The following is a 112,860-nucleotide window of genomic DNA, read 5'->3' as shown; positions in this document are numbered from 1 at the left end:
GTAGGGGGCGTGCGAGACATGATGTGTTGCTTTCGTTTCTTGAACCATAGGGCATGCTTGGTGTATGCGAGATAAAAGCCATGATCCCCAAGGGCAAGAGGGCACCAAGAATGCGTATCGATCGCCATGTCACCAAGACACTGATGTCTGCCGCTCTCGTTAGCGCGGGTCTTATGCTTGGGGCCTGTTCGCCGCAGTATAAGAACCATGGCTATGTGCCACTGCAAGAGGATCTGGACCAAATCACCATTGGCAGTGACACGCGCGACACGGTGACAGCAATGGCGGGTACACCTGCAGCGTCCGGATTGCTTGATTCTTCCAGCTATTATTATGTGCGCTCGCGCCGCAGGGCGTTGGGGTTTTTCGCACCCAAAGAGATCGAGCGCGAAGTGGTCGCCATCAGCTTTAGCGCCAATGGCATCGTACAAAATGTCGAACGCTTCGGGCTTGAGCGTGGCAATGTCATCGCGCTGGACCGGCGTGTGACCAGCTCTTCGATCAGCGACAAAGCCTTTATTCGCCAGCTTTTGGGCAATATCGGCCGGTTCAACCCTGCGGCCCTTAGTGGCTAGGCATCAGACCTTGGTGGGAATGCATGTGAGGACATGATCGCCATGAGCAAGGGCCGATACGATGTAGTGACGGCGCAAAGCCCCCAAGATATCCAATCAGCGCAGGCGCTTAGGGCGTTGGCCTTTGGGCTGAACACGCCGCTTGACCGTGACCCTTTTGATGCCAGCCAACGTCATATTCTGGTGCGCGAACGCAGCGGCGGGCGTCTTGTTTGCTGCTTTCGGATCGGCGTGTTCGAAGGGGCTGATATCACGGGCAGTTATGCAGCGCAGTATTACGGGCTGGACAGGCTGGCCGGATTCGACGGCAAGATGATGGAGCTGGGGCGCTTTTGCGTGCATCCCGATGCCGCCGACCCTGATATCGTGCGCATTGCCTGGGCGGCACTGACCGAGTTTGTCGATAGCCAAGGCATCAAGCTGCTGTTTGGCTGCACATCCTTCAAAGGGACCGACCCAGATGCATTTATGGGGAGTTTTGCGCTGTTGGCGCGGTGCCACCTTGCCCCGCGCGCATGGTATCCGGCCGAGGGCGCGGATGAAGTGTTGCGATTCGCAGACCAGACAGGCGACAGCGTGGACCGCAAAGAGGCGCTGCAACAGATGCCGCCACTGCTGCGCACCTATCTACTAATGGGTGGCTGGGTAAGCGATCATGCAGTGGTCGACCGGCAGATGAACACAATGCATGTGTTCACAGGGCTTGAGATCGATGCAATTCCAGAAAACCGAAAACGCTTGCTGCGCGGGTTGGTTTGAAAAGATTCTATGCCTTCGGCGAGGATTTAGAACCATTTGGAAGCAGGGGTCATTGACCCTGACGCGGCGTGGCGCTAGCTGGCGTTCATGGCACGCGCACCCTTATTACAAGTGAACGAGATTACGCTGACTTTCGGCGGCGATCCCGTATTCGAAGATATGTCTTTGGTCGTTCAACCGGGCGACCGGTTGGCTTTGGTCGGGCGAAACGGCTCGGGCAAGTCGACGTTGATGAAAGTCATGGCCGGCATTGTTGAAGCAGACAGCGGCGATGTGATCGTCGGCCCCGGTGTCTCCGTCGGCTATATGGAGCAGGACCCGGATCTAAGCGGGTTCGAGACCTTGGGCGATTTTGCGTCGCACGGGCTTGATCCGTCAGAGATGTATAAGGTGGAACGCGCGGGCGAGGGGCTGAAGTTTGACCCGGCACGCCCGGTCAGCACCGCAAGCGGTGGTGAACGTCGTCGCGCGGCATTGGCGCGGTTGATGGCATCCGAGCCTGAATTGATGTTGCTGGACGAACCGACCAACCATTTGGACATCGAGGCGATCCGCTGGTTGGAAGACGAGCTGAAAACCACGCGCGCCGCTTTTGTTATTATTTCGCACGATAGGGCATTCTTGCGCGAATTGACCCGCGCGACCCTGTGGATCGACCGCGGTGTGACGCGCCGGCAGGAAATCGGCTTTGGCGGGTTCGAGGCATGGCGCGACCAGATGTGGGAAGAAGAGGACATGCAGCGCCACAAGCTGAACCGCAAGATCAAGGCGGAGGCGCGTTGGGCTGTCGAGGGCATATCAGCGCGGCGCAAGCGCAACCAGGGCCGTGTACGTGCCTTGCAAGACCTGCGCGCCGAACGGGCCAGCCAGATCACGCGGCAGGGCACGGCGGCCATGGCGCTTGAGGCTGGACCCAAGTCGGGTCGCAAGGTGGTCGAGGCCGTGGGCATCACCAAAGCCTTTGGCGACAAGACGATTTTGCGCCCCTTTGACATCACCATCCAGCGCGGCGACAGGATTGCGCTGGTCGGCCCGAACGGCGTTGGCAAAACCACGCTTTTGAACATGCTGATTGGCAAGGAACAGCCTGATTCAGGGACGATCAAACTGGGCACCAACCTTGAGATCGCCTTGTTCGACCAAGCGCGCGCACAGTTGGATGGCGACATGTCACTATGGGACAGCCTGACCGGCGATCCCGAGATGCGCGTATCTGGCAAAGCGGACCAGATTTTGGTGCGCGGCCAGCCGAAACATGTCGTTGGATACCTGAAAGAGTTCCTGTTTGACGAAGGTCAGGCGCGTGCGCCGGTACGGTCCTTGTCGGGTGGTGAAAAGGCGCGGTTGTTGCTGGCCAAGATTATGGCGCGGTCCAGCAATATGCTGGTGCTCGATGAACCGACCAACGATCTGGACGTCGAAACCCTTGATTTGATGCAGGAATTGCTGTCGACCTATGATGGTACTGTGCTGCTGGTCAGCCACGACCGCGATTTCCTTGACCGTGTTGCCGCGACCACCATCGCGATGGAAGGTGACGGCAAGGCCACGGTTTATGCCGGCGGTTGGACCGATTATCTGGCACAGCGCCAGCAGGATGATTTCGATCAAAGTGTTATTGCCAAGACCAAAACGGGGGCCAAGGGCGAAAAGCCGAAAGCCGCCGCGCAAAAGGGCCTTAGCTTTACCGAAAAGCACCGTCTTGAGGCGCTTCCTGCCGAGATTTCGCGTCTGGAGGCCGAGATTGCCAAGCTGGAAGAGTTGATGAGTGACCCCGCGCTTTACACCGACAATCCGGTGAAGTTCCAAAAAGCGACAGATGCCTTGGTCGAGCGGAACGAAAAGCTGCAAGACGCCGAGGCCGAATGGCTGGTGCTTGAGGAAAAGGCCGAGAGCTAAAGTAACGGGGGCAGGGCGACCCGCCCCCCTTTTGCTTAGCCTAGTTGGACCAGCGCGTGGCGTTTCTTGCCGGCGCTCAGCTTGATTGGCGATGCCAAGGCCGCGGCGTCAATCATCATGCCTGCGTCGGTCAGCGGTTCGTCATTGATCCGCGCGCCGTTTTCGGAGATTAGGCGTTTTGCTTCTTTGCCCGATCCGGCCAGCCCCGATTTCACGATCAACTGCACGATCGACATGCCATCGCCGATATCGGCAGCAGTCAGTGTCAGGGTTGGCAGATCGTCGCCAATCCCGCCCTTTTCAAACACTTCACGGGCTGTTGCCTCGGCCGCTTTGGCAGCTTCCGCACCGTGCAGCAGGGTGGTGACCTCGTTCGCCAACCTGATCTTGGCCGCGTTGATTTCGGACCCTTCCAGCGCGCCCAAGCGGTCGCATTCATCGACCGGCAGCTCTGTATAGAGCTTGAGGAAGCGGCCCACATCAGCGTCGGTCGTGTTGCGCCAGAATTGCCAGAATTCATAGGGTGACAGCATGTCAGGGTTCAGCCAGATCGCGCCGGATTGGGATTTACCCATTTTTTTGCCGTCAGATGTGGTCAGCAGCGGCGTGGTCAAGCCGTAAACTTCGCCATCGATCACGCGGCGTGTCAGATCGATCCCGTTCACGATATTGCCCCATTGATCCGATCCGCCCATTTGCAGGATACAGCCATGGCGACGGTGAAGCTCCATGAAATCATAGGCTTGCAGGATCATGTAGTTAAACTCGAGGAAGGACAGCGACTGTTCGCGATCAAGGCGGGACTTGACGCTTTCAAAGGACAGCATCCGGTTGATCGAAAAATGCCGCCCGATGTCGCGCAGAAAATCGAGGTAATTCAACCCGTCCAGCCATTCGGCGTTGTTGATCATCTGTGCATCAGATGGGCCATCGCCATAGGTCAGGTAGGCGCTGAACACTTTTTTAATGCCCGCGATGTTATCGTCGATCTGTTCCGGGGTCAGCAGCGGGCGTTCGTCCGCGCGAAACGACGGGTCGCCCACCTTGGTGGTGCCGCCGCCCATCAGGGTGATCGGTTTGCCGCCGGTCTTTTGCAGCCAGCGCAACATCATGATCTGGATCAGCGATCCGACATGCAGGGACTTGGCAGTCGCGTCAAATCCGATATAGCCGGGTTGCGCGCCCTTGAGCAGCGCCTCGTCAAGGCCTTGATAATCCGTGCAGTCAGCGACAAAGCCGCGCTCCATCATGATGCGGATAAATTCGGATTTGGGGTGGTATGTCATGGCGCTTGCCCTCAGCTTGGGTGGTGGTGCACTCTATATGTGCTGAGCAGACAAAGGAAAAGGCCATGAATAGGCCCCATGGAAATCGGATCGCGAAAACAGGCGTTTTGCGGGCCGCTGGTGCGATGAGCGGCACGTCGTTGGACGGGGTCGATGTGGCGGTGATCGACACGGATGGCCACGATATCATGGGCTTTGGCGCGTCAGGATACCGCGAATATTCCGCCGAAGAACGCAAGGTGATTGCCGCGGGTTTTGGCAAATGGTCCGGCCCCGAGGTGCAGGCGGCCACGCAAGTGATCGAGGCCGCGCATCTGGAGGTTTTGCGCGATTTTACCGACGTTGATGTGATCGGGTTTCACGGTCAAACGCTGGCCCATGCACCGCGCGCGCAAGGCACGTTGCAGGTGGGCGATGGGGCGGCATTGGCGGATGCCTTGGCCACGCCTGTGGTTTGGGATTTTCGCAGCGCTGACGTGGAACTGGGCGGCGAGGGCGCGCCGCTCGCGCCGTTTTTCCATCACGCCTGCGCGCGCTATGCCGGGCTGACCGGTCCGGTGGCGTTTTTGAATTTGGGCGGTGTGGGCAATCTGACATGGGTTGATCCCGCCATTGCGCGGCCTGAGGCCGACGGGGCGCTGCTGGCCTTTGATACGGGGCCTGCAAACGCGCCGATCAACGATCTGATGCAATCGCGTCTGGGGCTGGCCTATGACAAGGGCGGCAAGGTTGCATCAAAAGGCACGGTTGAAACTGGCGCGCTTGAGCTGTTTTTGGCAGAACCTTATTTTGCACGCATACCGCCCAAGTCACTGGACCGTAATGATTTTGCGGAAATGGTGGCACTGGTGGGCGAATTATCCGACGCCGATGCCGCCGCAACCCTGACCGCCATGTGCGCCGCTGGCGTGGCCGAGGCGATGGCCCATTGCCCGCGGGTGCCTGACCGCGTGTTGGTGACGGGTGGCGGGCGGAATAACCCAGTATTGATGAAAATGCTGGCGGTGAGTTTGGACTGCCCCGTCGCCCCAATCGAAGATATCGGGTTGGACGGTGATATGTTGGAGGCGCAGGCATTTGGGTATCTGGCAGTGCGCGTCGCACGGGGGCTGCCGACGTCGTGCCACAGCACAACGGGTGTTCGGGCGGCGGTTGGTGGCGGTACGGTCAGCATGCCCCAAAAAGAAAAAAGCGCGCTGAGTTAGCGCGCTTTCTAGGTTTATCGGTCCTAAGCGACCGCGCTTACCCCTTAAGGATCGAACGGCCTGCGTATTCTGCCGTCACGCCAAGCGCCTCTTCGATACGGATCAACTGGTTGTATTTCGCCAACCGGTCCGACCGCGCCAAGGAACCCGTTTTGATCTGGCCACAGTTTGTCGCAACTGCCAAATCGGCAATCGTCGCGTCTTCGGTTTCGCCCGAACGGTGGGACATCACGTTGGTAAAGCCCGCGCGATGCGCCATATCAACGGCTTGCAGGGTTTCGGACAGGGTGCCGATCTGGTTGACCTTGACCAGCATCGAATTGGCCGACCCGCGCTTGATGCCTTCGGCCAGACGGGCAGGGTTGGTTACGAACAAGTCGTCGCCCACCAGCTGGATCTTATCGCCCAAACGGTCGGTCAGCAGTTTCCAACCGTCCCAGTCATCCTCTGACATGCCATCTTCGATCGAGATGATCGGATAGTCGCCACAAAGGGCGGCCAGATAATCCACATTCTCGGCGCTCGACAGGGTTTTGCCTTCGCCGGACAGGACATAGTTGCCGTCTTTGTAATACTCGGTTGCCGCACAATCGAGGGCGAGGTAAATTTCCTCGCCGGGTTTGTAGCCTGCTTTTTCGATGGATTTAAGAATGAAATCAAGCGCATCACGGGTGGAGCTAATGTTGGGGGCAAAGCCACCCTCGTCGCCGATACCGGTGGAAAGACCCGCAGCGGACAGCTCTTTCTTCAAGGTATGAAACACTTCGGAGCCCATGCGCACAGCGTCGCGGATGTTTTCCGCAGCGACAGGCATGATCATGAATTCTTGGATATCAATCGGGTTGTCTGCATGTTCGCCACCGTTGATGATGTTCATCATCGGAACGGGCAGCATCCGCGCCGAGGTGCCACCAACATAGCGGAACAAGGGTTGCGAACAGAAATCTGCGGCGGCTTTGGCGGCGGCCAGTGACACACCCAAAATCGCGTTTGCCCCCAAACGTTCCTTGTTATCGGTGCCGTCCAGTTCGATCATTGTGCCGTCGATTTCGACCTGTTCGGTCGCATCGATGCCCACCAGCGCGTCCGCAATCTCGCCGTTCACGGCTTCGCAGGCTTGCAAGACGCCCTTGCCCATATAGCGCGATTTGTCACCATCGCGGCGCTCGACCGCCTCGTAGGCACCGGTGGAGGCACCTGATGGCACCGCGGCCCGGCCCATTGTGCCGTCTTCCAACGTTACATCAACCTCGACAGTGGGGTTGCCCCGACTGTCCAGAATTTCGCGGGCATAGATGTCTACGATGGTGCTCATGAGGGGAGATCCTTTTGGCATGGGTGTTTTCGCGCTGTTTTAGCCTGCGGGGGGCAGGATGAAAAGTGTTCAGGCTATGTCTTTGACTTTGCGCTCGCGCCAGACGGTATACATGCCCGACGCCACAATGATCGCAGCGCCAACATAGGTCAGCAGATCGGGACGTTCGCCAAAGACCATGATGCCGATCACGATGGCAAACAGCAGACGCGAATACCGAAACGGGGTGACAAAGCTGATCTCGCCCACGCGCATGGCCGCAACGATCCCGTAATAGGCAATCATGCCGATGCTCAGCGCCGACACCATATAAACGCATTGCAGAGCCGTCATCGGGACGAAAAACGTATCGGTCGCAAACATATGGAGCACCCCGGTGGGGACCAATGCCAGAAACGCCAAGAACGACAGCTGAAAGCTTGATGTGTGCTTGGGGACACGTCGGGTCGCCAGATCGCGCATGGACAGGCCAATAACACCGACCACGGCCAGCAAGGACAGCGCTTCAAAGCTTTCCATGCCGGGGCGAATGATCAAGAGCACACCAAACAACCCGACCAGGATCGCGCTCCACCGGCGCCAGCCGACGGGATCGCCCAGAAACAGCGCAGCGCCCAAGGTAACGGCCAAGGGCGTCGCCTGCAAAATCGCCGAGGCAGAGGAAATGGGGGTTAATACGATTGCCGAGACAAAGCCCAAGGTGCCGACGATTTCGCCCAATGCGCGCAGCATAATGGGCCGCGTCAGCATGGACCGCTCAAGCAGCGGCTGCGCCTTGATCCGAACGACCAGACCGAAACAGATCGCGCCGCCCAAACCCAGCAGGAATAATATCTGGCCAATCGGAATATCATCGCCCATCAATTTGATGAACATGTCCTCAAATGCGAAACCCAGCATCGAAAACACCATGATGATCGCGCCGCGCAGATTGTCCATTTGTCCAAGCCTTTCAAATCATTCCGTCGATCCATGCCGATTTGACAGGTAATGTGCAAGCGCCGTAGCAGCCGGTGATGAGCCAGACCGGGCAGGGCCATGGGACGTGGTGGCGTTCACCTTAGTTTGCCGCAAGGCGTTGACTTTGCCCGCCGATGCGCCCATCTAGCGTCCAAGCGATGCCTTCTGCCGCGTGAGCAGTCAGCCCTTTGGTCACATCGACCATCATATAGCTGAGACATAAAGGCCGCCGATGTTCCCAAAATCACGCGTGGGGCCAAGCGCAACAGACAGGGTATTGGCATTAGGCCGTCCCCTGCGATCTGCTTTGCGTCCCTCGCGGTTTAGCCCCTTTTTGGGTGCCGCGTGATTTAGACGGCTCCAGCACTTTTGCTGCGGCCCTTGGAAAGACGATATACATGAGCGATTTTGAAATGATGGGCCTGCCGCGCCGTTTGGTCAAAGCATTGACCAACATGGGCATGACAGACCCGACCCCTATTCAAAAACAAGCGATCCCACATGCGATGAACGGCCGGGACGTGATGGGCCTTGCCCAGACCGGCACCGGTAAAACGGCCGCCTTTGGCGTGCCATTGGTTGCACAAATGTTGGAAATGGAAGCCCGCCCCGAACCGCGCACCGTGCGCGGCCTTGTGCTGGCCCCGACCCGTGAACTGGCCAACCAGATCATGGAAAACCTGAAAGGCTTCTGCGAAGGCACGCAACTGAAAACGATGATGGTTGTGGGCGGTCAGTCGATCAACCCACAGATCAAACGCATGGAACGCGGCGTTGATTTGCTGGTGGCCACGCCGGGTCGCCTGCTTGACCTGATGGACCGCCGCGCGGTGCTGCTGCACAAAACCTCGTTTCTGGTGCTGGACGAAGCCGACCAGATGCTGGACATGGGCTTTATCCACGACCTGCGGAAAATCGCGTCGGTACTGCCCAAAGAACGCCAAACCATGCTGTTCTCGGCAACCATGCCGAAACTGATGAACGAGATCGCCAACAGCTATCTGATCAGCCCGATCCGCATCGAAGTATCGCCTCCCGGCAAAGCCGCTGACAAAGTCACCCAAGAGGTGCATTTCATCGCCAAAGCCGAGAAGAAATCGCTGCTGATTGAACTGCTGGGCAAGCATACCGAAGAACGTGCATTGGTCTTTGGCCGCACAAAACATGGCTGTGAAAAGCTGATGAAGGATCTGGTCAAGGCCGGTTTCAAAGCGGCCTCGATCCACGGCAACAAAAGCCAGGGCCAACGGGATCGCGCCATTGAAGCGTTCAAAAAGGGTGATGTAACCGTCTTGGTTGCAACAGATGTGGCGGCGCGTGGTTTGGATATTCCAGATGTGAAACACGTCTATAACTACGAATTGCCCAACGTGCCCGATAACTATGTGCACCGGATCGGTCGTACGGCCCGTGCCGGCAAAGACGGTGCTGCGATTGCCTTTTGCGCCCCTGATGAAATGGGCGAATTGAAAGACATCCAAAAGACGATGAAAATCTCGATCCCTGTGGCCTCGGGCCGCCCATGGGAGGCGATTGATGAACCCGCCAAGCCAAAAGGCGGCCGCGGTCGTGGTCGCGGTGGACGCCCAGGTGGCGGCGGTGGCCGTCCCGGTGGTAACGGCGGTGGCGGTAATGGTGGCGGCGAGGGCAAGCCCGCAGGCGCATCCCGGCGTCGGCGCAAGCCCGGTGGCGGCGGTAAACCCGGTGGCCAGCGCGCAGCGTGATCTCGCCTTTACGTAAACTGACGATCGGCATTCTTTATGTCGCGGTGGCGCTGCTTGTTGCAGTGCCACCTGTCTACATCATGGGGCGTCCCGCATCCTGTACTGTCCCGCCCTGCGCGTTTTCGTCCAGCATGCTGTTCAAGGGGAATATCATCCTGCTTTGGCTGCTGCCCTTCAGCATCGCTGCCGTGCTACTGGCGCTGGCGTTCCGGCTGAAAACTGCCCGCTGACCGCTTTCCAAATGGACTAAAATCCTCGCCCGAAGGGCGAAACCAGCGCGCTTGGCCGCATAAACCTACGCCGACGGTTCGCGCACCGGAGCGTCTCTTTTGGCGAGCTGCCCCATCCGAAGCATCAGCAGAAAACCGGCCGCTGCCAGCGCCAGCACCGATGTGATCAACAGATCAATCTCGCCGTCGAACATCAACCCGATGGGCGAGGCGATCAGCGCTGCCAGCACGGTCGATACGGCACCAATGACGGATGCGGCCATGCCCGCAATATGGCCCATCGGCTCCATCGCCAAAGCGCTTAGATTGCCCAAGACCAGCCCCGCTTGGAAAAACAACGACACCTGCCAGATCATGTAAAAGCCAAAGCCAAGCGGATCGGGCAGATTGTCCAGCCCCGCAAACAGCATGATTGCAGATAGAACGATCTGCGCGCCAAGGGTCAGCGTCACAATCCGCTGCATGCCCAAACGCACCACCAACATTGCGTTAATCAGGCTGGAACAGCCCGATATCAATGCAATAACCCCAAACCACAGCGGAAAGCTGTCGGCGCGGTCATAGACCTGATCGAATATGGGCTGCACCAACATCAAAGTGGCAAAGAGGATGGACATGGCCAGCGTTTGCACCGCGATTGACAGCCGCACCATGGGGTTGCTGAAAATCTCGACAATCGCTTTCCACAACAGGCCGATGCGCATGGGGCGGCGGTCTTTGACGGCCAGGGTTTCAGGCAGCCGTATCCGCATCCACAGCGTAGAAATGACCGAGAACACGACAAAGCTGACAAAGATACCGCGCCAGCTGGAATAGTGAATGATGATCGCGCCCAATGCGGGGGCAAAGGCGGGCACCATAACAAAAATCATCATCGCAAAGGACATGATCCGCGCCATTTGACGCCCTGAATACAGGTCGCGGATAATTGCAAGCGACACAATACGCGGACCGGCGGCCCCAAGGCCCTGCACCACACGTGCGGCCAGCATCACCTCCAGCGACTGGCTGGCCCAGGCAAGGACCGTTCCCGCAATATAAAGAGCAGCCCCACAGTACACGATGTTCTTGCGGCCATAGGCATCCGACAGCGGCCCGGTAAAGAAGGTCCCAAGGCCAAGGCCAAAGATAAACGCTGTCAGGATCAGCGGGACACGCTCGGGCGTGGCGGGGGCCAACTCGGCGGCGATTTGGGGCACGGCGGGCAGCATTGCGTCGGTGGAAAACGCAATCGTGGCAAAGAGCATTGCAATCAGAGCCACGAATTCAGCGCTGGACATGGGGAAGTCAGGTCTGTCTGATTGCATCCGTGCTGCTCCTAGGAGGTAGAGCGGCAAAATGCGCCCGTTGATTCACGTTTAACGAGCATCAAGGGGCAGTGCAATGCGGTGATTTATCAGGCAGATTTAAGGGTGGTTTCGGGCCAGCTTTGAACCGGCGCATCGGGCACATGCAGCACCTGCACAATATCGTGCAAATCGTCCCCATGCGCGGGGTCTCCGCTGCGCAGGGCCAGCACGGAAATGTTGTAGTTCACGATGTCGGTACGGCGTTGATCCCAGCTTTCCAACGCGATCACCCGCGTCACATAACGGCAGCTTTCCAGAACTGCGCGCCGTGTTTCAAAGGGGATCACCGGCTTTTGGCCCATTTGCGCGCAAAACGCATCGGTGGCGCAGCCCACGATTAATTCGCTACCCAAGCTGGACAGCTGTGCCAGCAGTTTTGCATGCGTCGTGCGAAATCCGTCAAAGCAGCCATAGGTCAACACGCTGCGTGACCGCTGTCCTGTTCTCTCGACGAAAGAGGGCGCAACCTGCACCCGGCTATGCACCCGAAAGGGTGGTGTTGATTGTTCTAACATGACTGCCCGCTCGTTTTTTGAACTGGGGTCTTTGCCCCGTTTATAGCAGTGATTCTAAGCGGGCTGGCCAGCAAAGGCAAAGTGTTTCTGCGGGGTTAGCTGCGGTTCAGGAATTATCGGTTTGCTGACGCAAATCAGCCAGCACCTGTTTCCACAGCTCGGGCGGCTGTGCGCCGGGCACGGCATGTTTGCCTCCAACAATAAATGTCGGAACAGAACTGATGCCCATCTTGCGGCTATGGTCGTCACGGTCGCGAATGTCTTGGGCATCTGAATCCGACGCCAGCAAACGTCTGACCACAGACGCATCCATTTCGATCCCATCGGCAATATCGGCCAAGACTTCGGCATCGCCAATGTCGCGGGCATCGACGAAATACGCCTTGAACAGGGCGGATACAGCAGCGGTCTGACGCCCTTCGATACCTGCCCAATGGATCAAACGGTGTGCATCCAGCGTATTGGGCGTGCGCTTCATATCCTCGAAATTGATGGTCAGACCGGCCTTTTTCGCGTGCTCTACCACGGGGGCATAGGCTTTGACCGCACCTTCTTTGCCACCGAATTTGCCTTCCAGATAGGCGCGGCGGTCCATGCCTTCGGCGGGCATGTCGGGGTTCAGCTGAAACGGGTGCCATTCAATCACGAACGGGTGGTCAGGCTCCGACGCCAAGGCGCGGTCCAGATGGGCCTTGCCGATATAGCACCAGGGGCAAATCGGGTCGGACATGATATCAAGCTTGATCGTCTCAGTCATTTTGCGCCTCATAGCCCGCGCGCAGGGCGCGGCGCAGCAATTTGCCGTTTGCCCCCATGGGCAGTTCGGGCAGATGAACATAAAGACGCGGCTGTTTGTAGCGCGCCAGATTTTCTTGTGCATAAAGCGCCAGTGCCGCTTCGTCCAGCGGGGTGTCTGCCGTGTAAAATGCTGCAATCACGGTCACATCGGCACGTACGGTCACCTCGGTCGCGCCGACGGCAGAAATACCGGGATACTGGGCCAGCTTTTGTTCAACCTCGATGGGTGACACGCGAAAACCGCCTGCGTTCATCATATCGTCGTTGCGCCCCAGATAGGTGATCTGTCCTTCCGGCCCCATAATCCCCTGATCGCCGGTCATAAACCAGCCATCCTGAAACTTCTCGGCGGTTTGATCCGGCGCGCCAAAATACCCCAGCATCAGGCCGGGGTCGGTTTTATAGACGGCAATCGTACCTTCGGTGCCATAGGGGACAGGGCCATCGGGGCCGATGATTGCAACGCGCCGCCCGGCTTGGGGGTATCCCAAGGATCCAGCGGGGGCCGGATGCGCTGGCGATCCTGACAGAAAGGTCGAACATTCCGACATGCCATAAGCCTCGAATATCCGCGTACCGCTGGCCGCTTGCCACGCGTGGCGCAGGGCTTCGGGCAGCTTTTCTCCCGCGCTTAAACTGTGGCGCAGGCTGGGGATGTCGATGCTGTCATTATGCTTGAGTATCTGCCGGTAAACGCCCGGCGCTGCTGCAAACAGGCTCGCACTCTCTTGTCGCATCATCCTTGGCAGGTCGGCCGCAGCAGTGCCCGCCGCGGGGATCAGCGCTGTGGCCCCCATGGTCCAGGGGTCCATTAACCCGGTTCCCAAAGTATAGGTCCAGTTGAACGCACCGGCATGCATCACACGGTCGGACTCAACCAGGTCGTACCATCCGTCAAACATCATCTGCCGCGCCCAGATTGTGCGGTGCGCGTGCATGACAGCACTCGGCTTGCCCGATGTGCCAGAGGTGTAGATGATATAGCCCAACCGCTCCGGATCGCCCATGTGCCACGCGGCGGGCGGCAGATCGCGCATGGCTCGCAAGGCGCTCACATCAACCACACCAGCAACCTTAGGGCAGGCCACCGCTGGATCGTTCAGGATCGCCTTGGGCCGTAATATGTCAATGATCGCAGCCACTTCGGGTTCGGTCAGCGCGGCTGCGGTGGGGACGGGCACCAAACCAGCGGCCAAAGCGCCCAGATAGGCCAGCGGGAAATCAACCGTATTGCCAAGCCGCATCAAGACGATATCGCCGGGCACTAGCCCAAGCGCCAAAAGCCCCGTTGCCGTGCCCCGTACCGCGCTCTCAAGGGCGCGGTAGCTCCAACGCTCGCACCCGTCCGGCCCGATAATAAGCAACGCCGTTTTGTCGCCCAGCCGGCCGGCATGTGCCAGCACATGGGCCGCCATATTAAACGGCGCAGGGCAGGGCGCGTATCCATCTGAGGGGGAGAGTGACAACATGGCCCATCGCTAGCGCGGGTTCCGGCCCGTTGCAAGCCGCAGGACCGGGCGATATACGCAATATATGACAGAGCAAGCGCCCAAATCGATGATCCAGATCGCCCGCGAAAGCGGCGAGACCGAAACCGCGCCCCCCGTTGATCTGGGCGCGCGCGTGCGCGAACTGCGCAAGGCCCGCAACTGGACGCTGGAACAGGCCGCGACACAGGCAGGGCTGGCGCGCTCGACCCTCAGTAAAATCGAAAACGGCCAGATGTCTCCCACCTATGACGCGCTGAAAAAGCTCGCTGTCGGGCTCGAGATTTCTGTGCCGCAGCTGTTCACACCGCCCTCAGCCGCCCAGATCAATGGCCGCATGTCGGTGACCAAATCTGGCGATGGCACCAGCAAGGCCACAACAACCTACGAACATGAATTGCTTGCGGATACCCTGCGCAAAAAGCAGATGCTGCCCTACCGCGCCCGTATCCGCGCCCGCAAAATGGAAGAATTCGACGGCTGGGTCCGCCATGATGGCGAAGAATTCCTCTACGTGCTGACCGGCGTCGTGCGGCTCTATACCGAGTTTTACGAACCCGTCGAAATGCGCCGTGGCGACAGCGCCTATTACGATGCCACCATGGGCCACAACGTTGTCTCAACCAGCGACGAAGACGCAACAATCCTTTGGGTCACATCCCTGACCTAAACCGCGCCCGAGTTTCATTTTGCCAAATAAACTCTCCCCGAAGGGCCGTTCTGCGACTGGGTGCTAAAAAGGCTATTTCCCACTCATCGCTCAGCGTCTATCCACCAAACCTCGGGCATATAATTCGGCCCATCCCCATACAGCGGCACGTGATCGGGATATTTCATCTCGGCGATATGGGCGATGCGGTCTTGGGTGAATTGCCAGAACGGCACCACATAGCGCCCGGCGGTCAAAACCCTATCCAACGCGCGGGTCGCGGCAATGAAATCTTGCGTGGTGGTCGCATTCACCATTGTATCAATCATCGCATCAATCGCGGGGGATTTTACCCCCATCAAGTTGCGGCTGCCTGGCTGATCTGCCGCCTCGGACCCCCAATAATAGCGCTGCTCGTTGCCGGGGCTCAGTGACAGCGCGCGGCGAAAGATCGCCATGTCAAAATCAAACTCTGCGTTGCGCGCCACGAATTGCGCGTCATCCACTGCCTCGACAGTGGCCTCAATGCCCAACCGCTTGAGCGCTTGAATATATAGCTCCGCAATCGCCATATTCTCGGTGCTGCCCTTGGACATCAAAATGCGAAAGCTCAGCGGCTTGCCATTTGCATCCCGCATAATCCCGCCTTGCGCGGAATAGCCTGCATCTTGCAGGGCCTTCATCGCCGCGCGAATGCCGTTGCGGTTGCGGGCCGATCCGTCCGATACGGGCAGGGCATAGCCCTCCATCGCGCCTTGGGGCAGGCTGTCTTTGAACGGGGCCAGCAGCTCGGCCACGCGCCCCTCGGCCGGACCATCGGTCATGGCCAAGGGCGAGTTCGAGAAATACGAGGTGATCCGCGGCTGCGCGCCGCCGGTCAGCGTTTCATTGATATATTCAAAGTTGAACGCGGCAATCATGGCGTCACGCACGCGGATATCGTCAAAGGGCGCGCGACGGGCGTTCATGACAAAGCCGGTCATGCCCGATGGTTTCTTGTGGGCGAAGGTCGACTTTACGATATCGCCCCGCGTAACAGCGGGGAAATCATATTGTGTTGCCCAGGTTTCGGCGTTGAACTCCCGCAGGGCCGAGATTTCGCCAGCTTTAAATGCCTCGAACAGCACATTGGCATCGCCGTAAAAATCAAGCTTGATCTGATCAATATTATGGGTGCCGCGCCGAAACGGGACATCCTTGCCCCAATAATCAGGATTGCGCGTCAGCGTCACCTGCCGTCCGGCCCGATAATCCGTGACACTGTAAGGGCCGGACCCAAGCGGAATATCGGCCAAAGCGGCATTGGCAAAATCGCGCCCTTCCCATTGGGCCTTGCTCAGGATCGGGCGCATACCCGCCAGCAGCGCCAATTCACGGTTTTCAGTATTGAACGTCATACGCAGGCTGCGCGGCCCAGTTTGAACGATGCTGTCAATCTGTGCCCGCAGCCCGTGATAGCGCGGGTGCCCCTCTGACCCCAGCATGTCGTAGCTAAAGATCACGTCCTCGACAGTGACGGGACTGCCGTCGGAAAAACGCGCCTCGGGCCTGAGGGTGAATTCCACCCATGATCGGTCCTGAGGCACCTCGACCGATTCGGCCAAAAGCCCGTAAAGCGTGAAGGGTTCGTCCCATGATCGCCCCATCAGTGTCTCGTGGGTGAAAAAAGCAAGCTGCCAGGGCGCGGTGCCTTTGCGCACGAAAGGATTAAGGCTGTCAAAGCCGCCGGTGTTGCCCAAAACAATTGCGCCGCCTTTGGGCGCTTGCGGGTTCGCATAAGGGAGCGACACAAAATCCGGTGGTAGAGCAGGGGTGCCATACATAGATATCCCGTGCGCGGGCTCGGCTTGGGCTGCGGCCCCGAACAGAATCAGTGAAGAAACTGCTGCAACCGCCCGACAGGTTTGGAAAAAATTTGACACCATTTTCGAAACAATCCCGCTCTGCCCTTGTTTTATTACGCCAACTCTTAGCGGCGCTGCGGGGGCTTATCAAACTTTAAGCTTGGATTGCAGCAAAGGTTTGCGTATAAAGACCTTACTGCTCGATAGGTTTCTTGCCTGTATGAAACCTGCCTCAATAACTTAACGTCCGCTTCGTGCGGACGTTTTTTTTTGCCCGTTTTTGTTCCGTCTAATCGAATCCCATTTTGGCCAAATCATGCCGCTGAGGTTTAATTAATCATTCCCATTGCTGGGGCTGCGTACCATGATGCAGTTGCAGAAACCGCAGGAGAACACCATGGCCTATAGCATCGACCTTTCACAAAAGACCGCCCTGATCACGGGGTCAAATTCGGGCATTGGCCTCGGCATCGCTTGGGCACTGGCACGGGCGGGCGCGGATGTTGTGTTGAACTCCTTCACCGACCGCGACGAAGACCACGCAATCGCCGAGGAGATCGCCAAAGAAACGGGCGTAACCGCGCGCTATATCAAGGCCGATATGTCCAAGGCCGACGAATGCCGCCAGTTCGTGACCGATGCAGGGCGCTGCGATATTCTGGTGAACAACGCTGGCATTCAACATGTGGCCCCGATCCCCGACTTTCCGGTGGAAAAATGGGACGCGATCATCGCCATCAACCTAAGCTCAGCGTTTCATACAACGGCAATGGCGCTGCCGATGATGCGCAAGGCAGGCTGGGGCCGGGTGGTGAACATCTCGTCTGCGCACGGGTTGACCGCGTCGCCCTATAAATCAGCCTATATCGCGGCAAAACACGGCATCATCGGGCTGACCAAAACCACCGCACTTGAGACCGCCAAGGAACCGATCACCTCCAATGCCATTTGCCCGGGTTATGTTTTGACCGACATCGTGGAAAAGCAGATCCCCGATACGATGAAGGAATACGGGATGACTCGCGACGAAGTGATCAAAAACGTGATGCTTGAACGCCAGCCAAGCAAAGAGTTCGCGACCGTGGAGCAACTGGGCGGCACGGCGACATTCCTGTGCTCGGACGCAGCGGCGCAAATTACCGGCACGACCGTCAGCGTCGATGGTGGCTGGACCGCGCTATAAGAACTTTTATGCCTTCGGCGAGGATATTTGAGAGCCAGAGAATATAGGACCGGTCCACGGCTTCTCTGGCTTTCAAATATCCCCGCCGGAGGCGGTCTTTCTTGAAACGGGGCGGGGCGATCCAATGGTGAAAAAACAGATAAATCTGGCCTTGCAAGGCGGCGGCGCGCATGGGGCCTATACGTGGGGTGTTCTTGACCGGCTGTTGGAAGAGGACGATCTGGAGATTTCAGCGATCTCCGGCACCTCTGCTGGGGCTTTGAATGGGGCGGCGCTTAAGGCGGGGATGATTTCGGGCGGGCGTCAGGGCGCGCGGGATAATCTGGATTGGCTTTGGCAGAAAGTGTCCGGCGTGGGTGAAAGCCAGTTGTCGGGTTGGCTTGCCCCTTTCGGTGTCGCGGCGATCAGTCGGGCGATGGAATACAGCTGGCATAGTGCTGTCAGCACCGCGATGACCCAGATCGTATCGCCCTATGCCTATGGTCCGGCTTATAAAAACCCGCTGCGCGAAATTGTGGAAAAGTTCAATTATGATCTGGTGTGCGGGCAGGATGCGCCCCGGCTGTTTGTAGGGGCCACCAAGGTTCGCGATGGCAAGATCAAGGTTTTCGAGGGGGACGAGATTGGCCCCGACGCGCTATTGGCGTCTGCCTGTCTGCCCACCTTGTTTCAGGCCGTGGATATTCCAGACCCCGTAACCGGCAAGTCAGAGGCCTATTGGGACGGTGGCTATACCGGTAATCCGGCGTTGTTTCCCTTATATACCCGCAATTTGCCGCCTGATATTGTCATTATCAATATCAATCCGCTTGAGCGGGCGGATCTGCCGAAAACCCCGATAGAGATTCAGAACCGGATCAACGAGATCAGCTTTAACTCAAGCTTGCTGCGCGAATTGCGGGCCATCGAATTTGTGCAGCGGTTGTTGGACACAGGCCGGATCGAAGAAGGGCAAATGAACCGCGTCTACATTCACATGATTGCCGATGACGATTTGATGTCCAAGCTGTCGACCGCGACCAAAACCGTGCCAAACCCGGCGGTGATTTCAGCGCTTAGGGCGGCGGGCCGTGCATCAGCCGCGCGGTTTTTAACCCATGAAATCGATCATGTTGGCAAGCGCAGTTCGGTCGATTTGAAAACGATGTTCAGCTAGGTTCGATGGGGGCCGGTTGCTTGGTCTGGCCATCGACGGGCAGCGGGCGGTCGGGCGGATAGACAAGCCCCGCCGAGATAACCAGCTTGGCTGCGTCTTCGACAGACATATCCAGCTCGATCACGTCTTTGCGGGGAAAGAACAGCAAAAAGCCCGACGTGGGGTTAGGCGTGGTGGGGATGAACACGCCGACCAGTTCTTTTTCAATCCCGGCATGGCGGGCCACTTCGCCCTTGGCCGAGATCGAGATAAAGCCAAGCGCCCAAGCGCCGGCGCGCGGGTATTCCACCATACAGGCTGTTTCAAAGCTGCGTTCGCTTTGGGCGAAAATCGTCTCGGAAATCTGTTTAATGCCGGAATAGATGGTGCGCACCACCGGTGTGCGCTGCACCAGCCCTTCGGCAAAGCGGATAAAGGACCGTCCGATGATGCCCTTGGCCAGCCATCCCACGATGATGGTGAACAGTAAAAAGATGATCACGCCAATGCCGCGGACGTTGATCTGCGCCGACGGGTCCAGCCCGAAATAGGTCTGGATCAGCCGGTCGGGGTGATAGGCCAGTGGCACCATGGGCAGCACAATGCCATCAATCCAGCCGATCACTGTCCAGATCAGCCATATGGTCAGGCCGACCGGGGCAATCACCACCAACCCCGTCAGGAACGACCCGCGCAGCCGTGCAAAAAGCGTCCGCTTTGGCGCATGCGGCGGGGGTGGAGGCGAAAATGGCGTGTTCATTAGCGTGTTTTTCTTCCCAATCATTCCATTTCAGAGCTAAGTGCTTTGCTTGGCTGCTACAATGGAGTGCGCATAAAATTTGGGCTTCAATTGCTGTTTGAGGCCAGTTCAGCCGCAATTTTGGACGCCAAACGGGCATTATTGCGCACCAGCGCGATATTTGCGGTCAGCGAACGCCCCTTGGTAAGCTCAAATATCCGCTGAAGCAGATAGGGCGTGACGGATTTACCGCTGATCCCGTGGGCGATTGCGTCGCTTTGGGCGGTGGCGATGATCGGGGCCAGCTCGGCTGCGGCGATTTCATCGGCTGCTGGGATCGGATTGGCAACCAGTTGACCGCCGGGCAGACCCAGTTGCGCACGCATGCCGTGGGCCGCAGCGATTTGCGCAGGGTCGTCCATGCGCAAGGGTGATTTTAGCGGCGAGGTGCTGCTCCAGAACGCGGGAAAGCTGTCTTGGCCGACGGTGATGACCGGCACGCCTTGGGTTTCCAGCACCTCAAGGGTCTTTGCCACATCCAAGATCGCCTTGGCCCCGGCGGCAACCACCGTGACGGGGGTTTGGGCCAGCTCAAGCAAATCGGCAGAGATGTCGAACGTGTCCTCGGCCCCTTTATGCACGCCGCCGATGCCGCCTGTTGCGAAGACGGCGATGCCTGCCAGATGCGCGGCGATCATCGTGGCGGCAACGGTGGTGGCACCCGTGCCGCCGGTCGCGATGCAGGCGGCCATATCGGCGCGCGACAGTTTGGCGACGCCTTTGGCTTGGGCCAGTTGGCTCAGTTGCGCATCCTCAAGCCCGATATGAAGCTGGCCGTCGATCACCGCGATTGTGGCAGGGGTTGCCCCGGCGGCGCGCACGTCCGCCTCGACCTGGCGGGCGACCTCGAGGTTTTGGGGATAGGGCATACCATGGGTAATGATTGTGCTTTCAAGCGCCACAATCGGGGTGCCTTTGCTATGGGCGGTGGCAACTTCTTGAGAGCGGTGTAGCGTGATCATATTTTGGTTTCTCCGGAAACATATTGTGCAGCAGCAGCAAGGGCTTGGGTCAGGGCAGTATCCGCCGCAGCGCCGTGGATCTCAGCCGCGATATGGGCCGCCATAAAGGTGTCGCCAGCGCCCGTCACACGGGTGACAGAAACGGCGGGCGGGGTTTGGGTGATCAGGCCGCTTGCTTGGCCCACAGTCGCAGGATTGCCGCCATCCGTGACGACAGCCCGCACGGCCCCGCGTTCAAGCAAGGCCGCAGCCGCATCGCGCGAGGTATCAAAGGCAGTTTGGCACAGCAGCCCGGCCTCTTCGAGGTTCACATAAAGCGTACCACGTTTGGCTTGGATAAAGGGGCTTAGGCGCATCGCCTTGCCGGGGCTGGCGGGGGCTACACGCAAATCTGCCTCGGTCAGCAGCGGGCTGCGGGCCATTTCGGCCAGCAGATCAAGGGTCAGGTTGCCATCAAGGGCGACCGTTCCGCGATAGGGCGAGGGCAGCGATCCATCGGCAAAGGGGCGCAGGATCTTGCTGCCAGCGGCCTCGAGCGAGTGGGCATCCGCGATGGCGGCGATCAGGCCATTGGTGCCCTCGATCGCCATGTATCGGTCGGTGGGCAGGTCATCTGATCGGTACACAAAATTGGTGTTCAAGCCACGCAATTGGCAGGCTGCAATCAACTCGTCGCCTTCGGGGTCGCGGCCCACGGCGCTGATCAGCGCAGGCGACAGGCCGAACCGGGCCAGCGCCATCGCGATGTTCAGGGCAACGCCGCCGGGCAGCCGTGTGATACGGCCGGGCATGTCCGACCCCAGCCGCATTTGTGTTTCAGCGCGCCCGATGATGTCCCACAGGACCGATCCGATGCAGAGTATATCTGGTGTATTTGTCATAGCGCCCGTTCTGCCCAGACCTGCGCCGGGGCGCAAGCCCGGTTAGGCGATTGATGCGCCAAGATTGCGCGGATTAATTCGGCACCGCAAAGGTAAGCGAGGCCCAAAGGCTTTCCCAATGCGGGCTTTTGTCAGTTTGACCCGCATCTGGGGCCGGGCGCAGGACCACGGAATCCACCAGATAGGTCATGCCGGGTGACACCGGAAAGGTCAGGTGCCCCTGATCGTCACTGCGGTACACGGTGACGATGGGCTTAATCTCGGCTGATTTTTCATAGACTTCGATCTGCACGTCTGGGCGCGGGGCCCCTTGATAGGTCAATGCGACCGTCATCATCCCGTCGAAATCCGCGTCATACGGGTTGGTCAGCGCGGTAAATTCGGTAGCAAGGCCCAGTTCGCGATCACTGCCACGGCCGTCGCCAATCGCAATCAGCGCTTTGGAGTGGCGCGTATAGCGTTCGCGTACCTTGTCTTGGGGATAGCCCGCGGCCAGATGCTCAGCCAAGGCGGTTTTGAAATCCTTGTGTTTGGTAAAGCCGACGAAAGTCTCCCAGTCTTTATAGGTGAGCGAGGATGGCGATGCCTCGTGCGCCACGATCAGCAGGCCGTCCCTTGGGGGGGCTGTGATCTGCAAGGCCGGTGAATCGCCCATGCGGCCCTGAACAGGCAGGGTGCCCCCCTCAAAGCTCAGGTCGAAACGGTCGGTACGGTTTGCGAAATACGCAAGGTTCGTGCCCTCGAAAAGCTGGCCGTTCTTAATGTTGGTTGTCAATTCCGCGCCGGGCTGTACTTGATATACTGGTGCTTCAAGCCAGTATTCATGGGCACTGGCAGGCAGCGCGGCCAAACCAAGCGAGATTACAAGTGCGAGACGGGACAAAAACATGAAAAACACCTTATATGCGGTCATTCTAAAGCTGGCTTACGTGGTACTTTTGTCAAGTGCGGTAACCGGTATGGCCCGCGCCCATGAGGTTGTTCCGACCATCGCAGATTTGACCGTGGCAGAGGGTGTCGCCGATCTGGTGCTGCGCGTGAACCTTGAGGCGTTGATGTCGGGCATTGATCTGGATGCGGTCGAGGACACCAATGATGCTGAAAATGCAGGCGATTATGACAGCCTGCGCGCCTTGCCCGCCGACCTGATCGCCGCTCGGGTGCCCGAATTGCTTGCCACTTGGAACGCCGCGCCCTTGCTGCGCGCCGACGGGGATGCCGTAAACCTGACAACAGTGTCCGTCACCGTTCCCGAAGATGTGAACGCCGAATTGCCGCGCATTTCAGAATGGGTGCTGCAAGGGCAGGTGCCTTTGGGCGCACGCGGTGTGGTGGTGGCATGGCCTGCCGGATCCGGCGCGATGGTCCTGCGCCAGCAGGGTGTCGATGAACCTTACACTGGGTATCTGGAGGGCGGTTCGCAAAGCCCCGAGATCGAACTGGCAGGCGGCGGGCAGGAAACCGCGTGGCAGGCGTTTCTGACCTATATCCCCGTCGGCTTTGACCACATTTTGCCCAAGGGGCTGGATCATATCCTGTTCGTGCTGGGGCTTTTCTTTTTGTCTACGCACCTAAAGCCGCTGATCTGGCAAGTATCGGCCTTTACCGCGGCGCATACCGTCACGCTGGCGCTTGGGGCGCTTGGGCTGGTGACGGTACCGGGGTCGATTGTCGAGCCTTTGATCGCCGCCTCGATAGTCTATGTCGCGGTCGAGAATATCTTTACCTCGGGGTTAAACCCTTGGCGGCCTTTTGTAATTTTCGGTTTCGGATTGCTGCATGGGCTGGGCTTTGCATCGGTTCTGGGCGAATTTGGCCTGCCGAGCGATCAGTTTGTGCCCGCGTTGATCGGCTTTAACATCGGGGTCGAGATTGGCCAGCTGACGGTCATTGCGATTATGGCGCTCTGCGTGTGGCAAGCCTTGCGCGTAGCGCGGGGCGAGGGTGGCGCAGACGGGGCCAAGCGGCTTTATGCCGGGTTGGCCGTTGCCGCGTTGGTGCTGTGTTTTGTGCCGATGCCGGGTGTTGCCGCCGCACTCGAAGCACCTGTGCCGTTGTTCTTGGTACCGCTGGCGTTGGTCTTTACCGCCTGTTTCCTATCGGTCCAGTTTCGACAAACGGCAGACGCCTATCGGCGCTTTGTGGCGATCCCGGCGTCTGTCGGGATCGCGGCCGTGGGGGCCTATTGGTTCATCGAGCGGGTGTTTTTATAACACCCGCCTGATCTTAGGCCATCGCAGCGACGAGGGTCGCCAAGGCCTGTGCCGGATCATCTGATGCCCAGATTTCATCACCGATGCCAAAGAAATCGGTGAAGGGGCTAAGGGTGCGGATCAGGTCCTCGTCCAGGCCACCTTCGGCCACGCAGGGTACTTCGATCACTTCGGACCACCATTTGAACAGGTCCAGCTCGGCATGTGATCCGTCGTCCAGCGCACTGGGGCGGACGGGGCCAAAGCTGACATAATCTGCGCCGGCTTCACCGGCGGCCATGCCGTCATGGCGCGACCCTGCGCAGTAGCTGCCCACAATCGCGTCATCGCCCAGCGTCTTGCGGGCATGGCGGACGGACCGCGCGGCGTCGGTCAGGTGCACACCGTCCAAGCCGATGCGTTCGGCCAGCAAGGTATGGTCTGCGATCACCAGGGCGACGTCGCGGGCATCGGTAATCTCGCGCAGGGCGTCAGCAGCGCGCAGCACCACATCTTCGTCGCGGGCACTGAGGGCGAGACGCACACAGGCGATGGACTGGCTGTCTAGAACGCGGGCCAATGTCTGGGGGAAGGTTTCCAGCTCAAACGCGGGGGGGGTGATCAGATAAAGCTGCGGCTGTTCGGGCGTATTCATGACAAGCGGTCCTTTGCTGTGTTGGTGCCAATTAACGGATCGCGCAGAGAAAGAAAAACTTTTATGCCTTCGGCGAGGATTTTTTACCATTTGGAAATACGGCGCGTTCTTGTGAGAGGGCTGCCGCGCGGGTAAGAGGCAGGCATGAATGATACTGTAGAGAACCCCAAAATACCGGCATTTGTGTTGGTGCGTCCGCAAATGGGCGAGAATATCGGTGCTGCCGCGCGCGCCATGTGGAATTTCGGTTTGGACCGGATGCGCATTGTCGCACCGCGCGATGGCTGGCCGAACCCGTCGGCTGTGGCCATGGCATCGGGGGCAGGGCGTTTGCTGGACGAGGCGGTTGTTTATGACGATTTGGCCGGTTCGTTGGGGGATGCGGCATTTGTGTTTGCCACCACGGCGCGGGACCGGGATCTGACCAAGCCAGTTTACAGCCCCGAGGCGGCAATGGCCAAGGCGGCCGAGCTGATTGCCCAAGGCCAGAGGGTTGCCGTGATGTTCGGGCCAGAGCGCGCGGGGCTGGAGAATGAGGATATCGCGCGGGCCAATGCGATTGTATCTGTTCCTGTGAACCCGCAGTTTGCATCGCTTAATCTGGCGCAATGTGTGTTGTTGATGGGCTATGAATGGATGCGCGCCCAAGCGAATATCATTCCCGAGCAGGTCGAGATGGCAGGCACGGATTGGGCGGATAATAGCGAGATCGAACATCTGGCGCGGCATTTCGAAGAGCGTCTGGATGTGGCGGGGTTTTTCTATCCCGAGCACAAGGCCGCCAGCATGAAGGTTAACCTGCGCAACATGTGGTCGCGCCTGCCGTTGACCCGCGCCGATGTGCAAACCTTGCACGGTACCCTGCGACAGATGGTACGCTGGAAAGAGCGCGGCTAGACCTTTGCGCCTGCGTGACCTATTTCTGCATCAAACCTAGCAGACAAGAGGCACCATGGCCGAGAAACGTAAGCTTTTTGAGGAAGTGGGCGATGCACAAGCCGCCCGCCCTGTTGCACAAACCGGTGTGATTGATCGGGGCCGGGGCGGCGCACGTGGCGCGATCCGCGTCTGGCTGTTCATATTATTCGCGTTGGTCTTTGTGATGATCGCGGTCGGCGGATTGACCCGGCTGACCGACAGCGGGCTTAGCATCACCGAATGGAAACCTTTTACCGGGGCGATGCCACCGCTGAACGAAGCGGATTGGCAGTCGGAATTCGCGAAATACCAAGAGATTGATGAGTTTAGGGTTCAGAATTCCTGGATGGAGCTGGGCGATTTTAAACTGATTTACTGGTGGGAATGGGGCCATCGCCAGTTGGGCCGTGTGATTGGTTTGGTTTGGGCGATCGGGTTTCTTTGGTTCTTGCTGCGGCGTCAAATCCCCACCGGTTGGACGGGACGTTTGTTGTTGCTTGGCGGGCTAGGTGGTCTGCAGGGCGCGATCGGTTGGTGGATGGTATCGTCGGGCGTTAGCACGGGCGGGGCTGTTTTGGATGTGGCCAGCTACCGGCTTGCCACGCATCTGGGGCTGGCCTTTGTGATCCTTGGGTTCATCACCTGGTATGCATTGATGCTGGGCCGTCCGGAAAAGGACCTGATGCAGGCGCGCCGCGCCAAGGAAAGTAAGCTTTTCGGCATGTCGACAGGGGTGCTTCACTTTGCGTTTCTACAGATCTTACTGGGCGCCTTGGTCGCGGGCATTGATGCGGGTCGGTATTTCGTGGATTGGCCGCTGATGCAGGGGCAGTTCTTTCCGCCTGATGCGTTTAACATCGCGCCTGTCTGGCGCAATTTCTTTGAAAACCCGGGCCTTGTGCAGTTCATGCATCGCATGGCCGGCTATTTGCTGTTTGCCTTTGCCGTTGTCGTTTGGCTGCGCGGGCGCAAATCTGCGCATCCCAAAACACGCAATGCTTTTAATCTGATGATGCTGGCGATGGCGGGGCAGGTCGTGCTGGGCATTGTGACCGTTCTGAACGCGGCCCCCGTACACATCGCCATCTGGCATCAGGTGCTGGCTGTCATCTTGTGGGTGTTTATCCTGCGGGCGCGGTTCCTAAGTGGCTATCCCATTCCAACTTCCCTAAGAGGAAAAACACAATGAGTGCTTTTGACGATCTGATGGCGTTTCAACGCGAGACTGAGGCGTTGGCCCAGATTGCAGGCCGTTTGGGGTGGGATCAGGAAACCATGATGCCGCGCGGGGCGGCTGCGCAACGTGGTGAAGAAATGGCCGCCGTTGAAGGCGTGCTGCACGCGCGCCGTGTTGATCCACGTATCGCTGGCTGGCTTGAGATGATCGATGAGGGCCATTTGGACGACGCTGGCAGCGCGCAGTTGCGTCATATCCGGCGGTCCCACGCGCGGGCCAGCAAAGTACCCGCTGCGCTGGCCGCACGTCTTGCGCGGATCACGTCCGAGGCACAGGGTATTTGGGCCGAGGCGCGCGAAGCGGATGATTTCAAGGCGTTCGCACCGACCCTGTCCGAGGTGATCACGTTGAAGCGTGAGGAGGGCATGGCGCTGGCGGCTGGCGGCGATATCTATGATGCGATGCTGGATGACTATGAGCCTGGTGCCACGGGGGCCGAACTTGAGGCGATGTTTGGCGCGCTACGCCCTGAACTGACTCGCCTGCGCGAAGCGGTCCGCAGTGCAGAGGCCCCGCCCACGCTGCAAGGCAAGTTCGACGAATCTGCGCAGATGAAGCTGACCCGGCAATTGGCAAAGACCTTTGGTTATGACATGAGCATGGGCCGCGTCGACAAGGCCGTGCATCCGTTTTCAAGCGGTTCGGGCCTTGATGTGCGGATCACCACGCGCACCAACGAGACGGACCCGTTCAACTGCTTTTATTCCACCATCCACGAGGTCGGCCATGCTTGCTATGAGCAGGGAATCGACCGCGCCTATCTTCTGACGCCTTTGGGGGCAGGGGTGTCGATGGGGGTTCATGAAAGCCAAAGCCGGATCTACGAGAACCAGCTGGGCCGCAGCCGTGCGTTTACCGGATGGTTGTTTGGCCAGATGAAAGATGCCTTTGGCGATTTTGGCGTCGCGGATGAGGATACATTCTATCGCATCGTGAACCGGGTGTCCGATGGCCACATCCGCACCGAAGCGGACGAGTTGCAATACAACCTTCACGTTTTGATGCGCTTTGATCTTGAGCGGGCCTTGATGGGCGGCGATTTGCAGGTCGATGATCTGGAAGCCGCTTGGAATGACCGCTTTAAGGCTGATTTCGGCTTTGAGGTGGACAAACCGTCAAACGGCGTGTTGCAGGATGTGCATTGGTCCGTCGGGCTTTTCGGGTATTTCCCGACCTATTCCTTGGGCAATGTCTATGCGGGGTGCCTGAACGAGGCTTTGCGCAAGGATGTTCCCGAGCTGGACAGTCACCTGACAGGGGGCGACACGAGCGCGGCGACAGCGTGGTTGCGGCAAAATGTGCAAAGCCACGGGGGGCTGTATCAACCCAAAGATCTGATCACCCGCGCGACAGGTTCAGCGCCAAGCGAGGCCCCATTGCTGACATATTTGACCATAAAATTCAGTGGGTTGTACAGCCTCTGATTGCAAAATCAGTCAGATAGGAAAAAATATTTGCTGTGGTAACAAAGTTGTGTAACGAAGTCCCTGTTATGTATTTTAATTAGTTGGAGAGTATACAAATGTCACGTTTAACAACAATTGCAGCAGCCCTTATTTTGACAGTCGGTACAGCCGGCACAGCATATGCGCAGGCGCTTGTTGGTGGCGCTGGTGGTGCTGCGGCTGCTGGTGGTAGTATTGCTGCTGGTAGTACTGTTGCTGTTTCTGCTGCTACTCTTGGTGGCATAAGTGGCGCTTTCGGGGGCATTGCCGCAACTAGCATCGCTATTGGGGCGGCTGCCCTTGGCATAACTGCAGCAGTTGTTGCAGGCAACGACGATACCAACTCAACAACAACCACCGACTAGTTTTCTGTTGAGCACGCCATAGGGCTGTTGAGCACGCCATAGGGCGATTTCACTGCATCTGACGTTAAAGAGTACTCTAGAGTAGTTTTCTACCCTAGGGTGCTCTTATTCGCGAGAATTGATTTGCTATCGTTAGGAAATTGTGCAAATTAATCGAATATACCACTTTGCAATTTGGAGATTATAGAATGAAACGTTTGACAGCAGTCGCAACCGCCCTTCTTTTGACAACAAGCGCGGCTTCCGCACAAACGAGCCCAGCTCTTGGTGCTGGCTTTGGCGGCGTTGGTGTTGCTGGTGCCGCAGCAGCCCTTATTTCGGTAGCTGTTTTTGCTGGCGTTGCAGCCAGCAACGACGACGCAAACTCGACAACTACAACAAACTAAGCTTCGGCATTAGTTTTGTAGCGGTTACGAAAGCGTCCCTTCGGGGGCGCTTTTTTCGTTTGGGTGCCGTGGTCGGGATATTTCAAACGCTTTCAGTACATAATCAGAAGGCCCGCCTAGCATTACACTAGGCGGGCCTTTTTACGTTGGGCGTGGGCGGTTACCGTATCAGGTTTCCTCGGAAACCTCGCCATCGATTGCATCGTCATCACCCTGATCTGCAATCCAGGCGACACTGACGACGACCTCGCCCTTACCGGTATCAAACACCTTCACCCCACCGGCGCTGCGCGAGCGGAATGAGATGCCCTCGACGGGCACCCGGATGGATTGCCCCTTGGACGTTGCCAGCATGATCTGGTCGTCCAGTTCCACCGGGAAGGACGCCACGATCTCGCCACCGCGCATCGCCTTGTCCATCGCTGTCACGCCCAAGCCGCCGCGACCACGTACCGGATAGTCATGGCTGGACGACAGTTTTCCGGCACCTTTTTCGGTGATGGTCAGCAACAGGTTTTCGGCGGCTGACATCTCGGCATAGCGGTCCGGGCTGATTGTCGCGTTTGCGCTGACGTCTTCATCATCGGCGGGCGCATCTACATCATCGGCCAGACCGGCCATTGCGCGGCGCATCTTTAGATAGGCGGACCGTTCATCCGACGTTGCATCAAAGTGGCGGATGATTGACATGGAAACCACCTTGTCATCGCCGTTCAGCTTGATGCCCCGCACACCAACCGACGCGCGGCTGTTGAAAACGCGCACATCAGTGGCAGGGAAACGGATCGCACGGCCCGAATTGGTCACCAGCATCACATCGTCATCATTCGACGCAATCCGCGCATTAATGAGCGTGGTGTTGGCGTGATCGTCCTCGAATTTCATCGCGATCTTGCCGTTGCGCATGACGTTGGTGAAATCGGACAGCTTGTTGCGGCGCACGGTTCCTGCTGAGGTGGCAAAGACCACTTGCAAGTCGTCCCATTCGGCCTCGTCCCGATCGACGGGCATAATCGCCGCGATCGACACACCGACAGGGATCGGCAGGATGTTGACGATTGCCTTGCCCTTTGATGTGCGGCTGCCTTGTGGCAGGCGCCAGGTCTTGAGCTTGTAAACCATGCCGTCGGTCGTAAAGAACAACAGCTGCGTGTGGGTATTGGCGACGAAAAGCGTCGTAACCACGTCTTCTTCTTTGGTCTGCATGCCCGACACGCCTTTGCCACCACGGCGTTGGCTGCGGAAATCCACCAAAGGTGTGCGTTTGATATAGCCGCCGGATGTGACGGTCACGACCATGTCTTCGCGCGCGATCAGGTCTTCGTCGTCCATGTCACCGGACCAATCGACGATCTCGGTGCGGCGCGGCACGGCAAACTGGTCTTTCACCTCGGCCAATTCGTCCGAGATGATGCCCATGATACGTTCACGGCTGCCCAAAATCTCAAGGTACTCCTTGATCTTCTTGGCCAGCTCTTCCAACTCGTCTGTGACTTCCTTGACACCTATCTGGGTCAGGCGCTGCAAGCGCAGTTCCAGAATGGCGCGGGCTTGCGCCTCGGAGAGGTTATAGGTGCCATCGTCGTTGGCGGTATGGGTCGGATCATCGATCAGCGCGATGTAAGGCAAGATCGCTTCAGCGGGCCAACGGCGCGTCATCAGCTTTTCACGTGCTTCGGCGGCGTCGGCAGAAGACCGGATGGTCGCGACGATTTCGTCGATATTGGTAACGGCAACAGCCAAACCACACAGGATATGGCTGCGTTCACGGGCCTTGCGCAGCAAGAATGCTGTGCGGCGGGCAACCACGTCTTCGCGGAAATCAATGAAGTAGGTCAAGAACTTGCGCAGGGTCAGCTGTTCGGGGCGGCCACCGTTCAGCGCCAGCATGTTACAGCCGAAATAGGTCTGCATCGGGGTAAACCGGTAAAGCTGGTTCATCACGACTTCGGCCGTCGCATCGCGTTTCAGTTCGATCACGACGCGCACACCGTTGCGGTCGGATTCGTCTTGAACATGGGCAATGCCTTCGATCTTTTTCTCGCGCACCTGCTCGGCGATCTTTTCGATCATGGTGGATTTATTCACCTGATAGCAGATCTCGTCGATGACGATGGCAAAGCGGTCCTTGCGGATCTCTTCAACGCGGGTTTTGGCACGCATGATGACGCTACCGCGGCCCTCAAGATACGCTTTGCGCGCACCGGCGCGGCCCAGCATAATGCCGCCTGTGGGGAAATCGGGGCCGGGGATGTATTCGATCAGGTCTTCGGAGGTGAGATCGGGGTTTTCGATCAGTGCCTGACAGGCATCGATTACTTCGCCCAAGTTATGCGGCGGAATGTTGGTCGCCATACCAACAGCAATACCGCCAGCGCCGTTCACCAGCATGTTCGGGAAACGTGCTGGCAAAACAGTGGGTTCACGTTCCTTGCCATCGTAGTTGTCGATGAAATTAACGGTTTCTTTGTCAAGATCGCTGGTCATGAACGACGCGACCTTGTCCAGCCGCGATTCAGTATAACGCATCGCGGCCGCGCTATCGCCATCCATGGAGCCAAAGTTGCCCTGACCGTCAACCAACGGCAATGACATCGAGAAATCCTGCGCCATGCGTACCAAAGCGTCATAAATCGCGCTGTCGCCGTGCGGGTGGTAGGAACCCATCACATCGCCCACGGATTTCGCAGATTTACGATAGGTTTTGTCGTGGGTAATGCCTTTTTCATACATCGAATAGATGATGCGGCGGTGAACAGGTTTTAGGCCGTCCCGCAGGTCAGGAATGGCGCGGCTGACGATGACCGACATGGCATAATCCAGATAGGATGTGCGCATCTCGTGTTCGATGGTGACCGATGGGCCATCATAAACGGGGCGCTCTGCCGGGAGTTTGTCATCGTTTTCAGGGGTTTCTGGCGTGTCGTTCACGTAATCTGCCTAGCTCTTGCTGGTTCTATATCTTGGGGTTTTGTATAGCAGATGGCGTATATAGGGTGCAATGCCTGCGGGCTTTCTGGGTCCATTTGAATCTGGCAGATCGGCTAAGGTGTTGAAAACATGCGCGATTAATTATGCCCTTTTTCGCGTGGCGTAACGTCAATTTAATACGATTTCCGAATACCGCGAAAACGGGGCTAGGATGTGGCCAAACGCCATCGGGAGGGGCAGATCATGCAGCGCATTTTGGTTAATCAAACATCCATAGCAGAGACACGGGCAGAAGAGGTGGACAGCGCGCCGCTAGAGCCGGGTCAGACACGTCTTGCGTTGGAAAGCTATGCGTTGACCTCGAACAATGTCACCTATGCGGCGGCGGGATTTGATATCGGATATTGGCAGTTTTTCCCAAGTGGCACAGAGGGTTGGGGGATCGTGCCGGTTTGGGGCACGGCCAAGGTCGTCGAAAGCCGTAGCGATGTTTTGGAGGTCGGCACGCGCCTATACGGGTTCTATCCGATGGCAGATGAGGTGGTGATCACGCCCGCGTCCGCGCAGGGCGGATTTGTCGACGCTGCCGAACACCGGGCGAAACTGCCGTTGATCTACAATCAATACACGCCCGTGCGTTCCGGCAGTGATGCTGACGATCATCTGCGGGCCATTTTACAGCCGCTGTTGGCCACCTCATTTTTGTTGTTCGACTGGCTGCAGGATAATGCGTGTTTCGGCGCAGATCAGATCATTATTGGCAGCGCATCGTCGAAAACCGGGCTGGGCCTGTGCAAATATCTGGCCGAGCCGGCGGACCGCGCTTATCAGATTGTCGGTCTGACCTCGGCGAAAAACCGAGCCTTTGTCGAGGGGTTAGGGGCCTGCGACAGCGTGCTGACCTATGACCAGATCGACGAGATTGCACAGGTGCCGTCGGTCTATGTGGACATGTCCGGCAATACCGAGGTGAAGGCCGCGCTGCATGATCACTTGGGTGATACGCTTAAGCATTCGGCGGCCGTGGGGCTTAGCCATTGGGATCATTTCGCCCCGTCGCAAAAACTGTCCGGGCCCAAGCCCGAATTCTTTTTCGCCCCCTCGCAGGTGGCCAAACGGCGCGCTGAATGGGGCCCGGGCGAGATCGAAAAACAGATCACAGCCGCGTGGAAAAGGATCGCCGCGGATGCGTCGAGCTGGATGGATGTGACGGTTTACGAGGGCGTTGCCGCGTCAGAGGCCCCATATCACGATTTGGTCACGGGACAGGCGGACCCAAAGACCGCCGTGATTATCCGGCCCTAGCGGTCAGGCCGAACAGCTGGCACCGCCAAGAACGCAGAACTTGGCGCAATGCGGGTGGTTCAGGGCGACGTCTTTTTCGGCCTCTTCCAGGCTATTGCCCAGCTCAAACTCGGGGCTGTAGGGCAGCAAGGTGCAGGCCAGAACGGCGGGTTTTTCCGCGCCCTTGCGTTTGACCACCATGCGCGAACTTGCGCACATGATTGCATTGGGGGATTTGTTTAAGATACCCCAGCAAGCTGTTGTAATTTCTGGTACTTCTACATTCTCATCCATCTCGGGGAACAGCACGGTCATGCCGGGATCATAGGCGTCAATGTCAAACCCGTGGGTGGCATAGAACGCCCCATATCCCGCGCGGCTGTCTTCGTCGCTGTCGCCGAAAATCGACCGGCCCGCGACGGCCATGCGAATGCCATTGTCGCGCAGCCATGTCATGCCGGTGATGGTCTTTTCCAGCGCGCCTGCGCCGCGTTCGGCATCATGCAGATCGGCACGGTAGTGATCGACCGAAATGCGCAGTGTCAGCTTGCCGGGGTAGGCCGCGTTCAGCCGCGTCAGGCCGGCCAACACCGATTTGCGCATCATGGGCCGCATCGCATTTGTCAGAATCAGCACATCATATCCCGCCTCAAGCGAGGCTTCGGTGATGTCGATCATCTGCGGGTTCATAAAGGGTTCACCGCCGGTAAAGGCGATCTCGGTCACGGGCCAATTGCGCGCGGTGATCTGGCCCAGATAATCGCGCACCTCATCGGCGGTGATATACACCAGCGCATCATTGGTCGGGCTGGACGCGATATAGCAGTTCAGGCATTCAATGTTGCACAAGGTGCCGGTATTAAACCACAATGTTTGAGGGTTGGTCAGGCTGACGGTCGCGCGGTCTTCGCCCTTGGCAGTCACCAACGGGTTTTCGAATTTACCTGCGTTTGCCTGTGCAAAGTCTTTCATCGACACTGCGCCCTTAGATGGTTTGCGTTGTTTCTTTGTCTAGGCGAATGGTAAAACCAATAAAACCCTGTGTATTCTTTCGCACATACTTGTGAAGCGTGGCAAAATCTGTATGTTTGCGCTAACATTGATTGAAACGCCCAAGCGCTGCGCCCGTGCAGCAAGGAGAGTTGCCCCGATGGTCTCACGCGTTATTCCGGTCGATCCATTTGATTTGGTGATTTTTGGCGGCACCGGCGATCTGGCCCGCCGTAAAATCCTGCCGGGCCTGTTTCGCCGTTTCTGTTCCGGTCAAATGCCCGAGAACGCGCGCATTATCGGTGCCGCGCGCACGGATATGGACGCCGATGGCTATCGCGAGATGATCGCCGAGGCGATTGCAGAGTTCAACGCGGATTTTGAGCATGAGAAGGGCCAGCTTGAGGCGTTTTTGGCCAGCTTGGAATATGTGACCATCGACGCAAAAGGCACCGATGGCTGGGAAGCGTTGCAAAAGCTGATGGCCGGAACGGACCGGGTCGAAGCGTATTATTTCTCGGTCTCGCCTGCGCTGTTCGGTGATTTGGCGGAACGGCTGCAGCATTGGGGCATGGCCGATGCACGCAGCCGGATTGTTGTTGAAAAACCCTTTGGACGCGATCTGGAAACCGCGCGCGCCTTGAACGCCACGCTGGCCAAGTATTTCGACGAAAGCCAGATTTACCGGATCGATCATTATCTGGGCAAGGAAACTGTTCAAAACCTGATGGCAGTGCGTTTCGGCAACATGCTGTTCGAGCCGCTTTGGAACAGCCAATATGTCGATCACATCCAGATTACTGTGGCTGAAACCGTGGGCGTCGGGGGCAGGGGCGAATATTACGATAAATCCGGTGCAATGCGCGATATGGTGCAAAACCACCTGATGCAATTGTTGTGCTTGATCGCAATGGAACCGCCTGCGCGGTTTGACCCTGACGCGGTGCGTGATGAAAAGCTTAAGGTGATCCGCGCGTTGGATCCGGTGTTGCCGCATCACATCTCGCGCGGGCAATATCAGGCGGAACCGTGTAACGAAACAGAGCACCCCGGCTATCGCACCGCCGTCGGAGATCCCCGTTCGCGCACCGAAAGCTTTGTCGCGCTGAAGGCGCATATCAGCAACTGGCGGTGGGCAGGCACGCCGTTTTACCTGCGCACCGGCAAACGTATGGCTGCGCGGTCGTCTGAAATCACGGTCGTGTTCAAGGAAACCCCGCATTCGATCTTTGCCGAAGATGCGGGCCGGCACCGCAATGTTCTGTCAATCAGATTACAACCGAACGAGGGGATCACACTGGGCGTGACGATCAAGGAACCGGGCCCCGGCGGCATGCGTCTGATCGACGTGCCGCTGGATATGACCTTTGCCGAAGCCTTGGGGCCGGACGGGTCTGAACATGTGGATGCCTATGAGCGCCTGATCATGGATGTGATCCGTGGCAACCAAACCCTGTTCATGCGCGGCGATGAGGTTGAGGCCGCATGGGCCTGGACCGATCCGATCATCCAAGGGTGGGAGGCGCGCAATGACGTGCCAAAACCTTATGACAGCGGGTCGGATGGCCCGACGGATGCCAATGAAATGATGCGACGTGACGGCCGAAAATGGCGGGAGCTTTCGATATGAAACTGATTGAATATGCTGATCGCGAGGCACTTGCGATCGATGTGGCCAATATGCTGGCGGGCGAGTTGAAAAATGCGCTGCTGTCCCATGATAGCGTCAGCCTGGCCGTGCCCGGTGGCACAACGCCTGGCCCGATTTTTGACAGCCTAAGTGCCGCGAGCATTGACTGGGCGCGGGTGCAGGTGATGCTGACTGACGAACGCTGGGTTGCCCCCGATCACGAGATGTCGAACGCGCGGCTTTTGCGTCAACGCCTGTTGGTTGGCCCCGCGTCGGCGGCAGGGTTCGCGCCGTTTTTTATCGACGGGCTGACAGCGGCCGAGGCGTCAGAAAGCCTATCTGACACTGTCGCGCAGCATCTGCCGCTTTCGGTGCTGGTCTTGGGCATGGGCGCTGATATGCATACGGCCTCGCTTTTCCCCGGATCCAATGGCTTGGCAGCGGCAATGGCCGATGATGCGCCTGCGGTGTGCCCCATTCACGTGGCGGGCCAAAACATTGGCCGCATTACCCTTTCCCGCCCCGTGCTTGAGGGGGCCATGTCGACGCATCTGGTTATCTTTGGCGATGAAAAACGCGCAGCGGTCCAGCGGGCCTTGACCCTTCCAGCCCACGAGGCCCCCATCGGCGCGGTGTTACAAGAGGCGGTAGTCCATTGGGCAGCATGACAAAATTCGACGACCTTATTGCGATGCAGGCAGCGGTCAAAGACCGGTCGATCCTGTCGCTGTTCGATGATGCGCGCCGCGCCGCGACCTTCAGCGCACAAACCGGCGACATGTTGTTCGATTTCTCCAAGACCAACTTGGACGCGGATACGATGGATGCCTTGCTGGCCTTGATCGATGACGCCGATGTTCCGGCGCGCCGTGATGCTATGTTTGCGGGCGAAAAGATCAACGAAACCGAAGACCGCGCTGTTTTGCACACCGCCTTGCGCAATCTCGACGGTGGTCCTGTGATGGTTGATGGTGTCGATGTGATGCCGGATGTTCTGGCCACGCTGGACCGGATGCGCGATTTTGCCGACAAAATCCGCGCCAGCGACATTACCGATGTGGTGAATATCGGCATTGGCGGCTCTGACCTTGGCCCCGCGATGGCCGTGCAGGCGTTGTCGCCTTATCATGACGGCCCGCGCTGCCATTTTGTGTCAAACGTCGACGGCGCGCATATCGCTGATACGCTGCGCGGGCTGGATGCGAAAACCACGCTGGTGATTGTCGCGTCCAAGACATTTACGACTATTGAGACCATGACCAACGCCCGCACGGCGCGCGCTTGGATGACGGAACATGGCGGCGATCCCGCGCGCCAATTCGCAGCGCTTAGCACCGCACAAGACAAAACCGATGCTTTCGGGATCAACGCCGCGCAGGTCTTCGGATTCGAAGACTGGGTTGGCGGGCGTTATTCCGTCTGGGGGCCGATTGGCCTGTCCTTGATGATCGCCATCGGCCCACGCGCCTTTCACGCGTTCCTGCGTGGCGGGCAATCCATGGATCGCCATTTTTGCGCCGCTGCACCCCATGAAAACCTGCCGATGCTGCTGGCATTGGTGGGGATATGGCACAACCAAATCTGCGGCTACGCCACCCGCGCCGTGCTGCCCTATGACCAACGCCTCGGGCAATTGCCCGATTACCTGCAACAGCTTGAAATGGAATCGAACGGCAAAACCACCCAGATGGATGGGCCCACCGCGCCGTTCAACACGGGCCCCGTGGTCTGGGGCGCGCCCGGCACCAATGGCCAACACGCGTTTTACCAGCTGATTCACCAAGGCACCCGCGTGATCCCTTGCGAATTCCTGATCGCTGCGAATGGCCATGAACCCGATCTCGCCCACCACCACAAACTTCTGATCGCCAATTGCCTTGCCCAGTCCGAGGCATTGATGCGTGGGCGGAGCCTGCAAGAAGCATCTGAAATCATGGCGGCCAAAGGCCTGACAGGGGCGGAACTTGACCGTCAGGCGCGCCACCGCGTGTTTCCCGGCAACCGCCCATCCACAACCCTCAGCTATCCGCTGCTCGATCCGTTCACGCTGGGCCAGATCATCGCGCTCTACGAACACCGCGTCTTTGTCGAAGGGGTGATTTTGGGCATCAACTCTTTCGATCAATGGGGGGTTGAACTGGGCAAGGAACTCGCGACATCTCTGCAACCTATTGTCGACGGCTCAGAACCCGCCACCGACAAAGACGGATCAACCGCTGGCCTCATCGCCTTCATCGCAAAACACGCAGACTAATCCCTTAATCTGTTTCATTTTGCCAAATAAACTCCGGGGAGTTTGAGGGGCAGCGCCCCTCATTCACCTTACAAAAAATCTATACCAAGTCCGGATGCCGCCCGACCCGGTTGGCCAATCTGGCGACTGTCAGCCCTTGGACAATGATCGAAAACACCACAACGATATAGGTGCAGGTCAGGATCAGGGGCTTCCATTCCCCATCGGGCAGTGACAGCGCCAAAGCGACGGAAATCCCGCCCTTCAATCCACCCCATGTCATGATCGGGATCACCCCTTGGTTAAAGTCGCGGAACGGGCGCAAGATTGCGATAGGCACGGCAACGGCGACCAAGCGGCCCAGCAGGGCTAAGATGATCGCGGCCATCCCCGTCAGGAACAGGTCCCCGTTAAAGGCGATGGCGAATACCTCGAACCCGATCATCAAGAACAGCACGGCGTTCAAAATCTCGTCGATCAGTTTCCAGAATGCCTCGACATAGCGGCGGGTTTCCTCGGACATGCCGCGCGCCGCACCCACATCGCCAATCAAAAGGCCCGCACACACGGCCATGATCGGGGCCGACACATGCAGCGCCACAGCCAGCTCATAACCGCCAAATGCGAGGCCGAGGGTCAACAAAACCTCGAGCGAATAGTCGTCAATCCGGCGCATCACGCGAAACGTCAACCCGCCGAGGACCAGCCCCAGAACAGCACCGCCAACAGCCTCTTGCAAGAACAGCTGCCCTGCGGCCACCACGGCGTTTCCATCCGATCCGTGATCACCTGCCATCGGATAGGCCAGACCCACCAAAATCAGGAAAACCACATAGCCGACGCCGTCATTGAACAGGCTTTCGCCCGCGATCTTGGTCTCCAGCGATTTGGGCAGATCCGCCTCGCGCAGAACCCCCAAGACCGCAACCGGATCAGTCGGCGATATCAACGCGCCAAACACCAGCGCCGTCAGCAAGGGCATGCCTGTTAACCACGAAAACCCAACGCCCACGATGGTGGTCGACAGCGCAACACCCAGCGTTGCCATCAGCGCCACAATCACCCATTCGCGCCGCAGATCCGAGGTTTTGACATGCAAGGCACCGGCGAACAGCAGCAAGCCCAACATGCCTTCTAGCAGCGCCTCGGAAAAATCGATGCCGGTGACAACGCCGCGTACAGAATCCGCGATGCCCAAGCTGGGCAGCACCAGATCGACCCCAAGCAATCCAAAGGATGCGATCAGCGCCACCACCAGAATACCGATGGAGGAAGGCAGTTTCAGGAACAGATAGTTTATCGCCCCGAACCCCCCGGCCATGACGATCAAAAGCGAGGTGATTTGCAGAAAGGTCATGGCACTGTCTTTCGTGTTCGGGCTTACAGCTTGATGTCGTAGGTGACCCAAGGCGTGCGCGTGGCCAGTTTGTCATAAACGCCCCGGCCGCGATAGTTGTCTTCGGCAGTGATCCAGCGCACGGTGCCCCAGCCCTTGTCTTGGGCCACGGTTTTCACCGCCCCGATCAAGGATTGCGCGGCCCCTGATCCGCGCGCGGCGGGATCAACAAACAGGTCGTCCAAAAAACAATTTGTGTTGGCGCGCAACTGGCTGACAAAGGGCCGGAAATGGGTGAACCCGATCAGCGTGCCCGTCGCATCTTCGGCGACGATGCAATTGCTGCTGTGGGTGTCATCCATCAGCCAACCAAACACGGTGTCCCGCATCTGGGCCGTTTGATCGACCTTGTAGAATGCGGCGTATCCGGCAAACAGACCTTCCCAAGCGGCGCGGTCTGCGGGGGCGATCGGGCGTGTGGTCACAGTCATCTCAAGTGCCTTTCAGGTGCTGGTCAGGTTTCTGCGGTGGCTTTGTCGTGGGCTTCAAAATGGCTTTTCAGACGGTCGGGCAGGGGATAGCGGCCTGACCCGTCCTTTTTCAGCAATACCAGCACACAATCAAAGGTCGCGCGCAATTGCCCGTCGACCCAGATTTGCTGGCTGATGCTATAGGATGTGTTGCGAAACCCGGTGCAGCGGCAGGTCACAATGTAATCTTCACGCTCTAGCAATTCATGCAAATACCGGATCGACCCTGACCGGATCACGACGCGGGGCCCGGGGGCATCCATCAACCCCTGTTCCACTAGTGTCTGCGTGTATCTGATGCGCAGGCGTTCGAACCATTCAAAGTAGGTGCAGTTGTTGACGTGGTTGTTGGTGTCCAGATCGGAATACCGCACTTGATCGGCCATCGCCAAGGGTTGTGGGTCGATCAGACCGGCGTCACGTTGCTGATCTGCGCTAAGTGGCGAATGGTAAACAAGTTTCATTCACCCTGCGTAATCATGTGTGTGTTCGCTTGCAAGACCCGGTTGGATTGGTAAATGTGTGGCCAAACCAAAATCGGGAGGAAGCGCCATGCTTGGCCAAATGATGAATAAGTCGCTAACGATCTCTAGCCTGATCGAACACGCGCAGCGCTATCACGGGACGGGCGAAATCTATTCGGTCAATACCGGCGGCGGGGTCGAGGAAACCACTTGGGGCCAAGTGGGCCGGAATTCGCGCGCCTTGGCATCGGCACTGACGAACCTTGGTCTGGAACCACAGGCGCGCTGCGGTACCATCGCATGGAACAACCGTCGGCACCTTGAGATTTACTTTGGTGCGTCCGGTGGCGGCTTTGTCTGTCACACGATCAACCCGCGCCTGTTCCCCGAACAGCTGGTTTATATCCTGAACCACGCCGAAGATAAGGTGCTGTTCATCGACAAGACTTTCGTGCCGTTGATCGCGGCGATCAGGGACAAGCTTGAGCATCTGGACCACATCGTGCTGATGGAAGGCACCGATGCTGAGGCCGCCAAACAAATCCCCGGCCTCAAGTTCTATGATGATCTGATCGCCAGCGGTGATCCCGAATTCGACTGGCCTGAGTTGGATGAAAACACGGCCTCCAGCCTGTGTTATACGTCTGGCACAACGGGCAACCCCAAGGGCGTGCTTTATTCCCACCGCTCGACCGTCTTGCACAGCTTTGGCATTAACCTTGCCGACAGCATCGCGATTTCCGCCAAAGAGGTCGTGCTGCCGGTTGTACCGATGTTCCACGTCAACGCATGGGGCGCGCCTTATGCCTGCGCCATGGTCGGTGCGCGTATGGTGATGCCGGGGCCGGGTCTGGATGGCCCGTCGCTGGTGGGCTTGATCGACAAATACAAAATCACGCTGGCACTTGGTGTGCCGACGATCTGGCTGGGTCTGCTGGGCGAGGCCGACAAAATCGGCTCGTCCCTGAGCAGCCTCAAGCGCACGGTCGTCGGCGGCTCGGCATGCCCGCCGTCGATGATGACAGCCTTCCGCGAAAAATACGGGGTTGAGACGATTCATGCGTGGGGCATGACCGAAATGTCGCCTGTGGGCAGTATCAACCAACCCTTAGCCAAGCATCTGGACCTGCCTGAGGCCGACCAGCACAAGCTGCGCGAAAACCAAGGGCGGCCCGTCTACGGTGTGGAGCTTGAGATCATGGATGAGGATGGCAATCCCGTCCCCCATGATGGGCAAACCCAAGGTGATCTGGTCACCAAGGGGTTCTGGATTCTGGATGCATATTTCCGCAAAACCCGTGAGGAAACCCTGACCAAGGATGGTTGGTTTGACACGGGCGATGTCGCGACGATGGATGCGGATGGCTATGTCACGATCCGCGACCGGTCCAAGGATATCATCAAGTCGGGCGGCGAATGGATCAGCTCGGTTGAGCTGGAAAACATCGCGATTTCGCACCCCAAGCTGTCAGATGCCGCCGTCATCGGCGCCCGTCATGAAAAATGGGACGAACGCCCGATCCTGATCGCGGTTAAGGCCGAAGGGCAGGAGCCGACAGAAGAAGAAATTCTGGCGGTGTTCGACGGCAAGATCGCGAAATGGCAAATTCCTGACCGCGTGGTGTTTACCGATGTGCTGCCGCGCAACGCGACGGGCAAAGTGCTAAAGCGTAACCTGCGCGACAGCTTTGGCGAAGTCCTGATGATGGGCTGATGTCTTCGGTTGCTGGCTCTGAAATACGGCCAGCAACCGTCTTGAATGTCCGGGACATGCGCCCCGGGGTCTAGGGCGGCGTCAAATAATATGACCGCTCCGCCGTTTGCATGATCTGCAGATTTTTTGGGGCATCACGTGGCTGTCGCGCCAGCGGTGAAAACCCAGATAACAGGGAAAATGCGCTAACGCGCGATACATTGAAAAAAACATTGAGCTACCTACAGTGGTAAGGAAATCGAAAGAACAATTTTCGTAAATAACCAGATTGCTGGTTGGTAAAGAAATCTACCGACTGCGCGCCGTACGTCAAATGGTTAATAAACTATTAACGTATTGGGTTGTTGGGGCTTGGTTTCAGCCAATTTGAGGTGGAATTTAACACAACCCATGCTAGAATTTTGCGTGCATTTTGGACAAATATGCGGCGAAATAAGGGCTTTCAACCACACAGCGTTTGCATGCGCAGTTTTACACGTCACCTATGATTCGCGATGAATTATGGAGCTTTCAGCCTTCAATCGGCTCACATGGCCGTCTATTGAACGCAGCGATTTGGCGGAAAGGTGGTAGGCCCGGCAGGACTTGAACCCGCAACCAAAGCGTTATGAGCGCTCTGCTCTAACCAGTTGAGCTACAGGCCCGCCATGGCGGTTTCGTAAGCGGGCCGGGGCAGCGCGTCAAGACCAAGAACGCGAACTCAGACGTGTCTTGCATTGCGCGCCCGCGCGCGGTGATGTAACCCGCTTTCGCATAGGCAATAAGCGGCGGGGCCCGACGATGACCAACTCCAAAAACGGAATCACCTATGCGGATGCAGGGGTGGATATTGATGCGGGCAACGCGTTGGTGGAACGGATAAAACCAGCAGCCAAGCGGACCAAACGCCCCGGTGTGATGTCTGGCTTGGGTGGGTTTGGCGCATTGTTCGACCTTAAAGGGGCAGGGTACACCGATCCGATCCTTGTTGCGGCCACGGATGGTGTCGGCACCAAGCTGCGGATCGCCATTGATACCGGCAATGTTGACGGCGTCGGTGTCGATCTGGTGGCAATGTGTGTCAACGATCTGGTGTGTCAGGGCGCAGAGCCGCTGTTTTTCCTAGACTATTTTGCCACGGGCAAGCTGGAAACCGAAGAGGCCGCCCGTATCATCGAAGGGATCGCGCGCGGTTGCGAAGGATCTGGCTGCGCATTGATTGGCGGCGAGACTGCCGAGATGCCCGGCATGTATTCCGACGGTGATTTTGACCTTGCAGGCTTTTCTGTCGGTGCGATGGAACGCGGTACAGACCTGCCAAGCGGTGTTGCCGCAGGCGATGTGTTGCTGGGCCTTGCCAGCGATGGCGTGCATTCCAACGGCTACAGCCTTGTGCGCAAGCTGGTGGCGATGTCCGGCCTTGGTTGGGATGCCGATTGCCCATGGGCCGATGGCACGCTGGGCGAGGTGCTGCTCACGCCCACGCGGCTTTATGTGAAACCGGCCTTACAAGCGGTGCGTGCAGGCGGTGTACACGCGCTGGCCCATATCACCGGCGGCGGCCTGACCGAAAACCTGCCGCGCGTTCTGCCCGATGATCTGGGCGCTGACATCAATCTGGACGCATGGGATTTGCCCGGTGTTTTCAAATGGATGGCGCAGATTGGTGATATGTCTCAGACCGAGATGCTCAAGACCTTTAACTGCGGTGTGGGCATGATTTTGGTCGTGGCAGCGGATCAGGCCGATGCGCTGCAAAAACTGCTGAGCGATGCGGGCGAAACCGTCTATCCGATGGGGCATGTCACGACGGGTGCCGGGGTCGAATACACGGGCCAATTGCTGTGACCAAACGGGTCGCGATTTTTCTATCTGGTGGCGGCTCTAACATGCGCGCGCTGGTCGAGGATATGACCGGCGGCCACCCGGCGCGGCCCTGTGTTGTCGTGTCGAATGTGGCTGATGCGGGCGGTATCGCGTGGGCCAAGGCCCGTGGTATCGCCACCGAAGTCGTTGATCACAAACCGTTTCAGGGGGACCGCGCGGCGTTCGAGGCCGAACTGTCATCACGCCTCGCCGCCCATGCGCCCGATATCATCTGCCTTGCGGGTTTTATGCGTAAACTGACCGCGGGATTCACCGATGCCTGGGCGGGGCGCATGATCAATATTCACCCGTCTTTGTTGCCGCTTTACAAGGGGTTGCACACCCACGCGCGCGCGCTTGAGGCCGGGGACAAGGTTCATGGTTGTACGGTACACGAAGTGACAGCTGCCTTGGATGATGGTCCTATTTTGGGGCAGGCGCGGGTGCCAGTTTTGGAAGGCGACACCGCCGATGATCTGGCCAAGCGTGTTTTGGTCCAAGAGCACCGCTTGTATCCGGCGGTATTACGGCGCTTTGCTGCTGGCGATCGCAGCCTTTTAACCCTCGATAGTTAACGATCAGGTTTTTTGACCTGTCTTGTTCCGATTACACATTGCCTGTTGGCACAGCTCTGGTCAAAGTACTGATATGAAAACAATTACCACAACTGACGCGCTTGAGGCGTTTTGCCTAGAAGCTGCGAAGCATGATTATGTGACCGTTGACACCGAATTTTTGCGGGAACGGACCTATTATTCGAAACTTTGCCTGATCCAGCTGGCGATGCCGGGTACGGACGATTCCAACGCCGTGCTGGTTGATCCGTTGGCCGGGGACATGTCGCTTGAACCGCTTTATACGCTGTTTCGCGATACCTCGGTAGTCAAGGTTTTCCACGCTGCGCGCCAAGATCTTGAGATATTCTTCGTTGATGCAGGCGTCTTTCCCGAGCCGTTGTTTGATACGCAAGTCGCGGCGATGGTGTGCGGCTTTGGCGAACAGGTCGGTTACGAGACCCTCGTGCGCAAAATCGCGCATCAGGCTGTCGACAAGACCTCGCGCTTTACCGATTGGTCGCGCCGCCCGCTAAGCGAGGCGCAGGCCAAATATGCGTTGGCAGATGTGACGCACCTGCGGCAGGTCTATGAATTCCTGTCTGACCAGTTGGAGAAAACCGGCCGTGCGCGGTGGGTCGCAGAAGAGCTGGAGACGTTGACCAGCCCCGATACATATACGACCGCCCCGCGGGACGCGTGGAAGCGGGTCAAGACGCGGACAAATTCATCAAAGTTCTTGGCAATCGTGCGCGAACTGGCCGCCTTTCGCGAGGAATACGCCCAGACCCGGAACATCCCACGCAGCCGCGTTTACAAGGATGATGCGCTGGTCGAGCTGGCCAGCAACAAGCCAAAAAACCACGAGGAACTGGGCCGCGCGCGACTGCTGCTGCGGGATGCGCGTAAAGGCGAGATTGCCGAAGGCATTTTAAAAGCGGTGGCCGCTGGCGTGAACTGCCCTGCATCTGATCAGCCGCAACCGGATCGCAGCCGTGACAAGCTGCAGGTGAATCCCGCACTGGCCGATCTATTGCGGGTGTTGCTTAAGGCGAAAACAGAAAGTGCGGGGGTCGCGGCCAAGCTGATTGCACCCGCTGCTGATCTGGACGCGATTGCGGGTGGTCTGCGTGATGTGCCCGCGCTCAAGGGGTGGCGGCGCGAAGTCTTTGGTGACGATGCACTGCTTTTGTGCGATGGAAAAATCGCATTGACGGCGGTCGGCGCGTCCGTGAAGGTGGTTGAGCTTTAACGCTCAACCCTTTGTTAATAGAGTGTAAATCTTAGCGGCGAGACGTCAGCGCGTTGCGTTGCCCTTCGACGCGGATCACCCGAACACCTGCCAGCATCTGATCGGTCAGCTTGCGCCCCGCGATAACTTCGCGTGTGGGTGCAGCGCCAACGGCCGTGTTCTTGCCGGGCTCGATCCCCTCAAGACGGTACGTTAGAACGCCATCCACAGGAAGCTCTTCTGGATGTGCTGGTGTCAGTTGCACGTCGTAGATGCCTTGCCGTGCTGCCAGCCCGGTTGCGCGGATGATGGCACCGCCGGGAATACGTTCAATCGTCAGGTCGGTCACCTGATCGAAAGGCCGACCGGGATAAATCACCTCTGTCTGACGTCCACGCGAGAACAGGCCCGAGGATTGCGGGATCAGCGGGTTGGTGCTGACCTCGGTGCGGGCAATGGGTTCAGAGCGGGCAGAGCCGAACCAGTTAAACGGATTGACCCGGCTTTCGCGCACTGTCGCACAGCCGGTCAGAACAAGTGTTGATACCAAAATGGCCGAGAAGATTTTGCGCATAGGGTCCGCCGTGAAATTGCCGTGTCATTTGACTAACCGATCCCAAGGCGGTTGGGAAGGGGTGGACCTTTGCCAATGCGCGACCTACCTGTGGGCTACGAAAAGCGAGGGTATCACCGTGGCAACTGAAGCGTTTGAAGAACTGGTCGAGGATTTTGAATTTCTGGACGATTGGGAAGATCGATACCGTCACGTGATCGATCTGGGTAAAGCGATGGACCCGCTTGAGGAAGCCTTGCGTGTGCCCGCAACCAAGGTGGACGGCTGTGCCAGTCAGGTCTGGCTTCACGCGACTTTTGAAGACGGTGTTTTGCATTTCGACGGTGCCAGCGACGCGATGATCGTGTCGGGGCTGATCGCGGTTTTACGCACGCTTTACAACGGGTTGGCCCCTGCGGATGTGATCGCTGTCGATGCCCGCGCCGAGATGGGGCGGCTTGGCCTGAACGAACATTTGTCAGCGCAGCGGTCTAACGGGCTGACCGCGATGATCGAACGGGTGCGCGAAACGGCTGCCGCACAGGCGTAAGGGCTGTTAGCGGCGGGTGCGTTTTGGGCTGGCGGTCGGACAGTTGAGTTTACTTGGCAAAATGAAAATCAAAGGGTTTTGAGAGTCTTCTCAAGATCGCCATAGCCGGTAAAGCGCCGTTCGAACGCTAGACCAAGGGTCTGCGCGCAGGTTTCGGCCTTGGCCGTGAGGGCCGGATCGTCGGTTTGCGCCTGATACACCAGCTTTTCATAGTTGCCGAAATACATGTCGCGCAGTTCTGGGTGGCGGTCTAACCCCATGGGTTTCATGATAAAAGCGTCGAATTGGCGGACCAGAAAATCGGTCAGGTAGAACGTCGTTATTTCAGTCTCGGCGGTTTTGGCAAAGCTGTCGTTCCCCTCGAAAAAGCTATAGCAATGCGGGCCGGCGACCATTTTTACGCCCATCTCGTCGCAGGCTTTTTGCAGCAACCCACCGGTGCCGCAATCGGCATAAACCACAAATATATCAGCATATTGGCCGCGATGTTTGTCGACGGCGGCGCGCACGGCATCGGTGATTTTGTCGGGGTATAGGTGCAGTTTGGCCGGCAGGCAGGTCAGGTCAAGATGGGTCCAGCGGTTGGCGGCCTTGAGGTCCAGAATCTCGCGCGCCAAGGCACCGCAAGCGATCAATAATACACGCCCGTTGGCTGCCGTCACAGGCAGGCCTTTTTCGGTAAGCTGGGTGTCGCTGGGCGTGTTCATCTTATCCCTATAACGCAAAAGGCCCCTCCGGTCAGGAGAGGCCTTCCGCTTAATTCATCAAGTTCTCAGGCCTTGGCGCTGTTATGTTTGCGGCTGACCCATTCCTTGGCGGTCTCCACAGCAACGGCTGCGTCGCGGCAATAGGCATCTGCGCCGATGGCTTTGCCGAATTCCTCGTTCAGGGGGGCACCGCCGACCAACACGATGTAATCATCGCGAATGCCCTGTTCGACCATCGTGTCGATCACCACTTTCATATAGGGCATTGTGGTCGTCAAAAGCGCGGACATGCCAAGGATATCAGGCCCTTCAGTTTCCATCGCCTCGAGGTATTTTTCGACCGAGTTGTTGATGCCCAGATCGACAACCTCGAACCCGGCACCTTCCATCATCATCGACACAAGGTTTTTGCCGATGTCGTGAATGTCGCCCTTAACCGTGCCAATCACCATCTTGCCCACGCGCGGCGCGCCGGTTTCTGCCAGCAGCGGTTTGAGAATGGCCATGCCACCCTTCATCGCGTTGGCGGCCAAAAGCACCTCGGGCACGAACAAAATGCCATCGCGGAAATCTGCGCCAACGATGGTCATGCCGCCAACAAGCGCCTTGGTCAGCACATCGTAAGGGGCCCAACCGCGACCGATCAGGATGTTCACGCCTTCTTCGATTTCTTCGCGCAAACCGTCATAAAGATCGTCAAACATCTGTTGAACAAGATCTTCGTCGTTCAGTTCAGCAAGGATAATTTCGTCTTCATCCGACATAGTCGTTCCTCATCGGTTAGCGTGCCCATCGGGCTTTTGTCCTTGTGTCATGAAATCAGGCAAAACCGCGTGCATTTTGCGACACGGTCCGCATCACAAGCGACGCATTCATCCCAAATAAATAGCGTCAATGGTCCTGTAAAACAATGGCTTGGCGGTCCTTACTTGACGATGTTCCTATTTTGTTCCAGAAGATTTGAATGGATCGCGAAGACATCAGATTTAAACTTGCCGGGCGGGGCACATCGTCGAACCATGCGGGTCGGTTTGAACGCATTTCCACGACTGCAATTGATGATGGATGGGCCGGCGATGATTATCCGTTGCCGGTCTTGCGGACCCAGGTGAGCGAGGAAATACCGCGCAGTGTGATCAGCTATAACCGGTCGCCGGATTTGCCGTTTGACCGGTCGATCAATCCCTATCGGGGGTGCGAACATGGGTGCGTTTATTGTTTTGCCCGTCCCAGTCACGCCTATCTGGGGCTGTCGCCGGGGTTGGATTTTGAAACGCGCCTGATTGCGCGGCCCGCTGCGCCGGATGTGCTGCGGCGCGAATTGGCCAGTAAACGCTATCAGGTGGCACCGATTGCGATTGGAACAAACACCGATCCTTATCAGCCGATTGAAAAAGAACACCAGATTATGCGGCGGCTGCTTGAGGTATTGTCAGAGGTGAATCACCCCGTGGCGATTGTCACCAAGGGCAGCCTGATCGAGCGGGACATTGATATTTTATCTGACATGGCGCAGCGCGGGTTGGTACGGGTTGGCGTTTCGGTCACCACGCTTGATGCGAAACTTAGCCGGTTGATGGAACCGCGCGTGCCTGCGCCAAAACGCCGGTTGCAGATCATCGAAAGGCTGGCAAAGGCCGGAATTCCGGTGCGCGTGATGGCGTCGCCGCTTGTGCCAGCGTTGACGGATCCAGAGCTGGAGGCGATTTTGCAAGCGGGGCGTGATGCGGGCGCGCAATCTGCCAGTTGGATTATGCTGCGTCTGCCACGCGAGGTGTCGATGCTGATGCAAGATTGGTTGGCGCAGCATTATCCGGATCGGGCGGGGCGGATTATGGCGCGCTTGCGTGAAATGCACGGCGGCAAGGAATATGACGCCAATTGGCACACCCGCATGCGCGGCGAGGGCCCCTATGCCCAGATCATCGCGCAACGTTTTGATCTGGCGGTGAAACGGTTGGGGCTTTCGACGCTTTTGCCACCAATGCGCTGTGATCTGTTTCGCCCGCCCAAACGGGCGAGCGCGCAGTTGGATTTGTTTTAGCTGGTTTTGGGGCCACGGCGACCACGGCGGGGGGCACGTACCGGACCTTCGCCATCGGTGCCATCGCTGGCGGATGAAAACGGGCCCAAGGCTTCGACGATCTGCTCAAGTGTGGGCGCGTCACCTTTGGGGCGGCTATCAAGGGCCGCGCGCATGTGCACCAGATGTTCGGGCATGGTACCGCAGCATCCGCCGATGATGGACGCGCCACAGTTGCGGGCCAGTTCCGCGTAATCTGCCATCAATTCGGGCGTGCCGTCATAGTGGATGTGCCCTTCGACATATTTGGGGATGCCCGCATTGCCCTTGGAGACGATCGGGGTCGGCATGCCCTTGGCCGCAAAGCCCAAGACCGTGCGCAATACGTCCGACGCGCCTGTACCGCAGTTGGCACCGTAAGCCAGCGGCATGTTTTCAAGCGCGTGTACCATGTCGACCATGGCCGCAGATGTCATGCCCATCATGGTGCGCCCAGCGGTGTCAAAGCTCATCGTGCCGACCCAATCCAGACCGGCCAGTTTGAACCCTTCGGCAGCGGCGCGGTACTCTTCGGGCGCGCTGATGGTTTCCAGCCAGCCCACATCGGCACCGCCCGCCTTTAGGCCATCAGCGGTTTCGTGAAACATCTCAACAGCCAGCGCGTGGGTCAGGGGGCCGACGGGTTCCATAATTTCGCCCGTGGGGCCGACGGAGCCCGCGACGATCACCTTGCGCCCGGCGGTGTCTGCGACTTCGCGAGCCAACTCGGCGGAAACGCGGCTTAGCTCGTGCGCGCGTTTTTCCGCGCCGTGCAGTTTCAGCCGCGATGCATTCGCGCCAAAGGAATTGGTCAGGAAGATATCGCTGCCCGACTCAACCGCGCCTTTATAGAGTTTGATGATATTTTGCGGCTCGTCCGTGTTCCACATTTCGGGCGCGTCGCCAGACATCAGCCCCATGTTGAAAAGATTGGTGCCGGTGGCACCGTCCGCCAGCAGCGTGCCTTTTTCAGCCAGAAGGTCGGTAAGAGGATTTGACATGAAAAGCTCCGCTAAAGATGTGATTTCGCGTCTTCTCACGATGCCAAACGTGAGGCAACCTCATAATTTTCATCATCGTAATGAGAGTTGGTATCATTCGTTGCGGTGCTTGGGCGGTGAACGGCGCGGGCAATATCACCTAGGGCAAGGGCCAATAGCGCGCGGTTCGGGGCCGCAGCATAGAGCGGCTGCCAAGTTGGGCGGAAGTTCGATTTGAACTGGCGCAGCCCCGGCCCGCCGGTTTTGCGCACGGCGATCTGCGCCAGTTTGACCATGAGCGCTGAAGACGGATCAGGGCAGGCGGGGACTGCCGCGAGGCTGAGGCGGGCAATCCCTTGGGTCGCGGCGTCGCCGATTGCCGCATGCACAAGCGCGTGCATGGTGCCGTCCGGGGCGCTCGGGTCTTGGCGCATCAGGTCTAGGCACCATTCACGCGTAGTTTCATGAAAGCTGGCAAAGGCGACAAGGTGGCCTTTGTGATGGGCCAAATATACCCGTTGATGCGCCACGTATTCCGGCGCGAAAATCCCCATGGTGCCGCCCCGTGCGCCGCCACGGGCCTGCTGCCAACGATTATCAACGCGGGCCATATCCGAAACGGGCAGGGGGGTGACCTGCGATATGGTGATCTGGGCCTTGTCGGCGGCGCGCAGTTTGCGCCGTAGGCTGCGAAACGGGGCTGTGGTGGTGATAAATTGCAGGGGGTTCAGCGTCGCCTCGTCCGCGATATGCGAGACAAACCAGCCTTGCTGACGGGCCAGCAGCGCCGTGCGGGCTGAGCATTTGTACAGGGCCGGGATCAGGTTTCGATCCCTTGCGTGGCTTGAAACAGTCGCTATCGGGTCGCGTGTCGCGCTTGAAAGGGGATCAAATAGCGCACACAGCGTCTGCCCGCAGTGCCAAAGCGCGCTGTGATCGGCGATAAAGCCGCCGTTCTGCCTGATCACGCCCACCTCGGCCCTGGGGGCGGTCGAAATATCGCCATGTGCGCGGGGTGCTATCGCATCGACGCTGGCGTAGGGCCGAAGCATCAGCGCCATCGCGATCAACGCAGGTATGGCATAGTAAACCGCACGAAACGCGATGATGCCCGTAAGAACCTGAACAGACGCCCCACCCGGCAGCGCCGCGAAAAGCACCAGCTCAAACGGCCCCACGCCCCCCGGTGTGCCGCTCAGCAGGGCGGAACCAAGGGCGACCAGGAATAGGGGGAACAATACGGTAAAGGGCACCTCGCCCCCCGGAATAAGCAGATAAAGTGCTGTGGACGCCGCCAGCACATCAATCACCGTCCACAACAGGATAGATGCAAGCGCGCGCAGGCTGGGCAGCCGGACCGTAAAGCGGCCTAAGGTGAGGGCAGGGCAGAGATAAAGGCCAACAACGGCGGCGGGCAGGGCCGCAACGACAATAACAGACGGCCAGAACATGAAGGCCGGCGCCGGAAAGACAAGGCAGGCCACAGCCGTCACAACCAGCAAAGCCACCATAAATGTCAGGCACACAAAAACCGACAAACGCAGCGCCAGCGCCATTGAAATATCGGGCAGCATGCGCCAACGGGCAAGGGCACCGGTCAGCACGCCCAGCCCAAGGGTCTGCGCCAAGGCGATGGCGATCGTGCCTGCACCGCAGGCCTGCAACGTCGGCGTGCCGCTGCCTAAATGGCGGTGTGCCACCGCGTCATAGCGGCCAAGGGCAAGAAAGCTAAGCCCCGTGCAGCAGGCGGCCAACATCACTGACAGGGGATCAAGCCCGCGCAGTTCAGCCGTGACATCCTGCCAGAAACCCGCCGACAGTTGGCCCGTCAAAACCCATAAACACACCGCGCCGATTGCCACCGAAACGGCGAGTTGCGCGGCGCGCGTCCCTTGCCCCGAAAGAAGCCTTTTCATCATGGTTGTGTTCCCCGACCCAACGTAGGCCGGAGTTTGACCACCGGTGCCCTTCCAATATGTTAAGAGCACCAAAAAACGCGCCCCAGATTTAACTCAAAGGCGCGCTTGTTTTCTTAAAGAACATCGAAAGGTTTAGGTCAGGTCTTGCATCAGTTGCGCCTTGGCCTCGATCATCAGTTCGGCCATCTTGGCGCGAATTGTCGGCTCATCCGCGTGGGAGCCAAGATCGCCCGAAACTTTGCGATACACGTCCTCTTCGCCGGCTTCCTCAAAATCGGATTTGACGACCTCGGCGGCATAGGCGGATGCGTCATCGCCCGTTTTGCCCAACAACCCTGCCGCCCAAAGGCCCAGCAATTTGTTCCGCCGCGCTTCGGCCTTGAATTGCATTTCCGAATCGTGTGCGAACTTGTTCTCAAAGGCGTTTTCGCGGTCATTAAAGGTCGACATTGGCGTTCTCCTGAAAATATGGCTTTGGTAAGTATAACATGGGAATGGTTTCAGTCGCCCACAAGTATCACCCGCCCCGCAGCAAGGCAGGTCATGCGCTTGCGCGAAAGGGATGGTTGGACTATGTGACACCTCAAAGGCCCGACGGCCCCTGCCGTTCGCCTGATGTCTGGAAGGTATGCGCATGGCCCGTCGCACCAAAATCTATGAAGGCAATGCCAAGATCCTGTACGAGGGGCCGGAGCCGGGGACGATTGTCCAGTATTTCAAGGATGACACTGCCTCTATCGGGTCCGGCAAGCAGGCCGTGATCGAAGGCAAGGGTGTGTTGAACAACCGGTTGTCGGAGTTTTTCATGACCGGGCTGAACAGCATCGGTGTGCCAACCCATTTCATCAAACGTCTGAACATGCGCGAGCAATTGATCCGTCAGGCCGAGATTGTCCCGCTGGAAATCGTCGTGCGCAACTATGCCGCGGGAAGTTTTTCAAAGCGGCTGGGGATCGAAGAAGGCATGCAATTGCCGCGCCCCATTGTTGAATACCACTACAAAAACAACGAACTCGGGAACCCGCTGGTCACCGAGGAACATATCGCGGCCTTTGGTTGGGCTGGCCAACAGGACATGGAAGACATTCTGAGCCTGTCCTTGCGCGTCAATGATTTTATGTCTGGCGTGATGATGGCCGTCGGCATCCGGTTGCTGGATTTCAAGATCGAGGTTGGCCGCGTCTATGACGGTGATTTCCAACGGTTGATCATCGCAGACGAGATCAGCCCGGACAGCTGCCGCTTGTGGGACATGGAGACCGGCCAGAAGCTGGATAAGGATGTGTTTCGACGCGACGCGGGGGCGCTGGCGGATGCCTATACCGAAGTTGCCCGGCGTTTGGGCGTGATGCCCAAGACGTCGACACCGATGATGAAACCGACGTTGATCAATTGAGGCTGGCGTCGGATATGAGTTTATTTTGCAAAATGAAGCAGGGGGACGCGCCATGAAAGCACGGGTGCATGTGATGTTGAAGAACGGTGTTCTGGATCCGCAAGGCGAGGCCGTGCGCCATGCGCTTGGGGCCATGGGCTTTGACGGGGTCAAAGGCGTGCGTCAGGGCAAGGTGATCGAGCTTGATCTGGATGCTGGCACGACCAAGGCGGATGTCGAGGCGATGTGCGAAAAGCTGCTCGCCAATACGGTGATCGAATCCTACAGCGTGGAGATGATCTGATGCATGCAGCCGTCATCGTTTTTCCGGGCTCTAACTGTGACCGTGATCTGGCGGTCGCTTTTAAGGCAGCCGGGGCCAAGGTTTCGATGGTCTGGCACAAGGACACTGAACTGCCCGCTGGCGTCGATATCGTCGGCGTTCCGGGCGGTTTTTCCTATGGTGACTATCTGCGCTGCGGCGCGATTGCTGCGAATTCACCGATCTGCCGGGAGGTGGCCGCGCATGCGGAGCGTGGCGGCTATGTCATGGGGATCTGCAACGGTTTCCAAGTATTGACGGAAACCGGTCTGTTGCCGGGCGCACTGCTGCGCAATGCCGGGTTGAAATACATCTGCAAGACCGTGGGCCTGAAGGTCGCGACATCGGACAGTGATTTCACGTCGGGGTATAATGCCGGTGCGGTGATCGACATTCCGATCGCGCATCATGACGGAAATTACTACGCCGATGCTGACACCATCGCCGAGTTGCTGGCAGAAGACCGGGTGGCCTTTACCTATGAGGACAACCCCAACGGGGCGCAGGCCGATATCGCGGGCATCCTGTCTGCCAACCGGCGCGTGCTGGGTATGATGCCGCACCCTGAACGTATGGCTGATCCTGTGCATGGCGGCACCGACGGGGTGGCGCTCTTCCGCGCATTGGCGGGGGCACTGGTCACAGCGTGACTTGAGTGCACGGTCGAGGTTGCGTAGATTGGGGCAATGAGCCAATCACCGCCCCCTAGCGCCTATCCTATATCAGTCAGCTGGCGTGTTCGGCTGGCTTTGGCGATTTTGTTGGTGATTGCGATTGCGACGATTGCGGTCACAAACAAGCTGCTCACGGACAGGTTCACCGACAGTACGCGTAACCGCGCCGAGCTGCGCATTGCGCTGTATAGCGGGAACCTGCTGGCCGAATTGCGACAGAATGCGATTGTGCCGCAGCTGCTGGCGCGCGACCCCACGTTGATCCAAGCCTTGTACCAAGCGGATTATTCGCTTTCCACGCAACGCCTGATCTCGTTTGTTGAAGAAATCGGCGCGGCGTCGTTGATGCTCTATGATATCGACGGGCGCATGGTGGCGGCGACGGATCGCAACCGTTTGGGGGCAACACACCGCACGGATGCGTATTTCGTCGATGCTTTGCGGTCGAATTCGACGGTGTTCAGCGTGATCCCACGTGAAACCGGCGGCTATCAGTTCTTTTATTCTAGGCGCATCCAAGAGGGCGGTACGACCCTTGGGGTGATCGCCGCCGAAGTGGATTTGCAACGGTTTGAACGTGCCTGGGCCGGTATTTCGGACGCGGTGATCGTCACCGACAGCACCGGCGATATCATCATGGCGACGGAACCACGCTGGCGTGGCCTGACCGAGACCGAGGCGCTGTCGAACCAGACCCCGCAAAGCGCGATTGAGCGCGCGATCAAGGCGACGGCCGATTGGACGGCCTTGCCCCCCGACGCCTATTTGCAGGGCGAGGCCGTGATGCGGCTGTCGTCGCGGATTCCATTCCGCGGCTGGCGGATCACCAGCTATACGACCTATGCATCGGTGCGTGAAAAGGTGAACGGCGTTTTGGCGCTCGAGGTGATGGGATTTGCGATCCTGCTGGCGCTGACATTCTATGCGCTGAGCCGGCAAACGGCGGGCAGGGCGGCCTTGTTCCAGCGTGAATCCACCGAATTGCGCGCGCTCAACGCGGCCCTTCAGCGGGAAATTGCCGAACGTAAACGCATGCAGGAAACGCTGGCCGTGGCCGAGCAAACGCTAGAACAATCCAGCAAACTGGCCGCCTTGGGCGAAATGTCAGCCGCGGTCAGCCACGAGCTGAACCAACCGCTAGCGGCGATGAAAACCTATCTGGCAGGTGCGCGTTTGTTGATCCGGCGTAACCGTACGGACGAGGCCTTGTCTTCCTTTGGCCGCATTGACGATCTGATTGAACGGATGGGGGCCATCACCCGGCAGCTCAAAAGCTATGCCCGTAAGGGGCAAGAGAGTTTTTCCCCCTTCGATATGCGCGATGCACTGGCGTCGTCGCTGTCGATGATGGAACCGCAATTGCGCCAGCGTCAGGTGCATATCAATCGCATCCTGCCCGATGCGCCCGTACGGGTGATGGGCGACCGGATGCGGGTGGAACAAGTGTTGGTCAACCTCTTGCGGAATGCATTGGACGCCACCAAGTCTGAACGTAACCCACAGGTCGAGATTATGCTTTCGGCTGGCGAAACCGCCACCTTGACTGTGCGGGATAACGGTCCGGGCATCGAAGATCTCGATGCGTTGTTCGAACCGTTTTACACAACCAAACAGCCCGGCGATGGTGTCGGGCTAGGGCTTGCGATCTCATCCGGTATTGTCACCGAATTGGGGGGCAGGCTGACAGCGCGCAACGGCCAGAACGGCGGCGCGGTCTTTGAAATGCAGCTGCCCATTATGGCCAGCACAGAAAACACACAGGCGGCAGAGTAAATTATGGCTCAGGCAATGAAAATCGCGATTGTTGATGATGAACAGGACATGCGGCAATCCATCAGCCAATGGCTGGCGTTGTCAGGATACGACACTGAAACTTTCCCAAGTGCAGAAGATGCGTTGAAAAAGCTGGGGCCGGATTATCCCGGCATCGTGATTTCCGACATTAAAATGCCGGGTATGGGCGGGATGGAGTTTCTGAAAAAGCTGATGGGCAGTGACAGTGCGCTGCCGGTGATTATGATCACTGGTCACGGCGATGTTCCCATGGCGGTCGAGGCGATGCGCGTCGGCGCGTTTGATTTCCTTGAGAAACCATTCAACCCCGACCGGATGAGCGAGCTGGCCAAGAAAGCCACCAACGCGCGGCGTCTGGTGATGGATAACCGTGCGCTGCGCCGCGAATTGTCGGATGGCACCCAGCTGATGAAAAAGCTGATCGGTGGATCGCCGGTGATGGAGCGCCTGCGCGAGGATATCCTTGATCTGGGTCAGGCCGATGGTCACGTGTTGATTGACGGTGAAACAGGTACCGGCAAAACGCTGGTCGCGCATGCGCTGCATGCTGTCGGGTCACGTGCGGGCAAGAAATTCGTGCTGGTCAGCTGTGCCGCACTCGAGGAGGACGCCCTGAGCAAGCGATTGTTTGGCCCGATGATGCCCGAAGACGCGCAATTGCCCGCGATTGAAGAGGCCCGCGGCGGCACGCTGGTGCTTGAGGGGATCGAAGCGCTGAGCGAGACGTTGCAAGCGCGCCTGCTAAGCGCGATCAACGAGCAGGGCACACCAGCGGAAACGCGGATCGTGGCGATCTCCAACCTTCAAGAAGCCGGACGCACGTCTGAGGACGCGCTGCGGTCGGATCTGTTCTATCGCTTGGCGGCGTTGCGTATCACCGTGCCTCCGTTGCGCCAGCGTGGTGAAGATATCCTGACGCTGTTCACACGGTTGAGCGAAGAATTTGCCGATGAATACGGATGCGATGCGCCGCAAGTGTCCGCGCAGGAGGCCGCGCAATTGCTGCAAGCACCTTGGCCGGGCAATGTGCGTCAGCTGATCAACGTGGCGGAACGTGCGGTGCTGCAATCGCGGCGCGGGTCGGGGTCGATTGCATCCTTGCTGATGACCGATCACGAGGAAATGCAGCCGGTGATGACTACGGACGGCAAACCGCTTAAGGAATATGTCGAAGCGTTCGAGCGGATGCTGATCGACAACACCATGCGACGCCACAAAGGGTCCATCGCATCCGTGATGGATGAACTATGCCTGCCGCGCCGGACCTTGAACGAAAAAATGGCCAAATACGGATTGCAGCGCTCAGATTACCTCTGAACGCTGTCCCTTTAGGCAAAACTGGGACGCGGAGTTACAGCCGCGTCTCGATCAACTGCTTGGCGGCACCGTTTTCGTCGGTATAGCAGGTCCAGGGCGCAATCCCCGGCAGATCGACAATATGTTGACGTGTCTCGACGATTGGGATCGTCGTGTTGATCACACCACCCGAAACACCGGTATGTTTTTCGACGGCGCGAATGCAGCTTCTGTGCGCTTTCAGTTCGGCACGTGCTGCAGGATCATTCGCAACGGCCATATCTTCGCAAGCAGCGAGCGCCATAAAAGGCAGGCAAAGCGCAAAGCGCAGGGAAAAGTGCATCGTATCTTCCTTATTTTCGGGGCATGCCCCACCGCAGGTCCAATCCCAGTATCGACCAACAGGCCTGATACGACTGTTTCTCACACGCAGACGTGATGTCAAGCGATGGGGCTTTGGCGCGGTTATGATGCATCCCATATCGCGCCAAACGCGATTGACCATTGTCATTTGCCCGCTTCTACCTTTAATTGGGTACAGGGCTCTTTGCGTTTCAGGCGCAACCGCAGACCCTTTGACAGTTTCGCTGCCTCGGTTACCCGCTCAGCCGGTGTCCAGGCAGACCGATAAGGCCCTTAAAAAAGGCCAGAGAACCGCTGACGGATGGCATGGGCCAAGGCCCTGATCAAAAGCAGTAATTAATGGATGTGAACCGCGCCAAGGTGCCTTTCACGTCGGAGAAGAACCGCGATGACGCGCGCAGACGCCACGAGCAGACAAACAGGCGGCCTTTTGGGCCCTGTTTTAGCCGCGTCACCTATCGCCCTGACAAGACATACCCTGCCGCGCGGTGCCCCACCGGGACGCTTGCGTGCGCAGCTGTGCAAAATGGATTTATGCCTAAGAAAATGCTTATCGATGCCACCCACGCTGAGGAAACTCGCGTTGTCGTGGTTGATGGAAACAAAGTCGAGGAATTTGACTTTGAATCAGAGAATAGACGCCAGCTAGCTGGCAATATCTACCTCGCGAAAGTCACGCGAGTAGAGCCTTCGTTGCAGGCGGCCTTTGTGGATTATGGTGGAAATCGCCATGGTTTCTTGGCGTTCTCGGAAATTCACCCTGATTATTATCAGATCCCCGTAGCCGATCGTATCGCGCTGATGGAGGAAGAACGTGCCTATGCAGAAGCGCAGGCCGCCAAAGAAGACGAAGACGAGAAACCCAAGCGCCGCACCCGGTCGCGCAGCCGTAGCAAAGCCAAGGCCGAGGACACGGTAAGCGAAGACGCCGTGGCCACCAAGGACGCGGATAGCGATCAAATCGACGGCATGGAAACCGTTGATCTGGACGACGACGAGGAAGGGTCTTCCCCGATGGAGCGTGTCGCCGAGACACCCGTCGAGGAACCTGATCAGGATGAGGCGTCTTCGGATGCCGATGACAGCGACGCTGACGTAGATGGCGACGATGACGAGCCCGAAGCGAAAGCCAAAGACGCGTCCTCAAAAGACGACAGCATCGAATCTGTTGCGGATGATGACGACCAAGAAGACCTGCGCCCGGCGCGCAAGCCACGCCCGAAGCGGTACAAAATTCAGGAAGTCGTAAAAGTACGTCAAATCCTGCTGATTCAGGTCGTCAAAGAAGAACGCGGCAACAAAGGCGCTGCGCTGACGACCTATCTGTCGCTGGCAGGCCGTTACTGCGTCTTGATGCCTAACACCGCGCGTGGGGGCGGGATCAGCCGCAAAATCACGAATGCTGCCGACCGTAAGAAGCTCAAAGAGATCGCAAACGAAATTCAGGTGCCCAAGGGCGCTGGCCTGATTGTCCGGACCGCCGGTGCACAACGCACCAAAGCCGAGATCAAGCGCGACTATGAATATCTGCAACGCCTGTGGGAACAGATCCGCGAGCTGACGCTGAAATCAATCGCGCCTGCGAAAATCTATGAAGAGGGCGATTTGATCAAACGGTCGATTCGCGATCTTTATAACCGCGACATCGACGAAGTATTTGTCGAAGGCGAACGCGGCTATCGCATCGCCAAGGACTTCATGAAAATGATCATGCCGTCCCACGCGAAAAACGTGAAGCTGTACAGCGAAACGCTGCCGCTGTTCGCGCGCTATCAGGTCGAAAGCTATCTTTCGGGCATGTTCAACCCGACGGTTCAACTGCCATCGGGCGGCTATATCGTGATCGGCGTGACCGAAGCCTTGGTGGCAATCGACGTCAACTCGGGTCGGGCCACCAAAGAAGGGTCGATCGAACAGACAGCGACAAAAACCAACCTTGAAGCGGCCGCCGAAGTCGCCCGCCAATTGCGCCTGCGCGATCTGGCCGGTCTGATCGTCATCGATTTTATCGACATGGACGAGCGTCGCAATAACATCGCCGTCGAAAAGATGATGAAGGACAAGCTGAAAACCGACCGTGCGCGCATCCAGGTGGGTCGCATCTCGGGCTTTGGTTTGATGGAAATGTCCCGTCAGCGTCTACGCCCTGGCATGATCGAAGCGACGACCCAGCCGTGCCACGCTTGTCACGGCACCGGATTGATCCGCTCGGACGACAACCTTGCCCTGTCGATCCTGCGCGAGATCGAAGAAGAAGGCACACGCAAACGGTCCCGCGAGGTGCTGATCACAGCGCCCGTTGGCATCGCCAACTTCTTGATGAACCAAAAGCGGGAACATATCGCCCATATCGAGGGCCGCTATGGCATGTCCGTGCGTATCGAAGGCGACCCAACCTTGGTCAGCCCTGATTTCAAGATCGAAAAGTTCAAGACGGCCACCCGTGTGGTGCAACAGATCGAACATGTTGTGTCGGTTGATACCAGCCTGATGGACGAGATCGACGAGCAAGAAGCCGAGGCCGTTGAGGCCGAAGAGGACGTGAACGAGGATCAGCCGTCTAACCGTGGCAATGGCCGCGCGCATGACAGTGACGGTGATGACAACGATGCTGAGGGCAAACCAAAACGCCGTCGTCGCCGTCGTCGTCGTCGCGGTGGTAAATCCAACGGAGATGATGCGGCAAACGGTGAAAACAACGGCGCGGATAACGCAACATCGGACGATAACCAGCCGGCAGAGGCCAAGGCCGACGATAGCGATGCCGGTGCCAAGGCTGCTGATGCGGCTGAAACACCCGCTGACGCTGATGCACCCGAGGCCAAGGCAGAACCTGCTGAAAAGCCCAAGCGCACCCGTAAGCCGCGCAAGCCCAAGGTTGAAGCCGCAGCAGAGGCAGAGACTGCCGATGCGACAGTAACTGCCGAGGCGACAGGCGCGACTGAGGAAACGGCCGAAGAAAAGCCCGCACCCAAAAAGCGGACACGCACGCGCAAGCCTAAGGTTGCAGCCGAGGACAAACCGGCAGCATCCGAAGAAAAGCCCGCTAGAAAGTCGAAACCAAAGCCTGAGCCAACACCGGTTCCAGCGCCCGAGCCTGCGCCGGTAGAGCCTACACCGGCACCGGTTGAGGTTCCGATTGAAGCACCTGTCGAAGTGCCGCCAACGCAAGAGGTGACACCACCACCCGCAGTGGAAGAGGTCCCTGACCAGACCGCCGCACCAGAACCTGCAAAGGTCGAGGAAAAACCCGCCAAGCCAAGACGGCGCGGCTGGTGGTCGCTGGGCGGCTCATAAGCTGATAAAATAGCGACAAAAGGCAGGCCTTCGGGTCTGCCTTTTACGTTTGGGGCGCTACTTTTTGCGGATCACATAGGTTTGCGGGGTTGTGTCCAAATCCTGACGGATCAGATCATGCCCTGCCTCGGCGCAAAAATGCGGGATATCGATGATCGCGGCAGGGTCATCGGCTTGCACTTTCAGCACGCCGCCCGACGGGATCGCTTGCAACCTTTTGCGCGCTTTAAGCACGGGCAGGGGGCACAGCAGCCCGGTTGCATCAAGGATATGTTCATCATTCATAAACCTCAGATAAGGCAGATGTTTCAATTCGTCCACAACCTTGTGACAGGCCCGCGCGCAACAACGCGTGACGCCACCGCCAAAGCGCAGTAAAGATGCGATATGTTTGGAATTGATCTAATTGACGCAGGCCTGCTGCCCGCCATTTTCATCGCATTGACGGCGGGGATTATCAGTTTCCTCAGCCCGTGCGTCTTGCCGATTGTGCCACCCTATCTGGCCTATATGAGCGGCGTCACCCTAAACGATATGTCGGCTGTCGGATCGGCGCGGCGCAAGGCGGTGATTGCGGCGCTGTTCTTTGTCATGGGCCTTAGCACGGTCTTTTTGATCTTGGGCTTTACCGCGTCTGCCTTCGGGGCGTTTTTCCTGCAAAATCAAATACTTTTCGCCCGTATCTCGGGCATTGTGGTAATCGTCTTTGGCCTGCATTTTCTGGGGGTGTTCCGCATTCCCTTCCTTGATCAAGAGGCGCGGTTGGACGCGGGCGACAAGGGTGGATCGTCCTTTGGGGCCTATGTGTTGGGCCTCGCATTCGCCTTTGGCTGGACGCCCTGCATCGGGCCGCAACTGGGGGCGATCCTGTCGCTCGCCGCGTCAGAGGCATCGGTCGCGCGCGGTACGTTGCTGCTGGGGGTCTATGCGGCGGGGCTGGGCATTCCGTTTTTGCTGGCCGCGATGTTCATCACCCGCGCCACGGTGATGATGAACCGGATCAAACCTTATATGAGGTTGATCGAACGGATCATGGGCCTGCTGTTGATCATCGTCGGCATGGCCCTTTTGACAGGCGCATTCTCGGCGTTTTCATTCTGGCTGCTTGAAAGCTTTCCAGCGCTCGGATCACTGGGTTAGACACCTTACACTTGGCTAAAAACCTGTCTAAGCTGCGGCTAACGACAGGTGGGACATGGCCGCAGAAATCGATCAATCAGTCAAACGGCGCCGGGTGTTCTACATTCCGGGCTATGACCCGATCCATCCCCGTCGCTACCGCGAATTATACCGCAAGGAATCTGGCGATCAGGCGCGAATTTCCGGCTATGAAATCGGGCTAAAGCCGAAAACCACCAAGGGCAATTACGGCTGGGTCGTTGATGCGACAATCGACGGTGCGCAGGTCAACGCGCAGGTCGAGGTGCTGGTCTGGTCCGACATCGTGCGCGTGTCGATGCATAATTCGATTTTCGCGACTTACATGCAATTGGTCCACACCGCGTGGGTTTATATCGCGTCCGGTGCGCTGTGGCGGTTGATGAAACTGCGCAAAGGCCCCGTTATTGCAGCGCTGTATCCCGTTGGGATGCTGTTACTGCAGCTGGCGATTGCCGCTCTGATCGGGGCGCTGGCATATGTCGCGCTGACCTATTTTGGAGGGCCGTTTTGGTTCAAAGGAATCGCAGCGGCCCTGTGCGTGGGTCTGGCTTGGTCCGTGTTAAAGTGGTTCAAAAAGCGCGACGGCAAGTTCTACGCCTATTACCTGATGCATGATTTTGCCTATGGCGCTGCATCGCGCGGCGCGAACCCGCCCGCGCTTGAGGCGCGGATGACTGAATTTGGCGCAGCGATCGCCGAGGCGTTGAAATCGGATGTGGATGAGGTTTTGGTTGTCGGCCATTCCTCTGGCGCGCATTTGGGGGTGTCCATTCTGGCCGATCTGGTGCGGACGGGGGCAGTGCCCGAAAGCGGGCCCAAGTTGGGGTTTTTGACATTGGGGCAGGTGGTGCCGATGGTATCATTTCTGCGTGATGCCCATCGCTTGCGGGCCGATCTGCGGTATCTGTCCCAGCGGGATGAACTGACATGGATCGACGTGACAGCCCCCGGCGATGGTTGCGCCTTTGCGCTATGCGATCCTGTTGCGGTGTCCGGTGTCGCGCCGGAAAATCAGAAATGGCCGCTGGTCTTTTCGGCGGCGTTTACCCAATCGCTAAGCCCCGCCCGCTGGAAGGAATTGCGTTGGCGCTTCTTCCGTCTCCATTTTCAGTATCTTTGTGCGTTTGATGCACCCAAGGATTACGACTATTTCCGGATCACCGCAGGCCCGCTGACCCTTGCAGAACGTTATACTGATCGGCCAGCATCCAAGTCGCGCCTTGTGAAGCCGGTGAATAAATTCACCTCGGTTACGCCATGACCCAGCCGCCCAAACCCGACAGTAGGCCTGATAAGGTATCGCTGTGGCGCTATGCCAAGCTGTTTCGGCGCGATATCCTGTCGGCGCAGCCCGCCCGTTTGTACCGCGCTTGGATGGCCGAGTTTAAGACGCCGTTTTTCCGCAGCTATCTGATCAACCAGCCCGATCTAATCAAAACGGTGTTGAAAGACCGGCATGATGACTTTCCAAAATCGAACCGTATTGGCGAAGGGCTTCGGCCCTTGTTGGGCAATTCGGTGTTTTTGACCAACGGCAAAACATGGAAACGCCAGCGGCGCATTATTGATCCTGCCTTTGAGGGTGGGCGGTTGCGGGGCAGCTTTCCCGCGATGTGGGACGCGGCCGAGGCGATGGCAAAACGGTTAGAACCGCAGTCGGGGCAGGTGATCGAGATTGAAGCGGAAACCAGCCACGCCGCGGCTGATGTGATTTTTCGCACACTGTTTTCATTGCCCATTGAGCATCATTTGGCGCGCGAGGTGTTCGAAGAATTCAAAACCTATCAACGCAGCCAGCCGATCCTGAACATCGCGGCGTTTATTCCGCTGCCGCGCTGGTTGCCACGTCTGTTTCGCAAAGACACGAAATCAAGCGCAGCCAAGATACGTCGCTTGATCACAGAGCTGACCGAGGCGCGGATGGTCGAGATTTCGCAAGGTACCGCGCCAGAGGATCTGGCCACCAAGATCATGACAACCGCTGATCCGGTGGACGGCGACACTTTTAGCACGCAAGAAATGGTGGATCAGGTCGCGATCTTTTTCCTTGCGGGGCACGAGACCAGCGCGTCGGCCCTGGCTTGGGCGCTGTATCTGATGGCACCGCACCCCGACTGGCAGGACAGATTGGCCGAGGAAGCGCAGCAGATCGATGCCTGCGATTTCGCGGTCATGTCCAAGCTGCGCCTCAGCCGCGATGTGTTCCGCGAGGCGCTGCGTCTTTATCCGCCCGTACCGATGATGGTGCGAGAGGCAACCTGTCCGGAGCAGTTCCGGGGCCGTGACGTTAAAGCGGGGGCGCAGATTGTGATCAGCCCGTGGCATCTCCATCGGCAGGAGCGCTTGTGGGACAATCCCGATGGCTTTGACCCGGCGCGCTGGCAAAGCGAAAATGGACAGAAATGCCAACGCGAAGCCTATCTGCCGTTTAGTGCGGGGCCGCGTGTGTGTCCGGGGGCAGGTTTTGCGATGATCGAAGGCCCGTTGATCCTGTCGCGCCTTTTGCGTGACTACCGGATCGAGGCGATTGCATCAAAACTGCCGGTTCCTGTCGCACATCTTACGGTAAGGTCAAAAGATGGCATTTGGCTGCGTCTTGTCCGACGCTAACGATATATCATCGAGCGTTAAGATGCATTAAACCATGCAAAACGGAATCAGTAAGGGCCGAACCACCATGAGCACGACAGACGCACAACGCACACAGATGGCGACCGGCAAGGGATTTGTTGCCGCATTGGACCAGTCCGGTGGATCGACGCCCAAAGCGCTTAGCTTGTACGGCGTTGAACCGTCGGATTATTCTGGCGACGCGGAAATGTTTCAGGCGATGCATGATATGCGCGCGCGGATCATTCTGGCCGATGATTTCACCAGCGATAAGGTTTTGGGCGCGATCCTGTTTGAACGCACCATGGATGATACAATTAATGGAAAGCCTGTCGCCGATGTCTTGTGGAATGATCGCGGTGTCGTCCCGTTTTTGAAGATCGACAAGGGTCTTGAGGACGAGGTCAACGGTGTTCAACTGCTCAAACCGATGCCTGATCTGGATGCGCTGCTGAAGCGCGCCAAGGCGGCCGGGATTTTCGGCACCAAAGAACGTTCGGTGATCCAATCCGCCAATGCCTATGGCATCCGCGAGGTGGTTTCGCAGCAGTTCGAAGTTGCAAAAGCTGTCTGCGCCGCAGGTTTGGTGCCGATTATCGAGCCCGAGGTGAACATTCATTCTGATAGCAAAACGGAATGCGAGGATATCCTGAAGACCGAGCTGGAAAACCAGCTGGCGTTGTTGGGGCCGGATCAGATTGTGATGCTGAAGCTGACATTGCCCGAGAAGGCTGGGCTTTACGATGAGTTGGCCGATTTGCCGAATGTTTTGCGGGTTGTCGCCCTATCGGGGGGCTATTCCACGGATGATGCCAGCGCACGTCTGAGCAAGAATGCGAAGATGATCGCAAGCTTTTCGCGTGCTTTGACCGAAGGGTTGAACGTGAAGATGACCGATGCGGAATTTAACGCCGCATTGGGCGCGAATATCGACAAAATCTATAAAGCATCAGTGGCGTAACAAGACGGAATTTTTCAAAAATTCCGAACCGTTTTCTTTCAAAGAAAACGTCTACAAAACAACGCGGACCGGCTCCTGATTACAGAAGATCACAAGCTGGCCCGCGTTCTCTACCGCGTGAAATCCGCGGCGCATCAATTCCTGCTCGAATTCTGCTTTCCCCACATATCGTTCAATGTCCCGTATTCTACGGCGTATCACTCCGCCGCTACGCGCAGATTTAGAACTGAATAAATCTAGAACCCATTGATCGGGTGATAAGGGGGAAGGGCGTGCCAGTATCATACCTGAACGTTATTCCGATGTTGGTAAACGTTCCTTTAAGCTCCGCAGAACAAACACACGGATCGCCGAGGCAAGACCGGCTTCCATCCCGCGATCTGCATCAATCTGCGCCACCAGCGCATTGATCGGAAGATTAAGATCCGCGGCGATTTCTTTGAACTCACTCCAGAACTCATCTTCGAGAGAGATCGATGTTCGGTGACCCCGCAGGGTCACCGAGTGTTTGATAGGCCGTGCGCTCATGTCTCGCGCTTGTGGGCTTCCAGATTGCGCGTGATTTGAGCCAGACGTTCTTTCAGGACCTCTTTTTGGTCCTTGCTTTGGCCAAATAGCACTGCGTTTTCGTCAGCGCGGGCCTTGCGAGACGCGCGGTTGCGCTCTTTCTTGACCTTGTTGAGGTTGATGGGGGCGCTCATTCTTTTGGTCCGATCATTTGCTCCGGCCGCACAACGCGGTCGAATGTTTCAGCGTCGACAAAGCCCAAGGCGATTGCTTCTTCCTTGAGGGTCGTGCCGTTCTTGTGGGCTGTTTTGGCAACCTTGGTTGCGTTGTCATAGCCGATTGTGGGGGCCAGCGCTGTGACCAGCATCAGGCTTTCTTTCATCAGCTTGTCGATGCGTTCGACATTGGCTTGGGTGCCGACAACCATATTGTCCGTGAACGCCGATGCGCTGTCACCCAAAAGCTGCATGGACTGCAAGACGTTATAGCTCATCATCGGGTTATAGACGTTCAGCTCAAAGTGGCCTTGCGATCCGGCAAAGCCGACGGCAGCATCGTTGCCCATGACATGGGCACAGACCATTGTCAGCGCTTCGGCCTGCGTCGGGTTCACCTTGCCCGGCATAATCGACGATCCCGGCTCGTTTTCCGGCAAGATCAGCTCGCCCAGACCGGAACGGGGGCCAGAGCCCAGCAGACGCATGTCATTGGCGATTTTGAACAGCGATCCAGCAACAGTTTTCAGCGCGCCCGAGAACATGACCATCGCGTCATGGGCGGCCAGCGATTCAAACTTGTTGGGTGCTGTGACAAACGGAAGGTCGGTGATTTCAGCCATATGGGCCGCGACCGCTTCGGCCCAGCCTTTTTTGGTGTTCAGACCAGTGCCCACTGCTGTGCCGCCTTGGGCCAGCTCGTAAATGTCGGGCAGGCAGGCGTTGACGCGTTCAATGCCCTTTTTAACCTGATGCGCATAGCCGGAAAATTCCTGGCCCAACGTCAGCGGCGTCGCGTCTTGCGTATGGGTGCGGCCGATCTTGATGATGTCTTTGAACTCTACCGATTTGGCGGCCAGCGCATCATGCAGCTTTTGCAGACCGGGCAGTAAAACATCGCGTGCTTGCATCCCGATGGCCACATGCATCGCCGTCGGGAATGTATCGTTTGACGATTGGCCCATGTTGCAATGGTCATTTGGGTGAACGGGTGTCTTCAATCCCATTTCGCCGCCCAACATCTCGATGGCGCGGTTCGAGATCACTTCGTTCGCGTTCATGTTCGACTGGGTGCCAGACCCCGTCTGCCAAACTACCAAAGGAAAGTTATCGTCGAATTTACCCTCAATCACTTCAGAGGCCGCCGCGACAATCGCATCGCCAACCTCGGTACTCAGATCCCCTTGCTTGAGGTTCTCCATCGCACAGGCTTTTTTCACCACACCCAAGGCGCGGATGATCGGCACCGGCTGTTTTTCCCAACCGATCGGGAAATTGATGATCGACCGCTGGGTTTGCGCCCCCCAATATTTATCGGAAGGGACCTCCAACGGGCCAAAGCTGTCTGTTTCTGTGCGTGTATCGGCCATGTGCAGGCTCCTGATCTTGGCAATATGTTGGATCAGGGTTTAGCCTGCGCAGGGGCGCGGCGCAATCAAGGGATGGCGCTAACGCGGCTGCAATCTGGCAAGTTATTTGCGAAAACTGTCCAAAGACACGATTTCGGCAGCTTTCGGGGTTTCCTCGGCGACCTCAAGCTCGCTCTCGTCGATCTGGCTTAGGGCCGCATCATCGTCTTCGGCGCTCTCTTGCTGCTCGAACTTCAGGCCAAATTCCACAGACGGGTCCACAAAGGTGCGGATCGCATCATAGGGGATATACATCGGCTCTGGCGCGTCGCCAAAATTCAACGTGACCGAGAATCCCTCGTCCGTAACTTCAAGCTTGTCATACCAATGTTGCATGACCACGGTCATCTCGCCGGGATAGCGATCAGACAGCCAATCGGCGAGCTCCGCATCGGGGTGTTCGGTGTCGAAGGTGATGAAAAAATGATGATTTCCGGGCAACCCATTCGCTGCCACATCCAAAAGCACCTGCCGGATCAATCCGCGCATGGCGTCGTGCATCAGGTTGCCATACTCAATGCTTCGGCTCATTTTATCCGTCTAACCCCCAATTTTGGTAGGGCTAGCATACGCCATTTAGCATGAGTGAAAAGGGGCAACCTGAAGCATGAACAAAAAGCGTCGCGTCGGGTTTATCCGACGAGAGCAGGAACCAGCGCCACCACGCTGAGCACGGCCATGGTGAACACAAAGCCGCGCTTTAGAACAAGCATCAAGACGCCCGCCAAAACCGTTAATATCATGGCCGTGATGTTAAAACTGGACCAAACCGGCAGGGGCATCGCCAAAAGGCCCGCTGGCACGACCTGTTCAAACAGCACATGCAGGCCGAACCACACAGATAGATTACCGATCACCCCCACGACGGCCGCCGTAATGGCGCGCAGGGCGGAACTTAACCGTGGTTGGGCCGAGATTGCCTCAAGATAGGGGCCGGCAAGGAATATCCAAAGAAAACAGGGGGTAAACGTGACCCACAGCGCCAGTATCCCTGCAACGATCGCGCCACTGACCCCGCATTGCGCGAATCCGGCCAGTAGGGCGACAAATTCGGTCACCAGAATGAGCGGGCCGGGGGTGGTCTCCGCCAGCCCCAAGGCATCGATCATTTGCTGGGTGGTAATCCAGCCGTGATCCTGCACCACGCTTTGGGTCATATAGGCCAAAACGGCATAGGCCCCGCCAAAGGTCACCACCGCCAGCTTTGAGAAAAACAAACCCAATTGCAGCAGAAAATCTTGGCCCAACGCCCACACCAGCACCAAAGGGGCGGCCCAAAGACTGCCCCAAATCACGCCGGTTTTTATCGGCTGCGCGGTGTCGGTTCGGCGCGGTTCGAGGGACATTCCCGTGTCCGAACCACGCGTTAATCCCCACAACCCAGCCGCAAGGATGATCAGCGGAAACGGCAGCCCAAAGACGAACAGCGCGGCAAAGGACGCAAGTGCCAACACCCACCCTTCGCCGCCGTGCAGCGCCTTTGCCGCGACCTTTCTAAGGGCTTGAAACACCACGATGATGACCGCCGCTTTGATACCCAGAAACGCAGCTTGAACCAGGGGCAGCTGGCCGTAATAAGCGTATCCCAAGGCCAATATGCCGATCACCAACGCGCCGGGCACGACGAACAACAGCCCGGCCAACAGACCACCCGCCGTCCCACGCATGCGCCAGCCTGCATAGGTCGCCAATTGCATCGCCTCGGGGCCGGGCAACAACATGCACAGCGATAGTGCCCGCAGATATGCGGCCTCAGTCAGCCAGCCATGTCGTTCAACCAATTCGCGGTGCATCAGGGCGATCTGCGCAGCGGGCCCGCCAAAGGACAGCAAACCAATCCGCCCGAACACCCGCCCCATCAAGGGCCAACTGGGCACGCTCATGCGCCGCGCCCCGCCGGCCAGTCATGGGTTTCGCCTGCACCGTCACGGGCCCAGCGAAACAAGGCATCATACATCAGCAATCCCTGTGCTAGCTGTTCCTGATCATCCTTGAACTGGCGCGACAACCCAACAGACAAGGCCAGCAATCCCGCCGCCTCGGGGGCCAGATCATGGCGGTTGGTATCAGCGGCGCGGATCACCTTGGCCATTTTGTCCAAAGCATCACAATGCAGTTCAAACACGTCCAGCATGGTATCAAAGGTGCAATTCTCGCCCTGGTGGGAAAATGCGACCCCTTCAACGTCAAAGGGCACTGCGCCGTATCGATCCGCCACCCCCAGCACCTCGCTCGGCGAGACAAACAACAACCGCGCCGCAGGGTCAACAAAACGCCGGATCAGCCAAGGACAGGCAATACGGTCGATCTTGGGCCGGTGGCGGGTGACCCAAAGGGTCGCACCATCCACGGGTGCGGGCAGGGTCGCCGCGGGTATCCGCATTGTTCCGGCGTAATCGCGCCACGCATACATGCCACCCGCCAAATATTCCGCAGCAATGCCATCGGCACGCAGCCGCGCGGTCAAACCCTGGCTCAGCTTGATGCCGCGCTGGCAGGTGATGACACAGGGGCGTCCGGCCAAAAGGTCTTTTAACCCGGGCACATCCGTATGCGGGTGTCGCAGTGAACCGGGGATCAAAAACGGATCTTCGTCAAAGTCGGGGTCTATGGAAATATCCACAATGACCGGCGCGTCGGGTGTGCCGATCAGGCGCAACAATTGGGGGACGGTAATTTCATTCGGGGCAGCCATGGCATGCATCCTTTCAAAACGGAAACATGCGAACTTCTGGCTGGCGCCTCACGGGGCGTTCGCGGAAATCCCCATAAAAACTGTCTGACATACCAAAGCACACCGCGTCAAGCTGTGCGGGTCTTCTATTCCAAATGGTAAAAAATCCTCGCCGAAGGCATCTTTTGGACCGTCATCCGCATCGCGCGGGGCGACGACAATGGATCAAAACCATCAACTCAAGGGCAGGGGGAAAAGTGCAGGTTTCTGTTGCCAGGTACCTGCGAACCCCGCCTTAGGTCGCTAAACCCAAGGACTTAAGTTTCAATAGTTCCGGTCGCTTACGCGGCCATCGCCATTGGAGCACGATTGTCATTTGCAATTGTACATTTTACGCCGATAACGGTGGCAGTCAGCCGAGATAAGGCTACATCTTTAGACGTTCGTCGATCCTATTTCGACCCCATGATCCGCAAATGACGGATTATTGGTGGAGTCGCCGGGTACCGCCCCCGGGTCCGAACCGCTTATTACATGCGCGTTTATACCCATAGTCCCGAAGGACAGTCATAACATAGGAAGCTGCGCAGGGTTTGCAAGGCGTCATCGGTGTGAAAAGCGATAAAGATCGCCGGTCAAACGTGGTCAGAATTTCCACTGCGCTGCGCAAAAACACGGCGGGCAAGGGCTTGGGTCTCGGTCTCTAGCGCGGTGAGCCCCGCACTGGCGGCGGCACCGTCTTTGGCCTCGATCGCGTCGGCGATGGTGATGTGGAGTGCTATAATCGCGTCGCGAGATCGGGCGGTAAAAGTGATCATGTTCATCAGCGGTTGCATCGCCTCGACAGCACCTGCCAGTTGATAGGACAGCACAGGATTGCCCGCACCATCGACCAAGGCCCGGTGAAAGGCGACGTCAGAGGCGCAAAATGCCTCATCGGTCAAATCCGCTTCGCCTTGTACCTTAATCTCATCCCGCATCGCGTTGATATGATGTTGTTTTCGACGTTCAGCGGATAGCGGCGCGCAGGCGCGTTCCAAGGCATATCGCGCTTCGCAGGCGGTCTCGAAACTCACGTCGTTCATCGACAACAGCAGCGTCGAAGTGGTGATCTGCTGGGCTTGTGCGGCCTCAAAGCTGATGCGGTTCACGAACGCACCACCGGTCGCCCCGCGTTGCGTGCGGATCAACGATTGCGCCGCCAGCCGTTTCAACGCCTCGCGGACGGTGGCGCGGGATACGTCGAACTTCAGCGACAATTCCGCCTCGGACGGCAGGCGTTCATCCACAATCAACGCCCCACTGACGATGGCATCGCGGATATTGGCAGCAATCTGGGCCGACAGATCGGCAGTGGGGGCGAGATTGGATTTCATATGTCTTACATTTAATATTTGGAAAAACTTTAAATGTCTGACATTACTTTTTCAAGCACCGAGTCGCGCAAGTCTGGGAGGATCGCGTCACATGGCACCTGTCATCCGTTCGGCCCTATGGCTTGGCTTTTTCGGCCTGATTTTGGCCGCTTGGGTCATGATGTATGTGATGAGTACCGGCATGGGGCTGGATCTGATGGGCCGTCCCAACGCGATGGGCCAGATGATGCGCGGTATGGATCCGCGCATGGACATGTATATGCCGATGGCCAGTTTCGGGCCCTTGGCCGTGATGTGGGCCGCGATGATGGCGGCGATGATGCTGCCCACGATGATCCCGACCTTGCGTAGCTACGAAGATTTGATGGTCAGCGCCGATGGCACGCGGGCAGGGTGGTTTGGCGTCTTGCTGGGCTATTTCATCATGTGGATCGGCTTTGCGCTTGTGATTACGGGCGTGCAGATGGCGCTGCTGTATGGCGGGGTGATCGACATGCTGGGCATCGCGAAATCACGCTGGTTTGCCGCCGCTTTATTGCTGGCGGTTGGCGTGTTTCAATTCACCCGAGCCAAGGAAATTTGCCACGGCGTGTGCCATTCCCCGATGATGTATTTCATGGGCCATTGGCGCGCGGGCTTTGCGGGCGGTGTGCGCATGGGGCTGGGGCTTGGCACGTTTTGCGTGGCCTGTTGCTGGGGTTTCATGGCGCTTGGCTTTGCGGGCGGCGTGATGAATTTGGCGTGGATGGGGCTGGCGACGCTTTTCATGGTGCTCGAAAAACTACCGCAAATCGGACATAAAGTGATAAAACCTATGGGTGTCCTGCTGATCCTTGGCGCATGCGCCGTGGCAGCTTGGCCCTTGTATTCAGGAGGATAAGATGGCGACCAACAAAAGAGCGGACGCAGACCGTTTGCCGATCAGTCAGCGCATTGATCAGCGCATGCCCAACCCGAAACGGCGCGAGGCGACCCCGACGAATTGGCAGATCAAGGGCGAATTATTCCTCAATTGCTCGTGCGAGATGTTCTGCCCCTGCGTTGTCAGCCTTGGCGCGCACCCGCCCACAGAAGGGCATTGCCACGCGTGGATGGCCATTGCCATCGACGAGGGCCATTACGAGGGCGAAGATCTGTCAGGCCTGAACGTGGGCCTGCTGGTCGATATCCCTGGCCGCATGGGCGAGGGCAACTGGAAAGTCGCGGCTTACGTCGATGAAAACGCCAGTGGCAAAGCCTATAATGGCATTTTGCAGATCTTTTCCGGTGCGGCGGGTGGTACCACAGGCCTGTTTACCATGCTGGTGTCCGAGATCATCGGGGCCGAACGCGCGCCCGTGAAAATCATTCGCGACGGCAATAAACGGTCGATCCAGATTGGTCGCAAGATCGCAGGTGAGATCGAAATGATTGCAGGCAAATCGCCGGATCATCCGGTGATGATCTCAAACTCGAAATACTGGATGGGGCCGGATATTATTGCGGCACGCGGGTTGAAATCGAAAGTGCGCGATTACGGTCGGGTCTGGGATTTTGGTGGCAAATCAGCCGAGATCTGCCCGATTGACTGGCAAGGGCCCAACCCATGATCAACGCCGGCTATGCACGGATTATGGCGCGCTATAACAGTTGGCAAAACGACCAGCTGATACCGCTGTTTCTAGACATGCCACAGGCGGAGCTGACCAAAGATCGCGGGGCGTTCTTTGGATCGATCCTGAGCACAGCAAACCACATCCTAGCGGCTGACATGTTGTGGTTGTCGCGGTTTGATCCGTCGATGGCACCACCGTTCGAGCGCTTTGATAAATGGCTGATGCTGCACAATGACGCGCGCAATTGGGCCGCGGATCGGCAGCGGGTGGACGGCAAAATCAGCGAGTGGGCACGCAGCCTGCGCGAGGTCGATTTGCTGGGCGATCTGCATTGCGTCCCTGCGGGGGGCGGTGCGGCCTATAACTTGCCCAAGGGGCAGGGCTTGTTGCAATTGTTCAATCACCAGACCCATCACCGGGGTCAAATCCACGCGATGCTGACGGCGGCGGGTCAAAACGCCCCTGTTACGGACATCGCCTTTTTGCCGGAGACTGCATAAATGGCCCTCATTTCCCCCTCGCGTCGGATCCGGCGCACGATGTTTTCCGAAGGTGTCGAAGCGGCGGGGGTCAAGGCCTATACGGTCTATAACCACATGCTTTTGCCCACGGTTTTCAAAAGCGTGCAAGAGGATTACCACCATCTGAAAGAGGCAGTGCAGGTCTGGGATGTGTCCTGTGAACGGCAAGTGGAATTGCGCGGGCCGGATGCTGCAAAGCTGATGCAGATGCTGACGCCGCGCGATCTGCGCGGGATGCTGCCGGGCCGGTGTTTCTATGTGCCCATCGTCGATGAAACCGGCGGAATGTTGAACGATCCGGTAGCCGTGAAACTGGCCGAGGACCGCTGGTGGATTTCCATCGCCGACAGCGATTTGATGTTTTGGGTCAAGGGAATTGCTAACGGTTACCGGTTGGATGTGTTGATTGACGAACCCGATATCAGCCCGCTGGCAATCCAAGGCCCCAAAGCGGATGATCTGCTGGCGCGCGTCTTTGGTGATGCCGTGCGCGACATCCGGTTTTTCCGCTTTGGTATGTTCGATTTTGAAGGGCGGTCCATGGCGGTGGCCCGGTCGGGCTATTCCAAACAGGGCGGGTTCGAGATTTACGTCGATGGCGAAGACAAAGGCATGCCGCTTTGGAATGCGCTGATGGAGGCGGGCCGTGATCTGGACGTGCGGGCCGGATGCCCCAACGGGATCGAACGGGTCGAGGGCGGATTGCTGAGCTATGGCAATGACATGACCGACGACAACACGCCCCATGAATGCGGTTTGGGCCGGTTCTGCGACACCCAAACGGCGATTGGCTGTATCGGTCGTGATGCGTTGCTGCGGGTCGCCAAGGAAGGGCCAACCAAACAGGTCCGCGCGATTGATATCGCGGGCGGGGCCGTGCCACCCTGTGATCGCGCGTGGGACATCGAGGCGAAGGGCAAAAAGGTCGGTCAGGTGACCTCGGCCGCGTATTCGCCGGATTTCAAGACGAATGTGGCGATTGGTATGGTGCGAATGACCCATTGGGACGAAGGATGCGAGGTGCAGGTGCGCACGCCCGACGGCCTGCGCGATGCGGTGGTGCGCGAGAATTTCTGGGCGTAATCGCTTGGATGAGAGTTGGGGACCGAGGGGCCAGCCCCTCGGGCTCCCCGGAGTTTATTGGCAAAATGAAAAGGGTGACGAAGCGTGACCCGGATAGGAGAGATTATGTTTGATGCGTTGATGGTGAGCAAGGACGAAGAGAGCGGCAAGACCTCTGCCGCGGTGACGCAGATCGATCTGGATCAACTGCCTGCCGGTGAAGTGACTGTTGCGGTCGAGTATTCGACAGTGAATTACAAGGATGGTTTGTGCATTGGACCGGGCGGCGGATTGGTGCGGAACTATCCGCATATTCCGGGCATCGATTTTGCTGGCACGGTCGAGGCGTCGGATGACGATCGTTACAAGCCTGGTGACAAGGTCGTTTTGACCGGCTGGCGCGTGGGTGAGGCCCATTGGGGTGGGTATTCGCAAAAGGCGCGGGTCCGGGCCGATTGGTTGGTGCCGCTGCCCGAAGGTTTGGATACCCGTCAGGCGATGGCCGTGGGGACCGCCGGATTCACAGCAATGCTGGCGGTGATGGCGTTGGAGGATCACGGGCTGAAAACCGGACATGGTCCTGTGTTGGTCACTGGTGCGGCGGGCGGGGTCGGGTCTGTCGCCGTGGCGATTTTGGCAGCCTTGGGTCACGAGGTTGCTGGTGTGACAGGGCGGCCTGAGACGGCAGATTACCTGAAATCGCTTGGGGCCAGTCAGATCGTCGCGCGTGAAGAGATCAACGAGACGGTCAAGCGCCCGCTTGAGGGGGAAACCTGGGCCGGATGCATTGACGCCGTGGGCGGCGCGATGTTGGCGCGCGTTTTGGGGCAGATGAAATATGGCGCATCAGTTGCGGCTGTTGGTTTGGCCGGCGGCGCTGGTCTGCCTGCGACGGTTATTCCGTTCTTGCTGCGCGGTGTGAACCTGTTGGGGATCGATTCTGTGATGCAGCCCTATGACAAACGTTTGCGCGCGTGGGAGCGGGTTGCCAAAGATCTGCCGATGGCCAAGCTTGAAGATATGGTTGTGCCAGCGACGCTTAAGGATTTGCCACAGCTCGGCAAGGATATCCTGAATGGACAGGTGCGGGGCCGTGTCGTCGTTGACGTCAACGGCTAAACGCCGCGAGACCGGGCCACGCCAACACGACGGCAGCGGCCCGTTTGCCAATCACGCAGGCGGGGCGTTTTTTGTCTTGAAAGCCGGCATTCCGGGCTATGTTTCCTCATATCTTATGAAGAAGGTTAACCTTGTCCGATACATCCCCGATCCTTGTGTGGTTTCGCCGTGATTTACGGTTAACCGATCATCCCGCATTGTCTGCGGCCGCGCAGACGGGCCGGCCGATCATTCCCGTTTTTATCAATGACAGTTTGGTCGAAGGCCTTGCCGCCGCGCCGAAATGGCGTTTGGGGCTGGGGGTCGGGTGTTTTGCGGAAGCGTTGCGCGAGAAATCCAGCCGCCTTGTTCTGCGCAAAGGCGATGCGCTTGAGGTGTTACAAGAGCTGATCGCGCAAACCGGTGCCGGGTCGGTTTATTGGTCGCGACTTTATGATCCTGAAACGACGGCGCGGGACAGTCGTGTTAAGGACGCGTTAAAAACCGCGGGCGTCGAGGCGCGGTCCTTTGGCGGGCATCTGATGTTTGAGCCTTGGACGGTCGAGACCAAGACCGGCGGCTATTACAAGGTGTACACGCCGTTTTGGAATTCGGTGAAAAATCGGGGCGTCGACGCGCCGCTTGCGGCCCCTTCAACGCTGGCCGCCCCTGCGCAATGGCCCGATAGCGATGATTTAGCGGATTGGAACCTGGGCGCAGCCATGCGGCGTGGTGCGGATGTGGTCCGGCCCTTTGTCCAACTGGGCGAGAAATCGGCGCAATCGCGGCTTGGCACGTTTATGGCGCATGGGGTTGCTGAATATAAGGCCAATCGCGATCTGCCGGGGGTGGATGGCACATCGAACCTTTCTGAAAACCTGTCGCTGGGCGAGATCAGCCCACACCAATGTTGGCATGCGGGGCAGCGCGCCTTGCATGATGGGAAACAAGGGGCGGAAACCTTCCTCAAGGAGCTGGTCTGGCGCGAGTTTGCCTATCATCTGATGCACCACACCCCGCGTATTCTGGACCAGAACTGGCGCGAGGAATGGGAGGCTTTCCCGTGGAACGAGGACGAGCGCCGCGCCGAAGTGAAGGCCTGGAAACAGGGCCGCACCGGCGAGCCCTTTGTCGATGCCGCGATGCGAGAGCTGTATGTGACGGGCCGAATGCACAACCGCGGGCGCATGATTGTGGCCAGCTATCTGACCAAACATCTGATGTGCCATTGGCGCATTGGTCAGAAATGGTTCGAGGACTGTTTGATCGATTGGGACCCGGCCAGTAACGCAATGGGTTGGCAATGGGCGGCTGGGTCCGGGCCGGATGCAACGCCCTATTTCCGGGTGTTCAACCCTGCGACCCAGTTGGATAAATTCGACAAGAACCGCGATTACAGCAGCCGCTGGATCGCTGAAGGGCGCCCCAAACCACATAAGGACGCGCTGGCATATTTCGACGCGATCCCCGAAAGCTGGAACTTGTCACCACAGGACGGCTATCCAACCCGCATTATTCCGTTGGATGAGGGACGTCAGCGCGCGCTTGACAGCTACAAGAACAGAAATTTTTAATGGGTGGTAATCGCGTTTGGGTGTATAAACCTTAACGTGGCTATCAACCCCACGTACAGGGATCAGACATGATATTAACCAGTACAGAAGGGCAAACGTCCCTTCCCAGATATTTTGCGCGGGTTTTTGCAATGGCCCAGCAGATGCATCATGGGCAAATCGATTTCGTCTTGCCGGATGGTCGCAAATTCCGCGCCAAAGGGGCAAACCCGATGCCCGTGGCCGAGATTCAAATTCATAACGCCGACCTTTTTGCGCGGCTGATCCGCGAGGGGGATCTGGGTTTTAGCGACGCCTATCTGGACCAATGGTGGAGCACGCCGGACCTGCAAGCCTTTATGGATGTCGCCCATGCCAACGAAGACATCTACGATTCATTTCCGGGGATGGGGCTGGTGCGCAGGTTTGAATCCCTGCGGTTCTGGCTGCAAAGCAACAGCAAGAAACAAGCGCGCAAGAACATCAGCTATCATTATGATCTGGGTAATGATTTCTACAAGCTGTGGCTGGATGACACGATGACCTATTCCAGCGCCTTGTTCGAGGATGGTGCGCAGCAATCGCTGGAATCCGCCCAAATAGCGAAATACGCGTCGATGGTTGACCAGATGGGGGTTAACCCCGGCGATCACGTGCTTGAGATCGGATGCGGTTGGGGTGGCTTTGCCGAATATGCCGCCAAAACACGCGGGCTAAAGGTAACATGCCTGACCATCAGCACAGAGCAGTTTAACTATGCCAAAGAACGCATTGAAAACGCTGGCCTTTCAGATGTGGTCGAGATCAAGTTGCAGGATTATCGCGATGAATGCGGTATCTATGACGGCATCGCCAGCATCGAGATGTTCGAGGCCGTAGGCGAGAAATACTGGCCCGCTTATTTCAACACCGTACGTGACCGCCTGAAGCCGGGAAAATTCGCGACCTTGCAGATTATCACTGTGCAGGATCGCCGTTGGGAGGTGTATAAACGGGGCGTGGATTTCATACAGAAGTACATTTTCCCGGGGGGCATGTTGCCCAGCCCGACCGTGCTGCGCGAGCAGGTGGAAAAGGCCGGGCTTGCCGTTGAGAGATCGATTGAATTTGGCAAAAGCTATGATTTGACCCTGCGCCGCTGGCATCAAACGTTCAACGAAAAATGGGATGATATCGCAGCCATGGGCTTTGACGAGCGGTTCAAAAGGATGTGGAATTTCTACCTCACCTCCTGCGCTTCTACCTTTGACAGCGGTAATTGTGATGTGACACAAATTACGGTGAAGCGTCCTATTTAAAGGCGCGCAGGTGATCCAAGGAGCAGTCAATGCCTACAGGTGCCAAATTGGTCGCCGCCATGTGTTTGGCTTTGCTGGGTTTGGCTATATCCGTGATCATCACGCCGCTGATGCCGGAGCTTTCCGATTTTAAGTATTTGATACCCGTCATCATGGCCATTGGTGGGCTGATTGGCTGGTTTATCATGGCCCCGCGTGCCGGTGGCGGTGCGGTTGCCAACGGGTTAACGGGTGCTGTCGCCTTGGCGTTTTGGACATTGGCGGCGCTTGGGGTGATCCGGATGATCGACCGGTCTATGAAAGGTCAGTATAACGGGCTGGGTGATGCGGCTGTTGCTGTCTTTTCAATTGGGGCCGAATATTTCCTATTGCTGGCCACGCTGCCGGTTGGCATTGCGTTGGTTGTCGGGGGTGTTATCAGCGGGTTTGTCACAAACTATGCTGATCGAAAGTGGTCGTAAGATAATGAAAAACCTGTTCTTTTACGGCACGCTTAGGCATGTTCCCCTGCTTGAGATCGTGCTGGGCCGCGCCGCAGCTGATATCAAATTCACCCCAGAAAAATTACACGATCACGCCGCCCTTGCCGTTGCCGAAGGGCCGTTCCCCTGCGTGGTAGAGCGTGCCGGTGCCGTCACAGACGGGCTGCTGGTCGAAGGGTTAACCGATACCGATATTGCGCGGCTCGATTTTTACGAGGGCAGCTTTGCCTATGACCTGCGCGATTTGGTGCTGGCAGGCGGGCAAACGGCGCAGGTCTATTTCCCCGCGCCGGGTGTCTGGACGACGAAAGCCCCTTGGGATCTGGCCGAATGGGAAAACGACTGGGCCGCGCTCAGCTGCTTTGCCGCGCGCGAGGTGATGGATTACTTTGGCAAATACACCGTCGCGCAGGTGGCCCGCATGTTCCCGATGATCCGCACACGGGCTGCGGCCATGGTCAAGGCGGCGCAGTCGAAACACGGGGCAGGGACATTGCACGGCGCAATTGATGTGCAGCGGATTGATCGCGCCTATACCAACTATTTCGCGCTGAACGAATACCACCTGCGGCACGAACGGTTTGACGGCACCATGTCAGAGGTGGTCGAACGCGCTGTTTTCATAGCGTCTGATGCGGCGCTGGTGTTGCCCTATGATCCGGTACGCGACCGCGTGATGCTGGTGGAACAGGTGCGTATGGGCCCGATTGCACGCGGCGACCGGTCGGTTTGGCAGTTCGAACCCATCGCGGGCCGCGTCGACCCCGGCGAAACCCCGCAGCAGGCCGCCCACCGCGAAGCCGCAGAAGAGGCCGGGATTGCCCTGCAATCGCTTGAACCCGTGGCCGAGGTCTATGCCTCGCCGGGATGCAGCACCGAATTTTTCTATATCTATGTGGGGCTTGCCGATCTGCCCGACAAAGCCACCGGTGTGGCCGGTCTGGACAGCGAAGACGAAGATATCCGGTCGCATCTGATGTCTTTTGACGACTTGATGGCGATGGCAGACACGCAACAAGCGGCCAATTCGCCGCTTGTGATCGCCGCATATTGGCTTGCACGTCATCGCGACCGCTTGAGGTTGGCCCCCCCCAAGGCTACACCTAATATAACTTGAATTAGGAGCACCCCATGCACGTCGCATCTGATCTGGCACAAGCCATTGGCAACACACCTCTTATTCGTCTGCGCAAGGCAAGCGAAGAGACCGGATGTGACATCTATGGCAAGGCCGAATTCATGAACCCCGGCCAATCGGTCAAGGACCGCGCGGCGTTGTTTATCATTCGTGATGCCATCGAAAAGGGCACGTTGAAACCCGGCGGCACGATTGTCGAAGGGACCGCGGGTAACACTGGTATCGGTCTGGCGCTGGTTGGGGCGTCAATGGGGTTCAAAACGGTGATCGTTATTCCCGAAACCCAAAGCCAGGAAAAGAAAGACATGTTGCGTCTGGCGGGCGCGGAACTGGTTCAGGTTCCAGCGGCCCCGTATCGCAACCCCAACAACTTTGTACGCTATTCCGAACGTCTGGCCAATGAACTGGCGCGTTCGACCAACGAAGGGGTGATTTGGGCCAACCAATTTGACAATGTCGCCAACCGCCAAGCGCATATCGAAACAACCGGCCCCGAGATTTGGGATCAAACCGGCGGCAAGGTTGACGGCTTTTGCTGTGCTGTCGGGTCGGGCGGCACATTGGCGGGCATCGGCATGGCGTTGCAGCCAAAAGGCGTAAAAATCGCGTTGGCTGACCCCGATGGCGCGGCGCTGCACAGCTATTACACCACGGGCGAATTGGTGGCTGAAGGTGGTTCCATTGCCGAAGGCATCGGTCAGGTGCGCATCACCAAAAACCTTGAAGGTTTCACCCCCGATTACAGCTATAACATCCACGACAGCGAGGCGCTGCCGATCGTGTTCGACCTGCTGCAACACGAGGGGCTGTGCCTTGGCGCGTCGTCAGGCGTCAATGTTGCCGGTGCGATCCGGTTGGCGCATGAAATGGGGCCGGGCCACACCATTGTGACGATCCTGTGTGATTTTGGGACGCGCTATCAGTCCAAGCTGTTCAACCCCGAATTCCTGCGTGAAAAAGGCCTGCCTGTTCCCGGTTGGCTGGACCGCGCACCACAATCCATCCCCGGCGTTTTCGAAGACCAATGAGCCAGCCCTTGCGCAGGATTTTCACCGGGCTTTGGCTGGCGCTGTGGCTTATGGTCGGGGCGGTCTCGGCCCAAGAGGAGCCGGTTCAAGCCATCGACCGCTGGGAGAATGTTGCCAGCCGTGCCGAAACGGTTGTGGACGACGCGACGACCAGCGACACGGTTCTGGAAACCTTGCGGGGGCGGATTGTTGATTTTCGCGCGGTGTTCGATACGGAACGCAACGCTAATTCCGCACGCATTGCCACGCTGCGCGAACAGATTGCGGCCCTTGGCGACCCGCCAGAGGGCGAGAATGCCGAACCAGAGCCACCCGCCTTGGCGCAAACCCGCACCGATCTTAACCAACAGCTGAACGCGCTGTTGGCACCTGTTCAAATCGCCGAACGCGAATATTTGCGCGCCGATGGGCTGGTGCGGCAGATCGATCAGATATTGCGGACCCGGCAGGCAGAAAAACTGCTTTCAGCCACGCCCAGCCCGTTAAACCCCGAACATTGGGTCCCCGCGCTGCGTGATCTTACGGATGCCTTTGGCGGTATGCTGATTGATCGCGGCGCGGTGGGTAGCGCCCAGAAATTCGCGGCGTTGCGTGAAAACCTGCCGTTTGTCGTCTTTTCCACTGTTGTGGGGCTTTTGCTGCTTTTGCGGGGCCGCCCTTGGGCGGTGATGATGGTGTCGGGGCTGCGCAGACATCAGGCGCGGGGGCTTGGGATATGGCGCTTTGTCGTGTCCTTGCTGCGGATCATCTTACCGTTGTGCGGGTTGTTTCTGCTGGCCACGGCGGCACGCCAAAGCGGCTATCTGGGGGTGCGCGGGACCGAGGTGATCCGCCTTTTGCCTTTTATGGGTGTGGTGGTCTTTGGCTTTCGATGGGTGTCGGAACGGGTGTTTTCACGCGATGACGAAGAGGCGCTGCTGCTTCTTGCCCAAGACCAACGTCGCCGCGCGCGGTTCTATGTGAATGGCATTACCGTGGTGATGATCGTGTCGATCATCACCATTAAAATCCTAGAGTTTGAATTACCAAGTGCCGCGACCAGCGCCGTTGTCGCATTTCCCTTTGCGGTGCTGATCAGCTTTGCGCTGTTCCGGATTGGCCAAATCCTGCGTGGCTATCAAGATGCCGAGGAAGAAGCCCAAGACGCGGAGGACCCGCAGCGCAGTTCGACCCTTGCGCGGGTTGTGCGCAGTCACGGGCTGGGCGCAATGGCGGTTGGTATCGTCGCACCGTTGCTTTTCGCCTTTGGCTATCAGGATCTCGCGGATGCGATTTTGCGCCCGTTTGTGGTGACACTGGTGATTTTGGGGCTGGTCATGGCGCTGCAACGCTTTGCAGCGGATGTGTATGGCGCGATCACCGGTCAGGGAATTGCCGCGCGCGAGGCGTTGATGCCGGTGTTTTTCGGCATGATCCTGTTGCTGTTGGCCACGCCGGTTCTGGCGCTGGTCTGGGGTGCGCGGCTGACCGATCTTAGCGAATTATGGTCGACATTCTCGAACGGGTTCTCGATTGGCGACACGCGCATTTCGCCGACAAACCTGCTGACCTTTGCGGTGATCTTTTCGGTCGGCTTTTTGCTGACGCGGCTGTTGCAGGGCACCTTGCGTTCAAATGTCTTGCCCAAGACAAAGATCGATATTGGCGGGCAGAACGCGCTGCTGTCGGGCTTGGGCTATGTCGGTATTTTTCTAGCGGCTTTGGCGGCGATCACCGGGGCCGGTATCGATCTAAGCTCTCTCGCGATTGTGGCGGGGGCCCTGTCGGTCGGTATCGGTTTTGGTCTGCAAAACATTGTCAGCAACTTTGTCTCGGGGATCATTTTGCTGATCGAACGCCCCATTTCCGAAGGGGACTGGATCGAAGTTGGCGGCAAAACCGGTTATGTGCGCGATATTTCCGTGCGCTCCACCCGGATCGAGACCTTTGACCGCACGGATGTGATTGTGCCCAACGCCGATCTCGTTAGCGGGACGGTCACCAACTATACCCGCGGCAATACCGTGGGCCGTGTGATCATTTCCGTCGGTGTGGCCTATGGCACTGACACAAAGCGCGTCGATAAAATCCTGCGCGAAATCGCCGAGGAGCAGCCGATGGTGTTGGCCAATCCGGCCCCCAATGTATTGTTCGTGAATTTTGGCGCGGATGCGTTGGAGTTTGAAATCCGCGCATTCCTGCGTGATGTGAACTGGATGATGAGCGTCAAAAGCGACATTAACCACGCCATCGCAAAACGCTTTGCCGAAGAAGAGATCGAAGTACCATTTGCGCAGCGCGACATCTGGCTCCGCAACCCCGAGGCGCTGAAAGGCGGGTCCGACACATGACGAAACCGCTGTTCCTTGATGACGCATACCAACGCGAAGCGCCGGGGCGTGTGACCGCAATTACCGAAGAGGGCGGGGTCGTGCTGGACAAGACGATCTTTTACCCCACGGGCGGCGGGCAACCCGGCGACAGCGGTTGGCTGATGTGGGACGGCAAGCGTTTGCCGATTGCCACCACGGTCAAGGGGCCGGGCGATGCGATTGCCCTTGTTCCGGCAGAGCCGTCGCATTTGCCAGATGTCGGCACCCATGTGACGCAGGTGTTGGATTGGGACCGGCGCCACAAGCACATGCGCGTCCATACCATGCTGCATCTATTGTCGGTTGCGGTGCCGTTCGGGGTGACAGGCGGCCAAATATCGGCGCGCCATGGTCGCTTGGATTTCGACATGCCGGACGCCCCTGATGATCGCGACGCGATCGAGGCGGTGTTGAACGATTTTGTAGAGGCGGATCTGCGCGTCACAACCCATTGGATCACCCAAGAGGAACTTGCCGCAGCACCCGAGCTGGTCAAGACAATGGCGGTCAAACCGCCCAAAGGCGCGGATAAGGTCCGGCTGGTCGAGATCGGCGATGGCACAAGCTGGATCGACCTGCAGCCCTGCGGTGGCACCCATGTCGCGCGCAGCGGCGAGGTGGGCGCGCTTGTCCTAGGCAAGATTGAAAAGAAGGGCCGCCAAAATCGTCGTATTTACGTACATTTGGATGGTTAGCACTGTTGTTGAAATTGGCGTGATTTACCCCTTGCACCCAGACCATACCTCACGCTAAACACCGCCCTAATGGATCGGTGGCCGAGTGGTCGAAGGCGCACGCCTGGAAAGTGTGTAGGCGGGAGACCGTCTCCAGGGTTCGAATCCCTGTCGATCCGCCATTACCCCTTTTTGTTGGCCGTGATGCAGGTTTTCCTGCTGCGGCCTGACTGTATCGATTGCCATTTGTTAAGCGTCGATGTGAACCAACCAATTTACAAAGGGTCGTCCCGTTTTAGCCAGCACAGTTAAATATCGATGATCGGGTATTTTGGCCTGTTTTCCGCAGCGTTCATCGCCGCGACCTTTCTGCCGATGCAGTCCGAGGCGTTGCTGATCGCGTTGATGTTGGGCAATCAGCATACGCTGGTGATTTTGCTTTTGGTTGCCACGGCGGGCAATGTGCTGGGGTCGGTGGTGAACTGGGTCTTGGGGCGGGTTGCCTTGCAGTTCAAACACAAGCGCTGGTTCCCCGCCAATGACGCGCAGCTGGCCCGTGCAGAAGTCTGGTATCATCGCTATGGGCGCTGGTCGCTGCTGGTCAGTTGGTTTCCGGTCGTGGGCGATGCGTTGACGATCATGGCGGGGGTGCTGCGCGAACCGCTTTGGTCATTCGTTGCAATTGTCACGGTGGGCAAGGCGGCGCGATATATCGCTTTGGCGATGATCACGCTTGCATGGTTCCCGCCAACGGGCGGTTGATTATTAAGGGCGCGGAAAAAGAAAAAGCGCCTTTCGGCGCTTTATTCGTGTCGGGATAGTCGAAAAGGGGCCTTAGCCGCCCCAGCTGCGAACCACGCCGCAATCCATATGTACGAAATTCGACCCGGAATATTTGCCAACACCACCGCCATGGCATGCGATTGCCGCCTTGGCCATTTGGTTGACGGAACGGGATGCCAGACGCAAATCAGCCGCCTGACCCCGCATGTGGAGCGAGTTTTTCGCAACGCCGCGCGACCGTGACCGCAGCATCGCGTTTGTCTGCGGGCTGCGATAGCCGGACAACAGCATGTAAGGTTCGCTGACGTCCAAAAGGTTATGCGACGCGGCCATGATATCGATGGTGCGCAGATCGATGGATTTCACCCCATTCGTGCGCCAGTCGCGCATGAAATGGTTCACTTCCTTTACGGCGTCTTTGATATAATCGCCTTCGATCCAATAGATCATGTCGAGGCGTTCACCGGTGCGGCCGGAATACATCTTGATACGGCGAATATCGCCGGCACCGCGCAAAAAACCTGCTGCATTGGCGAATGTGGGGGCTGCTGTTACTGCTGTCGCTGCGAATGCGCCCAATAGGGCACGGCGGGATAAACCCGAAGAATTACTACCAGTCATGCGTCAAACGTCCCGTACTAAACCCGATCTTTCATGATGTTACATGCAAGATCTCAACCATCCCCAGATGCAACGCATATATGTCATAGAGTGATTCTTTTACCAAGCGCTGAATTAAAAAGGTTCCATCTATCAACAAATTTAGGCGAATAATTGCGCAAACATGTGGCGGGTGATCATTTTTGCAACAGCGGCGATGCTCAAACACATCAGCGCTGAACAATATGCAGCCCTCACACGTAATGTTATTGGACAAAATCAGACGCTTGCACGCGTTATGGGGTCCAGTCGTGTTTTAGGTCTTTGGGGGACTCGATGATTAAATATCCAGGTATCAAATCAGGTGCCACAGGCAGATTAGCCACATTTTTGGGCGCTGCCGCCGTTGCTTTTACGGTTCTAACCAGTCCCGCGCCTGCCTTTGCGCAGTCGATTGCGTTCAAACAGGCCGTTGCCGAGGCGGCATCGCGCGACGCCGATATTGCCACCTATTACCGGACCCATGGCTATGCGCCAGTCTGGACCGATGGGTCTGAAACACAACGCGACCGCCGCGCGGCGCTGATGGCCGCAATTTCGACAGCGGATAAACATGGCCTGCCGACGGCGCGCTATGATCCCATTGGCCTGATGGAAAAGCTGAAAAACGCCAAAACACCCCGTGACCGTGGCCTTGTTGACGTCGAGATGACCAAGGTCTTTTTGCAATATGCCCGCGATCTGCAAACCGGCGTGGTGGTGCCGTCCCGCATCGACAGCGCCATCGTGCGCGAAGTACCCTATCGCGACCGCCAAGGGTATATGACCGATTTCACCAGCGCTGATCCGATGCAATTTTTGCGCGATCTGCGACCGCGGACCTTAGAATACAACGCGCTGATGCGTGAAAAGCTGGCGATGGAAAACCTGCTGTCCAAGGGCGGTTGGGGGCCAGCTGTGCCTGTGGCGTCGCTGAAACCCGGTGCGCAAGGTAATGCTGTCGTGGCACTGCGCAATCGCTTGATCGCGATGGGCTATCTTAAGCGCTCAAATTCGATGCGCTATGACGCCCTGATGGAAGACGCAGTGCGCGAGTTCCAGCAGGATCACGGTTTGAACACCGATGGCGTCGCGGGCAACGGTACCATGTCCGAAATCAACAAAAGCGTTGAGACACGGCTGAAATCCGTCATCGTCGCGATGGAGCGGGAACGCTGGCTGAACAAGGAACGCGGGCCACGTCACGTGCTGGTCAACATCCCTGCCTTTACGGCTGCCATTGTGGATGACGGCCGCGTAACCTTTGAAACACGCACGGTTGTGGGGGCCACCAAAGCGGGGCGCTATACGCCCGAGTTCTCAGATACGATGGAATATATCGTGGTGAACCCCACGTGGAACGTACCCCGGTCCATCGTGACCAAGGAATACCTGCCGTCGATGAAGACCAACCCGGGTGCGGCGGGACATATCGATCTGATTGATGGACGCGGGCGTGTTGTCAGCCGGGATTCTGTGGATTTCAGCCAGTACAATGCGCGCAATTTTCCCTTTAGCATGCGTCAAAAACCCGGTTCGCGAAACGCGCTTGGGTTGGTGAAATTCATTTTCCCGAACAAGCACAACATCTACCTGCATGACACCCCGTCGAAAAACCTGTTTGCGCGCGATGTGCGGGCGTTCAGCCACGGCTGTGTGCGCCTGAAAGACCCGTTCGATTTCGCCTATGCGCTGTTGGCGCGGCAGGAGAGCGATCCGGTGGGCTTTTTCAAGGCTCAGCTGAACACAGGGCGCGAAACCTTTGTGCATCTGGATGTCGAACTGCCGGTGCATCTGATTTATCGCACCGCCTTTACCACGGCGCGGGGCCACACGCAGTACCGTGCTGACATCTATGGGCGTGACGCCAAGATCTGGGACGCGCTGAGCAAGGCAGGGGTAGCAATGGGCGCTGTTCAGGGTTAATTCATCCCCGACAAGGGGAATGAACCATGCGCCACACTATTCAAGAAATTGCCGTATCACTGGGGGCCACCGCCGTTGGTGATACGTCTTTGACCATCGAAAAGCTGGCCGAGCCTGCACAGGCGGGTCCGGATGATCTGGCCCTCGCGATGAGCCCCAAATATGCCGCTAGCCTGGCCGAAGGGGCTGCGGTCGCCGCGATGCTTTGGCCGGATGCCGATTGGCAGGCGCTTGGCCTTAAGGCCGCGATCCTGCCGGATCGTCCGCGCTATGCTATGTCGGGCCTCACGAAAATGATGGATCAGGGGCAGGGGTTCGTGCCGGGCATCCATCCGTCCGCTATCATCGACCCCTCGGCCAAACTGGGCGCGGATGTGTCCGTTGGCCCGTTCACCATTATCGCAGCAGGTGCGCAAATCGGCGCGGGCAGCGTGATCGGCCCGCAATGCTATATCGGCAAGGATGCTGTGTTGGGCGCAAACGCCTATCTGCGCGATAACGTTAGCATCGGCGCAAGGGTCACCATCGGCGATGATTTCATCGCGCAACCCGGTGCCCGTATCGGTGGGGATGGATTTTCTTTCGTTACGGCTGAACCCAGCACGGTTGAGCAAACCCGCAAAACCTTAGGCGACCGGGGTGACACAAAAGCGCAACAATGGACGCGTATTCACACCTTGGGCAGTGTGACCATCGGGAATGATGTTGAATGTGGAATGAATTGTACCATCGACAGCGGCACCATCCGCGACACGGTGATCGGCGATGGCACCAAGTTGGATAATCAGGTGCATCTTGGCCATAACGTAGTGGTTGGCAGCAATAGCCTGCTGTGCGGGCAGGTTGGCATCGCGGGGTCTGCCACCATCGGCAATAACGTTGTGCTTGGCGGGCAATGCGGCGTCAGCGACAATATCTTTGTCGGCGACGGTGTGATTGCGGGTGGCGGCACGAAACTGATGTCGAACGCGCCTGCGGGCCGGTCGATGCTGGGCTATCCCGCGACCGAGATGGGCAAGCAGATCGAAAGCTATAAATCGCTGCGGCGTTTGCCCCGCTTGCTGCGTGAATTTACAGCGCTAAAGAAAGAGTTGTCCAAACCCGCGTCCGACGCTTAGCGCGGGGCAAAAGCGGACGCAGTGTAAGGAGAAGGTTCGTGAGTATCCAAGACCAAGTCATCCAAATTCTTGCAGAACAAGCGGTGCTTGAGCCGTCAGATGTCACCATGGCCAGCACGCTCGAGGATCTGGGTATCGATAGCATGGGCGTGGTTGAAAGCATTTTCGCGATCGAGGAAGCCTTTGATATTTCGGTGCCATTCAACGCCAACCAGCCCGCCGATTCAGATTTTGACATCTCAAGCGTGGCCAGCATTGTGGCGGGCATCAAGCGGCTAAAAGCCGAGCAGGGATAGGCCGGTGAAACGCGTCGTTATCACCGGGGCCGGGACGATCAATGCGCTTGGCCTGAATGTGCCCGACACCTTTGCCGCCATGAAAAACGGCACCTGCGGGATTGGCCAGCTTGAGTTTCGGGACGTGGAGCGGCTGTCGATCCAGATCGGCGGGCAGGTTAAGGATTTCCCGCCCCCGGAACGTTATAACCGCCAGCAACTATCGCTTTATGATCGGTTCACCCAGTTCACGCTGGATGCAGCAGGGCAGGCGATTGCGCAGTCCGGGCTCGTGTTCTCGGGTGAATTATCCGCGAAAGCAGGGGTTGTTCTGGGTACGGCGGGGGGCGGTGTCAGCACATGGGATGACAATTACCGCGCCGTCTATGAAGAGGGTAAGAACCGCGTTCACCCCTTTGTCGTGCCCAAGTTGATGAACAACGCCGCCGCCAGCCATGTCAGCATGGAATATAACCTCAAGGGGCCGTCATTTACCGTGTCGACCGCCTGTGCCTCGTCCAATCACGCGATGGCGCAGGCCTTTGCGATGGTGCGATCCGGTATGGCCCCGGCCATGGTCACGGGTGGCTCTGAATCGATGCTGTGCTTTGGTGGTGTCAAAGCGTGGGAAGGGCTGCGCGTCATGAGCCGCGACGCCTGCCGCCCGTTTTCGGCCAACCGCAATGGCATGGTGCAGGGCGAGGGGGCAGGCATCTTTGTGTTCGAAGAATATGACCACGCCCGCGCCCGTGGGGCCGATATCCTGTGTGAAGTCGTGGGTTTTGCCATGACATCGGATGCCAGCGATATCGTGATGCCGTCCAAGGCCGGTGCCGCGCGGGCCATGCAAGGCGCGCTGCAAGACGCGCGGATCAATGCGGATGAGGTGGGATATATCAACGCCCATGGCACAGGCACGGCGGCGAATGACAAAACCGAATGCGCGGCGGTGGCCGATGTCTTTGGCCCCCATGCGGACCGGTTGATGATCAGCTCGACCAAGTCGATGCACGGCCATCTGATTGGCGGCACTGGCGCGGTTGAACTGCTGGCCTGCATCATGGCGCTGCGGGACGGTGTGATTGCCCCCACGATTGGCTATCAGGAACCTGATCCCGAATGCGCCCTTGATGTCGTTCCGAACGAGGCACGCGATGCAGACGTGTCTGTCGTATTGTCCAACGCCTTTGCCTTTGGCGGGCTGAACGCCGTGATCGCATTGCGCAAAGTGTAGGCGGCTGTTCTACAGCCCTGACATGAAAAAGGCCGCCTTGGTACCCGAGACGGCCTTTTTCATTGTTAAACCAAACCAGATTTACTGATCGATCACCGAAGACTTGTCAAAGCTTGCGGTAAAGCCGTCCAGTGACAGGGACAGTTCGACCTTTTGATCAGGTGCCAGCGCCGGGACGATGGTGATTGTCGCTTCTTTACCGCGTTTGAATGCGGCAACATCCTCGTTGGTCAGGCCCATACGGACATAGCAGCCAACAGGGTTACAAAACGCAAAGGGATAACGGCGCGCTTTGCCACCATCGACCGCAAGGCTTAGCTGCGCGGGCAGGGCGGTTTCAAGCGGCACAACGATTGTTGCACCCGCCTCGGCCTTGCCATTGCCCGGCAAGCGGAACAGCGAAAATTCAGCAACGGGAACACCTTGGCCGTCGTCCATCAACTGGTACATCTGGCAGGGGTCGTTTTCTTCTTCGGTCTTGATGCAGCGCATTTCCCAGGCACCAATCACCTCTTTGGTGTAGGGTTTGCCGATATCTGTCTCGCCCTCGGCATCCACGCCCATGCTCAGCTGCGATTCCAGCGCGTTTGCTGGTGGGGTGGCTTCTTCGGCCGGGGCCGCCGCCGGTTTTTCGCTGATTGTGGTGGTGGTTTGCGCGAAAGATGCCACGGGCAAGGTCATCGCCAAAGCCGCACAGAGGGGAAGGATGTTCAAATACTTGTTCATGCTCGTTCCAAATCAATTATATTTATCGCCATTTACCATGCCCGTGAACGGATGTCAGGCAAGATGCACCCGGTTTTTACACCGTTCCGGCAGTTTTTTGCTGATGATTTGTATATAGGGCTGAAATAGAAAAAAGGACGCAAGCGTCCTTTTTCCTGTTCTTCGTTTCTCCCCGTCGGACTGGGCCGACTTATTGCACGAAGGTTACGAAAGCACATCCGCGCGGTCAATAGGAAATATGCAGCCCCGCTGATGACTTAACTGTTTAAAAAAGGGCCGTACCCGAAGGCACGGCCAGTCTGACAGGGAGGAAGTGTTCACGGACCAAAAGGACATGTAGATCCGGAACAATTTCACTATGGTGCCGAAAGGTTAAGTTTGTATGCTTATGCGGCACTTTGCCTGCTGCGGCAGGACCCAAAAGGATGATGAATACGTGACAAATGATATCTTTATCGGCGGCGGCGGCGCAGACTATGCCACGCAGCAGTTTCTCAACATTGGCTATGCCAACCGCCACGGCCTAATTGCAGGGGCGACGGGCACAGGCAAAACCGTGACGCTGCAAATTCTGGCCGAAGGGTTTTCCGCCCAAGGCGTGCCGGTGTTCCTCTCCGACGTCAAAGGGGACCTGTCCGGCCTCGCCGTCGCGGGATCCGAAGGGCATAAACTGCACGAACCTTTCATGTCACGGGCCGAAACGATCGGTTTCAGCGACTTTACCTACGGCTCCTTCCCGGTCGCCTTTTGGGATATGTTTGGCGAACAGGGCCACCCCGTGCGCACCACCGTATCGGAAATGGGCCCGTTGCTGCTGGGTCAGCTTTTGGGCCTAAGCGAGGCGCAAGAGGGCATCTTGAACATCGCCTTCCGCGTGGCCGACGAAGACGGCATGCCACTGCTCGACCTCAAAGACCTGCAAGCCCTGCTTGTCTGGGTCGGCGAAAACGCCTCAACCCTCGCTCTGCGCTATGGCAATGTGTCGCCGGCATCCGTTGGCGCGATCCAGCGCCGCTTGCTGGTGCTGGAAAACCAAGGGGCCGCTGATCTCTTTGGTGAACCGGCGTTGGAACTCTCCGATCTGATGCGGACTGACAAAGATGGTCGTGGTTTCATCAACATCCTCGCCGCGGACAAGCTGATGAGCTCGCCCAAGCTTTACGCGACCTTCCTGCTGTGGTTGCTGTCCGAGCTGTTCGAGGAACTGCCCGAGGTCGGCGATCCGGACAAACCCAAGCTGGTGTTCTTCTTTGACGAGGCACATCTGCTGTTTGACGACGCGCCCAAGGCTCTGGTGGACAAGGTGGAACAGGTCGCACGGCTGATCCGTTCCAAGGGGGTCGGGGTCTATTTCATCACGCAAAACCCCGCCGACGTGCCCGAAGACATTCTGGGCCAGCTTGGCAACCGCATTCAACACGCCCTGCGCGCCTTTACCGCCAAGGACCGTAAGGAGCTGCGCATGGCCGCGCAAACCTACCGCGAGAACCCGCGCTTCGACACCGAAGAAGCCATTCGCGAGGTTGGCGTGGGCGAGGCGGTTACATCCATGCTGCAGAAAAAGGGTGTGCCCGGCGTGGTCGAGCGGACATTGATCCGCCCGCCGTCATCGCATTTGGGCCCCATCGATGCAGGAACCCGCGCGGTTTTGATCGCGCAAAGCACCATGGCGGATAAATACACCACACGCCTTGATCGTGAATCTGCCTTCGAAATCCTCACCAAACGCGCGGACGATGCTGCCAAAGCCGCTGCCAAGGCCGAGGAAGAGGCTGAAGAAGCCACACCGGTCCTGCGCGAATTCAACGCCGCGCGCCGCTATGCAGGCAAGGGCGTTTCGCGCTCGTCTTCAAAACGCACATCCAAACCCAGCGAAAGCTTTGGTGGCGCGATTGCAAGCGTTGTGATCAAGGAACTCAAGGGGACAACAGGCCGGCGCATCGTGCGCGGCATCTTGGGCGGTTTGTTCAAAGGGCGCTAACACCCTATTCCAAATGGACTAAAATCCTCGCCGAAGGCTGGCCTTATCCCGTTTGGGATAAGGCCATTTCTTTAGCTACTGCCGAAACCCTACTTTTCCGGGATTAACCCGCGCGGGCTGAACCGCAAGACCAGCAGCAGAACCGCGCCCATGGTCATCAACCGCATATGGGCGGCGGATTCGATCAGGTGATCCTTCAGCCAATAGCCATCCGCCATGCCATAGGTGATCACATTCATCAGCCACAGGCCCATGGGTTCGACCATCACCCACAGATACCACATCAGGAACCCGCCCAGAACGGCCCCAAAGTTGTTGCCGGATCCGCCGACAATCACCATCACCCAGATCAAAAAGGTAAAGCGCAGCGGCTGATACGATCCCGGCGTCAGCTGGCTGTCCAGCGTGGTCATCATCGCGCCCGCGATCCCGCAGATGGCCGAGCCAAGGATAAATACCTGCAGGTGCCGCGCTGTTACGTCCTTGCCCATGGCCTCGGCAGCGACTTCGTTGTCACGAATGGCCCGCAGCATCCGGCCCCAGGGGGAATTCAGCGCGCGTTGGCTCATCCACAGCAGCAACAGCAGCACAGCGGCAAAAAGCACGATGTATAGAAACTTGACCCACAACGTGGACGCCTCAACGGGGTCAAAACCGAAACCGGCGGCACGCTCGACAAAGCCGACATCGTTTTGCAGATCAATCTCATAGGGAACAGGACGCGGGATGCCGATCACGTTTTTCACGCCACGCGACAGCCAGTCTTCGTTCTTGAGAATGGCAATGATGATCTCGGCAATGCCCAGCGTCGCAATGGCCAGATAATCCGACCGCAGTCCAAGCGCGGTTTTCCCGATCACCCAAGCTGCCCCGGCGGCGAATAGTCCGCCTACGGGCCAGGCAAGGATCACCGGCAGGCCAAGGCCACCCAGATATCCGGTATGGGCAGGGTTGATGTCTTCAACCGCCGCGACAGAGGGGTCAAATATCGCGCGGAACAAGAAGAACCCGCCGATCAACAGCGCCAGCACCACCAACGTACGCAACCAGCCTTTGGCCATGCGTTTCATCACCTGAACGGCCGCAACCACAGTAGCAGCCCCCAGCAGCAAGGCACCCAAAATGCCCCAGCCACCGGCAGACCAAGCACCTTCGGTTGCGGGCATGCCGACCAGAACCGCAGCCAAGCCACCTAAAGCGACAAAGCCCATGATGCCCACGTTAAACAATCCGGCAAAACCCCATTGCAGGTTCACGCCCAAGGCCATGATGCTGGAGATCAGCCCCATGGAAATGATCAACAGTGCCGCATTCCAGCTTTGTGCAAAGCCGGTATAGACAATAAGGGCCGCAATAATCGCGAAAAGCGCGGTATTTCTAAGCGTCTCGTTCATACCGATTGCCCCTTGAACAGACCTGTGGGTTTGAACAGCAACACGATCAACAAGATCACAAAGCTGACGGCGAATTTATAGTCGGTGGACAAAAGCTGAACCAAGCTATCGGGGGCAAGGCTGTCGGGCAGCATATAGCCCAGCACTTTTTTCCACGCATAGGTAATGGTGACTTCGGAAAAGGCGATGACAAAGCCACCGGCAATGGCCCCCACCGGATTTCCCAGACCACCAACAATGGCCGACGCAAAGATCGGCAGCAGCAGCTGGAAATAGGTGAACGGTTTGAATGACTTATCCAACCCGTACAGAACGCCAGCTGTGGTTGCCAAACATGCCACGATGATCCACGTGATCATGACCACCCGTTCGGGGTTGATGCCCGACAGCAGCGCCAGATCTTCGTTATCGGAATAGGCGCGCATGGATTTGCCGGACCGGGTTTTGTTCAGGAACCAGAACAGCACGGCAACCACGATAATGGCGGTAATCACGGTCAGCCCTTGGGTGGTTTTGATCGCCAGACCTTCTTGCAATCCCGTCATCTTTTTAAAGGTCCGTGCCGAGATGATGAACCGTTCGCCGTCTAGGAAATTCTTGTCATCCGACCCGATGATAAAGCGCGTGATGCCGTTATAGATGAACGTCACCCCCAGCGACACGATCACAAAAATCACCGGTTTGGCTTTTTTCTCGCGGTAGAATTTATACACCACCCGGTCGGTGCCCAGCAGCAATCCAATGGTGACCAAAATCGCAAAAGGCAGGGCCAGCAGCGCCGTGGGCAGCACCCATAGATGCAGACCGAGGGACTGAAAGCCCCAAGTGATCAACACCGCCGACATCGCCCCAAGCGCCATGGTATCCCCATGGGCAAAGTTCGAAAACCGCAAGATGCCGTATACCAGCGTCACCCCAAGCGCACCAAGTGCGAGTTGCGAGCCATAGGCGATGCCGGGGACCAGCACATAATTGGCCAGCGCCACTAAAGCGTTCAATAAATCCATCAGTTGCATGTCCCTAGATAGCTGATGACGAAAGGCCCGTCAGCGTAGTGCACGGTATAACGTGTTGCACCGTTTTCTGTGATCGTGATCATGTGGCGCGCAGCAAAGGTACCCCCCGCCAGCGACATCGATTTGCCCGAGGTAACCCCAAGCAGTTCGACGGTTTCGGCATCCGTGACCATTTGCGCCTGAATGCCCAAATCATCCGCACTAAGCCCGCCACCGATGCCCGTGATTTCGGGGGTAAATTCGGTTTCAGTGCAGGGTTCGTTTTCCACGCATTCGGTGACAAACTCGCATCTCCGCAAGATGTCCTTGCGGTAGGGGGCCGTTTCAATGTTCAGGTTTTGTTGGGGCGTGCTGTCTGCCGCCGCCGCGTCGGGTGCTTTTTCCTGCGCCGCGGCGGGCAGGGTCGACATCAGCACAAGGGGGATAATCCAGCGCATTCCTAGCCCCCCAAGAATGATTTGCGGACTTCTGGATCGTTTAGCAGCTCTTTGCCCGTGCCGGTAAACGCATTGGCACCTTGCACCAAAACATATCCTTTGTCAGCGATCTCAAGGGCTTGGCGGGCGTTCTGTTCCACCATCAAGATGGGGATGCCGGTGCGCGCGACCTCGATAATACGGTCAAACAATTCGTCCATCACAATGGGGCTGACGCCTGCGGTGGGTTCATCCAGCATCAACACCTTGGGCTGTGTCATCAACGCCCGGCCGACGGCGACTTGCTGGCGCTGGCCGCCCGATAATTCACCCGCCGCCTGAAGCCGCTTCTCCTTGAGGATCGGAAACAGGTCATAGACCTGCGCCATGGTATCGCGGAAATCGTCGCGGCGGATAAAGGCCCCCATTTCAAGGTTTTCCTCGACCGTCATCGACGTAAAGATATTCGAGGTTTGCGGGACAAAGCCCATGCCCTTGGCCACGCGGTCTTGGGGCGACAGGGCGGTGATGTCTTCGCCGTCCAGCCGCACATGGCCGTCGCGCAGGTCCAGCATGCCGAAAACGGCCTTCATCGCGGTGGATTTACCCGCCCCGTTGGGGCCAACAATCACGGCGATTTCGCCCTTTTCAACGGCGATGGTACAGCTGTGCAGGATATCGGGCCCTTTGCCATAGCCGCCCGTCATCGCCTCGCCAATCAGGAATGGCCCACCGGGGGCAGCATGGCTTTTGCCGCCTTGTTTGACAGGCTGCGCGGTGCCTTGGCCTTTGGTGTTGCCGATCGACAGGTCTTTGTTGCCTCGATCACCATATGGGTCGCTCATGTCAGTCTCTTTCAGTCGGTGCCGCTGGTGTGCAGCGGGTCAATGGTGTCAGCGCAAGACAACGGGTCCTCGCAGGTGTCGCGCAGCATCATGGCCACGTCAAAAGACATCTTTTCCATGTCCTCAAGCGGTGTGGTGTCCGCCGTATCCAAGTATAGCATGATCCGCGCAGGTCCGACCTGCGACAGCATAATCGCACTTAGGGTCCGGTCACCGTTGATCTGGTCATATTGCAGGTGGCGCAGGGTCAGGCCGCGCGGGGTGACGATCTTGTCGATCTGCAACACCTCAAGCGGGGCATTGCCATCCGCATCGATCCAGGCGTCATAGGTTGCGAATTGTTCCTCAAGCGTGGCGACGTTGTCGGTGATCTCGTGACCGGGCCATTCCTGTGTGAAATTCAGGACATAGTTATCGATATAACGGGCAGAGCCGTCGCCGATGACATCCCATTTCGCCGCTTCCCACACGGTGCCCCGATCACACATCCATACATCCGCAGACAATTGTGCGCAGGCGGCAGATGCCTGCGGCAACGCCATGGCGGCGGCGAATGCAATGAGTGAAAGGCGGTGCTTCATGCGGTTTTGTTCTTGAGGCCGGTGCCCAGATAGGCCTCGATCACGTGCTCGTTTGCTTTGATCTCGGGCAGGGTGCCTTGGGCCAGCACTTTGCCTTCGGCCATACAGATCACCGGATCACAAAGGCGGCCGATGAAATCCATGTCATGTTCGATGACGACAAAGGTATAGCCGCGTTCTTGGTTCAGGCGAATGATCGCGTCACCAATGGTGTTCAGAAGCGTGCGGTTCACACCTGCGCCGACTTCGTCCAGAAACACGATCTTGGCGTCGACCATCATGGTGCGGCCCAGCTCAAGCAGCTTTTTCTGCCCACCCGAGATTTGACCGGCCTTTTGTTCGGCCAGATGTTCAACCGTCAGAAATTCCAGCACTTCGTCGGCCTTGGCGCGCAGAGCGCGTTCCTGATCGGCGATGCGTTTGCGGCCAAACCATGTATTCCACAGCGTTTCACCCGCCTGATCGCCGGGCACCATCATCAGGTTCTCGCGGCAGGTCATCGATGAAAATTCATGCGCAATCTGGAACGTGCGCAACAACCCTTTGTGAAACAGCTCGTGCGGGGGCAGACCGGTGATGTCCTCGCCGCCCATGGTGACACGGCCCGAGGTTGGTTTAAGAACGCCCGCGATCACATTGAAAAGCGTGGTTTTTCCCGCACCGTTGGGGCCGATCAATCCGGTGATTGTGCCTTGTTCAATGGTCAGGCTGGCCCCGTCGACGGCATGAAAGCCACCGAAGTGTTTGTGTACATCGTCAACGACGATCATATGGCTATCCCCGTGTCCGCGTCGTAAATGCGCGGTTATATCTAGAAAACAGCAGCCCGGTTGCCCGGACTGCTGCAATGTCACTGTAAGAAAGGCTTACTTGAAACCGATGGTTTCGATCACGCCGTCTTTGACTTCGATCATGCGGTAAGTACCCGCAGATTCACCGGGGCCGATCAATTCGACCGCGGATGCGCCGACATAGTCGACATCCGTGCCAGCTGCGATCAGCTCAAGCGCTTTGGCCAGTTCACCGGGATAGATTTTTTCGCCCGGTGCGTTTGCCACATCAAGGATCTTGGGGCCGTAAACGGCTGGATCCGTGGATTCTGCCGCCTGCATCGCCAACATGAATAGCGCCGCTGCGTCATAGGATTCAGGTGTGTAAGGCGATGTCCCGTTAAAGCCGGCGTCTTCTGCCATCTTGGTGAAAACATCGATGCCTTCACCCTCGGAACCCGCGATTTGACCGTAAGAACCGTTCAGATCGTCGCCGATACGGCCGGGCAATGTGTCACCGATCATGCCGCCTGGCAGACCGAATGTGTCGAATGCACCGGTATCAAGGGCTGCGTTGATGATGCCAGGACCACCTTGGTCAAGGTAACCCGCAACAACCAGGATGTCGCCGCCAGCGGATGCCAACGCGCCAACTTCGGCAGAGTAATCTGCTTTGCCATCTTCGTGGGCTGCAACGATGGTGACTTCGCCGCCGACAGCCTCGAACGAGGTTTGGATCGCGTCAGCAAGACCCTTGCCATAGTCGTTGTTGGTATAGGTCAGGGCGATGGATTTCACGCCACGCTCTTGCAGGATTTCTGCCATAACCTGACCTTCACGCGCGTCCGATGGGGAGGTGCGGAAAAACAGGCCGTTGTCTTCCATTGTGGACAGACCGGGCGACGTGGCGGAGGGCGAAATCATGACCATGCCGTTTGGAATGGCGACGTTTTGCAATACCGCACCGGTGACGCCGGAACAATCCGCGCCGATCAGGCCGTTGATGCCTTCGGAAATCAGACGTTCCGCACCGGCAACCGCCAGCGCGTTGTCGATACAGCCGGAATCTGCACGCAGACCGGTGACCGTCGCACCACCCAGCAGCTTGCCGCTGTCGGTGACTTCTTTCATCGCCATTTCAGCGCCAGAGGCCATGGGGCCGGTCAGCGATTCAATAGGGCCGGTAAAGCCGAATTCGATCCCGATTTTTACTTCTGTTGTGTGCGAACCCGCAAATGCGTTCGTCGCAAGCAGTGCCGCGGCCGTTGAGGCCATAAGCATCTTTTTCATTGTTATCTCCCGTGTTGAACTTTTTTGTTCTAAGCGGAGCCTATGCGGGGTTTTTCAAAAAGAAAAGTGCAATCAGGTGTTCACGGTAGGTCAAGTTGGGACAGCCGCTCACAAAAGGGTCCGCAGCCTATCAGATATAGGAGAATATGGGCGCAAACCACGGCCATGCGCCCCATCTACGCCTAGATTGACAGCCTAGCCGCATGTGATCCGCGTTCGCGGTAGGGCGTGGTGTCATAATGCGCGCGGTAGCATTTTGAGAAATGCGAGGGCGAGGCAAAGCCGCAGGCCAGCGCCACGTTGATCACGCTCATATCCGTTTGCATCAGCAGGTTGCGCGCCTTTTGCAGGCGCAGTTCCATATAGTACCGCTTGGGGCTGCGGTTCAGATAGCGGCGGAACAGACGTTCCAACTGCCGGGTCGACATGCCCACATCTTTTGCCAAGGTCGAGGGGCTGATCGGTTCCTCGATATTGCGTTCCATCATCTGGATGACTTGGCTTAGCTTGGGGTGGCGCACGCCGATACGGGTTGGCACGGACAAACGTTGGGTGTCTTGGTCTGTGCGAATTGATGAATAAATCAGCTGATCGGCCACCGAATTGGCCATTTCTTCGCCCTGATCATCGGCGATCAGTTTCAGCATCAGGTCAATCGAAGATGTCCCACCAGCGGTAGTCATGCGGTTGCCGTCCACCACAAAGACCGATTTGGTCAGGGTCACGTCTTCAAACTCTTCGGTAAAGCTGTCTTGGTTTTCCCAGTGGATTGTCGCCTTTTTGCCATCCAGCAATCCGGCTTTTGCCAACGTAAAGGCCGCAGTACACAGCCCGCCGACCATCATGCCCTTGCGGGCCTCGCGGCGCAGCCATCCCAATAGTTTCTTGGTGGTGGCGGCCTGAACGTCGATACCGCTGCAAATCACCAGCGTATCTTCGCGGCGCAATTCGTCCAGATCACCATCAAGGGTGAACTGTGCGCCAGCCGAACAGCTGACATATGTCCCGCCTTCGCCGATCAAACGCCAGTCATACAGGTCGCGGCCCGCCATGCGGTTGGCAATGCGCAAACATTCAACAGCCGAGGCAAAGCTCAGCATGGTGAAATTCTCGAGCAAAACAAAAACAAACAGCTTTGGCTTGTCCTCGTTAACCGGAATGCGGATGGCCGATTGCGTGTCTGACATCGCTGCTCTTTCAGTACTGTAGAAATTATCGTTGACCAGGCTTCGCTCCCGTAAAACCTGCCGAAAACCTTGCCCGCGCGGGGGGGCAAAGGTCAATAGGTGGAATTCGGTTCTGGTCACTGGGCGCTGGCTTTTGTATACCATTGGCTCAACCGTTAGCGCAGGACATCCGGCGCTATGCCTACTTCGGAGAGAGAAGATGACCGATTGGACAAAATCAAGCTGGCGCGACAAACCGCGGATCCAGATGCCCGACTATCCAGACCAAGCTGCGTTGCAGGCGGTCGAGGCCGAATTGTCCCGGTATCCATTGTTGGTTTTTGCAGGCGAAGCGCGCCGGTTGAAAAAGCATCTGGCCGCCGCTGGCCGTGGCGAGGCGTTCTTGCTTCAGGGCGGCGATTGCGCCGAAAGCTTTGAGCAATTCAGCAGCGACATGATCCGCGATACATTCAAGGTAATGCTGCAAATGGCCATCGTGCTGACCCACGGTGCCAAGGTGCCTGTGATCAAGGTAGGCCGTATGGCAGGCCAGTTCGCCAAGCCGCGTTCAGCCCCGACCGAGGTGGTCGATGGTGTCGAGCTGCCCAGCTACCGCGGCGATATCATCAACGGGTTGGACTTCACCCCGGAAGCCCGCATTCCTGATCCGCAAAAGATGCTGCGCGCCTATACGCAGGCGGCTGCAACGCTGAACCTGATCCGCGCCTTTTCGACGGGCGGTTACGCTGACGTGCATCAGGTGCACGGTTGGACCTTGGGCTTTACCGAAAGCGAAAAGGCCGAAAAATACCGCGAGATTGCCAATCGTATTTCCGACACGTTGGATTTCATGGCGGCGGCTGGCGTTACGGCCGAGACGGCTCATACCCTGCAATCGGTGGAATATTATACAAGCCACGAATCGCTTTTGCTTGAGTATGAAGAGGCGCTGTGCCGTCAGGACAGCCAAACCGGTAAATGGTTGGCAGGGTCTGGCCACATGATCTGGATCGGTGACCGTACACGTCAGCCTGACGGTGCCCATGTGGAATTTGCGCGTGGCGTACAAAACCCCATCGGGTTGAAATGCGGCCCGTCCATGACCAGCGACGACCTGAAACTGCTGATGAAAAAGCTGAACCCGCAAAACGAGGAGGGGCGCTTGACCCTGATTGCGCGGTTCGGTGCGGGTAATGTGGGCGAACACCTGCCGCGTCTGATCAAAACCGTGCAAGAAGAGGGCGCAAACGTGGTTTGGACCTGTGACGCGATGCATGGCAACACGATCAAATCATCCAGCGGCTATAAAACGCGGCCCTTTGATTCCGTCCTGCGCGAAGTACGTGAATTCTTTGCGGTACATGCAGCCGAAGGGACCATTCCCGGCGGCGTACATTTCGAGATGACCGGCCAGGACGTGACCGAATGTACCGGTGGTGTTCGTGCCGTGCAGGACGAAGACCTGTCAGACCGTTACCACACGGCCTGCGATCCACGTCTGAACGCCAGCCAATCGCTGGAGCTTGCGTTCCTTGTGGCCGAAGAACTGTCGGCACGTCGCACAGCCCATCAGGCCAAAGTCGCCAGCTAAGACGTAAAATTGCAAACAGAAAAGGCCGCGTATCATTATGATGCGCGGCCTTTTTTATGTCGTCGGTTGGATGATCCGTTTCCCGTCTGTGTGGGGTCAGCTGTCGGACTTGACCAACCGCAGATAGGGAACGGTGCGCGCGCCCGTGGCTGTGCGCTGTAGCGTGGGGCGCGGTGCTTGGGGGGCGTCAGCTGTTGGTGCCTGCGGTGCGGGCTGAAATGCGGTTTGCGCCACTGAAATGGTCCGGATCTTGATATCCTCGATGTTAAACCGGCCCGGATCGGCCCCGATATCGCCTTTGGTCACGAAACAGCCCAACATGCGGGTAACATCGCCCATGTCGCTTTTCAGGGGCAGCAATATCATCCGCCCTTCGACGGCACCTGTCTCGTTGCGCAGGGCAAGGGTGCCAACGGCGGGGGTCGCAAACAGTTCTTCAAGCGTATCACTGAACCTGCGCCGGGAGTCTGTCGATAGAAACGCAGTGATTGGCATGCCGCGCACTTCCATCCCCATCAGATCGCTTAGATGGCTGCCCGCGATGCGCATCCGCGCCACGCCGGGGGCGACACGTTCAAGGATAAAGGCATATTCCAGCGCAGCCTCGATCCCGCGCGGGTCGATGTCCGACCGCTTTGGCAGCAGCTTGTCTTGGCGCAAACCTTCCCAATATGCTTCGACTTGGGCCACGGCGGAAAAGCTGTGGCTTGTGTGGAAATTGGTCAGGTTAACGACATTTTCGCCGTCTTTTGGGGCTTCATACATAGTTTTGGCTCGTCTCGGCTGTATTTCCGATCTGCTCGGCAGTCAGAAGTTGTGCGCCGTGGCGCGTGTTTGAGAATGGCACAGTGATGCCGTCTTTCTCCTGTTATAGCGATTTCATCGCAAATTTGCATACAAATCTCATGAAGTGGTTAACTTCTCGTTAGGACAAGCGGGCGTGGGCTGTTGGCCTTGGGGCTTGCCCAAAATCGCGGTTTGGCTTTTAAAGCGGGCCAGACCTCTTAGCCGACAGGATCCCCTATGATACGTTCAATGACCGGTTTCGCCTCAGCCAATGGCGCATTGGCCCCGCACAGCTGGGGGTGGGAGTTGCGGTCGGTTAACGGCAAGGGGTTGGACCTGCGCCTGCGCGTTCCTGATTGGGTTGACGGGCTAGAGGCCGGGTTGCGCAAACAGCTTGGCGCGGACATCGCGCGGGGCAATGTGTCGTGCAACCTGCGGATCGCCCGCGACGAAAATACCGGTGGGCTGACGGTGAATGCGGCCCAGCTTGAGACGGTGCTGGAGGCGCTGCAACAGATCGAGGCGCGCGCAATGGATGCGGGCGTGTCACTGGCCCCGTCCAAGGCAAGCGATATCGTGACCATGCGCGGCGTGTTGGAACAGGCGACAACCGTTGATGATGTGGAAACGCTGGCCAAAACGCTGCTGGCGGAATTTGCAACGGTGCTGGCTGATTTCAACGCCATGCGTGCCCGCGAAGGGGCCGCACTTGAGCAGGTGCTGCAGACGCAACTGGCCGAGGTGGAAGCCCTGACCGGCCAAGCCGCGTCTTTGGCCGAGCAACGCAAAGCCGAGATGGCGCAAACCTTGCAGCGCAATCTGGCGCGGGTGCTCGATAATACCGAGGGCGTGGAGGCGGGCCGCCTTGCGCAAGAACTGGCGTTGATCGCGGTCAAGGCAGACGTGACCGAGGAAATAGACCGCCTGTATGCCCATGTCAGCGCTGCGCGCGACTTGCTGGGGCAGGGCGGTGCTGTCGGGCGCAAGCTTGATTTCCTGATGCAAGAATTCAACCGCGAGGCAAATACACTTTGCTCAAAGGCGCAGAACACCGAGCTGACCCGCGTCGGGCTGGCGTTGAAAGCCGTCATCGACCAAATGCGCGAGCAGGTACAAAACGTCGAATAGACCGTGCCATGGTGCGGGGATGCAGGCGGTTTTCAGCTGTGCTAACGCCCGAGTAAATGGGCATTTTTGCGCTCACACTCAGTAGTTGAGTATAAAAGTCGGGATTGTCGCGGCACCGTTTGTTTGGTAGCAAGCGAGGAATCACGCGGTTTGGTGGAACCACCTATTTCCTAAAACCGACGACCAGCCAAAGGCGCGCGCCGTCTTAGCCAGCACAATAACTATCATCCGGTCAGGAGTTTCCATGCCCCGTTTCCGTTTCGCCTTTTTGGCGGCACCGCTTGTATTGTCGGCGCAGATCGCATGCGCCCAAGACGCGGACATAACAGGCCATATCGCGGTTGAGCTGAACGCAGCCGAGACCAGCGCCGACGCCTGCACGCTGTCGTTCATGATCACCAACGGCCTGCAAACGCCGATCGAGAAAGTCGTTTACGAAGTCGCGCTGTTTGACAAGGCCGGTCAGGTCAGCCGTTTGACGCTATTCGATTTTGGCACATTGCCGCCCGCACGCCCACGTGTGCGCCAATTCGCTGTGCCGCAAACCAGCTGCGATAATCTGGGCCGGGTCCTGTTTAACGGGGCCAACACTTGCGAAGGCGACGGCGTGCCAGCTGGCGTGTGTGAGACCGGCCTGCTGCCATCCTCGCGGACAGACATCGAGGTGTTGGGCTGATGGACATCCTGAACTCACTTCTCGATTCATTTTCGCAGGTCGCCGAAACCGGTGGCCCGGTTGTGGTCGTTCTGATGGCTGTGGCGGTGCTAACGCTTGCGGTATCTATCTATAAAGTATGGCAATTCTGGCGTTCTGCCGTGGGGCGGCACACCGCGTTGTCCCAAGCGGTTGCTGCGTGGGATCAGGGCGATCGCGCTGCCGCACGCGCGGCCTTGGGCCGGTCCAAAAGCTATCTGGTGCCTGTGGTCGATCTGGCGATGTCGTCGCCCCAAGGTGGGGCCGAACGCTTGCAGGCCGAGGCCGAGGCGCAGTTTGCCAAGCTGGAAACCGGTTTCCGTCTGCTGGATTCTGTGGCGCAGCTGGCCCCGCTCTTGGGTCTGTTCGGTACGGTTCTGGGGATGATCGAGGCGTTCCAAGCCTTGCAGGCCGCCGGATCGCAGGTTGACCCGTCAATTCTGGCCGGTGGTATCTGGGTGGCACTTTTGACCACCGCCGTTGGGCTGGTTGTCGCCATGCCCACCGCCGTGATCCTCAGCTGGCTTGAACAGCGGATGGAGGCCGAGCGCGTCATCGCTGACAAGGCTATTCTAACGGTTCTGCACCCCACCGCCGGGCAACCCCCGCTTCAGGCAGGTGCATATGAAGGGGCAGTTGCCGCCCATGGCTAGGCCACGCACCCGCAGACGCAGGTTGTCGATGACGTCGCTGATCGACGTTATTTTCTTGCTGCTTTTGTTCTTTATGCTCACCTCTACCTTCTCCAAATTCTCCGAGGTCGAACTGGCGGCGGCGGGGCCGGGAACGGCTGCCCCCAGTGATGCCAAGCCGTTGTTCTTGCAGCTTGGTACCGAAACCTTGCGGCTGAACGGCGATGATCTGGGGCTTGATGCATTGGCGTCTTCTGCTTTGGGAGAGGCCAAGGAAGGCACCGTTTTGCTGGTCTCGCTTGGGGCGGATGTGGATGCGCAACGGCTGACGGATTTGCTGGTGGCGCTGCGCGGTTTGCCTGCCTTGCAGGTTTCGGTTCTGGGGGGCTGACAGATGCGCAAATTTGCAAAGGCCAAACCCCAACGCGAACCGACCATCGCATTGATCAACATCGTTTTTCTGATGTTGGTGTTCTTTATGGTCGCGGGCACCTTGGCGCAGCCGCTTGATCCGTCGCTCACACTGGTCGAGACGCGCGAACTAGAAGGCCAAGCCCCGCCAAATGCGCTGGTGGTTTATCCCGACGGGCGCATTGCATTCGAAGGGATTGATCAGGCCGATGCGGCGACGTTCGTGGCCAGCCTGTCCGAGGAAGACCGTGAAACCGTGCGGCTGGTACCCGATCGCGCGTTGCCCGCAGCAGCATTGGTCAACCTGACACGAGAGCTGCGCACCGCTGGCGCACAGCGCGTCATGCTTGTCACGGAAAGGGCTTTGAAATGATATTTCGGTCCCCAATCGCCAAAGCTGTGTCGCTGGTTCTCGCCACCGGTATCGTTGCGGGCGCGGCAAAGCTAAGCCTGCCCAGTTCGCAGATTGAAATGGCTGGCGGCGGTATTCAGGCCGAGGCTAGAATGGGCTCAAAGTTCGAGGACATGGCCGTTGGCACTTTGACGGCCAAGACCCCGGACAGAGCGGAAGAGCCGCCCGTCGAGCCTGAACCCGTTGAGCCCGTAAAAGCACAAGCGGTGCAGCCCGAACCCGTTGTTGAGCCTGTCCCAACGCCGATGCCCGAACTGACGCAGCAGATGACGCCGACCCCAACCATGATGGCGGCGTTGACCCCATTGCCGGCTGCCCCCACCGCGCCGGTCACGGCAGAGGCCCCTAAGCCTGAGACGATTACTGCCGAACCGCCCGAGACTCAGGCACCGCTGCAATCCCAACGGCCCAAGGAAAAAACACCAGAGGTCGTCAAGAAAAAGCCCAAAAAGAAACCCGTCAAAAAAGTCGAGACGCGCGGCAACGCCAAACGTAACAACACCAAAGGCGCGGATGCGGGGCAAAACAAGGACGCCAAGGCGACCACCACTGGCCAGACACAAAAGGCCGCCTCTCAGGCGGGCAATGCTGCGGTCAGCAACTATCCCGGCCAAGTGATGCGCCGGATCTCGCGGGTGGGTAAACCGCGGGTGAAATCCAAAGGTGAGGCCGTGATTGCCTTTACGATCTCGGCGAGCGGCGGTTTGGGCGGTGTTTCTGTTGCCCGCAGTTCGGGGTCGGCTGCGCTGGATCAGGCGGCGCTGACGCTGATCCGCAAAGCCGCGCCATTCCCCAAACCGCCAGCGGGCGCGAGGCGTCAATACACGATCAAGATCAAGGGGCGCTAGGGCCACGGGCCAGCACACATTTTGGTGCAAAGCCGCTGACCCCTAACGCCGCCCTTACACTATCTAAATCCAGCCCTTTATTTTCGCAGCACCCCATAGGCCCGTTATGCAAAAAGCCACCGCAGAAACCACCATTTCTCTTGCCACGCCACAGGCATTGCTGGGACAGTTCGTGGCGCATATGCGCGATGATCACGGTATGGCCTTTAACGTGGCCGATGATGGTGCCCATAGCTTTGAAAACGACGGCTACCGGATCGAGCTGCACGCGCAGGATCGTGGCCTGCGTATCCGGCTAGAGGCCCCGGATGAGAACGCGATGAGCTTTAGCAAAGAGGGGATTGTTCACCACGTTGAGGAATTTGATACCGCTGCTGCTGCAAGCATCCGCTGGAATAACGAACAGGCAGCTATCGGCACGCCGCCCGAGAATTTTCGCGTGCTTACCGTGCGCAAAAGCGAGCAGGTGTTTGACGGGATGCAGCGGGTGACGCTGCATTACCCTGATATCGAAACGCTCCAGACCCGTGGAATTCATCTGCGCATGATCCTGCCCCGTGATCCGTCGCGCGTACCGGTCTGGCCGGTGATGGGGGAAAACGGCGCGCCGGTTTGGCCCGTGGGCGCAGACGAATTGCACGCCCGCTATGTCACCTTGAAAAACATCCGCGCTGATCTGGAAGAGGTCGATATCGATATTGTGCGCCATGGCACCGGCATCGTGTCGCAATGGGCGCAAAACGCGAGCCAAGGGCAATTGGTCGGGGCGATGGGCCCCGCAGGTATGAAAAACCTGCCCGAGGCGAAATCCTATTTCCTTGCGGCGGATGGCACCGGACTGCCAGCGGTTGCGCAATTGCTGTCACGGCTGCCGCAGGATGCTGTGGGTGATGTGGTCGTGGCGCTGCCACCCTCTGTCGATCCTCGCAGCTATCTGCCGGAAAGCGGGCTGACCGTTCACACCCTGTCACCGGACGCGTTCGAGGGAAAGGTCGTGGAAATGGCTGAACGCCTGACGGTCAAGGACGAAACCGGATACGCATTTTTCGCGGGTGAGTTTGGCAATGCCCAATCACTGCGCGCGCATTTCAAAAAGGGTCTGGGCCTGGATAAAACCACGCAGATCAGTGCCACCTATTGGCGTCGGGATCGGTGATTAAAACCGGGCTATAACACGCTGGAATCTGCCCCATGCTTGTTGACAGCAGCCAGTTCATGCTTTCTTTGTCCGTCCAACTAAGATTGTGGAGACAGACATGAGCGATCGTCGCGGCCTTTTGATTATCCTCAGCTCACCTTCGGGGGCCGGTAAATCCACCCTTGCGCGTAAGCTGCGCGATTGGGACCCGTCGCTGCAATTTTCCGTGTCGGCCACCACCCGCACCCCCCGCGTGGGCGAGGTCGACGGAAAAGACTATTTCTTTACCGACGAAGACAAGTTTCGCCATATGGTGAAATCCGGCGAGATGCTGGAACATGCGCGGGTCTTTGGCAATTACTACGGATCGCCCAAAGAGCCGGTGCAAGCCTCCATCGACGAAGGCCGCGACGTGTTGTTCGATGTCGATTGGCAAGGCGCGCAACAGATCAGCACCTCGGCGCTCAAGCAGCATGTTCTGTCGATCTTTATCCTCCCGCCGACCATCCGCGAACTGCGCCGCAGGCTGGAAACACGCGGTCAGGACACCGCCGAAACCATTGCCTTGCGCATGGAAAAAAGCTGGGACGAGATCAGCCATTGGGATGGCTACCACTATGTTTTGATCAACGACAATCTGGCCGAGACCGAAGCCAAGCTGAAGGCGATCATCGTGGCAGAGCGGTTGCGGCTTTCCCAGCAGCCCAAGCTGGTGGATCATGTCCGCACCCTGCAAGCCGAATTTGAGGAAACAGAATGACCCTATATGCCTTGGCCGATACGGCCCCGACCGTTGATGCAGATGCGTGGGTGGCACCGGATGCCAATGTAATTGGCAATGTCGCGCTTATGGCCGGATCGTCGGTCTGGTTCGGCTGCACCCTGCGCGGCGATAACGAACCGATCACTGTCGGCACAGGCAGCAATGTGCAGGAAAACTGCGTGTTTCACACCGATCCCGGTTGCCCGCTGACCATCGGCGAAAACTGTACCATCGGCCACAAGGTCATGCTGCATGGCTGTACCATCGGGGATAATTCACTGGTGGGCATGGGGGCGACAATCCTGAACGGGGCCAAGATCGGCAAAAATTGCCTGATCGGGGCAGGGGCGTTGATTACGGAAAACAAGGTGATCCCCGACGGATCACTGGTGATGGGCGCGCCGGGCAAAGTCGTCCGCGAGCTAGACGAGGCGGCAATCGCGCGGCTTACCGCAAGCGCCAAGCACTACCAAGAAAACGCGCGCCGGTTCCGTCGCGACCTTAAACCTGTCTAGCGGATGGTGATCCGGCCGCTTTTACCCGATCTGCTGGCGGCATTGCCTTTGCCGACGCTTGCAGTTGATCGCGCGGAACGGATCGTTGCCATGAACACCGCGGCGCAGACCCTTGTGGGGGCCGCCGCATTGGACCGCCATTATATCAATGTGCTGCGCCAGCCCACGGTGGTGGACGCGGTTGAGCAATGCCAGCGCGACGGCAAACCCCGCGAGGCGCATTACCTGTCCAGTGACGGGGGCAATGACACCCGGTTTCAGGTCTATGTCAGCAAGGTAAAGGGCTCTGATTATGTGTTGCTTAGCTTTCAGGACATTACCCAACTGACCAAGGCCAGCCAGATGCGCCGCGATTTTGTGGCCAATGTCAGCCACGAGTTGCGCACGCCGCTGACCGCCTTGATGGGGTTCATCGAAACCCTGCGCGGCCCGGCCCGCGATGATGCCCCCGCCCGCGACCGGTTTTTGGGCATTATGACCCAAGAGGCCGAGCGTATGAACCGTCTGGTGGGCGATCTGCTGTCGCTCAGCCGCGTGGAATCCGAAGAACGGCTGCGCCCGACGCAAAAGGTTGATCTGCGTTATGTGGTGCAGTCGACCTTGCGCAACCTAAACCCCCTCGCGGTCGAAGCCGATGTAACCTTGCTGCCGCATATGGCCGATGTTGATCTGCCGATGATTGGCGATTCAGATCAGTTGTTGCAGGTGTTTACCAACCTTATTGAAAACGCGATCAAATACGGCGGCAAAGGCAAAACTGTCGAGATTGACGTTGAAACCACCTTGCGTGACCCCGCCTTGCGCGGCCCTGCGGTTCGGGTCACGGTCATTGACCACGGCCCCGGCATTGATCCGCTACATATCCCCCGCCTGACCGAAAGGTTCTACCGCGCCGACAGCCACCGCAGCCGTGCGCTTGGCGGGACGGGGCTGGGTCTGGCGATTGTAAAACATATATTAAGCCGCCACCGCGGGCGGTTGAAAATCGACAGCGAACTTGGAAAAGGCAGCCGTTTTACGGTGATTTTGCCCTTGGATACCGCCCAAGACTAAGGGCAGGCGAAAAAAAACATGACAGTTTCTTGCGTTGTCATAAAACTGTAACACTACTGTCACAAAAGCCAAATGTAGAAACCCTAGTGCTGCGATAAGACCACCATGGGGGTGGTCAAAAATTCAAAGCTGACAGGAGACATCATGTCGCTCGTTAAAATCACTACGTCCGCCCTGGCCATTTCCGCTGTTTGTGCAACTGCTGCTGTTGCCCGCGATCAGGTTCAGGTTGCTGGTTCCTCCACCGTGCTGCCATACGCATCGATCGTTGCCGAAGCCTTTGGTGAAAACTTTGACTTCCCAACACCTGTTGTTGAATCCGGCGGGTCCTCTGCGGGTCTCAAGCGGTTTTGTGAAGGCGTTGGCGAGAACACAATCGACGTTGCAAACGCATCGCGCCAGATCAAAGACAAAGAGATCAAAGCCTGCGCCGAAAACGGTGTGACAGACATTATCGAAGTGCGCATCGGCTATGACGGCATCGTGTTTGCATCCGACATCAACGGCAACACATTCGAATTCACCCCCGAAGACTGGTACAAAGCGCTGAGCGAAACCATCGTCGTTGATGGCGAAATCGTTCCAAACCCCAACAAAAACTGGAACGAAGTCAACGCGAGCTTCCCTGACCAGCCGATCCAAGCCTATATCCCCGGCACCAAGCACGGCACACGCGAAGTGTTTGAGGACAAGGTGATCCTGGCCGGTTGTGAAGCCACGGGCGACTTTGACGTGTTCAAAGCAGCCAACGGCGACGACAAGAAAGCCGCCGAGAAAGCCTGTATCGCGATCCGCACAGATGGCAAATCGGTCGATATCGATGGCGACTACACCGAAACCTTGGCCCGTATCGAAAGCAACAAAGACGGCATCGGCGTGTTCGGTTTGGCGTTCTATGAGAACAACACAGACAAGCTGAGCGTTGCCACAATGAGCGGTGTCGTTCCGTCGGTTGAGAGCATCTCGACCGGTGAATACCCTGTATCCCGCCCGCTGTTCTTTTACGTCAAAAAGGCCCACATCGGCGTGATCCCCGGCTTGAAAGAATATGCTGAGTTCTTCGTGGCGGACGAAATCGCGGGCCCCGATGGTCCTTTGGCTGAATACGGTCTGGTCTCCGACCCCGAACTGGCAACAGTTCAAAGCACCGTTGCAGACGAAACTGTAATGGGCGGCGGCTCCTAAGCTCTTAAAGATCACCCGGAGAGGCGTTGCTGCCTCTCCGGGTTTTCTGCTACTGACTGCTGAAATTTGAAAACGACCGCCCATTTCACAAGGGCACGACTGGGGGCCATCCGTGAGCAATCTTCTTAATATGGCACCGACCACGCTGCTTGTTCTTGTGATCCTGTTACTGGCGGTATTTGCCTTTGTTTCCGCGCGCAGCCGCGCGATGTCATCGGCAGGGGGCGATGCCCGCAAGCTGCACTCCTTGCCCAACTACTATGGTTATAACGCCGCAATGCTGACGGCGATCCCGGCGTTGTTTGTGCTGGCGATCTGGCTTTTGATCCAACCGATGCTGGTGCAGACCGCGGTGATCGACCTTATCCCGCCAAGCGCTATTTCCGAAGGATCCTCCGTTAATCTGGTGATGAGCGACGTGCGCCGTGTGGCCGACGGGCTGGA

The 112,860-nt window shown here is 57.9% G+C and carries 111 protein-coding genes, 2 tRNA genes and 1 other RNA gene (2 of these 114 only partly in view); 67 read left to right on the top strand and 47 right to left on the bottom strand.

Annotated features, from left to right (window positions below; all coding sequences use genetic code 11):
* Positions 1-20: the 5' end (the start) of a DUF177 domain-containing protein gene (locus AADJ11_RS15090; protein ID WP_341235341.1), read on the bottom strand. Its footprint begins 532 nt before the window's first position; 20 of the gene's 552 nt are visible here — the first part of the coding sequence; its start codon is at positions 18-20; the stop codon falls past the left edge of the window.
* A 90-nt stretch (positions 21-110) separates the two neighbouring features.
* On the opposite strand from AADJ11_RS15090, the gene AADJ11_RS15085 reads away from it, so the two are divergent.
* The 3 genes from AADJ11_RS15085 (at position 111) to AADJ11_RS15075 (ending at position 3,233) form a co-directional block, all read left to right on the top strand.
* On the top strand, positions 111-575 hold the full coding sequence (locus tag AADJ11_RS15085) for an outer membrane protein assembly factor BamE (protein ID WP_341235340.1): 465 nt from the start codon (positions 111-113) through the stop codon (positions 573-575).
* A 42-nt stretch (positions 576-617) separates the two neighbouring features.
* The gene (locus AADJ11_RS15080; protein ID WP_341235339.1) at positions 618-1,334 is read left to right on the top strand and encodes a GNAT family N-acyltransferase; all 717 of its coding nucleotides are present in this window, start codon (positions 618-620) and stop codon (positions 1,332-1,334) included.
* 87 nt (positions 1,335-1,421) lie between these two features.
* Complete coding sequence (locus tag AADJ11_RS15075) at positions 1,422-3,233, top strand: ATP-binding cassette domain-containing protein (RefSeq protein WP_341235338.1); 1,812 nt, start codon at positions 1,422-1,424, stop codon at positions 3,231-3,233.
* Between the two features lie 35 nt (positions 3,234-3,268).
* Here the strand turns inward: AADJ11_RS15075 and tyrS are convergent, their stop codons facing one another.
* A complete protein-coding gene (tyrS, locus tag AADJ11_RS15070; RefSeq protein WP_341235337.1) occupies positions 3,269-4,519 on the bottom strand; it encodes a tyrosine--tRNA ligase in 1,251 nt (416 codons plus the stop codon).
* A 65-nt stretch (positions 4,520-4,584) separates the two neighbouring features.
* Here tyrS and AADJ11_RS15065 point away from each other — a divergent pair, with 65 nt between their 5' ends.
* A complete protein-coding gene (locus AADJ11_RS15065) occupies positions 4,585-5,724 on the top strand; it encodes an anhydro-N-acetylmuramic acid kinase (RefSeq protein ID WP_341235336.1) in 1,140 nt (379 codons plus the stop codon).
* Positions 5,725-5,761: 37 nt separating this feature from the next.
* Here AADJ11_RS15065 and eno read toward each other — a convergent pair whose 3' ends face one another.
* Both eno and AADJ11_RS15055 read right to left on the bottom strand, forming a co-directional pair.
* The gene (eno, locus tag AADJ11_RS15060; protein WP_341235335.1) at positions 5,762-7,039 is read right to left on the bottom strand and encodes a phosphopyruvate hydratase; all 1,278 of its coding nucleotides are present in this window, start codon (positions 7,037-7,039) and stop codon (positions 5,762-5,764) included.
* A gap of 69 nt (positions 7,040-7,108) precedes the next feature.
* Positions 7,109-7,978 carry a DMT family transporter gene (locus tag AADJ11_RS15055; RefSeq protein WP_341235334.1) on the bottom strand — a complete coding sequence of 290 codons (870 nt, stop codon included), beginning with the start codon at positions 7,976-7,978 and terminating at the stop codon, positions 7,109-7,111.
* 419 nt (positions 7,979-8,397) lie between these two features.
* On the opposite strand from AADJ11_RS15055, the gene AADJ11_RS15050 reads away from it, so the two are divergent.
* Both AADJ11_RS15050 and AADJ11_RS15045 read left to right on the top strand, forming a co-directional pair.
* Positions 8,398-9,723 (top strand): DEAD/DEAH box helicase, encoded by a 1,326-nt coding sequence (locus AADJ11_RS15050; protein WP_341235333.1) that lies wholly within the window; start codon positions 8,398-8,400, stop codon positions 9,721-9,723.
* Positions 9,720-9,953: a hypothetical protein gene (locus tag AADJ11_RS15045; protein WP_341235332.1), complete on the top strand. Its 234-nt coding sequence runs from the start codon at positions 9,720-9,722 to the stop codon at positions 9,951-9,953. The genes AADJ11_RS15050 and AADJ11_RS15045 overlap by 4 nt, the downstream gene beginning before the upstream one ends.
* A gap of 65 nt (positions 9,954-10,018) precedes the next feature.
* On the opposite strand, the gene AADJ11_RS15040 is transcribed toward AADJ11_RS15045, so the two are convergent.
* The 4 genes from AADJ11_RS15040 to AADJ11_RS15025 all read right to left on the bottom strand — a co-directional run bounded on the left by AADJ11_RS15040 (position 10,019) and on the right by AADJ11_RS15025 (position 14,084).
* Complete coding sequence (locus AADJ11_RS15040; RefSeq protein ID WP_341235331.1) at positions 10,019-11,260, bottom strand: multidrug effflux MFS transporter; 1,242 nt, start codon at positions 11,258-11,260, stop codon at positions 10,019-10,021.
* A gap of 89 nt (positions 11,261-11,349) precedes the next feature.
* On the bottom strand, positions 11,350-11,817 hold the full coding sequence (locus AADJ11_RS15035) for an adenylyltransferase/cytidyltransferase family protein (RefSeq protein WP_341235330.1): 468 nt from the start codon (positions 11,815-11,817) through the stop codon (positions 11,350-11,352).
* Positions 11,818-11,923: 106 nt separating this feature from the next.
* Positions 11,924-12,574, bottom strand: coding sequence for a DsbA family oxidoreductase (locus tag AADJ11_RS15030; protein WP_341235329.1), 651 nt, complete (start codon positions 12,572-12,574; stop codon positions 11,924-11,926).
* Positions 12,567-14,084 carry a class I adenylate-forming enzyme family protein gene (locus AADJ11_RS15025; RefSeq protein ID WP_341235328.1) on the bottom strand — a complete coding sequence of 506 codons (1,518 nt, stop codon included), beginning with the start codon at positions 14,082-14,084 and terminating at the stop codon, positions 12,567-12,569. Before AADJ11_RS15025 ends, AADJ11_RS15030 begins: the two co-directional genes overlap by 8 nt.
* A 64-nt stretch (positions 14,085-14,148) precedes the next feature.
* Here AADJ11_RS15025 and AADJ11_RS15020 point away from each other — a divergent pair, with 64 nt between their 5' ends.
* On the top strand, positions 14,149-14,772 hold the full coding sequence (locus AADJ11_RS15020) for an XRE family transcriptional regulator (RefSeq protein WP_341235327.1): 624 nt from the start codon (positions 14,149-14,151) through the stop codon (positions 14,770-14,772).
* Between the two features lie 83 nt (positions 14,773-14,855).
* Here AADJ11_RS15020 and AADJ11_RS15015 read toward each other — a convergent pair whose 3' ends face one another.
* Complete coding sequence (locus tag AADJ11_RS15015) at positions 14,856-16,574, bottom strand: extracellular solute-binding protein (RefSeq protein ID WP_341235326.1); 1,719 nt, start codon at positions 16,572-16,574, stop codon at positions 14,856-14,858.
* Positions 16,575-16,992: 418 nt separating this feature from the next.
* Between AADJ11_RS15015 and AADJ11_RS15010 the strand changes: the two genes are divergently transcribed.
* Positions 16,993-17,778 carry a 3-hydroxybutyrate dehydrogenase gene (locus AADJ11_RS15010; RefSeq protein ID WP_341235325.1) on the top strand — a complete coding sequence of 262 codons (786 nt, stop codon included), beginning with the start codon at positions 16,993-16,995 and terminating at the stop codon, positions 17,776-17,778.
* 124 nt (positions 17,779-17,902) lie between these two features.
* On the top strand, positions 17,903-18,934 hold the full coding sequence (locus tag AADJ11_RS15005) for a patatin-like phospholipase family protein (RefSeq protein ID WP_341235324.1): 1,032 nt from the start codon (positions 17,903-17,905) through the stop codon (positions 18,932-18,934).
* On the opposite strand, the gene AADJ11_RS15000 is transcribed toward AADJ11_RS15005, so the two are convergent.
* The 4 genes from AADJ11_RS15000 to AADJ11_RS14985 form a co-directional block, all read right to left on the bottom strand.
* A complete protein-coding gene (locus AADJ11_RS15000) occupies positions 18,927-19,673 on the bottom strand; it encodes a DUF502 domain-containing protein (protein WP_341235323.1) in 747 nt (248 codons plus the stop codon). The two genes, AADJ11_RS15005 and AADJ11_RS15000, sit on opposite strands and share 8 nt — an antisense overlap.
* A gap of 86 nt (positions 19,674-19,759) precedes the next feature.
* Positions 19,760-20,674 (bottom strand): pseudouridine-5'-phosphate glycosidase, encoded by a 915-nt coding sequence (locus AADJ11_RS14995; RefSeq protein ID WP_341235322.1) that lies wholly within the window; start codon positions 20,672-20,674, stop codon positions 19,760-19,762.
* Positions 20,671-21,555, bottom strand: coding sequence for a PfkB family carbohydrate kinase (locus AADJ11_RS14990; protein WP_341235321.1), 885 nt, complete (start codon positions 21,553-21,555; stop codon positions 20,671-20,673). Before AADJ11_RS14990 ends, AADJ11_RS14995 begins: the two co-directional genes overlap by 4 nt.
* 73 nt (positions 21,556-21,628) lie before the next feature.
* Positions 21,629-22,444, bottom strand: coding sequence for a DUF4198 domain-containing protein (locus AADJ11_RS14985; RefSeq protein WP_341235320.1), 816 nt, complete (start codon positions 22,442-22,444; stop codon positions 21,629-21,631).
* Here AADJ11_RS14985 and AADJ11_RS14980 point away from each other — a divergent pair.
* Positions 22,443-23,768, top strand: a complete 1,326-nt coding sequence (locus AADJ11_RS14980; protein ID WP_341235319.1) for a HupE/UreJ family protein — start codon at positions 22,443-22,445, stop codon at positions 23,766-23,768. The genes AADJ11_RS14985 and AADJ11_RS14980 overlap by 2 nt on opposite strands.
* Before the next feature lie 13 nt (positions 23,769-23,781).
* Here AADJ11_RS14980 and AADJ11_RS14975 read toward each other — a convergent pair whose 3' ends face one another.
* Positions 23,782-24,402: a thiamine phosphate synthase gene (locus AADJ11_RS14975; RefSeq protein ID WP_341235318.1), complete on the bottom strand. Its 621-nt coding sequence runs from the start codon at positions 24,400-24,402 to the stop codon at positions 23,782-23,784.
* A gap of 144 nt (positions 24,403-24,546) precedes the next feature.
* Between AADJ11_RS14975 and AADJ11_RS14970 the strand changes: the two genes are divergently transcribed.
* The 5 genes from AADJ11_RS14970 (at position 24,547) to AADJ11_RS14950 (ending at position 28,753) form a co-directional block, all read left to right on the top strand.
* Entirely contained in the window at positions 24,547-25,299 is a 753-nt protein-coding gene (locus AADJ11_RS14970; RefSeq protein ID WP_341235317.1) for an RNA methyltransferase, read from the top strand.
* A 55-nt stretch (positions 25,300-25,354) separates the two neighbouring features.
* Positions 25,355-26,509 carry a heme A synthase gene (gene ctaA, locus AADJ11_RS14965; RefSeq protein WP_341235316.1) on the top strand — a complete coding sequence of 385 codons (1,155 nt, stop codon included), beginning with the start codon at positions 25,355-25,357 and terminating at the stop codon, positions 26,507-26,509.
* Positions 26,506-27,981 carry a carboxypeptidase M32 gene (locus AADJ11_RS14960; protein ID WP_341235315.1) on the top strand — a complete coding sequence of 492 codons (1,476 nt, stop codon included), beginning with the start codon at positions 26,506-26,508 and terminating at the stop codon, positions 27,979-27,981. The genes ctaA and AADJ11_RS14960 overlap by 4 nt, the downstream gene beginning before the upstream one ends.
* A 98-nt stretch (positions 27,982-28,079) precedes the next feature.
* Positions 28,080-28,367 (top strand): hypothetical protein, encoded by a 288-nt coding sequence (locus tag AADJ11_RS14955; protein ID WP_341235314.1) that lies wholly within the window; start codon positions 28,080-28,082, stop codon positions 28,365-28,367.
* A gap of 188 nt (positions 28,368-28,555) precedes the next feature.
* Positions 28,556-28,753, top strand: a complete 198-nt coding sequence (locus tag AADJ11_RS14950; RefSeq protein WP_341235313.1) for a hypothetical protein — start codon at positions 28,556-28,558, stop codon at positions 28,751-28,753.
* A 168-nt stretch (positions 28,754-28,921) separates the two neighbouring features.
* Here the strand turns inward: AADJ11_RS14950 and gyrA are convergent, their stop codons facing one another.
* The gene (gene gyrA, locus AADJ11_RS14945) at positions 28,922-31,684 is read right to left on the bottom strand and encodes a DNA gyrase subunit A (RefSeq protein ID WP_341235312.1); all 2,763 of its coding nucleotides are present in this window, start codon (positions 31,682-31,684) and stop codon (positions 28,922-28,924) included.
* A 243-nt stretch (positions 31,685-31,927) separates the two neighbouring features.
* Here gyrA and AADJ11_RS14940 point away from each other — a divergent pair, with 243 nt between their 5' ends.
* Positions 31,928-32,989: a DUF2855 family protein gene (locus tag AADJ11_RS14940; RefSeq protein WP_341235311.1), complete on the top strand. Its 1,062-nt coding sequence runs from the start codon at positions 31,928-31,930 to the stop codon at positions 32,987-32,989.
* Between the two features lie 3 nt (positions 32,990-32,992).
* On the opposite strand, the gene AADJ11_RS14935 is transcribed toward AADJ11_RS14940, so the two are convergent.
* Positions 32,993-33,940 carry a radical SAM protein gene (locus AADJ11_RS14935; protein ID WP_341235310.1) on the bottom strand — a complete coding sequence of 316 codons (948 nt, stop codon included), beginning with the start codon at positions 33,938-33,940 and terminating at the stop codon, positions 32,993-32,995.
* A 178-nt stretch (positions 33,941-34,118) separates the two neighbouring features.
* Between AADJ11_RS14935 and zwf the strand changes: the two genes are divergently transcribed.
* From zwf to pgi, 3 genes are read left to right on the top strand one after another with little or no spacing between them, the layout of a single operon-like run.
* Positions 34,119-35,588: a glucose-6-phosphate dehydrogenase gene (gene zwf / locus AADJ11_RS14930; RefSeq protein ID WP_341235309.1), complete on the top strand. Its 1,470-nt coding sequence runs from the start codon at positions 34,119-34,121 to the stop codon at positions 35,586-35,588.
* A complete protein-coding gene (gene pgl / locus AADJ11_RS14925; protein ID WP_341235308.1) occupies positions 35,585-36,256 on the top strand; it encodes a 6-phosphogluconolactonase in 672 nt (223 codons plus the stop codon). The genes zwf and pgl overlap by 4 nt, the downstream gene beginning before the upstream one ends.
* A complete protein-coding gene (gene pgi, locus AADJ11_RS14920; RefSeq protein ID WP_341235307.1) occupies positions 36,253-37,842 on the top strand; it encodes a glucose-6-phosphate isomerase in 1,590 nt (529 codons plus the stop codon). The genes pgl and pgi overlap by 4 nt, the downstream gene beginning before the upstream one ends.
* A 79-nt stretch (positions 37,843-37,921) precedes the next feature.
* Here pgi and AADJ11_RS14915 read toward each other — a convergent pair whose 3' ends face one another.
* The 3 genes from AADJ11_RS14915 to AADJ11_RS14905 are packed head-to-tail and all read right to left on the bottom strand — an operon-like array spanning position 37,922 to position 40,151.
* The gene (locus AADJ11_RS14915; RefSeq protein WP_341235306.1) at positions 37,922-39,178 is read right to left on the bottom strand and encodes a sodium:proton antiporter; all 1,257 of its coding nucleotides are present in this window, start codon (positions 39,176-39,178) and stop codon (positions 37,922-37,924) included.
* 23 nt (positions 39,179-39,201) lie between these two features.
* Positions 39,202-39,648 carry a GNAT family N-acetyltransferase gene (locus AADJ11_RS14910; RefSeq protein WP_341235305.1) on the bottom strand — a complete coding sequence of 149 codons (447 nt, stop codon included), beginning with the start codon at positions 39,646-39,648 and terminating at the stop codon, positions 39,202-39,204.
* A gap of 23 nt (positions 39,649-39,671) precedes the next feature.
* Positions 39,672-40,151 (bottom strand): acyl-CoA thioesterase, encoded by a 480-nt coding sequence (locus AADJ11_RS14905; RefSeq protein ID WP_341235304.1) that lies wholly within the window; start codon positions 40,149-40,151, stop codon positions 39,672-39,674.
* Positions 40,152-40,239: 88 nt separating this feature from the next.
* On the opposite strand from AADJ11_RS14905, the gene AADJ11_RS14900 reads away from it, so the two are divergent.
* Complete coding sequence (locus AADJ11_RS14900; protein WP_341235303.1) at positions 40,240-41,865, top strand: long-chain fatty acid--CoA ligase; 1,626 nt, start codon at positions 40,240-40,242, stop codon at positions 41,863-41,865.
* Between the two features lie 567 nt (positions 41,866-42,432).
* Here the strand turns inward: AADJ11_RS14900 and AADJ11_RS14895 are convergent.
* A tRNA-Ile gene (locus tag AADJ11_RS14895) sits at positions 42,433-42,509 on the bottom strand.
* A gap of 136 nt (positions 42,510-42,645) precedes the next feature.
* Here AADJ11_RS14895 and purM point away from each other — a divergent pair.
* The 3 genes from purM (at position 42,646) to rnd (ending at position 45,516) form a co-directional block, all read left to right on the top strand.
* Positions 42,646-43,692, top strand: coding sequence for a phosphoribosylformylglycinamidine cyclo-ligase (gene purM / locus AADJ11_RS14890; RefSeq protein ID WP_341235302.1), 1,047 nt, complete (start codon positions 42,646-42,648; stop codon positions 43,690-43,692).
* Positions 43,689-44,285 (top strand): phosphoribosylglycinamide formyltransferase, encoded by a 597-nt coding sequence (purN, locus tag AADJ11_RS14885; protein ID WP_341235301.1) that lies wholly within the window; start codon positions 43,689-43,691, stop codon positions 44,283-44,285. The genes purM and purN overlap by 4 nt, the downstream gene beginning before the upstream one ends.
* A gap of 73 nt (positions 44,286-44,358) precedes the next feature.
* Positions 44,359-45,516 (top strand): ribonuclease D, encoded by a 1,158-nt coding sequence (gene rnd, locus AADJ11_RS14880; RefSeq protein WP_341235300.1) that lies wholly within the window; start codon positions 44,359-44,361, stop codon positions 45,514-45,516.
* Between the two features lie 31 nt (positions 45,517-45,547).
* Here the strand turns inward: rnd and AADJ11_RS14875 are convergent, their stop codons facing one another.
* Complete coding sequence (locus tag AADJ11_RS14875) at positions 45,548-46,069, bottom strand: hypothetical protein (protein ID WP_341235299.1); 522 nt, start codon at positions 46,067-46,069, stop codon at positions 45,548-45,550.
* Positions 46,070-46,187: 118 nt separating this feature from the next.
* Here AADJ11_RS14875 and AADJ11_RS14870 point away from each other — a divergent pair, with 118 nt between their 5' ends.
* Positions 46,188-46,598 (top strand): SufE family protein, encoded by a 411-nt coding sequence (locus AADJ11_RS14870; RefSeq protein ID WP_341235298.1) that lies wholly within the window; start codon positions 46,188-46,190, stop codon positions 46,596-46,598.
* A 68-nt stretch (positions 46,599-46,666) separates the two neighbouring features.
* Here the strand turns inward: AADJ11_RS14870 and AADJ11_RS14865 are convergent, their stop codons facing one another.
* Entirely contained in the window at positions 46,667-47,305 is a 639-nt protein-coding gene (locus AADJ11_RS14865; RefSeq protein ID WP_341235297.1) for a DUF1638 domain-containing protein, read from the bottom strand.
* Positions 47,306-47,370: 65 nt separating this feature from the next.
* On the bottom strand, positions 47,371-48,069 hold the full coding sequence (locus AADJ11_RS14860) for a B12-binding domain-containing protein (RefSeq protein ID WP_093915158.1): 699 nt from the start codon (positions 48,067-48,069) through the stop codon (positions 47,371-47,373).
* A 200-nt stretch (positions 48,070-48,269) separates the two neighbouring features.
* Between AADJ11_RS14860 and AADJ11_RS14855 the strand changes: the two genes are divergently transcribed.
* Positions 48,270-49,349: a PA0069 family radical SAM protein gene (locus AADJ11_RS14855; RefSeq protein WP_341235296.1), complete on the top strand. Its 1,080-nt coding sequence runs from the start codon at positions 48,270-48,272 to the stop codon at positions 49,347-49,349.
* On the opposite strand, the gene bmt is transcribed toward AADJ11_RS14855, so the two are convergent.
* From bmt to AADJ11_RS14840, 3 genes are all read right to left on the bottom strand, one after another.
* Entirely contained in the window at positions 49,346-50,368 is a 1,023-nt protein-coding gene (gene bmt / locus AADJ11_RS14850; RefSeq protein WP_341235295.1) for a betaine--homocysteine S-methyltransferase, read from the bottom strand. The two genes, AADJ11_RS14855 and bmt, sit on opposite strands and share 4 nt — an antisense overlap.
* Before the next feature lie 35 nt (positions 50,369-50,403).
* Entirely contained in the window at positions 50,404-52,266 is a 1,863-nt protein-coding gene (locus AADJ11_RS14845) for a phosphatidylglycerol lysyltransferase domain-containing protein (RefSeq protein ID WP_341235294.1), read from the bottom strand.
* A 132-nt stretch (positions 52,267-52,398) separates the two neighbouring features.
* The gene (locus AADJ11_RS14840) at positions 52,399-52,716 is read right to left on the bottom strand and encodes a DUF1476 domain-containing protein (RefSeq protein ID WP_341235293.1); all 318 of its coding nucleotides are present in this window, start codon (positions 52,714-52,716) and stop codon (positions 52,399-52,401) included.
* A 184-nt stretch (positions 52,717-52,900) separates the two neighbouring features.
* Here AADJ11_RS14840 and purC point away from each other — a divergent pair, with 184 nt between their 5' ends.
* Genes purC through AADJ11_RS14815 form a run of 5 tightly spaced genes read left to right on the top strand, consistent with a single transcriptional unit; the run spans position 52,901 to position 57,748 of the window.
* Entirely contained in the window at positions 52,901-53,662 is a 762-nt protein-coding gene (purC, locus tag AADJ11_RS14835; protein WP_341235292.1) for a phosphoribosylaminoimidazolesuccinocarboxamide synthase, read from the top strand.
* Between the two features lie 52 nt (positions 53,663-53,714).
* Positions 53,715-53,945 carry a phosphoribosylformylglycinamidine synthase subunit PurS gene (gene purS / locus AADJ11_RS14830; protein ID WP_341235291.1) on the top strand — a complete coding sequence of 77 codons (231 nt, stop codon included), beginning with the start codon at positions 53,715-53,717 and terminating at the stop codon, positions 53,943-53,945.
* The gene (purQ, locus tag AADJ11_RS14825; protein WP_341235290.1) at positions 53,945-54,613 is read left to right on the top strand and encodes a phosphoribosylformylglycinamidine synthase subunit PurQ; all 669 of its coding nucleotides are present in this window, start codon (positions 53,945-53,947) and stop codon (positions 54,611-54,613) included. Before purS ends, purQ begins: the two co-directional genes overlap by 1 nt.
* A 36-nt stretch (positions 54,614-54,649) precedes the next feature.
* The gene (locus AADJ11_RS14820) at positions 54,650-56,410 is read left to right on the top strand and encodes an ATP-binding protein (protein ID WP_341235289.1); all 1,761 of its coding nucleotides are present in this window, start codon (positions 54,650-54,652) and stop codon (positions 56,408-56,410) included.
* A gap of 3 nt (positions 56,411-56,413) precedes the next feature.
* A complete protein-coding gene (locus AADJ11_RS14815; protein WP_219578396.1) occupies positions 56,414-57,748 on the top strand; it encodes a sigma-54 dependent transcriptional regulator in 1,335 nt (444 codons plus the stop codon).
* Positions 57,749-57,782: 34 nt separating this feature from the next.
* On the opposite strand, the gene AADJ11_RS14810 is transcribed toward AADJ11_RS14815, so the two are convergent.
* Positions 57,783-58,070, bottom strand: coding sequence for a hypothetical protein (locus AADJ11_RS14810; protein ID WP_341235288.1), 288 nt, complete (start codon positions 58,068-58,070; stop codon positions 57,783-57,785).
* A 554-nt stretch (positions 58,071-58,624) separates the two neighbouring features.
* Here AADJ11_RS14810 and AADJ11_RS14805 point away from each other — a divergent pair.
* Positions 58,625-61,387, top strand: coding sequence for an Rne/Rng family ribonuclease (locus AADJ11_RS14805; protein WP_341235287.1), 2,763 nt, complete (start codon positions 58,625-58,627; stop codon positions 61,385-61,387).
* A 57-nt stretch (positions 61,388-61,444) separates the two neighbouring features.
* Here the strand turns inward: AADJ11_RS14805 and AADJ11_RS14800 are convergent, their stop codons facing one another.
* Complete coding sequence (locus AADJ11_RS14800; RefSeq protein ID WP_341235286.1) at positions 61,445-61,672, bottom strand: sulfurtransferase TusA family protein; 228 nt, start codon at positions 61,670-61,672, stop codon at positions 61,445-61,447.
* 102 nt (positions 61,673-61,774) lie between these two features.
* Here AADJ11_RS14800 and AADJ11_RS14795 point away from each other — a divergent pair, with 102 nt between their 5' ends.
* The 4 genes from AADJ11_RS14795 to AADJ11_RS14780 all read left to right on the top strand — a co-directional run bounded on the left by AADJ11_RS14795 (position 61,775) and on the right by AADJ11_RS14780 (position 66,119).
* Positions 61,775-62,527, top strand: a complete 753-nt coding sequence (locus AADJ11_RS14795) for a cytochrome c biogenesis protein CcdA (protein ID WP_341235285.1) — start codon at positions 61,775-61,777, stop codon at positions 62,525-62,527.
* A gap of 55 nt (positions 62,528-62,582) precedes the next feature.
* The gene (locus AADJ11_RS14790; protein ID WP_341235284.1) at positions 62,583-63,809 is read left to right on the top strand and encodes a hypothetical protein; all 1,227 of its coding nucleotides are present in this window, start codon (positions 62,583-62,585) and stop codon (positions 63,807-63,809) included.
* Complete coding sequence (locus tag AADJ11_RS14785) at positions 63,806-65,158, top strand: cytochrome P450 (RefSeq protein ID WP_341235283.1); 1,353 nt, start codon at positions 63,806-63,808, stop codon at positions 65,156-65,158. Before AADJ11_RS14790 ends, AADJ11_RS14785 begins: the two co-directional genes overlap by 4 nt.
* Before the next feature lie 67 nt (positions 65,159-65,225).
* Positions 65,226-66,119, top strand: a complete 894-nt coding sequence (locus AADJ11_RS14780) for a fructose bisphosphate aldolase (RefSeq protein ID WP_341235282.1) — start codon at positions 65,226-65,228, stop codon at positions 66,117-66,119.
* 294 nt (positions 66,120-66,413) lie between these two features.
* Here AADJ11_RS14780 and AADJ11_RS14775 read toward each other — a convergent pair whose 3' ends face one another.
* The 8 genes from AADJ11_RS14775 to AADJ11_RS14740 all read right to left on the bottom strand — a co-directional run bounded on the left by AADJ11_RS14775 (position 66,414) and on the right by AADJ11_RS14740 (position 72,300).
* A complete protein-coding gene (locus tag AADJ11_RS14775; RefSeq protein WP_341235281.1) occupies positions 66,414-66,647 on the bottom strand; it encodes a ribbon-helix-helix domain-containing protein in 234 nt (77 codons plus the stop codon).
* Entirely contained in the window at positions 66,644-66,820 is a 177-nt protein-coding gene (locus AADJ11_RS14770; RefSeq protein ID WP_341235280.1) for a DUF4169 family protein, read from the bottom strand. The genes AADJ11_RS14775 and AADJ11_RS14770 overlap by 4 nt, the downstream gene beginning before the upstream one ends.
* Positions 66,817-68,211, bottom strand: coding sequence for a class II fumarate hydratase (gene fumC / locus AADJ11_RS14765; protein ID WP_341235279.1), 1,395 nt, complete (start codon positions 68,209-68,211; stop codon positions 66,817-66,819). The genes AADJ11_RS14770 and fumC overlap by 4 nt, the downstream gene beginning before the upstream one ends.
* 102 nt (positions 68,212-68,313) lie before the next feature.
* On the bottom strand, positions 68,314-68,781 hold the full coding sequence (locus AADJ11_RS14760) for a ClpXP protease specificity-enhancing factor SspB (protein WP_341235278.1): 468 nt from the start codon (positions 68,779-68,781) through the stop codon (positions 68,314-68,316).
* 101 nt (positions 68,782-68,882) lie between these two features.
* Entirely contained in the window at positions 68,883-70,133 is a 1,251-nt protein-coding gene (gene chrA / locus AADJ11_RS14755) for a chromate efflux transporter (RefSeq protein ID WP_341235277.1), read from the bottom strand.
* Positions 70,130-70,945 carry a sulfurtransferase/chromate resistance protein gene (locus AADJ11_RS14750; RefSeq protein ID WP_341235276.1) on the bottom strand — a complete coding sequence of 272 codons (816 nt, stop codon included), beginning with the start codon at positions 70,943-70,945 and terminating at the stop codon, positions 70,130-70,132. The genes chrA and AADJ11_RS14750 overlap by 4 nt, the downstream gene beginning before the upstream one ends.
* Before the next feature lie 235 nt (positions 70,946-71,180).
* Positions 71,181-71,527, bottom strand: a transfer-messenger RNA (tmRNA) gene (gene ssrA / locus AADJ11_RS14745).
* A gap of 32 nt (positions 71,528-71,559) precedes the next feature.
* Positions 71,560-72,300 carry an FCD domain-containing protein gene (locus tag AADJ11_RS14740; RefSeq protein ID WP_341235275.1) on the bottom strand — a complete coding sequence of 247 codons (741 nt, stop codon included), beginning with the start codon at positions 72,298-72,300 and terminating at the stop codon, positions 71,560-71,562.
* Between the two features lie 91 nt (positions 72,301-72,391).
* Here AADJ11_RS14740 and AADJ11_RS14735 point away from each other — a divergent pair, with 91 nt between their 5' ends.
* The 14 genes from AADJ11_RS14735 (at position 72,392) to AADJ11_RS14670 (ending at position 85,862) form a co-directional block, all read left to right on the top strand.
* Positions 72,392-73,180, top strand: coding sequence for a DUF2182 domain-containing protein (locus tag AADJ11_RS14735; protein ID WP_341235274.1), 789 nt, complete (start codon positions 72,392-72,394; stop codon positions 73,178-73,180).
* 1 nt (position 73,181) lies between these two features.
* A complete protein-coding gene (locus AADJ11_RS14730) occupies positions 73,182-73,889 on the top strand; it encodes a DUF1326 domain-containing protein (protein ID WP_093915135.1) in 708 nt (235 codons plus the stop codon).
* Positions 73,886-74,395, top strand: a complete 510-nt coding sequence (locus AADJ11_RS14725; RefSeq protein ID WP_341235273.1) for a DinB family protein — start codon at positions 73,886-73,888, stop codon at positions 74,393-74,395. The genes AADJ11_RS14730 and AADJ11_RS14725 overlap by 4 nt, the downstream gene beginning before the upstream one ends.
* On the top strand, positions 74,396-75,499 hold the full coding sequence (locus AADJ11_RS14720; RefSeq protein ID WP_341235272.1) for a dimethylsulfoniopropionate demethylase: 1,104 nt from the start codon (positions 74,396-74,398) through the stop codon (positions 75,497-75,499).
* A gap of 105 nt (positions 75,500-75,604) precedes the next feature.
* Positions 75,605-76,597, top strand: coding sequence for an acryloyl-CoA reductase (gene acuI, locus AADJ11_RS14715; RefSeq protein WP_341235526.1), 993 nt, complete (start codon positions 75,605-75,607; stop codon positions 76,595-76,597).
* A 131-nt stretch (positions 76,598-76,728) separates the two neighbouring features.
* Positions 76,729-78,150 (top strand): deoxyribodipyrimidine photo-lyase, encoded by a 1,422-nt coding sequence (locus tag AADJ11_RS14710; protein ID WP_341235271.1) that lies wholly within the window; start codon positions 76,729-76,731, stop codon positions 78,148-78,150.
* Between the two features lie 68 nt (positions 78,151-78,218).
* The gene (locus AADJ11_RS14705; protein WP_341235270.1) at positions 78,219-79,427 is read left to right on the top strand and encodes a cyclopropane-fatty-acyl-phospholipid synthase family protein; all 1,209 of its coding nucleotides are present in this window, start codon (positions 78,219-78,221) and stop codon (positions 79,425-79,427) included.
* Positions 79,428-79,456: 29 nt separating this feature from the next.
* A complete protein-coding gene (locus AADJ11_RS14700; protein WP_341235269.1) occupies positions 79,457-79,888 on the top strand; it encodes a TrgA family protein in 432 nt (143 codons plus the stop codon).
* A gap of 4 nt (positions 79,889-79,892) precedes the next feature.
* The gene (locus AADJ11_RS14695) at positions 79,893-81,026 is read left to right on the top strand and encodes an NUDIX domain-containing protein (protein ID WP_341235268.1); all 1,134 of its coding nucleotides are present in this window, start codon (positions 79,893-79,895) and stop codon (positions 81,024-81,026) included.
* Positions 81,027-81,040: 14 nt separating this feature from the next.
* Entirely contained in the window at positions 81,041-82,075 is a 1,035-nt protein-coding gene (locus AADJ11_RS14690; RefSeq protein WP_341235267.1) for a cysteine synthase A, read from the top strand.
* Positions 82,072-84,405 carry a DUF3772 domain-containing protein gene (locus AADJ11_RS14685; protein ID WP_341235266.1) on the top strand — a complete coding sequence of 778 codons (2,334 nt, stop codon included), beginning with the start codon at positions 82,072-82,074 and terminating at the stop codon, positions 84,403-84,405. The genes AADJ11_RS14690 and AADJ11_RS14685 overlap by 4 nt, the downstream gene beginning before the upstream one ends.
* Positions 84,402-85,121, top strand: a complete 720-nt coding sequence (locus AADJ11_RS14680) for an alanyl-tRNA editing protein (protein WP_341235265.1) — start codon at positions 84,402-84,404, stop codon at positions 85,119-85,121. Before AADJ11_RS14685 ends, AADJ11_RS14680 begins: the two co-directional genes overlap by 4 nt.
* 71 nt (positions 85,122-85,192) lie before the next feature.
* A tRNA-Ser gene (locus tag AADJ11_RS14675) sits at positions 85,193-85,282 on the top strand.
* A 136-nt stretch (positions 85,283-85,418) separates the two neighbouring features.
* Entirely contained in the window at positions 85,419-85,862 is a 444-nt protein-coding gene (locus AADJ11_RS14670) for a YqaA family protein (protein ID WP_341235264.1), read from the top strand.
* Positions 85,863-85,934: 72 nt separating this feature from the next.
* Here the strand turns inward: AADJ11_RS14670 and AADJ11_RS14665 are convergent, their stop codons facing one another.
* Positions 85,935-86,504: a DUF882 domain-containing protein gene (locus tag AADJ11_RS14665; protein ID WP_341235263.1), complete on the bottom strand. Its 570-nt coding sequence runs from the start codon at positions 86,502-86,504 to the stop codon at positions 85,935-85,937.
* Between the two features lie 315 nt (positions 86,505-86,819).
* Here AADJ11_RS14665 and AADJ11_RS14660 point away from each other — a divergent pair, with 315 nt between their 5' ends.
* Genes AADJ11_RS14660 through AADJ11_RS14645 form a run of 4 tightly spaced genes read left to right on the top strand, consistent with a single transcriptional unit; the run spans position 86,820 to position 91,075 of the window.
* A complete protein-coding gene (locus AADJ11_RS14660) occupies positions 86,820-88,448 on the top strand; it encodes a L,D-transpeptidase family protein (protein ID WP_341235262.1) in 1,629 nt (542 codons plus the stop codon).
* A 26-nt stretch (positions 88,449-88,474) separates the two neighbouring features.
* A complete protein-coding gene (lpxD, locus tag AADJ11_RS14655; protein ID WP_341235261.1) occupies positions 88,475-89,566 on the top strand; it encodes a UDP-3-O-(3-hydroxymyristoyl)glucosamine N-acyltransferase in 1,092 nt (363 codons plus the stop codon).
* 38 nt (positions 89,567-89,604) lie between these two features.
* Entirely contained in the window at positions 89,605-89,862 is a 258-nt protein-coding gene (locus AADJ11_RS14650) for an acyl carrier protein (RefSeq protein ID WP_341235260.1), read from the top strand.
* A gap of 4 nt (positions 89,863-89,866) precedes the next feature.
* Complete coding sequence (locus AADJ11_RS14645) at positions 89,867-91,075, top strand: beta-ketoacyl-[acyl-carrier-protein] synthase family protein (protein ID WP_341235259.1); 1,209 nt, start codon at positions 89,867-89,869, stop codon at positions 91,073-91,075.
* A gap of 81 nt (positions 91,076-91,156) precedes the next feature.
* Here AADJ11_RS14645 and AADJ11_RS14640 read toward each other — a convergent pair whose 3' ends face one another.
* Positions 91,157-91,801: an invasion associated locus B family protein gene (locus tag AADJ11_RS14640; protein WP_341235258.1), complete on the bottom strand. Its 645-nt coding sequence runs from the start codon at positions 91,799-91,801 to the stop codon at positions 91,157-91,159.
* A 436-nt stretch (positions 91,802-92,237) separates the two neighbouring features.
* On the opposite strand from AADJ11_RS14640, the gene AADJ11_RS14635 reads away from it, so the two are divergent.
* Entirely contained in the window at positions 92,238-93,782 is a 1,545-nt protein-coding gene (locus tag AADJ11_RS14635; RefSeq protein WP_341235257.1) for a helicase HerA-like domain-containing protein, read from the top strand.
* A gap of 89 nt (positions 93,783-93,871) precedes the next feature.
* On the opposite strand, the gene AADJ11_RS14630 is transcribed toward AADJ11_RS14635, so the two are convergent.
* The 8 genes from AADJ11_RS14630 to AADJ11_RS14595 all read right to left on the bottom strand — a co-directional run bounded on the left by AADJ11_RS14630 (position 93,872) and on the right by AADJ11_RS14595 (position 101,281).
* On the bottom strand, positions 93,872-95,176 hold the full coding sequence (locus AADJ11_RS14630; protein WP_341235256.1) for a branched-chain amino acid ABC transporter permease: 1,305 nt from the start codon (positions 95,174-95,176) through the stop codon (positions 93,872-93,874).
* Entirely contained in the window at positions 95,173-96,183 is a 1,011-nt protein-coding gene (locus AADJ11_RS14625; RefSeq protein ID WP_341235255.1) for a branched-chain amino acid ABC transporter permease, read from the bottom strand. The genes AADJ11_RS14630 and AADJ11_RS14625 overlap by 4 nt, the downstream gene beginning before the upstream one ends.
* A complete protein-coding gene (locus AADJ11_RS14620) occupies positions 96,183-96,629 on the bottom strand; it encodes a hypothetical protein (RefSeq protein WP_341235254.1) in 447 nt (148 codons plus the stop codon). Before AADJ11_RS14620 ends, AADJ11_RS14625 begins: the two co-directional genes overlap by 1 nt.
* Positions 96,630-96,631: 2 nt before the next feature.
* Positions 96,632-97,453, bottom strand: coding sequence for an ABC transporter ATP-binding protein (locus AADJ11_RS14615; protein ID WP_341235253.1), 822 nt, complete (start codon positions 97,451-97,453; stop codon positions 96,632-96,634).
* 11 nt (positions 97,454-97,464) lie between these two features.
* Positions 97,465-98,034 (bottom strand): hypothetical protein, encoded by a 570-nt coding sequence (locus tag AADJ11_RS14610; protein ID WP_341235252.1) that lies wholly within the window; start codon positions 98,032-98,034, stop codon positions 97,465-97,467.
* Positions 98,031-98,804: an ABC transporter ATP-binding protein gene (locus AADJ11_RS14605; RefSeq protein WP_341235251.1), complete on the bottom strand. Its 774-nt coding sequence runs from the start codon at positions 98,802-98,804 to the stop codon at positions 98,031-98,033. The genes AADJ11_RS14610 and AADJ11_RS14605 overlap by 4 nt, the downstream gene beginning before the upstream one ends.
* 96 nt (positions 98,805-98,900) lie before the next feature.
* Positions 98,901-100,094, bottom strand: a complete 1,194-nt coding sequence (locus AADJ11_RS14600) for an ABC transporter substrate-binding protein (RefSeq protein ID WP_341235250.1) — start codon at positions 100,092-100,094, stop codon at positions 98,901-98,903.
* A gap of 182 nt (positions 100,095-100,276) precedes the next feature.
* Complete coding sequence (locus AADJ11_RS14595; RefSeq protein WP_341235249.1) at positions 100,277-101,281, bottom strand: GlxA family transcriptional regulator; 1,005 nt, start codon at positions 101,279-101,281, stop codon at positions 100,277-100,279.
* A gap of 199 nt (positions 101,282-101,480) precedes the next feature.
* Between AADJ11_RS14595 and AADJ11_RS14590 the strand changes: the two genes are divergently transcribed.
* Positions 101,481-102,851 carry a 3-deoxy-7-phosphoheptulonate synthase class II gene (locus tag AADJ11_RS14590; RefSeq protein WP_341235248.1) on the top strand — a complete coding sequence of 457 codons (1,371 nt, stop codon included), beginning with the start codon at positions 101,481-101,483 and terminating at the stop codon, positions 102,849-102,851.
* 96 nt (positions 102,852-102,947) lie between these two features.
* On the opposite strand, the gene AADJ11_RS14585 is transcribed toward AADJ11_RS14590, so the two are convergent.
* Positions 102,948-103,616 carry a PAS domain-containing protein gene (locus AADJ11_RS14585; protein ID WP_341235247.1) on the bottom strand — a complete coding sequence of 223 codons (669 nt, stop codon included), beginning with the start codon at positions 103,614-103,616 and terminating at the stop codon, positions 102,948-102,950.
* A gap of 258 nt (positions 103,617-103,874) precedes the next feature.
* On the opposite strand from AADJ11_RS14585, the gene AADJ11_RS14580 reads away from it, so the two are divergent.
* The 12 genes from AADJ11_RS14580 to pstC all read left to right on the top strand — a co-directional run.
* Positions 103,875-104,765: a YicC/YloC family endoribonuclease gene (locus tag AADJ11_RS14580; RefSeq protein ID WP_341235246.1), complete on the top strand. Its 891-nt coding sequence runs from the start codon at positions 103,875-103,877 to the stop codon at positions 104,763-104,765.
* A 244-nt stretch (positions 104,766-105,009) separates the two neighbouring features.
* The gene (locus AADJ11_RS14575; RefSeq protein WP_341235245.1) at positions 105,010-105,441 is read left to right on the top strand and encodes a hypothetical protein; all 432 of its coding nucleotides are present in this window, start codon (positions 105,010-105,012) and stop codon (positions 105,439-105,441) included.
* Positions 105,441-106,112 (top strand): MotA/TolQ/ExbB proton channel family protein, encoded by a 672-nt coding sequence (locus tag AADJ11_RS14570; protein WP_341235244.1) that lies wholly within the window; start codon positions 105,441-105,443, stop codon positions 106,110-106,112. The genes AADJ11_RS14575 and AADJ11_RS14570 overlap by 1 nt, the downstream gene beginning before the upstream one ends.
* A complete protein-coding gene (locus tag AADJ11_RS14565) occupies positions 106,105-106,482 on the top strand; it encodes a biopolymer transporter ExbD (protein ID WP_341235243.1) in 378 nt (125 codons plus the stop codon). Before AADJ11_RS14570 ends, AADJ11_RS14565 begins: the two co-directional genes overlap by 8 nt.
* A gap of 3 nt (positions 106,483-106,485) precedes the next feature.
* Positions 106,486-106,875 (top strand): biopolymer transporter ExbD, encoded by a 390-nt coding sequence (locus AADJ11_RS14560; RefSeq protein WP_341235242.1) that lies wholly within the window; start codon positions 106,486-106,488, stop codon positions 106,873-106,875.
* On the top strand, positions 106,872-107,762 hold the full coding sequence (locus AADJ11_RS14555; RefSeq protein ID WP_341235241.1) for a TonB family protein: 891 nt from the start codon (positions 106,872-106,874) through the stop codon (positions 107,760-107,762). The genes AADJ11_RS14560 and AADJ11_RS14555 overlap by 4 nt, the downstream gene beginning before the upstream one ends.
* Positions 107,763-107,868: 106 nt before the next feature.
* The gene (locus AADJ11_RS14550) at positions 107,869-108,918 is read left to right on the top strand and encodes a siderophore-interacting protein (RefSeq protein WP_341235240.1); all 1,050 of its coding nucleotides are present in this window, start codon (positions 107,869-107,871) and stop codon (positions 108,916-108,918) included.
* A gap of 100 nt (positions 108,919-109,018) precedes the next feature.
* The gene (gmk, locus tag AADJ11_RS14545; RefSeq protein ID WP_341235239.1) at positions 109,019-109,660 is read left to right on the top strand and encodes a guanylate kinase; all 642 of its coding nucleotides are present in this window, start codon (positions 109,019-109,021) and stop codon (positions 109,658-109,660) included.
* Positions 109,657-110,178: a gamma carbonic anhydrase family protein gene (locus AADJ11_RS14540; protein ID WP_341235238.1), complete on the top strand. Its 522-nt coding sequence runs from the start codon at positions 109,657-109,659 to the stop codon at positions 110,176-110,178. The genes gmk and AADJ11_RS14540 overlap by 4 nt, the downstream gene beginning before the upstream one ends.
* Positions 110,179-110,181: 3 nt before the next feature.
* On the top strand, positions 110,182-111,231 hold the full coding sequence (locus AADJ11_RS14535) for an ATP-binding protein (protein ID WP_341235237.1): 1,050 nt from the start codon (positions 110,182-110,184) through the stop codon (positions 111,229-111,231).
* A gap of 144 nt (positions 111,232-111,375) precedes the next feature.
* A complete protein-coding gene (locus AADJ11_RS14530) occupies positions 111,376-112,416 on the top strand; it encodes a substrate-binding domain-containing protein (protein WP_341235236.1) in 1,041 nt (346 codons plus the stop codon).
* A 130-nt stretch (positions 112,417-112,546) separates the two neighbouring features.
* A protein-coding gene (gene pstC, locus AADJ11_RS14525) for a phosphate ABC transporter permease subunit PstC (protein WP_341235525.1) crosses the window boundary here: on the top strand, positions 112,547-112,860 show its beginning. It continues 1,165 nt past the right edge of the window; 314 of the gene's 1,479 nt are visible here — the first part of the coding sequence; the start codon lies at positions 112,547-112,549; the stop codon falls past the right edge of the window.

It is taken from the genome of uncultured Sulfitobacter sp. (assembly GCF_964021855.1).
Lineage (GTDB): Bacteria > Pseudomonadota > Alphaproteobacteria > Rhodobacterales > Rhodobacteraceae > Sulfitobacter.
The sequence above is the reverse complement of the archived record's forward strand: the minus strand, read 5'-3'. Positions and strand labels throughout refer to the sequence as shown.

Coding starts and splice junctions, on each gene's coding strand:
- AADJ11_RS15030 (WP_341235329.1), bottom strand. CDS start 12,574: ATGACTGAGACGATCAAGCTTGATATCATGTCCGACCCGATTTGCCCC.
- AADJ11_RS14720 (WP_341235272.1), top strand. CDS start 74,396: ATGGCCCTCATTTCCCCCTCGCGTCGGATCCGGCGCACGATGTTTTCC.
- AADJ11_RS14815 (WP_219578396.1), top strand. CDS start 56,414: ATGGCTCAGGCAATGAAAATCGCGATTGTTGATGATGAACAGGACATG.
- AADJ11_RS15040 (WP_341235331.1), bottom strand. CDS start 11,260: ATGCAATCAGACAGACCTGACTTCCCCATGTCCAGCGCTGAATTCGTG.
- AADJ11_RS14970 (WP_341235317.1), top strand. CDS start 24,547: ATGAATGATACTGTAGAGAACCCCAAAATACCGGCATTTGTGTTGGTG.
- AADJ11_RS14695 (WP_341235268.1), top strand. CDS start 79,893: ATGAAAAACCTGTTCTTTTACGGCACGCTTAGGCATGTTCCCCTGCTT.
- AADJ11_RS14670 (WP_341235264.1), top strand. CDS start 85,419: ATGATCGGGTATTTTGGCCTGTTTTCCGCAGCGTTCATCGCCGCGACC.
- AADJ11_RS15050 (WP_341235333.1), top strand. CDS start 8,398: ATGAGCGATTTTGAAATGATGGGCCTGCCGCGCCGTTTGGTCAAAGCA.
- AADJ11_RS14560 (WP_341235242.1), top strand. CDS start 106,486: ATGCGCAAATTTGCAAAGGCCAAACCCCAACGCGAACCGACCATCGCA.
- AADJ11_RS14625 (WP_341235255.1), bottom strand. CDS start 96,183: ATGGATTTATTGAACGCTTTAGTGGCGCTGGCCAATTATGTGCTGGTC.
- AADJ11_RS15010 (WP_341235325.1), top strand. CDS start 16,993: ATGGCCTATAGCATCGACCTTTCACAAAAGACCGCCCTGATCACGGGG.
- fumC (WP_341235279.1), bottom strand. CDS start 68,211: ATGGCCGATACACGCACAGAAACAGACAGCTTTGGCCCGTTGGAGGTC.
- AADJ11_RS15085 (WP_341235340.1), top strand. CDS start 111: ATGCGTATCGATCGCCATGTCACCAAGACACTGATGTCTGCCGCTCTC.
- AADJ11_RS15080 (WP_341235339.1), top strand. CDS start 618: ATGAGCAAGGGCCGATACGATGTAGTGACGGCGCAAAGCCCCCAAGAT.
- rnd (WP_341235300.1), top strand. CDS start 44,359: ATGAAAACAATTACCACAACTGACGCGCTTGAGGCGTTTTGCCTAGAA.
- AADJ11_RS14610 (WP_341235252.1), bottom strand. CDS start 98,034: ATGAAGCACCGCCTTTCACTCATTGCATTCGCCGCCGCCATGGCGTTG.
- AADJ11_RS14580 (WP_341235246.1), top strand. CDS start 103,875: ATGATACGTTCAATGACCGGTTTCGCCTCAGCCAATGGCGCATTGGCC.
- AADJ11_RS14705 (WP_341235270.1), top strand. CDS start 78,219: ATGATATTAACCAGTACAGAAGGGCAAACGTCCCTTCCCAGATATTTT.
- AADJ11_RS14940 (WP_341235311.1), top strand. CDS start 31,928: ATGCAGCGCATTTTGGTTAATCAAACATCCATAGCAGAGACACGGGCA.
- AADJ11_RS15005 (WP_341235324.1), top strand. CDS start 17,903: ATGGTGAAAAAACAGATAAATCTGGCCTTGCAAGGCGGCGGCGCGCAT.
- AADJ11_RS14565 (WP_341235243.1), top strand. CDS start 106,105: ATGGCTAGGCCACGCACCCGCAGACGCAGGTTGTCGATGACGTCGCTG.
- AADJ11_RS14950 (WP_341235313.1), top strand. CDS start 28,556: ATGAAACGTTTGACAGCAGTCGCAACCGCCCTTCTTTTGACAACAAGC.
- AADJ11_RS14915 (WP_341235306.1), bottom strand. CDS start 39,178: ATGACCTTTCTGCAAATCACCTCGCTTTTGATCGTCATGGCCGGGGGG.
- AADJ11_RS14690 (WP_341235267.1), top strand. CDS start 81,041: ATGCACGTCGCATCTGATCTGGCACAAGCCATTGGCAACACACCTCTT.
- AADJ11_RS14900 (WP_341235303.1), top strand. CDS start 40,240: ATGCTTGGCCAAATGATGAATAAGTCGCTAACGATCTCTAGCCTGATC.
- lpxD (WP_341235261.1), top strand. CDS start 88,475: ATGCGCCACACTATTCAAGAAATTGCCGTATCACTGGGGGCCACCGCC.
- pgl (WP_341235308.1), top strand. CDS start 35,585: ATGAAACTGATTGAATATGCTGATCGCGAGGCACTTGCGATCGATGTG.
- AADJ11_RS14845 (WP_341235294.1), bottom strand. CDS start 52,266: ATGATGAAAAGGCTTCTTTCGGGGCAAGGGACGCGCGCCGCGCAACTC.
- AADJ11_RS14735 (WP_341235274.1), top strand. CDS start 72,392: ATGGCACCTGTCATCCGTTCGGCCCTATGGCTTGGCTTTTTCGGCCTG.
- AADJ11_RS14665 (WP_341235263.1), bottom strand. CDS start 86,504: ATGACTGGTAGTAATTCTTCGGGTTTATCCCGCCGTGCCCTATTGGGC.
- AADJ11_RS14975 (WP_341235318.1), bottom strand. CDS start 24,402: ATGAATACGCCCGAACAGCCGCAGCTTTATCTGATCACCCCCCCCGCG.
- gmk (WP_341235239.1), top strand. CDS start 109,019: ATGAGCGATCGTCGCGGCCTTTTGATTATCCTCAGCTCACCTTCGGGG.
- tyrS (WP_341235337.1), bottom strand. CDS start 4,519: ATGACATACCACCCCAAATCCGAATTTATCCGCATCATGATGGAGCGC.
- AADJ11_RS14865 (WP_341235297.1), bottom strand. CDS start 47,305: ATGAACACGCCCAGCGACACCCAGCTTACCGAAAAAGGCCTGCCTGTG.
- AADJ11_RS14790 (WP_341235284.1), top strand. CDS start 62,583: ATGGCCGCAGAAATCGATCAATCAGTCAAACGGCGCCGGGTGTTCTAC.
- AADJ11_RS15025 (WP_341235328.1), bottom strand. CDS start 14,084: ATGTTGTCACTCTCCCCCTCAGATGGATACGCGCCCTGCCCTGCGCCG.
- AADJ11_RS14615 (WP_341235253.1), bottom strand. CDS start 97,453: ATGAGCGACCCATATGGTGATCGAGGCAACAAAGACCTGTCGATCGGC.
- AADJ11_RS14805 (WP_341235287.1), top strand. CDS start 58,625: ATGCCTAAGAAAATGCTTATCGATGCCACCCACGCTGAGGAAACTCGC.
- AADJ11_RS14660 (WP_341235262.1), top strand. CDS start 86,820: ATGATTAAATATCCAGGTATCAAATCAGGTGCCACAGGCAGATTAGCC.
- AADJ11_RS14570 (WP_341235244.1), top strand. CDS start 105,441: ATGGACATCCTGAACTCACTTCTCGATTCATTTTCGCAGGTCGCCGAA.
- AADJ11_RS14725 (WP_341235273.1), top strand. CDS start 73,886: ATGATCAACGCCGGCTATGCACGGATTATGGCGCGCTATAACAGTTGG.
- AADJ11_RS14740 (WP_341235275.1), bottom strand. CDS start 72,300: ATGAAATCCAATCTCGCCCCCACTGCCGATCTGTCGGCCCAGATTGCT.
- AADJ11_RS14905 (WP_341235304.1), bottom strand. CDS start 40,151: ATGAAACTTGTTTACCATTCGCCACTTAGCGCAGATCAGCAACGTGAC.
- AADJ11_RS14585 (WP_341235247.1), bottom strand. CDS start 103,616: ATGTATGAAGCCCCAAAAGACGGCGAAAATGTCGTTAACCTGACCAAT.
- AADJ11_RS14605 (WP_341235251.1), bottom strand. CDS start 98,804: ATGATCGTCGTTGACGATGTACACAAACACTTCGGTGGCTTTCATGCC.
- AADJ11_RS14795 (WP_341235285.1), top strand. CDS start 61,775: ATGTTTGGAATTGATCTAATTGACGCAGGCCTGCTGCCCGCCATTTTC.
- AADJ11_RS15020 (WP_341235327.1), top strand. CDS start 14,149: ATGACAGAGCAAGCGCCCAAATCGATGATCCAGATCGCCCGCGAAAGC.
- AADJ11_RS14800 (WP_341235286.1), bottom strand. CDS start 61,672: ATGAATGATGAACATATCCTTGATGCAACCGGGCTGCTGTGCCCCCTG.
- AADJ11_RS14990 (WP_341235321.1), bottom strand. CDS start 21,555: ATGACAAATACACCAGATATACTCTGCATCGGATCGGTCCTGTGGGAC.
- purC (WP_341235292.1), top strand. CDS start 52,901: ATGGCCCGTCGCACCAAAATCTATGAAGGCAATGCCAAGATCCTGTAC.
- AADJ11_RS14600 (WP_341235250.1), bottom strand. CDS start 100,094: ATGAAAAAGATGCTTATGGCCTCAACGGCCGCGGCACTGCTTGCGACG.
- purQ (WP_341235290.1), top strand. CDS start 53,945: ATGCATGCAGCCGTCATCGTTTTTCCGGGCTCTAACTGTGACCGTGAT.
- AADJ11_RS14875 (WP_341235299.1), bottom strand. CDS start 46,069: ATGCGCAAAATCTTCTCGGCCATTTTGGTATCAACACTTGTTCTGACC.
- pgi (WP_341235307.1), top strand. CDS start 36,253: ATGACAAAATTCGACGACCTTATTGCGATGCAGGCAGCGGTCAAAGAC.
- AADJ11_RS14640 (WP_341235258.1), bottom strand. CDS start 91,801: ATGAACAAGTATTTGAACATCCTTCCCCTCTGTGCGGCTTTGGCGATG.
- chrA (WP_341235277.1), bottom strand. CDS start 70,133: ATGAGCGTGCCCAGTTGGCCCTTGATGGGGCGGGTGTTCGGGCGGATT.
- bmt (WP_341235295.1), bottom strand. CDS start 50,368: ATGTCAAATCCTCTTACCGACCTTCTGGCTGAAAAAGGCACGCTGCTG.
- AADJ11_RS14630 (WP_341235256.1), bottom strand. CDS start 95,176: ATGAACGAGACGCTTAGAAATACCGCGCTTTTCGCGATTATTGCGGCC.
- AADJ11_RS14620 (WP_341235254.1), bottom strand. CDS start 96,629: ATGCGCTGGATTATCCCCCTTGTGCTGATGTCGACCCTGCCCGCCGCG.
- AADJ11_RS14530 (WP_341235236.1), top strand. CDS start 111,376: ATGTCGCTCGTTAAAATCACTACGTCCGCCCTGGCCATTTCCGCTGTT.
- AADJ11_RS14820 (WP_341235289.1), top strand. CDS start 54,650: ATGAGCCAATCACCGCCCCCTAGCGCCTATCCTATATCAGTCAGCTGG.
- AADJ11_RS14910 (WP_341235305.1), bottom strand. CDS start 39,648: ATGACTGTGACCACACGCCCGATCGCCCCCGCAGACCGCGCCGCTTGG.
- AADJ11_RS15035 (WP_341235330.1), bottom strand. CDS start 11,817: ATGTTAGAACAATCAACACCACCCTTTCGGGTGCATAGCCGGGTGCAG.
- AADJ11_RS15055 (WP_341235334.1), bottom strand. CDS start 7,978: ATGGACAATCTGCGCGGCGCGATCATCATGGTGTTTTCGATGCTGGGT.
- AADJ11_RS14785 (WP_341235283.1), top strand. CDS start 63,806: ATGACCCAGCCGCCCAAACCCGACAGTAGGCCTGATAAGGTATCGCTG.
- AADJ11_RS14860 (WP_093915158.1), bottom strand. CDS start 48,069: ATGTCGGATGAAGACGAAATTATCCTTGCTGAACTGAACGACGAAGAT.
- AADJ11_RS14535 (WP_341235237.1), top strand. CDS start 110,182: ATGGTGATCCGGCCGCTTTTACCCGATCTGCTGGCGGCATTGCCTTTG.
- AADJ11_RS14980 (WP_341235319.1), top strand. CDS start 22,443: ATGAAAAACACCTTATATGCGGTCATTCTAAAGCTGGCTTACGTGGTA.
- AADJ11_RS15015 (WP_341235326.1), bottom strand. CDS start 16,574: ATGTATGGCACCCCTGCTCTACCACCGGATTTTGTGTCGCTCCCTTAT.
- ctaA (WP_341235316.1), top strand. CDS start 25,355: ATGGCCGAGAAACGTAAGCTTTTTGAGGAAGTGGGCGATGCACAAGCC.
- AADJ11_RS14540 (WP_341235238.1), top strand. CDS start 109,657: ATGACCCTATATGCCTTGGCCGATACGGCCCCGACCGTTGATGCAGAT.
- AADJ11_RS14855 (WP_341235296.1), top strand. CDS start 48,270: ATGGATCGCGAAGACATCAGATTTAAACTTGCCGGGCGGGGCACATCG.
- AADJ11_RS15000 (WP_341235323.1), bottom strand. CDS start 19,673: ATGAACACGCCATTTTCGCCTCCACCCCCGCCGCATGCGCCAAAGCGG.
- AADJ11_RS14595 (WP_341235249.1), bottom strand. CDS start 101,281: ATGTCAGACACGCAATCGGCCATCCGCATTCCGGTTAACGAGGACAAG.
- AADJ11_RS14575 (WP_341235245.1), top strand. CDS start 105,010: ATGCCCCGTTTCCGTTTCGCCTTTTTGGCGGCACCGCTTGTATTGTCG.
- AADJ11_RS14685 (WP_341235266.1), top strand. CDS start 82,072: ATGAGCCAGCCCTTGCGCAGGATTTTCACCGGGCTTTGGCTGGCGCTG.
- AADJ11_RS14750 (WP_341235276.1), bottom strand. CDS start 70,945: ATGGCTGCCCCGAATGAAATTACCGTCCCCCAATTGTTGCGCCTGATC.
- AADJ11_RS14985 (WP_341235320.1), bottom strand. CDS start 22,444: ATGTTTTTGTCCCGTCTCGCACTTGTAATCTCGCTTGGTTTGGCCGCG.
- AADJ11_RS14780 (WP_341235282.1), top strand. CDS start 65,226: ATGAGCACGACAGACGCACAACGCACACAGATGGCGACCGGCAAGGGA.
- AADJ11_RS14995 (WP_341235322.1), bottom strand. CDS start 20,674: ATGATCACGCTACACCGCTCTCAAGAAGTTGCCACCGCCCATAGCAAA.
- AADJ11_RS14680 (WP_341235265.1), top strand. CDS start 84,402: ATGACGAAACCGCTGTTCCTTGATGACGCATACCAACGCGAAGCGCCG.
- AADJ11_RS14960 (WP_341235315.1), top strand. CDS start 26,506: ATGAGTGCTTTTGACGATCTGATGGCGTTTCAACGCGAGACTGAGGCG.
- purM (WP_341235302.1), top strand. CDS start 42,646: ATGACCAACTCCAAAAACGGAATCACCTATGCGGATGCAGGGGTGGAT.
- AADJ11_RS14775 (WP_341235281.1), bottom strand. CDS start 66,647: ATGAGCGCACGGCCTATCAAACACTCGGTGACCCTGCGGGGTCACCGA.
- AADJ11_RS15075 (WP_341235338.1), top strand. CDS start 1,422: ATGGCACGCGCACCCTTATTACAAGTGAACGAGATTACGCTGACTTTC.
- acuI (WP_341235526.1), top strand. CDS start 75,605: ATGTTTGATGCGTTGATGGTGAGCAAGGACGAAGAGAGCGGCAAGACC.
- AADJ11_RS14700 (WP_341235269.1), top strand. CDS start 79,457: ATGCCTACAGGTGCCAAATTGGTCGCCGCCATGTGTTTGGCTTTGCTG.
- AADJ11_RS14810 (WP_341235288.1), bottom strand. CDS start 58,070: ATGCACTTTTCCCTGCGCTTTGCGCTTTGCCTGCCTTTTATGGCGCTC.
- AADJ11_RS14935 (WP_341235310.1), bottom strand. CDS start 33,940: ATGAAAGACTTTGCACAGGCAAACGCAGGTAAATTCGAAAACCCGTTG.
- AADJ11_RS14840 (WP_341235293.1), bottom strand. CDS start 52,716: ATGTCGACCTTTAATGACCGCGAAAACGCCTTTGAGAACAAGTTCGCA.
- zwf (WP_341235309.1), top strand. CDS start 34,119: ATGGTCTCACGCGTTATTCCGGTCGATCCATTTGATTTGGTGATTTTT.
- AADJ11_RS14730 (WP_093915135.1), top strand. CDS start 73,182: ATGGCGACCAACAAAAGAGCGGACGCAGACCGTTTGCCGATCAGTCAG.
- AADJ11_RS14760 (WP_341235278.1), bottom strand. CDS start 68,781: ATGAGCCGAAGCATTGAGTATGGCAACCTGATGCACGACGCCATGCGC.
- AADJ11_RS14955 (WP_341235314.1), top strand. CDS start 28,080: ATGTCACGTTTAACAACAATTGCAGCAGCCCTTATTTTGACAGTCGGT.
- eno (WP_341235335.1), bottom strand. CDS start 7,039: ATGAGCACCATCGTAGACATCTATGCCCGCGAAATTCTGGACAGTCGG.
- AADJ11_RS14590 (WP_341235248.1), top strand. CDS start 101,481: ATGACCGATTGGACAAAATCAAGCTGGCGCGACAAACCGCGGATCCAG.
- purS (WP_341235291.1), top strand. CDS start 53,715: ATGAAAGCACGGGTGCATGTGATGTTGAAGAACGGTGTTCTGGATCCG.
- AADJ11_RS14770 (WP_341235280.1), bottom strand. CDS start 66,820: ATGAGCGCCCCCATCAACCTCAACAAGGTCAAGAAAGAGCGCAACCGC.
- AADJ11_RS15065 (WP_341235336.1), top strand. CDS start 4,585: ATGAATAGGCCCCATGGAAATCGGATCGCGAAAACAGGCGTTTTGCGG.
- AADJ11_RS14555 (WP_341235241.1), top strand. CDS start 106,872: ATGATATTTCGGTCCCCAATCGCCAAAGCTGTGTCGCTGGTTCTCGCC.
- AADJ11_RS14550 (WP_341235240.1), top strand. CDS start 107,869: ATGCAAAAAGCCACCGCAGAAACCACCATTTCTCTTGCCACGCCACAG.